The sequence below is a fragment of the uncultured Alsobacter sp. genome (assembly GCF_945952055.1).
Classification (GTDB): domain Bacteria; phylum Pseudomonadota; class Alphaproteobacteria; order Rhizobiales; family Beijerinckiaceae; genus Alsobacter.
The window spans coordinates 1-112,605 of record NZ_CAMFHB010000012.1 but is presented as its reverse complement, the minus strand read 5'-3'; the positions used below and the strand labels follow the sequence as shown (position 1 = coordinate 112,605).

104 protein-coding genes and 1 tRNA gene (1 of these 105 only partly in view) are annotated in these 112,605 nt (G+C 69.2%); 58 read left to right on the top strand and 47 right to left on the bottom strand.

The window, feature by feature from the left end; all coding sequences use genetic code 11:
* The 24 genes from napA to Q0Q47_RS11585 form a co-directional block, all read left to right on the top strand.
* On the top strand, positions 1-298 hold the 3' portion of the coding sequence (napA, locus tag Q0Q47_RS11700; protein WP_293859265.1) for a nitrate reductase catalytic subunit NapA. It extends 2,240 nt beyond the left edge of the window; the window shows 298 of its 2,538 coding nt (coding positions 2,241-2,538); its start codon lies beyond the left edge, outside the window; its stop codon occupies positions 296-298.
* A gap of 25 nt (positions 299-323) precedes the next feature.
* Positions 324-1,097 carry a ferredoxin-type protein NapG gene (gene napG, locus Q0Q47_RS11695; protein WP_293859262.1) on the top strand — a complete coding sequence of 258 codons (774 nt, stop codon included), beginning with the start codon at positions 324-326 and terminating at the stop codon, positions 1,095-1,097.
* On the top strand, positions 1,094-2,038 hold the full coding sequence (napH, locus tag Q0Q47_RS11690; protein ID WP_293859259.1) for a quinol dehydrogenase ferredoxin subunit NapH: 945 nt from the start codon (positions 1,094-1,096) through the stop codon (positions 2,036-2,038). The genes napG and napH overlap by 4 nt, the downstream gene beginning before the upstream one ends.
* Positions 2,035-2,493: a nitrate reductase cytochrome c-type subunit gene (locus tag Q0Q47_RS11685; protein WP_293859256.1), complete on the top strand. Its 459-nt coding sequence runs from the start codon at positions 2,035-2,037 to the stop codon at positions 2,491-2,493. Before napH ends, Q0Q47_RS11685 begins: the two co-directional genes overlap by 4 nt.
* A gap of 11 nt (positions 2,494-2,504) precedes the next feature.
* Positions 2,505-3,203, top strand: a complete 699-nt coding sequence (locus tag Q0Q47_RS11680; RefSeq protein ID WP_293859253.1) for a NapC/NirT family cytochrome c — start codon at positions 2,505-2,507, stop codon at positions 3,201-3,203.
* Positions 3,200-3,787, top strand: a complete 588-nt coding sequence (locus tag Q0Q47_RS11675) for a DUF2478 domain-containing protein (protein ID WP_293859250.1) — start codon at positions 3,200-3,202, stop codon at positions 3,785-3,787. Before Q0Q47_RS11680 ends, Q0Q47_RS11675 begins: the two co-directional genes overlap by 4 nt.
* 573 nt (positions 3,788-4,360) lie before the next feature.
* Entirely contained in the window at positions 4,361-4,804 is a 444-nt protein-coding gene (locus Q0Q47_RS11670; RefSeq protein ID WP_293859247.1) for an SRPBCC family protein, read from the top strand.
* Positions 4,805-5,059: 255 nt separating this feature from the next.
* On the top strand, positions 5,060-7,030 hold the full coding sequence (locus tag Q0Q47_RS11665) for an EAL domain-containing protein (protein ID WP_293859244.1): 1,971 nt from the start codon (positions 5,060-5,062) through the stop codon (positions 7,028-7,030).
* 90 nt (positions 7,031-7,120) lie between these two features.
* Positions 7,121-8,752 (top strand): ABC transporter substrate-binding protein, encoded by a 1,632-nt coding sequence (locus Q0Q47_RS11660; RefSeq protein WP_293859241.1) that lies wholly within the window; start codon positions 7,121-7,123, stop codon positions 8,750-8,752.
* Entirely contained in the window at positions 8,749-9,738 is a 990-nt protein-coding gene (locus Q0Q47_RS11655) for an ABC transporter permease (protein WP_293859238.1), read from the top strand. Before Q0Q47_RS11660 ends, Q0Q47_RS11655 begins: the two co-directional genes overlap by 4 nt.
* Positions 9,735-10,565, top strand: coding sequence for an ABC transporter permease (locus Q0Q47_RS11650; protein WP_293859235.1), 831 nt, complete (start codon positions 9,735-9,737; stop codon positions 10,563-10,565). The genes Q0Q47_RS11655 and Q0Q47_RS11650 overlap by 4 nt, the downstream gene beginning before the upstream one ends.
* Positions 10,562-11,512: an ABC transporter ATP-binding protein gene (locus Q0Q47_RS11645; protein ID WP_293859232.1), complete on the top strand. Its 951-nt coding sequence runs from the start codon at positions 10,562-10,564 to the stop codon at positions 11,510-11,512. The genes Q0Q47_RS11650 and Q0Q47_RS11645 overlap by 4 nt, the downstream gene beginning before the upstream one ends.
* A complete protein-coding gene (locus Q0Q47_RS11640; RefSeq protein ID WP_293859229.1) occupies positions 11,509-12,306 on the top strand; it encodes a dipeptide/oligopeptide/nickel ABC transporter ATP-binding protein in 798 nt (265 codons plus the stop codon). The genes Q0Q47_RS11645 and Q0Q47_RS11640 overlap by 4 nt, the downstream gene beginning before the upstream one ends.
* Positions 12,303-12,806 (top strand): L-2-amino-thiazoline-4-carboxylic acid hydrolase, encoded by a 504-nt coding sequence (locus Q0Q47_RS11635; protein ID WP_293859226.1) that lies wholly within the window; start codon positions 12,303-12,305, stop codon positions 12,804-12,806. Before Q0Q47_RS11640 ends, Q0Q47_RS11635 begins: the two co-directional genes overlap by 4 nt.
* Positions 12,807-12,962: 156 nt before the next feature.
* Entirely contained in the window at positions 12,963-14,417 is a 1,455-nt protein-coding gene (locus Q0Q47_RS11630) for an NADH:flavin oxidoreductase (protein ID WP_293859223.1), read from the top strand.
* Between the two features lie 235 nt (positions 14,418-14,652).
* Positions 14,653-15,048, top strand: coding sequence for a MarR family transcriptional regulator (locus tag Q0Q47_RS11625; RefSeq protein WP_293859220.1), 396 nt, complete (start codon positions 14,653-14,655; stop codon positions 15,046-15,048).
* Positions 15,049-15,095: 47 nt separating this feature from the next.
* A complete protein-coding gene (locus Q0Q47_RS11620; protein WP_293859217.1) occupies positions 15,096-16,400 on the top strand; it encodes an MFS transporter in 1,305 nt (434 codons plus the stop codon).
* Positions 16,401-16,617: 217 nt separating this feature from the next.
* On the top strand, positions 16,618-18,516 hold the full coding sequence (locus tag Q0Q47_RS11615) for an ABC transporter substrate-binding protein (RefSeq protein WP_293859214.1): 1,899 nt from the start codon (positions 16,618-16,620) through the stop codon (positions 18,514-18,516).
* 239 nt (positions 18,517-18,755) lie between these two features.
* Positions 18,756-19,760 carry an ABC transporter permease gene (locus Q0Q47_RS11610; protein ID WP_293859211.1) on the top strand — a complete coding sequence of 335 codons (1,005 nt, stop codon included), beginning with the start codon at positions 18,756-18,758 and terminating at the stop codon, positions 19,758-19,760.
* Entirely contained in the window at positions 19,760-20,626 is an 867-nt protein-coding gene (locus tag Q0Q47_RS11605; RefSeq protein WP_293859208.1) for an ABC transporter permease, read from the top strand. Before Q0Q47_RS11610 ends, Q0Q47_RS11605 begins: the two co-directional genes overlap by 1 nt.
* Positions 20,623-21,663, top strand: coding sequence for an ABC transporter ATP-binding protein (locus Q0Q47_RS11600; RefSeq protein WP_293859205.1), 1,041 nt, complete (start codon positions 20,623-20,625; stop codon positions 21,661-21,663). The genes Q0Q47_RS11605 and Q0Q47_RS11600 overlap by 4 nt, the downstream gene beginning before the upstream one ends.
* A complete protein-coding gene (locus Q0Q47_RS11595; protein ID WP_293859202.1) occupies positions 21,660-22,496 on the top strand; it encodes an ABC transporter ATP-binding protein in 837 nt (278 codons plus the stop codon). Before Q0Q47_RS11600 ends, Q0Q47_RS11595 begins: the two co-directional genes overlap by 4 nt.
* A gap of 22 nt (positions 22,497-22,518) precedes the next feature.
* Positions 22,519-24,063, top strand: a complete 1,545-nt coding sequence (locus tag Q0Q47_RS11590; protein ID WP_293859199.1) for an alpha-N-arabinofuranosidase — start codon at positions 22,519-22,521, stop codon at positions 24,061-24,063.
* 22 nt (positions 24,064-24,085) lie between these two features.
* Complete coding sequence (locus tag Q0Q47_RS11585; protein WP_293859196.1) at positions 24,086-25,108, top strand: helix-turn-helix domain-containing protein; 1,023 nt, start codon at positions 24,086-24,088, stop codon at positions 25,106-25,108.
* A gap of 161 nt (positions 25,109-25,269) precedes the next feature.
* Here the strand turns inward: Q0Q47_RS11585 and Q0Q47_RS11580 are convergent, their stop codons facing one another.
* Both Q0Q47_RS11580 and Q0Q47_RS11575 read right to left on the bottom strand, forming a co-directional pair.
* Entirely contained in the window at positions 25,270-26,259 is a 990-nt protein-coding gene (locus tag Q0Q47_RS11580; protein WP_293859193.1) for a tripartite tricarboxylate transporter substrate binding protein, read from the bottom strand.
* An 88-nt stretch (positions 26,260-26,347) separates the two neighbouring features.
* Positions 26,348-27,193: a sugar phosphate isomerase/epimerase gene (locus Q0Q47_RS11575; protein ID WP_293859190.1), complete on the bottom strand. Its 846-nt coding sequence runs from the start codon at positions 27,191-27,193 to the stop codon at positions 26,348-26,350.
* Positions 27,194-27,346: 153 nt separating this feature from the next.
* Here Q0Q47_RS11575 and Q0Q47_RS11570 point away from each other — a divergent pair, with 153 nt between their 5' ends.
* Complete coding sequence (locus tag Q0Q47_RS11570) at positions 27,347-28,165, top strand: cyclase family protein (protein WP_293859187.1); 819 nt, start codon at positions 27,347-27,349, stop codon at positions 28,163-28,165.
* Positions 28,166-28,299: 134 nt separating this feature from the next.
* Here the strand turns inward: Q0Q47_RS11570 and leuA are convergent, their stop codons facing one another.
* The 4 genes from leuA to Q0Q47_RS11550 all read right to left on the bottom strand — a co-directional run bounded on the left by leuA (position 28,300) and on the right by Q0Q47_RS11550 (position 32,718).
* The gene (gene leuA, locus Q0Q47_RS11565; protein ID WP_293859353.1) at positions 28,300-29,967 is read right to left on the bottom strand and encodes a 2-isopropylmalate synthase; all 1,668 of its coding nucleotides are present in this window, start codon (positions 29,965-29,967) and stop codon (positions 28,300-28,302) included.
* 219 nt (positions 29,968-30,186) lie between these two features.
* Positions 30,187-30,327 (bottom strand): DUF2474 domain-containing protein, encoded by a 141-nt coding sequence (locus Q0Q47_RS11560; RefSeq protein ID WP_293859185.1) that lies wholly within the window; start codon positions 30,325-30,327, stop codon positions 30,187-30,189.
* Entirely contained in the window at positions 30,305-31,309 is a 1,005-nt protein-coding gene (cydB, locus tag Q0Q47_RS11555; RefSeq protein ID WP_293859182.1) for a cytochrome d ubiquinol oxidase subunit II, read from the bottom strand. Before cydB ends, Q0Q47_RS11560 begins: the two co-directional genes overlap by 23 nt.
* A gap of 11 nt (positions 31,310-31,320) precedes the next feature.
* A complete protein-coding gene (locus Q0Q47_RS11550) occupies positions 31,321-32,718 on the bottom strand; it encodes a cytochrome ubiquinol oxidase subunit I (RefSeq protein WP_293859180.1) in 1,398 nt (465 codons plus the stop codon).
* 191 nt (positions 32,719-32,909) lie between these two features.
* On the opposite strand from Q0Q47_RS11550, the gene Q0Q47_RS11545 reads away from it, so the two are divergent.
* The 4 genes from Q0Q47_RS11545 to Q0Q47_RS11530 all read left to right on the top strand — a co-directional run bounded on the left by Q0Q47_RS11545 (position 32,910) and on the right by Q0Q47_RS11530 (position 38,125).
* Positions 32,910-34,409: an MDR family MFS transporter gene (locus tag Q0Q47_RS11545; RefSeq protein ID WP_293859177.1), complete on the top strand. Its 1,500-nt coding sequence runs from the start codon at positions 32,910-32,912 to the stop codon at positions 34,407-34,409.
* Between the two features lie 321 nt (positions 34,410-34,730).
* Positions 34,731-34,982, top strand: coding sequence for a hypothetical protein (locus Q0Q47_RS11540; RefSeq protein ID WP_293859174.1), 252 nt, complete (start codon positions 34,731-34,733; stop codon positions 34,980-34,982).
* Between the two features lie 218 nt (positions 34,983-35,200).
* Complete coding sequence (locus Q0Q47_RS11535) at positions 35,201-36,880, top strand: globin-coupled sensor protein (protein WP_293859171.1); 1,680 nt, start codon at positions 35,201-35,203, stop codon at positions 36,878-36,880.
* 135 nt (positions 36,881-37,015) lie between these two features.
* The gene (locus tag Q0Q47_RS11530; RefSeq protein WP_293859167.1) at positions 37,016-38,125 is read left to right on the top strand and encodes a zinc-binding dehydrogenase; all 1,110 of its coding nucleotides are present in this window, start codon (positions 37,016-37,018) and stop codon (positions 38,123-38,125) included.
* Positions 38,126-38,235: 110 nt separating this feature from the next.
* Here Q0Q47_RS11530 and Q0Q47_RS11525 read toward each other — a convergent pair whose 3' ends face one another.
* Both Q0Q47_RS11525 and Q0Q47_RS11520 read right to left on the bottom strand, forming a co-directional pair.
* On the bottom strand, positions 38,236-38,559 hold the full coding sequence (locus tag Q0Q47_RS11525; protein ID WP_293859164.1) for a DUF6665 family protein: 324 nt from the start codon (positions 38,557-38,559) through the stop codon (positions 38,236-38,238).
* Positions 38,560-38,618: 59 nt separating this feature from the next.
* Positions 38,619-39,638 carry a TauD/TfdA family dioxygenase gene (locus Q0Q47_RS11520; RefSeq protein WP_293859161.1) on the bottom strand — a complete coding sequence of 340 codons (1,020 nt, stop codon included), beginning with the start codon at positions 39,636-39,638 and terminating at the stop codon, positions 38,619-38,621.
* 172 nt (positions 39,639-39,810) lie between these two features.
* On the opposite strand from Q0Q47_RS11520, the gene Q0Q47_RS11515 reads away from it, so the two are divergent.
* The 4 genes from Q0Q47_RS11515 to Q0Q47_RS11500 all read left to right on the top strand — a co-directional run bounded on the left by Q0Q47_RS11515 (position 39,811) and on the right by Q0Q47_RS11500 (position 42,749).
* Positions 39,811-40,524, top strand: coding sequence for an SDR family oxidoreductase (locus Q0Q47_RS11515; RefSeq protein ID WP_293859158.1), 714 nt, complete (start codon positions 39,811-39,813; stop codon positions 40,522-40,524).
* 60 nt (positions 40,525-40,584) lie between these two features.
* Positions 40,585-41,157, top strand: coding sequence for a LysE family transporter (locus tag Q0Q47_RS11510; protein WP_293859155.1), 573 nt, complete (start codon positions 40,585-40,587; stop codon positions 41,155-41,157).
* A gap of 100 nt (positions 41,158-41,257) precedes the next feature.
* The gene (locus Q0Q47_RS11505) at positions 41,258-42,007 is read left to right on the top strand and encodes an SDR family NAD(P)-dependent oxidoreductase (RefSeq protein WP_293859152.1); all 750 of its coding nucleotides are present in this window, start codon (positions 41,258-41,260) and stop codon (positions 42,005-42,007) included.
* A complete protein-coding gene (locus tag Q0Q47_RS11500; RefSeq protein WP_293859149.1) occupies positions 42,000-42,749 on the top strand; it encodes an SDR family oxidoreductase in 750 nt (249 codons plus the stop codon). Before Q0Q47_RS11505 ends, Q0Q47_RS11500 begins: the two co-directional genes overlap by 8 nt.
* Positions 42,750-42,918: 169 nt before the next feature.
* On the opposite strand, the gene Q0Q47_RS11495 is transcribed toward Q0Q47_RS11500, so the two are convergent.
* On the bottom strand, positions 42,919-43,791 hold the full coding sequence (locus tag Q0Q47_RS11495; RefSeq protein WP_293859146.1) for a DMT family transporter: 873 nt from the start codon (positions 43,789-43,791) through the stop codon (positions 42,919-42,921).
* Between the two features lie 77 nt (positions 43,792-43,868).
* Positions 43,869-45,911: a methyl-accepting chemotaxis protein gene (locus Q0Q47_RS11490; protein ID WP_293859143.1), complete on the bottom strand. Its 2,043-nt coding sequence runs from the start codon at positions 45,909-45,911 to the stop codon at positions 43,869-43,871.
* Positions 45,912-46,221: 310 nt separating this feature from the next.
* Between Q0Q47_RS11490 and Q0Q47_RS11485 the strand changes: the two genes are divergently transcribed.
* The 4 genes from Q0Q47_RS11485 to Q0Q47_RS11470 all read left to right on the top strand — a co-directional run bounded on the left by Q0Q47_RS11485 (position 46,222) and on the right by Q0Q47_RS11470 (position 50,913).
* A complete protein-coding gene (locus tag Q0Q47_RS11485) occupies positions 46,222-47,571 on the top strand; it encodes a mandelate racemase/muconate lactonizing enzyme family protein (RefSeq protein WP_293859140.1) in 1,350 nt (449 codons plus the stop codon).
* Positions 47,572-47,785: 214 nt separating this feature from the next.
* On the top strand, positions 47,786-48,562 hold the full coding sequence (locus tag Q0Q47_RS11480; protein WP_293859137.1) for an SDR family oxidoreductase: 777 nt from the start codon (positions 47,786-47,788) through the stop codon (positions 48,560-48,562).
* Between the two features lie 8 nt (positions 48,563-48,570).
* Entirely contained in the window at positions 48,571-49,803 is a 1,233-nt protein-coding gene (locus Q0Q47_RS11475; protein ID WP_293859134.1) for a mandelate racemase/muconate lactonizing enzyme family protein, read from the top strand.
* Between the two features lie 120 nt (positions 49,804-49,923).
* A complete protein-coding gene (locus Q0Q47_RS11470; protein ID WP_293859131.1) occupies positions 49,924-50,913 on the top strand; it encodes an ABC transporter substrate-binding protein in 990 nt (329 codons plus the stop codon).
* Between the two features lie 3 nt (positions 50,914-50,916).
* Here Q0Q47_RS11470 and Q0Q47_RS11465 read toward each other — a convergent pair whose 3' ends face one another.
* The 10 genes from Q0Q47_RS11465 to Q0Q47_RS11420 form a co-directional block, all read right to left on the bottom strand.
* Positions 50,917-51,870 carry a LysR family transcriptional regulator gene (locus tag Q0Q47_RS11465; RefSeq protein WP_293859128.1) on the bottom strand — a complete coding sequence of 318 codons (954 nt, stop codon included), beginning with the start codon at positions 51,868-51,870 and terminating at the stop codon, positions 50,917-50,919.
* Positions 51,871-51,960: 90 nt separating this feature from the next.
* Complete coding sequence (locus Q0Q47_RS11460; protein ID WP_293859125.1) at positions 51,961-52,932, bottom strand: ABC transporter substrate-binding protein; 972 nt, start codon at positions 52,930-52,932, stop codon at positions 51,961-51,963.
* Positions 52,933-52,979: 47 nt separating this feature from the next.
* Positions 52,980-53,768 (bottom strand): ABC transporter permease, encoded by a 789-nt coding sequence (locus Q0Q47_RS11455; RefSeq protein ID WP_293859122.1) that lies wholly within the window; start codon positions 53,766-53,768, stop codon positions 52,980-52,982.
* Entirely contained in the window at positions 53,747-54,511 is a 765-nt protein-coding gene (locus Q0Q47_RS11450) for an ABC transporter permease (protein ID WP_293859119.1), read from the bottom strand. The genes Q0Q47_RS11455 and Q0Q47_RS11450 overlap by 22 nt, the downstream gene beginning before the upstream one ends.
* Complete coding sequence (locus Q0Q47_RS11445) at positions 54,508-55,371, bottom strand: ABC transporter ATP-binding protein (protein WP_293859116.1); 864 nt, start codon at positions 55,369-55,371, stop codon at positions 54,508-54,510. Before Q0Q47_RS11445 ends, Q0Q47_RS11450 begins: the two co-directional genes overlap by 4 nt.
* Before the next feature lie 242 nt (positions 55,372-55,613).
* A complete protein-coding gene (locus tag Q0Q47_RS11440) occupies positions 55,614-56,477 on the bottom strand; it encodes an NAD(P)-dependent oxidoreductase (protein ID WP_293859113.1) in 864 nt (287 codons plus the stop codon).
* Between the two features lie 31 nt (positions 56,478-56,508).
* Complete coding sequence (locus Q0Q47_RS11435; RefSeq protein WP_293859110.1) at positions 56,509-57,525, bottom strand: zinc-binding alcohol dehydrogenase family protein; 1,017 nt, start codon at positions 57,523-57,525, stop codon at positions 56,509-56,511.
* 27 nt (positions 57,526-57,552) lie between these two features.
* Entirely contained in the window at positions 57,553-58,575 is a 1,023-nt protein-coding gene (locus tag Q0Q47_RS11430) for an aldo/keto reductase (RefSeq protein ID WP_293859107.1), read from the bottom strand.
* A 64-nt stretch (positions 58,576-58,639) separates the two neighbouring features.
* On the bottom strand, positions 58,640-59,905 hold the full coding sequence (locus Q0Q47_RS11425) for an alpha-L-fucosidase (protein ID WP_293859104.1): 1,266 nt from the start codon (positions 59,903-59,905) through the stop codon (positions 58,640-58,642).
* Between the two features lie 64 nt (positions 59,906-59,969).
* Positions 59,970-61,010 (bottom strand): LacI family DNA-binding transcriptional regulator, encoded by a 1,041-nt coding sequence (locus Q0Q47_RS11420; protein ID WP_293859101.1) that lies wholly within the window; start codon positions 61,008-61,010, stop codon positions 59,970-59,972.
* Positions 61,011-61,348: 338 nt separating this feature from the next.
* Here Q0Q47_RS11420 and Q0Q47_RS11415 point away from each other — a divergent pair, with 338 nt between their 5' ends.
* From Q0Q47_RS11415 to Q0Q47_RS11355, 13 genes are all read left to right on the top strand, one after another.
* Entirely contained in the window at positions 61,349-62,614 is a 1,266-nt protein-coding gene (locus Q0Q47_RS11415) for a sugar ABC transporter substrate-binding protein (RefSeq protein WP_293859098.1), read from the top strand.
* A 67-nt stretch (positions 62,615-62,681) separates the two neighbouring features.
* Positions 62,682-63,647 carry a carbohydrate ABC transporter permease gene (locus Q0Q47_RS11410; protein ID WP_293859095.1) on the top strand — a complete coding sequence of 322 codons (966 nt, stop codon included), beginning with the start codon at positions 62,682-62,684 and terminating at the stop codon, positions 63,645-63,647.
* A gap of 37 nt (positions 63,648-63,684) precedes the next feature.
* Positions 63,685-64,488 carry a carbohydrate ABC transporter permease gene (locus tag Q0Q47_RS11405; protein ID WP_367278237.1) on the top strand — a complete coding sequence of 268 codons (804 nt, stop codon included), beginning with the start codon at positions 63,685-63,687 and terminating at the stop codon, positions 64,486-64,488.
* 47 nt (positions 64,489-64,535) lie between these two features.
* The gene (locus tag Q0Q47_RS11400; RefSeq protein WP_293859089.1) at positions 64,536-66,533 is read left to right on the top strand and encodes an alpha-amylase family protein; all 1,998 of its coding nucleotides are present in this window, start codon (positions 64,536-64,538) and stop codon (positions 66,531-66,533) included.
* A 14-nt stretch (positions 66,534-66,547) separates the two neighbouring features.
* Positions 66,548-67,555, top strand: coding sequence for an aldo/keto reductase (locus Q0Q47_RS11395; RefSeq protein ID WP_293859086.1), 1,008 nt, complete (start codon positions 66,548-66,550; stop codon positions 67,553-67,555).
* Complete coding sequence (locus Q0Q47_RS11390; protein WP_293859083.1) at positions 67,552-67,965, top strand: cupin domain-containing protein; 414 nt, start codon at positions 67,552-67,554, stop codon at positions 67,963-67,965. The genes Q0Q47_RS11395 and Q0Q47_RS11390 overlap by 4 nt, the downstream gene beginning before the upstream one ends.
* Positions 67,966-68,151: 186 nt before the next feature.
* Positions 68,152-69,531, top strand: a complete 1,380-nt coding sequence (locus Q0Q47_RS11385) for an ABC transporter substrate-binding protein (RefSeq protein ID WP_293859080.1) — start codon at positions 68,152-68,154, stop codon at positions 69,529-69,531.
* Positions 69,532-69,741: 210 nt separating this feature from the next.
* Positions 69,742-70,647 carry a carbohydrate ABC transporter permease gene (locus Q0Q47_RS11380; protein WP_293859077.1) on the top strand — a complete coding sequence of 302 codons (906 nt, stop codon included), beginning with the start codon at positions 69,742-69,744 and terminating at the stop codon, positions 70,645-70,647.
* Positions 70,647-71,726 (top strand): carbohydrate ABC transporter permease, encoded by a 1,080-nt coding sequence (locus tag Q0Q47_RS11375; RefSeq protein WP_293859074.1) that lies wholly within the window; start codon positions 70,647-70,649, stop codon positions 71,724-71,726. Before Q0Q47_RS11380 ends, Q0Q47_RS11375 begins: the two co-directional genes overlap by 1 nt.
* Positions 71,727-71,734: 8 nt before the next feature.
* Complete coding sequence (locus Q0Q47_RS11370) at positions 71,735-72,793, top strand: ABC transporter ATP-binding protein (RefSeq protein WP_293859071.1); 1,059 nt, start codon at positions 71,735-71,737, stop codon at positions 72,791-72,793.
* Positions 72,794-72,798: 5 nt separating this feature from the next.
* Positions 72,799-73,611 (top strand): glycerophosphodiester phosphodiesterase family protein, encoded by an 813-nt coding sequence (locus Q0Q47_RS11365; protein WP_293859350.1) that lies wholly within the window; start codon positions 72,799-72,801, stop codon positions 73,609-73,611.
* Positions 73,604-74,665: an endonuclease/exonuclease/phosphatase family protein gene (locus Q0Q47_RS11360; protein ID WP_293859068.1), complete on the top strand. Its 1,062-nt coding sequence runs from the start codon at positions 73,604-73,606 to the stop codon at positions 74,663-74,665. Before Q0Q47_RS11365 ends, Q0Q47_RS11360 begins: the two co-directional genes overlap by 8 nt.
* Before the next feature lie 304 nt (positions 74,666-74,969).
* Positions 74,970-75,776 (top strand): glycerophosphodiester phosphodiesterase family protein, encoded by an 807-nt coding sequence (locus tag Q0Q47_RS11355; protein WP_293859065.1) that lies wholly within the window; start codon positions 74,970-74,972, stop codon positions 75,774-75,776.
* 20 nt (positions 75,777-75,796) lie between these two features.
* On the opposite strand, the gene Q0Q47_RS11350 is transcribed toward Q0Q47_RS11355, so the two are convergent.
* The 9 genes from Q0Q47_RS11350 to Q0Q47_RS11310 all read right to left on the bottom strand — a co-directional run bounded on the left by Q0Q47_RS11350 (position 75,797) and on the right by Q0Q47_RS11310 (position 85,705).
* Positions 75,797-76,723 carry a dihydrodipicolinate synthase family protein gene (locus Q0Q47_RS11350; RefSeq protein WP_293859062.1) on the bottom strand — a complete coding sequence of 309 codons (927 nt, stop codon included), beginning with the start codon at positions 76,721-76,723 and terminating at the stop codon, positions 75,797-75,799.
* A gap of 3 nt (positions 76,724-76,726) precedes the next feature.
* Entirely contained in the window at positions 76,727-77,896 is a 1,170-nt protein-coding gene (locus tag Q0Q47_RS11345; RefSeq protein ID WP_293859059.1) for a mandelate racemase/muconate lactonizing enzyme family protein, read from the bottom strand.
* Between the two features lie 4 nt (positions 77,897-77,900).
* The gene (locus tag Q0Q47_RS11340; protein WP_293859056.1) at positions 77,901-78,812 is read right to left on the bottom strand and encodes a dihydrodipicolinate synthase family protein; all 912 of its coding nucleotides are present in this window, start codon (positions 78,810-78,812) and stop codon (positions 77,901-77,903) included.
* Positions 78,809-79,645 carry a carbohydrate ABC transporter permease gene (locus tag Q0Q47_RS11335; protein ID WP_293859053.1) on the bottom strand — a complete coding sequence of 279 codons (837 nt, stop codon included), beginning with the start codon at positions 79,643-79,645 and terminating at the stop codon, positions 78,809-78,811. Before Q0Q47_RS11335 ends, Q0Q47_RS11340 begins: the two co-directional genes overlap by 4 nt.
* 1 nt (position 79,646) lies before the next feature.
* On the bottom strand, positions 79,647-80,576 hold the full coding sequence (locus Q0Q47_RS11330) for a carbohydrate ABC transporter permease (RefSeq protein ID WP_293859050.1): 930 nt from the start codon (positions 80,574-80,576) through the stop codon (positions 79,647-79,649).
* Positions 80,577-80,742: 166 nt separating this feature from the next.
* Positions 80,743-82,026, bottom strand: coding sequence for an extracellular solute-binding protein (locus Q0Q47_RS11325; protein WP_293859048.1), 1,284 nt, complete (start codon positions 82,024-82,026; stop codon positions 80,743-80,745).
* A gap of 84 nt (positions 82,027-82,110) precedes the next feature.
* Positions 82,111-82,878 carry an SDR family NAD(P)-dependent oxidoreductase gene (locus Q0Q47_RS11320; protein WP_293859045.1) on the bottom strand — a complete coding sequence of 256 codons (768 nt, stop codon included), beginning with the start codon at positions 82,876-82,878 and terminating at the stop codon, positions 82,111-82,113.
* The gene (locus Q0Q47_RS11315) at positions 82,875-83,966 is read right to left on the bottom strand and encodes an ABC transporter ATP-binding protein (RefSeq protein WP_293859042.1); all 1,092 of its coding nucleotides are present in this window, start codon (positions 83,964-83,966) and stop codon (positions 82,875-82,877) included. Before Q0Q47_RS11315 ends, Q0Q47_RS11320 begins: the two co-directional genes overlap by 4 nt.
* An 11-nt stretch (positions 83,967-83,977) precedes the next feature.
* Positions 83,978-85,705 (bottom strand): SMP-30/gluconolactonase/LRE family protein, encoded by a 1,728-nt coding sequence (locus Q0Q47_RS11310; RefSeq protein ID WP_293859039.1) that lies wholly within the window; start codon positions 85,703-85,705, stop codon positions 83,978-83,980.
* Between the two features lie 171 nt (positions 85,706-85,876).
* Here Q0Q47_RS11310 and Q0Q47_RS11305 point away from each other — a divergent pair, with 171 nt between their 5' ends.
* Both Q0Q47_RS11305 and Q0Q47_RS11300 read left to right on the top strand, forming a co-directional pair.
* Entirely contained in the window at positions 85,877-87,037 is a 1,161-nt protein-coding gene (locus tag Q0Q47_RS11305) for a mandelate racemase/muconate lactonizing enzyme family protein (protein WP_293859036.1), read from the top strand.
* 184 nt (positions 87,038-87,221) lie between these two features.
* Positions 87,222-87,926: a YdcF family protein gene (locus tag Q0Q47_RS11300; protein WP_293859033.1), complete on the top strand. Its 705-nt coding sequence runs from the start codon at positions 87,222-87,224 to the stop codon at positions 87,924-87,926.
* Between the two features lie 221 nt (positions 87,927-88,147).
* Here the strand turns inward: Q0Q47_RS11300 and Q0Q47_RS11295 are convergent, their stop codons facing one another.
* Positions 88,148-89,344 carry an aminotransferase class V-fold PLP-dependent enzyme gene (locus tag Q0Q47_RS11295; protein ID WP_293859031.1) on the bottom strand — a complete coding sequence of 399 codons (1,197 nt, stop codon included), beginning with the start codon at positions 89,342-89,344 and terminating at the stop codon, positions 88,148-88,150.
* Between the two features lie 89 nt (positions 89,345-89,433).
* On the opposite strand from Q0Q47_RS11295, the gene Q0Q47_RS11290 reads away from it, so the two are divergent.
* Positions 89,434-90,210: an IclR family transcriptional regulator gene (locus tag Q0Q47_RS11290; RefSeq protein WP_293859028.1), complete on the top strand. Its 777-nt coding sequence runs from the start codon at positions 89,434-89,436 to the stop codon at positions 90,208-90,210.
* A gap of 5 nt (positions 90,211-90,215) precedes the next feature.
* Here Q0Q47_RS11290 and Q0Q47_RS11285 read toward each other — a convergent pair whose 3' ends face one another.
* The 7 genes from Q0Q47_RS11285 to Q0Q47_RS11255 all read right to left on the bottom strand — a co-directional run bounded on the left by Q0Q47_RS11285 (position 90,216) and on the right by Q0Q47_RS11255 (position 97,405).
* Positions 90,216-90,674 carry a RidA family protein gene (locus tag Q0Q47_RS11285; RefSeq protein ID WP_293859025.1) on the bottom strand — a complete coding sequence of 153 codons (459 nt, stop codon included), beginning with the start codon at positions 90,672-90,674 and terminating at the stop codon, positions 90,216-90,218.
* Positions 90,671-91,702, bottom strand: coding sequence for an ABC transporter ATP-binding protein (locus Q0Q47_RS11280; protein WP_293859022.1), 1,032 nt, complete (start codon positions 91,700-91,702; stop codon positions 90,671-90,673). The genes Q0Q47_RS11285 and Q0Q47_RS11280 overlap by 4 nt, the downstream gene beginning before the upstream one ends.
* Positions 91,699-92,712: an ABC transporter ATP-binding protein gene (locus Q0Q47_RS11275; RefSeq protein WP_293859019.1), complete on the bottom strand. Its 1,014-nt coding sequence runs from the start codon at positions 92,710-92,712 to the stop codon at positions 91,699-91,701. Before Q0Q47_RS11275 ends, Q0Q47_RS11280 begins: the two co-directional genes overlap by 4 nt.
* The gene (locus tag Q0Q47_RS11270) at positions 92,709-93,926 is read right to left on the bottom strand and encodes an amidohydrolase/deacetylase family metallohydrolase (RefSeq protein WP_293859016.1); all 1,218 of its coding nucleotides are present in this window, start codon (positions 93,924-93,926) and stop codon (positions 92,709-92,711) included. The genes Q0Q47_RS11275 and Q0Q47_RS11270 overlap by 4 nt, the downstream gene beginning before the upstream one ends.
* Positions 93,926-94,789 (bottom strand): ABC transporter permease, encoded by an 864-nt coding sequence (locus tag Q0Q47_RS11265; protein WP_293859013.1) that lies wholly within the window; start codon positions 94,787-94,789, stop codon positions 93,926-93,928. The genes Q0Q47_RS11270 and Q0Q47_RS11265 overlap by 1 nt, the downstream gene beginning before the upstream one ends.
* Positions 94,789-95,730 carry an ABC transporter permease gene (locus Q0Q47_RS11260; protein ID WP_293859010.1) on the bottom strand — a complete coding sequence of 314 codons (942 nt, stop codon included), beginning with the start codon at positions 95,728-95,730 and terminating at the stop codon, positions 94,789-94,791. The genes Q0Q47_RS11265 and Q0Q47_RS11260 overlap by 1 nt, the downstream gene beginning before the upstream one ends.
* Before the next feature lie 172 nt (positions 95,731-95,902).
* Entirely contained in the window at positions 95,903-97,405 is a 1,503-nt protein-coding gene (locus Q0Q47_RS11255) for an ABC transporter substrate-binding protein (RefSeq protein WP_293859347.1), read from the bottom strand.
* Between the two features lie 214 nt (positions 97,406-97,619).
* On the opposite strand from Q0Q47_RS11255, the gene Q0Q47_RS11250 reads away from it, so the two are divergent.
* Positions 97,620-98,000: a rhodanese-like domain-containing protein gene (locus Q0Q47_RS11250; RefSeq protein WP_293859007.1), complete on the top strand. Its 381-nt coding sequence runs from the start codon at positions 97,620-97,622 to the stop codon at positions 97,998-98,000.
* Positions 98,001-98,173: 173 nt separating this feature from the next.
* Here the strand turns inward: Q0Q47_RS11250 and Q0Q47_RS11245 are convergent, their stop codons facing one another.
* The 6 genes from Q0Q47_RS11245 to Q0Q47_RS11220 form a co-directional block, all read right to left on the bottom strand.
* Complete coding sequence (locus Q0Q47_RS11245) at positions 98,174-99,127, bottom strand: ABC transporter ATP-binding protein (protein ID WP_293859004.1); 954 nt, start codon at positions 99,125-99,127, stop codon at positions 98,174-98,176.
* Complete coding sequence (locus tag Q0Q47_RS11240; protein ID WP_293859001.1) at positions 99,124-100,104, bottom strand: ABC transporter ATP-binding protein; 981 nt, start codon at positions 100,102-100,104, stop codon at positions 99,124-99,126. The genes Q0Q47_RS11245 and Q0Q47_RS11240 overlap by 4 nt, the downstream gene beginning before the upstream one ends.
* Positions 100,101-101,039, bottom strand: a complete 939-nt coding sequence (locus tag Q0Q47_RS11235; RefSeq protein WP_293858998.1) for an ABC transporter permease — start codon at positions 101,037-101,039, stop codon at positions 100,101-100,103. The genes Q0Q47_RS11240 and Q0Q47_RS11235 overlap by 4 nt, the downstream gene beginning before the upstream one ends.
* Positions 101,036-102,007, bottom strand: a complete 972-nt coding sequence (locus tag Q0Q47_RS11230; RefSeq protein ID WP_293858995.1) for an ABC transporter permease — start codon at positions 102,005-102,007, stop codon at positions 101,036-101,038. The genes Q0Q47_RS11235 and Q0Q47_RS11230 overlap by 4 nt, the downstream gene beginning before the upstream one ends.
* Before the next feature lie 283 nt (positions 102,008-102,290).
* Entirely contained in the window at positions 102,291-103,880 is a 1,590-nt protein-coding gene (locus Q0Q47_RS11225) for an ABC transporter substrate-binding protein (RefSeq protein ID WP_293858992.1), read from the bottom strand.
* 144 nt (positions 103,881-104,024) lie between these two features.
* A complete protein-coding gene (locus Q0Q47_RS11220; RefSeq protein ID WP_293858989.1) occupies positions 104,025-105,410 on the bottom strand; it encodes a M20 family metallopeptidase in 1,386 nt (461 codons plus the stop codon).
* Positions 105,411-105,509: 99 nt separating this feature from the next.
* On the opposite strand from Q0Q47_RS11220, the gene Q0Q47_RS11215 reads away from it, so the two are divergent.
* Positions 105,510-105,941 carry a dCMP deaminase gene (locus tag Q0Q47_RS11215; protein WP_293858986.1) on the top strand — a complete coding sequence of 144 codons (432 nt, stop codon included), beginning with the start codon at positions 105,510-105,512 and terminating at the stop codon, positions 105,939-105,941.
* Between the two features lie 181 nt (positions 105,942-106,122).
* Here the strand turns inward: Q0Q47_RS11215 and Q0Q47_RS11210 are convergent, their stop codons facing one another.
* The 4 genes from Q0Q47_RS11210 to Q0Q47_RS11195 all read right to left on the bottom strand — a co-directional run bounded on the left by Q0Q47_RS11210 (position 106,123) and on the right by Q0Q47_RS11195 (position 109,869).
* Positions 106,123-106,899 (bottom strand): phytanoyl-CoA dioxygenase family protein, encoded by a 777-nt coding sequence (locus Q0Q47_RS11210; RefSeq protein WP_293858983.1) that lies wholly within the window; start codon positions 106,897-106,899, stop codon positions 106,123-106,125.
* A 24-nt stretch (positions 106,900-106,923) separates the two neighbouring features.
* Positions 106,924-107,220 carry a hypothetical protein gene (locus Q0Q47_RS11205; protein WP_293858980.1) on the bottom strand — a complete coding sequence of 99 codons (297 nt, stop codon included), beginning with the start codon at positions 107,218-107,220 and terminating at the stop codon, positions 106,924-106,926.
* Between the two features lie 179 nt (positions 107,221-107,399).
* Positions 107,400-108,650 carry an aminopeptidase gene (locus Q0Q47_RS11200; protein WP_293858977.1) on the bottom strand — a complete coding sequence of 417 codons (1,251 nt, stop codon included), beginning with the start codon at positions 108,648-108,650 and terminating at the stop codon, positions 107,400-107,402.
* A gap of 61 nt (positions 108,651-108,711) precedes the next feature.
* Positions 108,712-109,869, bottom strand: a complete 1,158-nt coding sequence (locus Q0Q47_RS11195) for a YbfB/YjiJ family MFS transporter (protein WP_293858974.1) — start codon at positions 109,867-109,869, stop codon at positions 108,712-108,714.
* Positions 109,870-110,036: 167 nt separating this feature from the next.
* Here Q0Q47_RS11195 and Q0Q47_RS11190 point away from each other — a divergent pair.
* The 3 genes from Q0Q47_RS11190 (at position 110,037) to Q0Q47_RS11180 (ending at position 112,505) form a co-directional block, all read left to right on the top strand.
* Positions 110,037-110,113: transfer RNA gene (locus Q0Q47_RS11190), tRNA-Pro, on the top strand.
* Between the two features lie 146 nt (positions 110,114-110,259).
* Entirely contained in the window at positions 110,260-111,579 is a 1,320-nt protein-coding gene (locus Q0Q47_RS11185) for an MFS transporter (protein ID WP_293858971.1), read from the top strand.
* A 74-nt stretch (positions 111,580-111,653) separates the two neighbouring features.
* The gene (locus Q0Q47_RS11180) at positions 111,654-112,505 is read left to right on the top strand and encodes an amidohydrolase (protein ID WP_293858968.1); all 852 of its coding nucleotides are present in this window, start codon (positions 111,654-111,656) and stop codon (positions 112,503-112,505) included.
* The last annotated feature ends 100 nt before the right edge of the window (positions 112,506-112,605 follow it).

Here is a 112,605-nt window from a genome sequence, read left to right as displayed (position 1 = left end):
GACCCGCCGCGTGCCCGAGCTGCACCGCGCCGTGCCGGCCGCCACCCTCTTCATGCACCCGGAGGACGCGGCATCGCGCAATCTGCACCGCGGCCAGGCGGTCAAGGTGCAGACGCGGCGCGGCGAGGTCATCACCCGCATCGAGACCAAGGGCCGCAACAAGCCGCCGCGCGGCCTCGTCTTCTTCCCGTTCTTCGACGAGGGGCAGCTCGTGAACAAGCTGACGCTGGACGCGACCTGCCCGATTTCCAAGGAGACCGACTTCAAGAAGTGCGCCTGCCGCGTGGTGACGGCCTGACCTGACGAACGCGCCTCCACCCGCCATGGCCAAAGCCCCAGCATCCCCTCCGCCCGCCGTGCCGGCGCGCCGCAAGGCGCTGGCCGACATGGCTCGGCTCGCCGGCGGCGCCGCCGCCTGCGGGGTGATGCTGGCCGGCTTCGCCCAGCAGTCGAAGGCGCGGCCGGCGCAGGCGCTTCGGCCGCCGGGCGCCCTCGACGAGAAGGCGTTCCTCTCGGCCTGCGTGCGCTGCGGACTATGCGTGCGCGACTGCCCCTACGACACCCTGCACCTGGCGGACTGGGCCGACGGCCCAGCCCTGGGCACGCCCTTCTTCGAGGCCCGCAAGGTGCCCTGCGAGATGTGCGACACGCTGCCCTGCGTGAAGGCCTGCCCGACGGGCGCCCTCGACCCGGCCCTCACCGATGTCGGCAAGGCGCGCATGGGCTTCGCGGTCATCACCAGCCGCGAGACCTGCCTGAACCTGCAGGGCCTGCGCTGCGACGTGTGCTACCGCGTGTGCCCGGCCATCGACCGCGCCATCACGCTGGAGCCGACCCACAACGCCCGCACCGCGAAGCACGCGATCTTCGAGCCGGTCGTGCATGCGGACGCCTGCACGGGCTGCGGCAATTGCGAGAAGGCCTGCGTGCTGGCGGAACCCGCCATCCGCGTGCTGCCGCTGCAGGTGGCCGCGGCCGCGCAGGACGCGCACTATCGTCGCGGCTGGGAGGAGAAGGACAAGGCGGGCCAGCCGCTCGTGGACGCCCCCCTGAAGCTGCCGACGCGCCTGCCCGGCCAGAACGGGGGCGCGCCGTGAGCACCCGCTCGACAGCCTATGCGGCAGCCCGCGCCCGCAAGGGCCTCTGGCAGGCCAGCCGCGTCCTCGTGCTGCGGCGGGTCTCGCAGTTCGGCTTCCTGGCGCTGTTCCTCTCCGGCCCGCTGTTCGGCGTGTGGATCGCCAAGGGCACGCTGGCCTCCTCGATGACGCTGGGTGTCCTGCCGCTGACCGACCCCTTCGTTCTCCTGCAGAGCCTCGCCGCCCGCCGCGTCCCGGCGACCACGGCCCTCATCGGGGCGGCGATCGTGACCCTCGCCTATGCCCTTCTCGGCGGGCGCTCCTACTGCGCCTGGGTCTGTCCCGTGAACCCGGTCACGGACCTCGCGGCATGGCTGCGCCGGAGGCTCGGCATCACCCGCTCGGCCAAGCTGCGACCGGAGTGGCGGCGCTGGCTGATCCTGGCGATCCTGGCGGTTTCGGCCGCCACGGGCACCGTCGCCTGGGAGCTCGTGAACCCCGTGACGGCCCTGCACCGCGCCCTCGTCTTCGGGCTCGGCTACGGCGCCATGGGCGCGCTCGCCGTGTTCCTCTTCGACCTCCTCGTGGCGCAGGACGGGTGGTGCGGACATCTTTGCCCGGTCGGCGCCTTCTACGGCGTCCTCGGGCGGGTCTCGCCGCTGCGTGTCGCCGCGCCGAGGCGTGCGGCCTGCGACGACTGCATGGACTGCTTCGCGGTCTGCCCGGAGCCGCAAGTCATCGTCCCCGCCCTGCGCGGCGAGCGCACCGGGAGCGGCCCCGTGATCCTGGCGGGCGACTGCACCCTGTGCGGCGCCTGCGTCGACTCCTGCCCGGAGCGGGTCTTCCGCTTCACCCACCGCTTCGACACGCGGACCGACGCGTCCGCCGTCCCACCGTCCCGTCCCGCCCGCGCCGGCCGTGCGCCATCGCCCCCGGACGCCCTCGAAAGGAGCGCCCCATGAGAAGCCGTTCACTGCTCGCCGCCGTCGCCCTGGCCATGGCCGTGGCGCTCGCCGGCCTGCTGCCGGGAGAAGCCCAGGACAAGAGCGCCGCCGTGAAGCCGCTGCGCGAGCTGCCCCTCGCCGAGGAGGCCGCGCCACCCGACATCACGCGCCAGTCCGTGCCGGCCGGCGGCTTCGAACGCGCCTACCGCCAGCAGCCGCCGCTGATCCCCCACAAGGTCGAGGGCTACCAGGTCTCGGTCGACAACAACGCCTGCATGAGCTGCCACGACTGGCCCGGCAACACCAAGGTCGGCGCGCCGAAGATCTCCGAGACCCACTACGTCGACCGCCAGGGCGTGCGGCTCGATAAGGTCGCGGGCACCCGCTACTTCTGCCAGCAGTGCCATGTGCCCCAGGCCGACGCCAAGCCGCTCGTCAGCAACGTGTTCCAGAACGCCACGCAGGCGAAGTGACGGGGGCTGCGATGCAGGACAACGAACAGGTCCGTGCCGGGCCCATCCGGCGCTTTCTCCGCTGGTTCTTCTCGCCCGCGAAAACGGTGGCGTGGGGCGCCATCGCCATCGTGTTCTTCGCCGGCGGCGTGATCTTCTGGGGCGGCTTCAACTGGAGCCTCGAGGCCACCAACACAGAGCCGTTCTGCACCACGTGCCACGAGATGAAGGAGAACGTCTTCGTCGAGTACCGCAACACCGTGCACTACTCCAACCGCACGGGCGTGCGCGCCAGCTGCCCGGACTGCCACGTGCCCAAGGAGTGGGGGCACAAGATGGTGCGCAAGATCCAGGCTTCGAACGAGTTGCTGCACAAGGCGTTGGGCACGATCGACACGCCGGAGAAGTTCAACGCCCATCGGCTGGAGCTCGCGAAGTCGGTCTGGCGCGCCATGAAGACGACCGACTCCCGCGAGTGCCGCAACTGCCACAAGTTCGACTTCATGGACTACGCTGCCCAGGAGCCGCGGGCCTCGAAGATCCACCAGACCGCGCTGACCCAGGGCAAGACCTGCATCGACTGCCACCAGGGCATCGCCCACAGGCTGCCGCCGAAGGCAAAGGAGAGCTACGCGGAGATGCTCGCCACCATCGACCAGGTGGGTCCGGTCCAGCGGGCCATCGACTTCCTGCAGGGAGCGGACGTGGCCAAGGCCAAGGCCGCGCAATGACCGGATCGCTGGTGGCCATCGTCTACGGCGACGGCGCCCGGGCCGACGCGCTCCTGCACGCCGTCGCTGCCGCCCTGGCGCGGGAGGGGCGCGTCGTGACGGGGCTCCTGCCCCACGCGGTCCAGCGGCCCGGCCGCTCCCGCTGCGACATGGTGCTGGAGGACCCGCGCAGCGGCGAAAGGATCCGGATCTCGGAAGATCGCGGCGAGATGGCGCGGGGGTGCCGGCTGGACCTGGGCGAGCTGCTGCGGGCGGGTGAACTCGTTCGCCGCGCGCTGGACGACCGGCCCGATCTCGTGATCGTCAACAAGTTCGGGAAGAGCGAGGCCGAGGGCGGTGGCCTGCGCGACGTTCTCGCCGAGATCGCCGCGGCGGAGATCCCGCTGCTGATCGCCGTCCCCCGCCGCAACCTGGACGCCTGGCGTCGGTTCACCGGCGGCGACGCCGTCGAGATCGACCTGGACGCCGGCCCGGCGGAAAGCGACGGCGCGCTCGCGGCCGTGACGGCGGTCCTGGCGGCCGTGACGGCGGTCCTGGAGGACCGTGGCTCATCGGTACGCCCGGTCGAAGCGCCGGTCTGCTGAGCCCACCAGCGCCGGCCAATCTCCAGCGTCGCTTCGGAGCGCACCCATCCAGTCCGGCACCATCCTTCAGCCGTCCTGCCCGGGCTCAGACCCTCGGGATTCGCACCTCTCACTCGAGCCCGAAGGAAGGGCGCTCTCCCTCCCCTGCAGGGGAGGGTGGCAGCCGCAAAGCGGCTGACGGGTGGGGACAGCGGCAAAGAAAGAGCGGATATGCCGGGGCCGGCCCTGTCGTCGCGCCAAGTCCTGCGGCACCGCCCCCACCCGTCTCGCGCTTCGCGCGATCCACCCTCCCCTGCAGGGGAGGGAAAGCGCGCTCAGCCATCGACAATCACTTGTGTGCATGTCGAAGGGCTCAGGCCGGCCAGGACGCGGAGAGGGAGTTGCAGGCAGGAGGGCCGAAAGGCTCACGACGTCTGAGCAGCCGCGAACGTCCGGAAGGACGCGGGATTGCCGTCCGAGGCAACTGGGGAGGCCATCCCTTTCTTTGGCCTCGCCGTGTCGGAACCCGAGGGGCGCGGCCGTCCTTTGTCGGTGGCGCAACGATCGCCGCCATGGCCAACCGAGGAGCGTCCCATGCCCAGCACCATCCGCCTGCACCGCGTCGTCGCCACGACGCCCGACAAGGTGTATCGCGCCTTCATCGAGGCCGACGCCCTGGCCAAATGGCTCCCGCCAAACGGCTTCACCTGCACGGTGGAGTCCATGCAGGGAACGGCGGGTGGCACGTTCAGGATGGCGTTCCGGAACTTCACCACCGGGCAGAGCCACTCCTTTGGCGGCGAGTTCCTGGAGCTCGTGCCCGGCGAGCGCGTCGTCTACACCGACCGCTTCGACGACCCGAACTTGCCCGGCGAGATGAAGGTGACCGTGACCTTGAAAAAGGTGTCCTGCGGAACCGAGATGAGCATCACCCAGGAGGGCATCCCGGACGCGATACCTCCAGAGACCTGTTACCCGGGTTGGCAGAACTCGCTCGACAACCTGGCCCGCCTGGTCGAACCGGATATCCGACAGTAAACAACTCACCGGTCGCGTTGTCCTGGCGCGCCGTGGTCCCGCGTCATGCTGACACGGTCGATCGTGTCAGCATTCTGTCAGTCTTTGGCCCTGCGGCGCTGGTCTCGACGGTATTGAGAGACCGGATCAACGATCCGTTTACGACGAATATCGACATCTCGACTCAACTTGCGGCTTAGGTCCTGTTTGCACACACCAAATATCAATCGCTAGGGCGCTAAGTGAGGCGGAGACATTCGTTTTCCGACCCCTTGGATGATGGCGCCGTCACCCGGATCCGACATCTCGCGCGACCGCCAGGTCCTCGAGCACGCCTACCAGAACCTCGGCCCCATGATCGGGATCGGGCAGTCTGCCGTGCTCGGCGTCGGCTTCGTGGTCGGTTGGTCGGACCCCGTCGTGCCGACGTGGATCGTCATTCATTCGTTCCTGATGATGCTGCGGGCTGCGAGCTGGCTCGCCTTCGCCAAGCTCTACCGCTCCCCGCACGATCCCCTGGGGCCCACGGGCTGGCAGGCCGTGTTCGCCGTGGGCCTGTGGGGCTCCGGCGCTCTCTGGGCGGGCCTGGGCCTGCACACCGTCCTGACCAGCCATCTGACGGGCAGCTTCCTCCACGACTACGGCGTGCTCATCGTCCTGTCCGGCCTCGCCGGCGGGGCATCGGGCGTGACGTCTCCGTTCCGACGCATCGGGATGACGTATCTCACGCTCCTGCTGCTGCCGACGGCCCTGGCGCTGATCGTCGCGGGGGGCGAGGGGCGCACTCTGGGGGCCCTCGGCCTGCTGTTCTGGATGACCATGCTGGGCAGCCTGCACGTCAACAACAAGGTCCTGCTGCGCGGCCTGCAGTTGAAGGAAACCAACCTCAACCTGGTCCGCGAACTCAGCGCCATCAACGTCGACCTCGAGACGAAGGTCGCCGAGCGCACGGCCCAGCTCGAGGCGCTCGCCCATACCGACGGTCTGACGGGCCTGCTCAACCGTCATGGCCTCGCGGACTGGTGGAAGGGCTATCGGGTGCAGGAGCCCGACAGCTCGCTGGTCGTGTTCTTCCTCGACCTCGACCGGTTCAAGAACATCAATGACGCGCTCGGCCACGACGTGGGCGACCGGGTCCTGCTCACCATCGCGCACAAGCTTCAGGGCGCGCTGCCGGCCAAGGCGCGGCTCGCCCGCTGGGGCGGCGACGAGTTCGTGCTCGTCTGGCCGCACGAAGGCAGGCCCGACGAGCTGGTGGAGCGCGCGTGGAAGGGCCTCTCGGAGGCCGTGGGGCTGCCGCTGGTCATCAACGGCGTCAACCTGAAGGTCGGCCTCAGCATCGGCTGGTCCTGCTGCCCGGGCGGAGACACCTCCCTGTCGGGCGCGATCCATGCCGCCGATCTCGCGGCGTCGGAGGTGAAGCGCACCGGACGCGGGAGGGCGCTGGCCTACAGCGAGACCCATTCGGAAACCCTGCGACGCCACTTCGACCTCGGCCGCGCGCTGGGAGACGCCATCGGCACCGACGCGATCCAGCTCGTCTACCAGCCGGTCGTCCTGGCCCAGACCGGCGAGGTGATCGCCGAGGAAGCGCTGTGCCGCTGGAACCATCCACAGCTGGGCCCGATCCGGCCCGACGAATTCATCCACATCGCCGAGGAGACGGACCGCATCGTCGCCCTCGGCCGCTGGATCCTGCGCCAGGCCTGCCGCGACGCGCGGTGCTGGCGCGATGCCGGCCTCCAGCGCAAGGTCGCCGTGAACGTGTCGATGCGCCAGCTCGTCGAGAGCACGTTCCAGCACGACGTCGTGGCGATCCTGGCCGAGACGGGGCTTCCGGGCCACCTCCTGGAAATCGAGGTCACCGAGAGCGTGTTCGACGACGAGCACATCGAGCAGATCGCCCGCACGCTGGATGACCTCAAGCTCCTGGGCGTCAGCGTCCAAATCGACGACTTCGGGACGGGCTACTCCTCGCTGTCGCGCCTGAGACGGCTCAGCATCGACGCGATCAAGATCGACCGCAGCTTCGTGGCCGAGCTCAACACGCAAAACCGCGTCATCGTCGAAAGCACCGTGATGATCGCCAGGGCGTTCGGCCTGAAGGTCATCGCCGAGGGCGTCGAAAGGCCCGACCAGGCCGACGCGCTGCGGGCGCTGGGGATCGACATGCTGCAGGGATTCATGTTCGGCCGCCCGCGGACGCTCGGCGACGAACATGGTGCAAAACCCGCCAAAGTGGCCTGATCCGACGCCGGGTCGTCAGGTCGCCTTGCAAAATCGTGCCGTGGGCGCGAGTGTTGCCCGGTTCTTGGCGCTTCCCTGGAGGACGAGACCATGGCCCGCTTCGACGTTTTCGCCGCAAGGGGCATGTCCCGCCGGACCGTACTCGGCGCCGGAGGACTTGCCGCCGCGTCGGCCCTGCTTCCCGCCGGGGCCCTGGCCCAGCAGTCGCCGCGCTCCGGCGGTCGTCTGATCGTCGCGGCGGACTCCGAGCCCCGCAACCTCAACCCGGCGATCGTCGCCTCGAACGGCGTCTTCTTCGTCTCCTCGAAGGTCGTCGAGCCGCTGGCCGAAGCGGACTTCGGAACGCCGGACGGCCTGGCACCGCGCCTGGCGCTCTCCTGGACGGGATCGGCCGACGGCCGCAGCGCCACCTTCACGTTGCGCCCCAACGTGACCTGGCACGACGGCAAGCCGTTCACCTCCGCCGACGTGGCGTTCTCCGCCATGGAGGTCTGGAAGAAGCTGCAGAACCTCGGGCGCGTCGTCTTCGCGGACCTCGAGTCCGTGGACACGCCGGATCCCCTGACCGCCGTCTTCCGCTTCGCGAAGCCGACGCCGTTCCAGCTGATCCGCAACGCGCTGCCGGCGCTCACCGCCGTTCTCCCGAAGCATCTCTACGAGGGCACCGACATCAACGCCAACAAGGCGAATGCGGCGCCCGTCGGCACCGGTCCCTTCCGCTGGGGCGAGAGCCGGCCCGGCGAATACACCCGCCTCGTGCGCAATCCCTCCTACTGGAGCGCCGGCCAGCCCTATCTCGACGAGATCGTCTACCGGGTGCTGCCCGACCGGGCCGCCGCCTCCGGAGCGCTGGAAGCCGGCGAGATCCAGCTCGCCGCCTTTTCCATGGTGCCCCTCGCCGACCTCGCCCGGATCGCCAAGGTCCCGGGACTGGACGTCATCACCCGCGGCTACGAGGCGCTGACCTACCAGCTCGTGGTCGAGGTCAACCACCGCAAGCCCGAGCTCGCCGACGTCCGCGTGCGGCGCGCCATCTCGCACGCCATCGACCGCGACTTCGTGGCACGCACGATCTTCGTGGGCTTCGCCGCGACCTCGTCGGGTCCGGTGCCGCGCAATGACCCGCAGTTCTACGACGCCGCAGCGCAGGTGCCGGCCTTCGACCCCGCCCGTGCGAACGCCCTCCTCGACGAGGCGGGATTCAAGCGCGGCGCCAACGGCATGCGGTTCAAGCTGCGGCTGCTGCCGGCGCCGTTCTTCAACGAGACCCGCCAGTTCGGGGCCTATCTCCGCCAGGCGCTGGCGGCCGTCGGCATCGAGGCGGACCTCGTGAACAACGACTCCGCGGCCCACACGAAGGCGGTCTACACCGACCGGGCGTTCGACCTCGCCGTGGGCTCTCCCGTGTATCGCGGCGATCCCGCCATCTCGACCACCATCCTGGTCCAGGGCGGGCTGCCGCCGGGCGTGCCGTTCTCCAACCAGGGCGGCTACCAGAGCGCCACCATGGATGCGCTGATCGCCAAGGCGGCCACGACCATCGACGAGGCCCAGCGCACGGCGCTCTATCGCGAGTTCCAGCAGCTCGTCGTCACGGACCTGCCGCTGATCAACGTGGCCGAATGGGGCTTCACCAGCGTGGCCAGCAACAAGCTCCGCAACGTGACGAGCAATCCGCGCTGGGCGGTCTCGAACTGGGCGGACGTCTGGCTGGCGCCGTGAGGCGCGCCCTCTCGCTCGTCCGCAGGCGGCTTCTGGGAGCGATCCCCGTCCTGGCGCTGGTGATCGTCGGGACGTTCACGCTGCTGGAGTTCGCGCCCGGCGACGCGGTGGACGCCTATCTGGGCGCCACCGGCGGCGACCGTGGCCTCGTCGACCAGTTGCGCCGGGACTGGGGCCTGGACCAGGGCCCGCTGCAGCGGCTCGGCCTCTACGTCGCCGCCCTCGCCCGCCTGGACCTCGGCTGGTCGGTGGCGTTCTCCAAGCCGGTCCTCACGGTGATCCTCGAAAGGCTGCCCAACACGCTTCTGCTGATGGGCGCCGCCATCGCGCTCGCCTTCGGGCTCGGGTCCCTGCTCGGCGTCGTGGCGGGAAGCCGGCCGGGCAGCGCGACGGACAGGGCGCTCTCCATCGGGTCGCTGGCCCTCTACGCGATCCCGGGATTCTGGCTCGGGCTCGTCCTGATCATCGTGTTCGCGGTCCAGCTCCGCTGGCTGCCCAGCGGCGGGATCGAGACCATCGCCTCGGGTCTCGGCGGCCTCGCGCGGGCCGGCGACATCGCCCGCCACCTCGTGCTGCCGGTCAGCGCGCTCGGTCTGCTGTATCTGGCGCTCTACCTGCGGATGATGCGGACGTCGATGGCGGAGGTCTGGCGGCAGGACTTCGCGCGCGCGGCACTGGCCCGGGGCGTCCCCCGGCGGCGCGTGCTGTGGCGGCACGTCGCCCGCAACGCCCTGCTGCCGCTGGTGACGATGCTGGGGCTGCAGGCGGCGACGATGCTCGGGGGCAGCGTCGTCATCGAGAGCGTGTTCGCGGTGCCGGGCCTGGGACGGCTCGCCCACGAGGCCGTGGCGCAGCGCGACACGCCGCTCCTGCTGGGCATCATCCTCGTCGGCGCCCTGGTCGTAATCCTGGTGAATCTCGCCGTGGACGTGGCCTATGCCGCGCTCGACCCGCGCGTGGGCTCCGGCAAGGAGACCGCGGCATGAGCGGGCTCTCCCGCTTCCGCGGCTCGGCCGACGGGATCGCCGGGGCCGCCGTGCTGGCCCTGCTCGCCATCGTGGCCATCGCGGCCCCCGTCCTGTCTCCCGGCGATCCCCTGAACATCGTGGGCGCGCCGCTCACCCGCCCCTTCGAGGCCTGGGCGACGCCGCTCGGCACGGACCGGCTCGGGCGCGACGTGCTGGCCATGATCGTCCACGGCGCCCGCACCTCCCTGACGGTCGGCCTGGCGGCGGCCCTCGTGGCCATCGCCGTCGGATCCGCGGTGGGCACCCTGGCCGGCCTGATGGGCGGCTGGATCGACGAGGCGCTCATGCGGGTCACCGAGGCCTTCCAGACTGTCCCGGGCTTCCTGCTGGCGCTCGCCTTCGTCAGCACGGTCGGGCCCTCGCTCGCCGCCATCGTCGTCGCCATCGCGCTCGGCGCCTGGACGGGACCCGCGCGGCTGGTGCGGGCGGAGGTGCTGTCGATCCGCGAACGGGATTTCGTGGCCTCCGCCAGGGTCATCGGCATGCACCCCCTCGCGATCGCGTGGCGCGAGGTCCTGCCGCACGCCCTGCCGCCGGTGGTGGCGCTCGCCTCGGTCATCGTGGCCGGCGCCATCCTGACCGAGGCCGCTCTGTCGTTCCTGGGCCTGGGCGACCCCAACCGCGCGACCTGGGGCGGCCTGATCGCCGAAGGGCGCTCGGTCCTGCGCAGCGCGCCCTTCCTCTCGATCTGGCCGGGCCTTGCCCTCGTGGTGACGGTACTGGGCGTGCACCTGACCGGAGAGGGCGTCGTCGCCGCCCTGGCCTTGCGCCGGAGCCAGGCATGAGCGCGGCACCGCTGGTCAGCCTGCGCGACGTCAGCGTGCGCTACGGTCCCGCCACGCCGCGGGTGCTCGGGCACGTCACGCTCGACCTCATGGCGGGCGACCGCCTGGCCGTGATCGGCGAGAGCGGGTCGGGCAAGAGCACGCTGGCGCTCGCCCTGGCAGGACTGTTGCCCAAGGGAGCCGCGGCCGAGGGGCGGATCGCCTGGCCCGGGCTGGGCGAAAAGCCCTTGCCGGGCCGTGACATCGGCATCGTCTACCAGGATCCCTCCGGCAGCCTCGATCCCGTCATGCGCATCGGCGACCAGGTGGCCGAGGTCGTCGCCGCCCATGCCGCGGGGCCGACGGACAGGAGCCCGCGCGAGCAGGCCGTCGAGCTCCTGGCGCGGGTCGAGCTCCCGGATCCGGCGAACCTCGCGCGCTCCTATCCCCACCAGCTCTCGGGCGGCCAGCGCCAGCGCGTGGCCCTCGCGCTCGCCCTGGCGGGGCGCCCCCGCGTGCTCGTCGCGGACGAGGCGACGAGTGCCCTGGACCCGGTGGTCCAGTCCCGGCTGGTCGGGCTGATCGGCCGGCTCTGCGACGAGGAGGGTCTGGCGCTCGTCTTCGTGACGCACGACATCGCGCTGGCCGCGAGCCTCGCCTCGCGGCTGGCCGTCGTCTATGCGGGACGCCTGGTCGAGATCGGCCCACGCGGGCGCGTGTTGGCGCACCCGCGCCATCCCTACACCCGCGCCCTCATGGCCGCCCATCTGGGACTGGACCGCCCGCCCGGCGGCCGGCTGGCGACCGTCGAGGGCTCGCCGCCCGACCTGGCCTCCCCGCCGCCCGGCTGCCGCTTCGCGCCGCGCTGCAGCCTCGCCGTGGCGGGCTGCACGTCGGGGGACCCGCCGTGGTACGGCGAGCCGGACGACGGCGCGGCCTGCGTGTTCGCCGAGAGGCTCGCACCATGACGGCCCCGGCGATCGAGGCGCGCGGCCTGCGCAAGACTTTCCGGTCCGGCTCGAGGACCGTCGCCGCCCTCGACGACGTGAGCCTGACGCTCGCCCCCGGAGAGACGCTGGCGGTCGTGGGCGCCTCCGGCAGCGGCAAGACGACGCTCGCGCGCGCCCTGATGCGTCTCTTCGATCTCGACGGCGGCAGCGTCTCCCTGCGCGGTCGCGACCTCCTGGCCCTGTCGGGCGCGGCGCTGCGGGCCGAACGGCGGCATCTCCAGATGGTCTTCCAGGACCCCGCCGCCGCCCTCAACCCGCGCGCCACGATCGGGCGGGTCATCGAGGATCCGCTCAGGGTCCATAGCATCGTGCCCGCCTCCCGGCGCCGGGACGCCGTGTCCGGGCTGCTGGCGCGCGTCGGGCTGCCCGCCGACCTGGCCGACCGTCCGGTGCACGCGTTGTCGGGCGGACAGCGCCAGCGCGTGGCGATCGCCCGGGCCATGGCGACGCAGCCGGCCGTCCTCGTGCTGGACGAGCCCGTCTCGGCCCTGGACGTCTCGGTGCGGGGCCAGATCCTGAACCTCCTCATGGACCTGCAGCGCGAGGACGGCATCGCCTACCTCTTCATTTCGCATGACATGGGCGTCGTTCGCGCCGTCGCGGACCGGGTCGCGGTGATGGCGGCCGGCCGGATCGTCGAGGCGGGCCACACGGCCACCGTCTTCGCGAGCCCGCAGGCAGCCGAGACCCGCGCGCTGTTGGACGCCGTGCCCCACCTTCCTCCCCGCCCCGCTGACGAGGTTTCCCGATGACCGCTCCGTCCGACACGAACCGCACCGAGACGCTGGCCCGCGAACTGGAGAGCGCCTTCCGCAACAGGGCCGACCTTTACCGGCTGATGCTCGAGGAGATGCGGGCGGAATGGGGCCAGGAGGCCGCCGAGCGCGTCATGATCCGCGCCATCGAGCGGCGCGGCCGGGAGGTCGCCGCCGCCTTCGCGGGCCTGGGACCGAACGATGCGCGCGCCATCGGCGAAGCGTTCCTGAAGGTGAGCCCCGACGGTGGCCGCATGTACCCCACCGAGGTCGAGCGGTTCGACGGCGGCATCGCCTTCAAGGTCAAGCGCTGCCCCCTGAAGGACGCCTGGCGCGACGCCGGCGTCTCCGACTCCGACCTGGCGACTCTGTGCCGCATCGCCGGCGCCTTCGACCGCGGACTGTTCGAGGCGACCGGGATCCGCTTCGAAAACGCCACCTGGACGCCGGGACACGGCGAGGGCTGCTGCCACATCAGGCTGAGCAACCGGGACTGAGCAGCGGACCGGTTCCAGGTGCGCGCGGCCGAGCCGCCCAGGCCATCTCACCCAGCGCCCGGCGGCTCGCAAAATTACTTTACATGTTAAATATCTCGGCCTTACCTTCAGGCACACCGATGACGCGTAGCGCATGCCCGAAGAGGCCCTCAGCCGATGTGGAAGCCCGCCGAGAAGATCAAGTTCGAGACCCATCCCGGAGCCTGGCCGACCGCCGAGGATGCGGGTCGCTCGCTCTTGTTTTCGCCGATCTCCCACAAGGCACTGTCGCTTTCGTCGCGCACCTGGATTCCCGCCATGGTGCCGTGGCGGGCGACGGATGACGGCTTCGTCACGCAGGACAACATCGACTGGTATGCCCGCTTCGCGCAGGGTCGCCCCGGGGCGGTCGTCGTCGAGGCAACCGGCATCCGCGACGTGCCGTCGGGACCGCTGCTGCGCATCGGCCACGAGCGCTTCGTGCCCGGGCTGCGCGACCTTGCCGGCGCCGTGAAGGCGGCGAGCGACGGCGAGACGCGGGTCTACATCCAGATCATCGACTTCCTCGGCATCCGCCGGCGCCCCGCCGCGGACAAGTTCTTCGAGCGCTTCCTGCGCGTCACCGACCGTCATCGCGCCGCGCTCGGCGCGGCGGACTGGACCGAGGCCGAGGTGCGTGCGGCGCTCGCCGCCAAGCCGGCGGACGAGCTCGCGACCATCCTCACGCCGCGCGAGCTCCAGGACCTCACCATGGGCTTCCGCGAACGGGTGACGGACACGCATGTGCCGCACATCGCCGAGCTCCCGGCGGTGCTGCCGGGACTGTTCGCCGATGCGGCGGTGCGCGCCCGCGAGGCTGGCTTCGACGGGGTCGAGCTGCACTACGCCCATGCCTACACGATGGCCTCGTTCCTCTCCGCCACCAACACCCGCACGGACGGCTATGGCGGTTCGCTGGAGAACCGGCTGAAGCTGCCGCGCGAGGTCTATGCCGCCGTGCGCAGGGCGGTCGGCGACGACTTCGCGGTCGGCTGCCGCTATCTCGCCGACGAGTGCATCGAGGGCGGCAACACGGCGGGCGACGCGCCGGCCATCGGCCTCGCGCTCGCGGGCGACGGCATGGACTTCGTGTCCCTGTCGCGGGGCGGCAAGTTCGACGATGCCAAGCAGCCGAAGGTCGGCGAGGCGGTGTATCCCTACACCGGCCGCAGCGGCTACGAGTGCATGCCGGGCTACATCTCCGATGTCGTCGGTCCCTTCGGCCGCAACGTGCCGGCCACGGCAGCGGTGCGCGCCGCGTTGCGCGCCTCCGGGATCGAGACGCCGGTCGTCGTGGCCGGCGGCATGCACGGCTACGAGCAGGCCGAGGGCGTGCTGCGCGACGGCAAGGCCGACATCGTCGGCTTCGCGCGCCAGGCGCTCGCCGATCCCGACTGGTTCCTCAAGGTCCGCACCGGCCAGGGCGGCGCGGTGCGGCTTTGCGAGTACACGAACTACTGCGAGGGGCTGGACCAGAAGCACAAGCAGGTCACCTGCCAGCTCTGGGACCGCGAGCAGCTCGACGAGCCCGGCATGGCCAAGGCGCTCGACGGCAAGCGCCGCCTCGTGGCCCCCGCGTGGAAGCGCGGGTGAGTGACTCCACTACTCTCCCTTCCATTCTCCCCGCGTCCTGGCCGGGCTTCGGCCCGGCCATCCACGACTTCAGGATGGCCCCGGCAAAGTCGTGGATGCCCGGGCCAAGCCCGGGCAGGACGTGCTGAGAGATCGAGGTTCGGGATCCAACAGGACCACTGAGTTCACGAAGCAATGAACTCACAGGTAGCCGAACTTCCTTGCCTCCACCCAAAAACGGGCATATACCCGCGTCATGGCCACCTGCTATGCCGACACCCTGCGCCTCGCCGCCCGTAAGATCACGGCGCGGTACGATGGCGCGCTCGAGCCGACCGGCCTGACGATCGCGCAGTTCGCCCTGCTGCGGAAGATTCGGCGCGCCGGGGAGGCGTCGCTGACCGATCTGGGGCGCCGGGCTGGCCTGGACCGGTCGACGATAGGCCGCAACGTGCGCGTGCTGGAGAAAGCCGGGCTCGTCGCCATGGCGCCCGGCAAGGATCAGCGCGAGGCCGCCGTCGCGCTGACCAAGGCCGGGCACGAGCGCCTGGCCCAGGCCGAACCCCTCTGGGAGCAGGTGCAGACCGAGATCGAGGACGTGCTGGGCGCATCCGGCGTGAAAAGCCTGAACCGCCTGGCCGACGCCTTCTGAGCCCCCTTTGCCGAACTGAAACGGGTATATACCCGAAAGGACCCGCGATGACTGCCGTCCCCCACCCTGCCCCCGATGGCGCCATCGCCACGTTCCTGGCCCGCCGCAACATCCACTATGGCTGGTTCATCGTGGGCGTGACGTTCCTCGTGATGCTGGCCACGGCGGGCGCCATGGGCGCTCCGGGCGTGCTGATCGAGCCGCTGCAGAAGGAGTTCGGCTGGACCAACGCCGACATCTCCGCCGCCATGGCGCTGCGGCTCGGCCTGTTCGGCCTGATGGCGCCGTTCTCGGCCGCCCTGATCAACCGCTTCGGCGTGCGCCCGGTGGCGCTCACCGCGCTCGCCCTGATCATCAGCGGCATCGTCGGCTCGCTCCTGATGACGAAGGTCTGGCACCTCGTGGCGCTGTGGGGCATCGTGATCGGCATCGGCACGGGCATGACGGCGATGGTGCTCGGCGCCACGGTGGCGACGCGCTGGTTCTCCCATCGCAGGGGTCTCGTCGTCGGCATGCTGACGGCGAGCAACGCCACCGGGCAGCTCGTCTTCCTGCCCCTGCTCGCGACGCTCACGACGACCTTCGGCTGGCGGACTGCACTGGCCACCGTCGTCTGCGTCCTGTTCGCGGCAGCGGCGCTGGTGGCCTTCTTCATGCGCGACCGGCCGTCCGACGTGGGGCTGCCGCCCTATGGCGAGACCGAGATCGTGCCCGCGCCGGCCAACCGCCAGACGCTGCCGCAACTCGTCTCGACCCCGCTCACCACGCTGCGCGACGCGGCGCGCACCCCGATCTTCTGGGTCCTGTTCCTGACCTTCTACGTCTGCGGGCTCAGCACCAACGGCCTCATCCAGACCCACTGGATCACGCTGTGCGGCGACTTCGGCGTGGCGCCCGTTGGCGCGGCCGGCATCCTCGCGGTGATCGGCATCTTCGACTTCATCGGCACCATCCTGTCCGGCTGGCTTTCCGACCGCTACGACAACCGCTGGCTCCTGTTCTGGTACTATGGTCTGCGCGGGCTCTCGCTGATCTTCCTGCCCTCTTCCGACTTCTCCGTCATGAGCCTGTCGATCTTCGCCGTCTTCTACGGCCTCGACTGGGTGGCGACGGTGCCGCCGACCGTGCAACTGACGGCCCAGCGCTTCGGCCGCGAGAAGGCCAACGTGGTGTTCGGCTGGGTCTTCTGCGGCCACCAGATCGGCGCCGCGTCGGCCGCCTGGGGCGCGGGCTTCGCCCGGACGGATTTCCTGTCCTACCTGCCGGCGCTCTACGTCGCCGGCTTCGCCTGCCTTGCCGCATCCATGCTGGTGCTGACGGTCCGCAAGCAGCCGCGTCCCGCGGCGGCGTGACCTGAGGGACAGCCGTCAGCCCGCGCAGGACGCGCGGGAGGACGGCCGTCCCGGCGTGAAGCAGGCGGTCTGCCGGCACGCACGCAAGCGCGCGGATCCGGCCCATTCAAACCGGATCTTCCGATATTGATCCGATCCTCCGTTGTTGATCCGGCGCGGCGCAGATAAGTTTTCTCCAACGAGTGCCGAAGGCACCGTTCCCACCGAGGAGGAAACGATGAAGCGCATCCGTGCGATGCTCGTTGCTGCGTGCGCGCTGACGCCGGTATGGGCCCTCACGGCCCCGGCTCACGCCCAGGGTATCCCCCAGAACATCCCCCGCAAGGAACTCGTGATCCTCGAGAACCCCGAGGGCACGATCAAGAACGCCGGCTGGTTCAACATGTGGGCGATCAACGCCGGCAGCCAGTCGAACGGGCTGCAGCAGGTCGCCCTCGACACGCTGTGGTACATCGACCCCGAGCGCGGTCTCGACGGCTCCTGGGACAACTCGCTCGCCGCCGACAAGCCCGTCTACAACGCCGACTACACGGAGATGCGGGTCAAGCTGCGCCGCGGCATCTTCTGGAGCGACGGCGTCGAGTTCACCTCCGCCGACGTGAAGGCCACGGTCGACATCCAGGTCAAGAACCCGGCCATGCGGTTCTCGGCGGTGCTGGCCAACAACGTGGCCGAGGTGCAGGCGCCCGACGCCGAAACGGTCATCTTCAAGCTGAAGAAGCCGAACTCGCGCTTCCACACCAACTTCACGGTCCGCTGGGGCGGAATCTGGATCCTGCCCAAGCACGTCTTCGAAAAGGTCGAGGACCCGGTGAAGTTCGACTTCAACAAGCCGGTGTCGCTGGGCGCCTACACGCTCCACAGCTACGATCCCGACGGCAAGTGGTACATCTGGCAGCGCCGCGAGGACTGGCAGCGCACCACGCTCGCCCGCTACGGACAGCCCGCGCCGCGCTACCTCGCCTATGTCGATCCGGGCCCGCCGGACAAGCGCGTCATCGCCCAGCTCAACCACGAGCTCGACGTCATCCACGACATCGCGCCGGAAGGCATGTTCACGCTGGCCAAGCAGGGCAAGTCGACCCGTGCCTGGTTCAAGGGCTTCCCCTACGGCCATCCGGATCCGACGCTGCCGGCGGTCGTGTTCAACACGCAGACCGAGCACGCCAAGAACCGGGACGTCCGCTGGGCCCTGACCCTGCTGATCGACCCCAAGGCGGTCGCCATGGCGTCCTATCGCGGCGCCGCCACGATCTCCGCCATCGCCGTCCCGCCGACCGGCGTGCATCCGGACGCCTACCACCTCCCGATGGATGCCTGGCTCAAGGACTACGAGCTCGACACCGGCAAGCGGAAGATCAAGCCGTACGACGCCACCGTCGGCAAGCAGATCGCCGATTCGCTGCGCCCCTCCATGGGCGACCAGATCCCCAGCGATCCCAACGAGATCGCCCGCGCCTTCGGGACGGGGTGGTGGAAGACCGACGCCCAGGCGGCCACGGAACTGCTGGAGCGGGCCGGCTACAAGAAGCAGGGCAACCAGTGGATGGGCCCGGACGGCAAGCCGTTCTCCATCCGCCTGATGGTCGAGGGTGACCTGCGCCCGGTCATGACCCGCGCCGGCACCATGATCGTGCAGCAGTGGCGCCAGTTCGGCATCGACGCCAAGGTCGACGTCGCGCAGGGCACGCTGCTCACGCGCCGTGCCGCCGGCGACTTCGACGCCTTCATCGGCTGGAGCGTCGAGACCTGGGGCGGCCACAACGACCTCTCCTACTTCATGGACAGCTGGCACTCCCAGTTCGTCGCCGAGCCCGGCAAGCCTCAGCCGCTGCGCAACTGGCAGCGCTGGTCGAACCCGGAACTCGACAAGCTGATCGAGCAGACCCGCACGATCTCCTTCGACGACCCGAAGGGCATCGAGATCGGCAAGGAGTACGTGAAGCTGATGGTCCGCGAGATGCCGATCATCCCGCTCATGGCCTACAACGTGTTCACCGCGATGGACCAGACCTACTGGACGGGCTGGCCGACCTCGGAGAACCCGTACGCCAACCCGGTCACGAACTGGGGCAACTCGCGCTACATGTTCGTGAAGATCAAGCCGACGAACTGAGGCCGCGGTGAAGCCCGACAGGCTTCACCAATCCCCCGGTTCGCTCCTTTCTCCGCCGTCATGGCCGGGCTTGGCCCGGCCACCCACGACTTCGGGATGGCCCCGGCAAAGTCGTGGATGCCCGGGCCAGGCCCGGGCAGGACGGCCGAGGGGGCGACACAAGACGACGGCGCCGGCCATGGCCGGCGCTCCATGTCCGAACGTCTCGGCATTCTGGTTTCTCCGCGCAGCGAGTGCTCATGCACGGCTATCTCGCCTACTGCCTGAAGCGCATCGGCCAGTTCCTGCTCGTCGTGTTCATCGGCGTGAACCTGGCCTATGTGATCACGCATGCCACGCCGATCGACCCGGTCGAACAGTCCGTGTCGGCCGTGACCTCGTTCAGCAGCACGGCGCCGGACGCGATCGCGCAGATGCGGGAATCCCTGCAGGAGCTCTACGGCCTGAAGGGCTCGCGCTGGGACCAGTACGTGACCTTCTGGCGCAGGATCCTGGTGGGTGACTTCGGCCCGTCGCTCTCCGCCTTCCCCACGCCCGTCTCCGCCCTGATCGCGCGCGCCCTGCCCTGGACCGCGGGACTGCTGATCACGTCCACGCTGATCACGTGGGCGCTCGGCAACCTTCTCGGCGGCCTCGCGGGCTACTACCGCAAGAACCGCTCGCTGAAGCTCATGGGCGTGCTGGCCATGGGCATCCACCCCGTGCCCTACTACATCGTCGCCCTCGCGCTCCTCGTCGCCTTCGGGTTCATCTGGCCCATCCTGCCCATCGGTGGCGGCTCGGCTATGAACCTGCCGCAGGGGTGGAACTGGGCCTTCGTGTCGAGCGTGATCAAGCACTCCATCCTGCCGTCCCTCTCGCTGATCCTGCTGGGGCTCGGCAGCTGGTTCCTGGGCATGCGCTCGCTGGTGTCGAACATCGTCACCGAGGACTACGTGGTCTACGCGGAGGTCGCGGGCGTCGACAGCCGCCGCATCCTGACCTCCTACGTCATGCGCAACGCGCTCGTGCCGCAGGTCACGGGGCTCGCCATGTCGCTGGGCGCCATCTTCAACGGCGCCGTCATCACGGAGAAGGTCTTCGGCTATCCCGGCCTCGGCTCGCTCCTCATCGACGCGGTCTATGCCGGCGACTACAGCCTGGTGCTCGGCGTGACCACCGTGTCCATCCTGGGCGTGTCGATCTGCGTGCTGGTGATCGACCTGCTCTACCCCATCCTCGATCCGCGCGTGCAGGTGGCGTGATGCTGGCAATCCTGCGCGATCTCCTGCGCTACAACATCGAGTTCCGCATCGGCCTCCTGCTGGTGGGTACCGTGCTGGGCATGGCGATGCTGTCGTTCGTGTCGCCCTACTCGCCCATCGACGTCTACGTCGCGCCGCCCGACGTGCCGCCGTCGGAGGCCTACTGGTTCGGCACCTCCTCGCGCGGGCAGGACGTGTTCTGGCAGCTCACCTTCGCGCTGCGCAACACGCTCGCCTTCGGCTTCGTCGTTGCCATCCTGTCGCGCATCCTGTCGCTCCTGATCGGCCTCGTCGCCGGCTACAAGGGCGGCTGGGTCGACCGGGTGCTCATGTCGATCAACGACACCTTCATCATCATCCCGCTCTTCCCCATCCTCATCCTGTTCTACTTCGTGCTGCGCGACTCCATGAGCTGGGTCCTGCTCGCCGTCATCATGGCCTGCCTCGGCTGGGCCTACGACGCACGGCTCATCCGGTCCGTGGCCATGGGCCTGAAGACCCGCGAGTTCACGCAGACGAGCCTGTTTTCCGGCATGACGACGCGCGAGATCCTCACGCGCGAGCACCTGCCCTACGTGATGCCGATCGTTTTCTCGACCACCATGAACAACATGAACTGGTCGATCGGGCTCGAGGTGACGCTGTCGGTGCTCGGCTTCACCGACATCAACACACCCACCATCGGCGGCATGATCTACTGGGCCAACCAGCACACGGCCATCGTCGCCGGCATCTGGTGGTGGATCGCGTTCCCCGTGATCTTCATCGTCATGGCCTTCGTGGGGCTCTATCTGCTCGCCGTCTCGATGAACGAGTACATCGACCCGCGCAGCCGCCTGGCGCGGGTCGGAGGGGGTGGATCGTGAGCGCCTCTCCCACACGGCCGGAGGGCGTGCCATCCACGGAGCGGGCAGGCCCCGTGCTGCAGGTCCGCGACCTCCAGGCGCATTTCCGGACGCGCTATTTCGGCGTGAACCGCGAGGTGAAGGCCGTCGACGGCGTCACCTTCGACATCCGTCGCGACGAGACCTACGGGCTGGCGGGCGAGTCCAGTTCGGGCAAGACGACGCTGATCAAGACCGTCGCCGGGCTGGTGAAGCCTCCCCTCGAGATGGTGGGCGGCAGCGTCCGCTTCTCGTTCCTGCCGGGCTACGACGCCCTGCACCGCGCCCCGCCGCAGGAGGTGGCCCGCATCCGCTGGCGGCACCTCTCCTACATCATGCAGGGGTCGATGAACGTCCTGAACCCGCTGCGCAAGGTGGGCGGCACCTTCAAGGATTTCGCCGCGCGCCACATGGGCGGGCCGGGCCCCGTGTTCCAGGAGAAGGTGGTCGAGCATCTGGGCCGCCTGCGGCTCGATCCCTCCGTGCTGCAGGCCTATCCGCACGAACTGTCCGGCGGCATGCGCCAGCGCGTCACCATCGCGCTCGCCACGATCTGCCGGCCGGAGTTCATCATCGCCGACGAACCCACGACGGCGCTCGACGTGCTCGTCCAGAAGGACGTGCTCGGCATGCTGCGCTCGGTGCAGCGCGAGATGCGGTCCTCGGTGCTGTTCGTGACGCACGACATGGGCGTGCATGCCCACCTCACCGACCGGCTGGGGATCATGTATGCGGGGCGGCTCGCCGAGGAAGGACCGACGCGAACGCTGTTCGAGCGTCCCCTGCACCCCTACACCCGTCACCTGATCGCCAGCCTGCCCCGCATCGGCGACGACACGCCGCGCAAGGCCCTGGAGGGCAGCCCGCCGAGCCTCGCCGACCCTCCGCCCGGCTGCCGCTTCCACCCGCGCTGCCCGCTGGCGATGGACGTCTGCCGCACGGCGGTGCCGAAGATGGTGGAAGAGGAGCCGGGGCACCGGGTCGCCTGCCATGCCGTCAGCGGGGAGCGTGCCCTATGAGCGCGCCGCTGACGGTCGACAACGTGTCCAAGACCTTCGCGCGCGGCGGCCTTCTGTCCCGTCGCCGCGTCGCGGCGGTGTCGGACGTGAGCTTCACGGTGGGCGCCAACGGGCCGGAGATCTTCACGATCATCGGCGAGTCCGGCTCCGGCAAGACCACGCTGGCCCGCATGATCCTCGGCCTGCATCGCCCGAGCGCCGGCCGGATCACGCTCGACGGCACGGACCTCGCGACGATCCGGGGCAGCGCAGCGCGCCATGCCTTCATGGCGAAGGTGCAGCCCATCTTCCAGAACCCGTTCGAGGCCTTCAATCCGCTGAAGCGCCTCGACCACTATCTCTTCCTCACGGCCCGCCGCTTCGCCGGCGCGTCCTCGACGGCGGAAGAAGAGCGCCTGACGGACGCGGCACTGCGCCAGGTCGGCCTCTCTCTCGCCGAGGCCAAGGGACGTTTTCCGCACGAATTGTCGGGCGGCCAATTGCAGCGCATCGCCATCGCCCGGGCCTTGATCTCGCGACCGAAGCTGATCGTCGCCGACGAGCCGGTCTCGATGGTCGATGCGTCGCTGCGCATGGCCATCGTCAACCAGTTCAAGGCGCTGCGCGACGAGCTCGGCATCTCGATCATCTACATCACCCATGACCTGGCGACCGCCTACTACATCAGCGACCGCCTGATCATCATGCAGAAGGGGCATGTGGTCGAAGCCGGCGATGCCCGCACCGTGCTCGCCGCGCCCCAGCACCCCTATTCCCGCCAGCTTCGCGAGGCCGTCCTCCTGCCGGAGACCCTCGCGGTTCCGTCCACCCCAACCCTTTCGTCCACACCTTGAGACCCGTTCGCCGGAGAGAGCCATGAGAAAAGCTTCCGTCATGCTGGATCGCGACTTCGCGATTGGCCGCACCGATCCCCGCCTGTTCGGCGCCTTCGTCGAGCACCTGGGCCGCTGCGTCTACGGCGGCATCTACGAGCCGGGCCACCCCACGGCCGACGAGAAGGGATTCCGCGGCGACGTGCTCGAGCTCGTGCGCGAGCTCGGCCCCACGATTATGCGCTATCCCGGCGGCAACTTCGTCTCGGGCTACAACTGGGAGGACGGCGTCGGCCCGATGGAGCAGCGCCCGCGCAAGCTCGACCTCGCCTGGTTCACGACCGAGCCGAACACCTTCGGCACCAACGAATTCGTCGACTGGTGCAAGGCGGCCAACATCGAGCCGATGCTGGCGGTGAACCTCGGGACGCGGGCCGGCGACGCGGCGCGCAACCTCGTCGAGTACTGCAACCATCCCGGCGGCACCTACTGGTCGGACCTGCGCCGCCAGCACGGCTGGGAGCAGCCGCACGGCATCAAGTTCTGGTGCCTGGGCAACGAGATGGATGGCCCCTGGCAGATGGAATACAAGACGGCCACGCAGTACGGCCTGGTCGCCAAGGAAGCGGCCAAGATGATGCGCTGGATCGACCCGACCATCGAGCTCGCCGCCTGCGGCTCGTCCGGGCGCAACATGCCGACCTTCGGGCGCTGGGAGGACGAGGTCCTCGAGCACACCTTCGAGCACGCCGAGTACATCTCCCTGCACACCTACCTGAACAACTATGCCGAAGACACGGCGGGCTTCCTCGCCTCGCCCGACATCATGGACATGTTCATCGAGGAGGTGGTCGCCATCGCCGACGGCGTGGCCGCCCGGCGCCGCTCGCCCAAGCGCATCATGCTGAGCTTCGACGAGTGGAACGTCTGGTACCGCACGCGTCGCAAGCGCGCCGACCGCGTCAAGGAAGGCTGGCCGGTGGCCCCGCCGATCCTCGAGGAAATCTACAACATGGAGGACGCGCTCGCCTTCGGCGGCGCCGTCATCTCGCTGCTGAACCACGCCGACCGCGTGAAGGCGGCCTGCCTCGCCCAGCTCGTCAACGTCATCGCCCCGATCATGACCGAGACCGGCGGACCGGCCTGGCGCCAGACGATCTTCTGGCCGTTCGCCCAGATGAGCCGGCTCGGCCGCGGCGAGGTGCTGCGCACCCGCGTCGAATCCGAGACCTACTCGGCCAGCTACTACGACCCGCGTGGCACGCAGGACCTCTACTTCCCAGTCCCCGAGACGCCCTACCTCAAGGTCTCGGCGGTGGCGGACGATGCCGGTGGCCTGGCGCTGTTCCTGCTGAACCGCGACCTGTCGCAGGAGGCCGACGTCACCATCGACGTCCGCAACTTCGGCCGCCTGAAGGTGACGGAAGCCACCGAGCTGCGACACGACGACCTCAAGGCCATCAACACCAAGGACCGCCCCAACCAGGTCAGCCCCGTGGACCTGCGGGACGTCAGCGTGGATGGTGGCACGGTGAAGGCTCGCCTGAAGCCTGCCTCATGGACCGTGGTCAAGCTGAGCGCGGCCTGAGAACCGCGCACCGAGGGACGCGATGCTCGATCGAAGCAAGCCGGGCGGCGCCAAGGCGCCGACCCGCCGGAAGGCCGAGACGGCAGATGGCGTCCGGTCCTTCCTCGTGGTGGATCCCGAGCGGCAGTTCGGGGTCCTGCGGGGTCTCGCCTCCCCGGTCCGGCTTCGCATCCTGCGACTGTTGCGCCGGCATGGACCACTGAACGTCAACAGCATCGCCGAGGCGCTGGATCTGCCGCAGTCGACGATCGCCAGCAACATCCAGATCCTGGAGGAGGCCGAGCTCATCGAGACGACGCTCGGCAAGGCGAGCAAGGGCCAGCAGAAGATCTGCGCCGCACGCTTCGACGAGATCGTCGTCCGCCTCGATCCCGAGGAGACCAGCCGGGAGAAGAACGTCATCGAGGTCGAGATGCCGCTCGGCCTCTACACGAGCTACAACGTCGCGGCCCCCTGCGGCCTGTGCTCGCGGGAGAACATCATCGGCGTCCTCGACGTGCCGGACCTGTTCCTGGACCCGGCCCGCGTGCAGGCGGCGCTGATCTGGTTCGGCCGCGGCTACGTCGAGTACAAGTTCCCCAACAACGCCAAGGTCGTCGGCGCGCCTGTCGAGACGCTGGAGTTCGAGATGGAACTCTCGTCCGAGGTGCCCGGCACGAACACCAATTGGCCGTCCGACATCAGCCTCTGGGTGAACGAAGTGAAGGTCGGGACCTGGACCTCGCCCGGCGACTACGGCGACCAGCGCGGCAAGTTCACCCCGAAATGGTGGAAGCTCGAAGGCTCGCAGTACGGGATCCTGACGAGCTGGCGGATCGGCCCGCAAGGCACGTTCCTCGGCGACCAGAAGATCAGCGACGTCACCACCACCGACCTCAAGCTCTCCGAACACCACTCGATCCGCCTGCGCATCGGCATCGACGAGGCGGTGGGACGCCCTGGCGGCGTCAACATTTTCGGCCGCGGCTTCGGCAACCACAACCAGGACATCGTCATGCGCCTGCACCTGGGGAACAGGGCCGTCGCGATTGCCAGGAAGCCCTGACGAAATACAAACGGCCCTCATCCTGAGCCGGCCGCAGCGCGGCCGAGTCGAAGGACGCAGGGTGCCGGCAGCTGCTCCTTCCTGCGTCCTTCGACTCATGGCCCTCCGGGCCATGGCTCAGGATGAGGGGGGTGGGGGCGGTCGGAACAAGGAACCTACTCTCACCCCTCCTCGGGCTTGATCCCGGCGGCCTTGGCGATGTTGGTCCACACCTCGATCTCCTTGATCTGGTAGGGCCGGAAGGCCTCCGGGTCGCGGATGTCGATGGTGAAGCCGAGCTTCTCGATGGCGGACACCACGTCGGGCTTGCGCAGGCTGGCCATGATCTCCCGCGAGAGGCGGTCCTGGGCGGGCTTCGGGGTGGCGGCGGGCGCGAAGAAGCCGGTCCACGAGGAGGCGTCGGCGCCCGTGATGCCCTGCTCGGACAGCGTCGGGACGTCGGGAAGCTTGGCATTGCGCTTGGGGCTGCCGATGGCGACGCCGCGCAGGGCCTTGTCCTGCACCTGCGCGATGACGCTGGGCAGCGTCGAGTTGGCGATGTCGATGCGGCCGCCGATCATGTCCTGCACGAGCTGCGCGGCGCCCCGGTAAGGCACGTGGGTCATCTTGATGCCCGTGCGGGCCATGAACAGCTCGGTGGACAGGTGCGAACCCGACCCGATTCCCGTCGAGCCGTAGTTGAGCTCGCCGGGCTTGTCCTTCGCGAGCTTGATGACCTCGCCGATGCTCGCCGCCGGCAGGTCCTTGCGAACCACGAACACGTGCTCGAAGGCGCCGACGCCGGCCAGCGGCGCGAAGTCCTTCACCGCGTCGTAGCCGGGCTCCTTCAGCATGAACATATTGTTGCCATGCGTCTGGTTGTTGCCGAACGTGATGACGTGGCCGTCCGGTTCGGCGCGGGCCACCTGACGCGTACCGAGCGCACCGGCGGCGCCGCCGACGTTCTCGACGATGACGTTCTGCCCGAGCACCGTCGAGAGATCCTGCGCGACGATGCGGGCGATCACGTCGGTCGGCCCGCCCGCCGGATAGGCCACCACAAGCCGGATGGGGCGTGACGGCGCCCAGGGGGCCTGCGCCCGCGCGCGCCCGGTCAATGCCAACGACGAAGCTCCGAGCCCCGCCAGCACGGCGCGACGGTTCAGTCCCATGGTGTCCTCCCTGTCCTTCGACGCAACTCTCTGGTTCGCGGCGGGATGATTGCGGATCGCCGCGGGGCCGGCAAGACCGGCCGTGCGGTCAGGCCCTCTTCCAGGCGAGGCCGCCGAGCACGCGCGCGGTCGCCGCGTGGACGACGCGGGCCTTGCCGAGCGCATCGAGGTGGGAGAAGGCCGCGCCCAGCGGCACCTCCGCATCGACGGCATCGACCGGCCCGGCCGCGCGCAGGATGTCCGCGAGGGGCAGGTCTCCCTCCCCGGGCGGAAGCCGGTTCTCCCGGGCCTCCGTCGCGAGCCCCTCGGGCGGCGGCGAAGCGGCGGGGGCGTCGCACACCTGCAGATTGCCGATGGCGCCCCTCGGAAGAGCCGCGACCTGGGCGGCCGTCCCGCCCGAGCGGATCAGGTGAAGACAGTCGAGCACGATGGCACCGTTGGGCATCCCGGCCCGCCGCACCACCTCGACCGCCTGCTCCAGCGTCTGCACGGAGCGGAAGCGCATGAACTCCAGGTCGACGCCGAGGCCGAACTCCGCCGCGGCCCCGCACGCGACGGCGAAGGCCTCGCTCACCGCGGCGAGGTCGGTATCGTTGCCGGTGCACAGCACCCGCGTCGCGCCGATGCGGGCGCCGGCCTCGAACACGGGGCGCAGCGCCGCCGCCGTCGTCTCGCGCGACAGGCTGATCATCTCGATGGTGCGGATGCGCAGGCCCCAGGCCGCCGCGGCATCGGCCGTGGCCCGCAGGAGGGCCGGATCGTCCTCGAGCGCGTAGGCGGCACCGCCGGGAACGGCCGGCGCGGTCCGCAGGCCCACGGCGGCGAACCCCGCCTGCGCCGCCACGCGGATCAGGTCGGGAGGGGGCAGATCGAGAAAACCGAGCGGCGACAGGCCGAAGGATGGCCCCCGCGCGGAGACGTCGGACAGGGACATGGGCGTCTCCCGCTGGAATGGACCACGCGACAGTGCAGCAAGGCCGCCGCCCAGACAACATGCCCCGGCGGGACCTTCGACTTCCGCTCGACAGACGACGCCTGCACCACCGAGAATGGATGCTCGGGGAGAAAAGCGAGGGAGCAAATCGCCATGTGCCACGTCTGCGTGATCGAGAGCGTGAAGGCCCGCATGGACCGCAGGTCCTTCTTCAGGATCGCCGCCGCGGGGGCGGCCGCCGCGGCCGTGGCGCCGTCGGGCGCCGACGCGCAGGAGCGGACCCTGCGATACCGCCAGGTCGTGGATCTGACGCACACGCTGACGCCCGACTTCCCGACCTATTTCGGGACGCCGGCCTATGCGCGCGAGATGGCCTTCAGCTGGGCCAAGGACAAGTTCAACCTCTACAACCTCAGCTACGGCGAGCACGCCGGGACGCATTTCGACGCCCCGTTTCACTTCAGCGCGGACGGCCAGAGCGTCGACCAGATCCCTCTCGACAAGCTCGTGTGCCCGATCGCGGTGGTGGACGTCAGGTCCAAGGCCGCCGCCGACGCGGACTACCGCGTCACGCCGGACGACCTGAAGGCCTTCGAAGCGAAGAACGGCCGCATCCCGGACGGGGCCTGCGTCGCGATGCTGTCGGGATGGGATGCGCATCTGGGAACGGCGAAGTTCCGCGGCGAGGACGCCGCCAAGACGCTGCATTTCCCCGGCTTCCACCTGGAGGCCATCGACTTCCTCGCCAAGGAGCGCAACGTCGCGGGCATCGCGGTCGACACGCTGTCGCTCGACCACGGGCCGTCAAAGGACTTCGCCGTCCACTACGCCTGGCTCGGCTCGGGGCGCTATGGCATCGAGGCCGTGGCCAACCTGGCGGCCCTTCCGCCGACGGGAGCCACGCTGGTCGCCGGCGCGCCGAAGTTCAAAGGCAGCAGCGGCGGTCCCGGCCGCGTGATGGCCTTCGTGTGAGACATCGGTTTGCACTCCCTCTCCGCGTCCTGGCCGGGCTTGGCCCGGCCATCCACGACTGCGGATGGCCCCGGCAGAGTCGTCGATGCCCGGGCCAAGCCCGGGCATGACGGCTCAGAGAGAGCAGAGGGTGCTCAGCCGCGGGCGGCCATGATGCGCTGGACGCCGCTGAGCACGGCCTTGAGCGAGGCCATGACGATGTTGGGGTCGATCCCCACGCCGTGGAGCGTGCGGCCGGCCTCGTCCTCGAGCTTCACGTAGCAGGCGGCGGTGGCGTTCGCGCCGCGGCCCACCGCGTGCTCCTGGTAGTCGAGGAACGAGAAGCTGACGCCGTAGGTGCGCTGCAGGGCATCGACGAACGCATCGATCGGCCCGTTGCCCTCGCCCTCGATGGTCCGGATCGTGCCGTCCTGGAGGCGGATGTCCGCCGTCAGGGTCCGGCTGCCGACGGCGGTCGGGTAGGTCTTGTGCGACACGAGGGTCAGCGGCGCGTCGGTGAGCAGGTAGGTGGACTGGAACAGGGCCCAGAGCGCGGAGCTGGTCAGCTCCTTGCCGTCCTCGTCCATCTTCTCCTGCGCGATCTTGGAGAACTCGATCTGCAGCGGCCGCGGCAGGTCGAGGCCATGGTCGGCCTGCAGCACATAGGCCATGCCGCCCTTGCCCGACTGCGAGTTGATGCGGATCACCGCCTCGTAGTCACGCCCGACGTCCTTGGGGTCGATCGGAAGATAGGGCACCTGGAACAGCGGATCGTTGCGCTTGGTCAGCGCGTCGAAGCCCTTCTTGATGGCGTCCTGGTGCGAGCCGGAAAACGCCGTGTAGACGAGCTCGCCCACATAGGGATGGCGCTCATGGACCGGCAGTTGCGTGCAGTACTCCGACACGCGCCGGATCTCGTTGACGTCGCGCAGGTCGAGTTCCGGATCGACGCCCTGGGTGAACAGGTTCAGCGCCATCGTCACGATATCGACGTTGCCGGTGCGCTCGCCATTGCCGAACAGGGTGCCTTCGACACGGTCGGCGCCCGCCATCAAGGCGAGCTCCGCGGCGGCCACGGCCGTGCCGCGATCGTTGTGCGGATGGATCGACAGCAGCACGCAGTCGCGGTCGGAGATGTGCCGGCCGAACCACTCGAACTGGTCGGCATAGACGTTGGGCGTCGCCATCTCGACCGTCGCCGGCAGGTTCAGGATCAGCTTGTTCTGCGGCGTCGGCTTGATGACGGCCTTCACCGCCTCGCAGATCTCCAGCGCGTAGTCGAGCTCCGTGCCCGTGAAGCTTTCGGGCGAATACTCGAAGGTGAAGCGCGTCTCGGGCGCCTTCGCGGCCAGCGCCTTCACCTGCGCGGCCGCCTCGGTCGCGATCTTGATGATGCCCTGGCGATCGGACCGGAACACCACGTCCCGCTGCAGCGTCGACGTCGAGTTGTAGAAGTGCAGGATGACGTCCTTGGCCCCCTTCACCGCCTCGAACGTGCGCTCGATGAGTTCGGGCCGGCACTGCGTCAGCACCTGGATGGCGACGCCGTCGGGGATCATCCCGCCTTCGATGATCGAGCGAACGAAGTCGAAATCGGTCTGCGAAGCGGCCGGGAACGCCACCTCGATCTCCTTGAAGCCCATCCTCAGGAGCAGGTTGAACATGCGGGTCTTGCGCTCGACCCCCATCGGCTCGATCAGCGCCTGGTTGCCGTCGCGCAGGTCCACCGAGCACCAGATGGGAGCCTTGGTGAGGACGTTGGAGGGCCAGCGGCGGTCGGGCAGGTTGACGGGCGTATAGGCGCGGTACTTCGAAATCGGCATCGTGGACATGAATGAAACCCTTGTGCTGAGGCGGCATCAGGTCGGCGAGAGGCGCCCGACGAGCCGCAATGCGATGGACAAGCCTTGAACCCCGGCGCTCAGAGCGCCGGGCGGCTAAGTCGAAGGGTCAGATCCCAGAGGATGGTCCGAACTCGCATGGGCGCGACGTAACCACAGCCGGGCCGCGCGATCAATCCGCAAGTGGCCGGACAAGCGCAATCAGAGCCGCAAAGCGGTGCGGATCAGCAGGCCGACGACGCCGAGGGCCGCGACGCTGGCCGCCCACAGGCCGACGAACCAGGCCACGCGCTTCCACCAGGGGCCGGGCGCGGAAGGCCTAATGATAGCCCCCGCCGACATGCACCTTGCCGCGGAACACCCAGTAGGAATAGGCGGTGTAGGCCAGGATGAGCGGGATCAGCACGGCGGCGCCGGTCAGCAGGAAGGCGAGGCTCTCCGGCGGCGCGGCCGCCTCCCAGATCGTGACCGAGGTGGGGACGATGTAGGGATAGAAGCTGATGCCCAGCCCCGCATAGGACAGGACGAACAACGCCAGCGCCGCCAGGAAGGGCGCGAGTTCGCGCCTGGTCGCGAGCGATCGCAGCAGGACGAACGCCGCGGCCGCCACCAGCAGCGGCACCGGAAAGGTGAACACGGCCTGCGGCCAGGCAAACCACCGGTGCATGAAGGCCGGGTTCAGGAAGGGCGTCCACAGGCTCACGGCGGCGATGGCCAGCAGCGTCCCGACGCCCGTGAGGCGAGCGAAGCGGTAGGCCTTGTCCTGCAACGGGCCCTCCGTCTTGAAGACCAGCCAGGTGGCGCCCAGCAGCGCGAAGCCGACCACGAGCGCGACCCCGGTGAGCACGCTGAACGGCGTCAGCCAGTCCCACCATCCGCCCGCATAGGCGCGACCGCGGACCGGAATGCCCTGCACCAGCGCACCCAGGGCGATGCCCTGCGCGAAGGCGGCCAGCGTGGAGCCACCCGCGAAGGCCCAGTCCCAGAGGAACTGGCCGCGGCGGGTGCGCCAGCGGAACTCGAAGGCGACGCCGCGGAAGATCAGCCCCAGCAGCATGACGATGATCGGCACGTACAGGGCCGGCAGGATCACCGCGTAGGCGAGCGGGAACACGGCCAGGAGCCCGCCGCCGCCCAGCACCAGCCAGGTCTCGTTGCCGTCCCACACGGGCGCGACCGAGTTCATCATGTCGTCGCGCTGCGCCTCCTCCTCGACGAAGGGGAACAGGATCCCGACGCCGAGGTCGAAACCGTCGAGGACGACGTAGGCCAGCACGGCGAAGGCGATGAGGGCGGCCCAGACGAAGGCGAGATCGGTTTCCATCGCGGCCCCCTTCAGCGTACCGGAACCGTGTCCTGGGCGTCCATGGCGGGGGCGGGCATGATGCCGCTCGCGCGCATGGGATCGGCCGGCAGGTCGGGCTCGTTGCGGTGGGGCGGTCGCGACATCAGCCTCAGGATGTAGAAGGTGCCGCTGCCGAACAGCGCGAAATAGACCAGGACGAAGGCGACCAGCGAGGCGCCGACGGCCTCGGCCGCGACGGCCGAGACGGAGTCGGCGGTGCGCAGGAGGCCGTAGACCGTGTAGGGCTGCCGGCCCACCTCCGTGGTGATCCAGCCCGCGAGCACGGCGCCGAAGCCGGCCGGCCCCATGGCCACGGCCGCCCGGTGGAGCCACGGCGCGTCGTAGAGCCTGCGGCGCCAGCGCAGAACGAGGCTCCACAGGCCGATGGCGACCATCGCGAAGCCCAGCCCCACCATGACCCGGAAACTCCAGAACACGATCAGGGCGTTCGGGCGGTCCTGCGGGGGGAAGTCCTTGAGCCCGCGGATGGTGCCGTCCCAGGAATGGGTGAGGATGAGGCTGCCGAGCTTCGGGATCTCGAGGGCGTAGTCCGTGCGCTCCCTGGCCATGTCGGGGATGCCGAACAGGATGAGCGGGGCTCCCGCGCGGGTCTCGAAATGCCCCTCCATCGCCGCGATCTTCGCCGGCTGGTGTTCCAGGGTGTTGAGCCCGTGAAAATCCCCCGCCACGACCTGGATCGGCGCGACGATGGCGGCCATCCACATGGCCATCGAAAACATCGTGCGGGCGGCCTCGTTGCCGCGGTCGCGCAGCAGCTGGAAGGCTCCCACCGCGCCGACGACGAAGGCCGTGGTGAGGTAGGCGGCCAGCACCATGTGGACGAAACGGTAGGGAAACGACGGGTTGAAGATGACCTGCCACCAGTCGAGCACGATGAACTGTCCGGCCGCGTTCGTGCCGTAGCCCGCCGGCGTCTGCATCCAGCTGTTCACCGACAGGATCCAGAAGGCCGACATGGCCGTCCCGGCCGCGACCATGGTGGTGGCCAGCATGTGCAGCACGGGGCCAACCCGCTGCATGCCGAACAGCATCACGCCCAGGAAGCCGGCCTCCAGGAAGAAGGCCGAGAGCACCTCGTAGCCCATCAACGGGCCAAGGACCGGGCCGACCTTGTCCGAGAACACGCTCCAGTTCGTCCCGAACTGGTAGCTCATCACGATGCCGGAGACGACGCCCATGCCGAAGGCGATCGCGAAGATCTTCTTCCAGTAGGTGAAGAGGTCGAGATAGACGCTGCGCCCCGTCTTCAGCCAGAGGGCCTCCAGCACGAACAGATAGCTCGCCAGCCCGATCGAGAACGCGGGGAAGATGATGTGCGCGCTGATCGTGAAGGCGAACTGCCAGCGGGCCAGAAGAAGCGCATCCATGGCGGGGGAACCACGTGCTGACGGAAAGGTTGCCGGCGATCGTACAGGAGTGCGGTGGGGAAAGCAGCCTCGGTGACCCAGGCCCGCGACGATCGCTGCCCAGCCGCCCGCTCGCGCGACTTCACGACGTCCGGCCGACTGGCTAACGATAGGGGGCCCCGGCCCTCCCCCGCCGCCGGTCCGGAACTCCCATGTACCAGCCCACCAAGACCTCACGGCCGCTCGTCATCGCCTCGGTCATGACGACCATGTTCATGGTGGCGATCGAAGCCACCATCGTCTCGACCGCCATGCCGCGCATCGCGGCGGAACTCGGCGGGCTGGACATCTACAGCTGGGTGTTCTCGGCCTTCCTCCTGTCGCAGACGGCCATGACGGTGGTCTTCGGCAAGCTCGCCGACCAGTTCGGCCGCAAGCCGGTGATCCTGGCCGGCATCGGCATCTTCGTCCTGTTTTCCGCGCTGGCGGGTCTGGCCTGGTCCATGCCGTCGCTGATCGTGTTCCGGCTCCTGCAGGGCGTCGGCGCGGGCGCCATGCAGCCCGTGGCGATGACGCTGGTCGGCGATCTCTACCCGGCAGCCGAACGGGGCAAGGTGCAGGGCTACCTGGCGAGCGTATGGGCGACGTCGGCCATCGTCGGTCCCCTGGTCGGTGGCCTCATCACGAAGCACCTGACGTGGTCCTGGATCTTCTGGATCAACCTTCCAATCGGCGCCCTCGCGGCGCTGGGCTACCTGCTGTTCCTCAAGGAGGCCCCGCAGCGCGAGAAGCGCTCCATCGACGTCCTGGGGGCGGTCCTGTTCACGCTGGCGATCACTGCCCTGATGGCGTTCCTCGGTGCGGTGGGCACGGGCGGACCGGCGCTGGCCGCCTCGGCGGCGGCGTTCCTGGTGCTGGCCACGCTGTTCGTGCTGCAGGAGGGACGCGCTCCGGATCCGATGATCTCCTTCGCGCTCTGGCGAAGGCGCCCCCTCGCCGTCTCCAACACGGCCTGCCTGCTGGCCAACATGGCCCTGATGTGCCTCACGGCGTTCCTGCCGATGTACCTGCAGACCATTCAGCATCGCAGCGCCGTAACCGCCGGCTTCGCCCTGACCATGATGGTTCTGGGTTGGCCCGCGGGCGCCACCATCTCCGGGCGGATCTTCCCGAATTTCGGACTGAAGCCGGTGATCGTGGTCGGCAGCCTGTTCGTGCCCGTGGGCGCCAGCCTGTTCCTCCTGCTCGACAAGGACACCCCGGTCTGGCTGCCCGCAACGGGATCGCTGGTCATGGGCTTCGGCATGGGCCTTCTCAGCGTCTGCTGCATCGTGCTGGCGCAGGAGATCGTGGACCGGTCGCAACGCGGCGCGGCGACGGCCTCGAACGCCTTCTCGCGCAACCTGGGGAACACGGTGGGCGCCGCCGTGTTCGGCGCCGTCCTGAACCTCGGCCTCGCCCGCAACGGCTTCGCGGACGTCAGCTCCGAGCGGCTCAGGCAGTTGCTCGAACAGGGCCGCACCACCGACGCCGCGCTGGAAGGAGCGCTGGCCGGCGCCCTCCACCTCACCTTCGCGACGATGCTGGGCGTGTCGCTGCTGATCGTCGTCGCGGCATTCCTGCTTCCGGCAACGGACATCGGCCGCCGGCCGAGGGCTCCAAGCCAGCCCTACGCCCCCGCCCGGGGGCCCACGGAAGCGCCCAACGGCTGATTGGATCACCCGGCGGCGGCGCGACGTTGCGACATGGTTAAGCTTCCGTTGAGCGGAGGCGGATCCGAAACGCGGAAAATCGGCGGCACCGCTTAACGGCGCAGTATTCGTATCCGAGATCCGATCAGTTTTATTCAATGTCGTCGCTTGAGGACTGCGACGCGGGGGTGGTATCACCACGCTGCGACACGCAAGACGTCGCCGAATAGATCCTCCAGCCTTGCCGATCACGAGGCCGGAAACCGAAACCCGCCGCGCGGGACCGGAGCAACGTCGCACAGCAAAAAGTGTGTTCGACAGCAAAAGCCGTCGGAGGACGCAATGAAAGGCATTTGGCTGTTCATCATCGCCTGCGCCATCGGCGTCGGCTTGAACATACCTCTCCTCGTGAACAACGAGGAAATACTGATTTCGACGAGTTCACTGGAGAGCGGGTGGAAGACGCGTTGCGTCTACTACAAGCCCTTCGACGTGGTGACCGTCGACATTCCCCACTACCAAAGTTGCAGTCGCGTGCGCCAGGAGAACCCGGTCAAGCGCCCCGGCCAATTCTTCTGGGAGCAGAAAGCCTGAGGTCTCGTCAGCATGATGTCAGCGAGGATGCTACGAGCGCGACAGCTGAAATTTGCTCTTTGCGAAATCGGATACCGGATTCACTGAACAAGCAACATCATCATTGCCGATTTTGTCGGGAGCATTCGTCTTCCGTCATTTAATTCACGTTCGCCAGATGCAATTTGTTAAGACGATGGGCGCGTCATGACGGTATCGCACTCATAGGTAAGCCCGTCATGTCCGACTACAACCTGACAGAACGTCTTGCGTATATCGGCCTCGACGCCAAAGCAGTGAACGCTCTGCGCGCGAGTCAGCCCGTTATCGATAAGGAAATTTCCGGAGTCCTGGACGAGGTCTATACGCAGATCCGATCCAACTCCAAGACGAAGAGCCTGTTTTCCGACAGCTCGCGCATGGATTGGGCCAAGACCAAGCAGGTCGAGCACTGGAACCGCATCGCTCAGGGAGACTTCGGCGAACACTATGCGAGTGCCGTGACGACGGTCGGAAAGGTGCACGCCCGCGTCGGGCTGGAGCCTCGATACTACATCGGCTCCTACGCCCTGATCGTGGAACGCCTGATCGGCAAGATCGTCGAGAAGAGCTGGCCGAAGACCTTCATGGGCAAGCCGGCGCAGGGCCTGGAAAGCCTGAAGGGGCAGATCGCCGGCGTCGTGAAGGCGGCGCTGCTGGACATGGACCTCGCGATCTCCGTCTACATCGACTCGTCCGAGGAGATGCGCAAGGCGGCGGAAGCCAAGGCGCTCGAAGCCGAGCGCCGCGCCGCGGACATCCGCGAGTCCGCGCTGCAGCAGATCGGCGATGCGCTGTCGGGGCTCGCCGAGGGCGACCTGACCCGCAGGCTCACGGGCGAACTGCCGGACGAGTTCGGCAAGCTCGGCTCCGACTTCGACGTCGCGGCGGAGCACCTCAGCGACTTCGCGCTCCAGATCAAGGCGATCTCGGCGGAGACCTCGAACTCGGCCCGCGAGATCATGGCCGGGTCGCAGGACCTGTCCAACCGCACCGAGCAGCAGGCCTCCGCGCTCGAGGAAACCGCGGCGACGACGGAAGAGCTCGCCGCGTCGGTGAAAAGCTCCGCCCAGGCCTCACGCCAGGCCGTGTCCTACGCCGACGAGGCCCGCGCGGTCGCCGAGGAGGGCGGCAAGATCGTCGGCCAGGCGGTCGACGCCATGGCGCGCATCGAGCAGGCCTCGGCGAAGATCACCGAGATCACCTCGGTCATCGACGAGATCGCCTTCCAGACCAACCTCCTCGCCCTCAATGCGGCCGTCGAGGCCGCACGGGCCGGCGATGCCGGCAAGGGCTTCGCCGTGGTGGCCGCCGAGGTGCGGACCCTCGCCCAGAGGTCCTCGGAAGCCGCCAAGGACATCGGCGGCCTCATCTCGACCTCGACGGTGGAGATCGGCCAGGGCGTGAAGCTGGTCCGCGAGGCCGGCAGCACGCTGGTCCGGATCGTGGACGCCTCGACCAAGGTGCTCGGCACCGTGAGCGAAATCTCGACGGCGACGGCCGAGCAGGCCAACGGCATCGACGAGATGGCCCAGGCGGTCGCCCACATGGACGAGATGACCCAGCAGAACGCCGCGATGGCGGAGGAAAGTGCCGCCGCCTCGTCGCAGCTCTCCCAGCAGGTCCAGCGGCTCCACCAGCAGGTCGAGCGGTTCCGGACACACGAGGGGCACGTGGTCTCCCATGCGGACGACCACGCAGCGACCGGCGCCGGAAACGAACCGGCCCGGCTGCGCAAGCTGGCCGCCGCCGCCTTCACCCCGGCGAAGTCCGGCGCCAAGCAGCCGCTGGCGAAGAAGCCCGCCCCGGCGCCCGCCAGGGCCGCAGCACCCGCGGCGGCCCCTCGAAAGGCAGTCGGCAGCGACTGGAGCGAGTTCTAGACGTCCTCTCCTCGGCAGGACTCCTCCCGAAGGGGCGGGCCTCGTGCCCGCCCCTGACCATTTGGTACCGACGCACGTCACAGCGCGGCCCAACCGTTCGTGCTAGTCATCCCCATGACCTGCAGGAGAACCGCCATGGCCCATGACGCCCTCGAGCTACGCACGCTGATTTCCGCGGAAGGCGAGCTCCGCATCACCCTGGAGCCCGTCACGATCGCCGATCCCGGCGCGGGCGAGATCGTGGTCCGGGTCGAGGCGGCCCCCATCAATCCGTCCGACCTGGGCCTTCTTCTGGGCCCGGCCGATCCGTCGACGCTCGCCGCAGCCGGATCGGCTCTCGTGGCGCGCGTGTCTCCCGCTGGGCTTTCCGCGGTGCAGGGGCGCGTCGGACAGGCGATGCCGGCCGGGAACGAGGGTGCCGGCACGGTGATCGCGGCGGCCCCGGACGTCGCTCACCTCGTCGGCCGCAAGGTGGGCATGATCGGCGGCGGCATGTACGCGACGCTGCGCAAGATCGCGGCCCGCGACTGCATCGTCCTGCCCGAGGGCATCGGGGCCGCCGAGGGCGCAGCCCTGTTCGTCAACCCGCTCACGGCGCTGGGCTTCGTCGAGACCATGCGGATGGACGGGCACAAGGCCATCGTCCACACGGCGGCGGCCTCGAACCTCGGCCAGATGCTGGTTCTCATCTGCAAGGCCGACGGCATCCCGCTCGTCAACGTGGTGCGCAACCAGGCCCAGGTGGACCTGCTGCGCGGGCTGGGCGCCGAGCACGTCGTCGACAGCAGCCGGCCCGATTTCGACGCGAGCCTCGCGGCGGCTCTGGCCGCCACGGGCGCCACGCTCGCCTTCGACGCGATCGGCGGCGGGGACATGGCGAGCCGCATTCTCAACGCCATGGAGGCCGTCGCGGTCCGGTCGCTTCCCACCTACAGCCGCTACGGATCCACCGTGGCCAAGCAGGTCTACATCTACGGCGCGCTCGACATGAGCCCGCTGGTCCTGCGCCGCGGCTTCGGGTTCACCTGGAACGTCGGGGGCTGGCTGCTCTTCAACTTCCTGCAGAAGGCCGGCCGGGACGTGGCGGCCCGCATGCGCCAGCGCGTCGTCGACGAGATCCGCACGACCTTCGCCAGCCGCTACACGCGGACGGTGGGCCTCGCCGACATGCTGAAGCCCGACGTCATGGCCGCGGCCAACAGGAAGAGCACCGGCGAGAAGATCCTGGTCGATCCCAGCGCCTAGAGCATCATCCCACCAGGTGGATGCCGGTTGGTGGAAAAAGATGATGCTCAACCAGGACCCTGGAGCGGACGACCTGACGCAGTCAGGTCTGTTTCCGCTCCAGAAGACTCTCAGCCGGTCTTCACCCGGCCCATGCGGTTCAGCACCTCGCGCGGAATGCCGTAGGCCTTCACCACGGCATCCCAGTGCCGGAGTCCGCACAACTCGCGCTGAATCATGAACGCCCAGGCCTTTTCGGCCGCCGCGTCGAGCAAGGCGGCGCGGCGGGCCGGATCCGGCGCGCCGGCGGCGTCGAAGGCCTTCAGGCGCGCCACGGCCGTCTCGACCTGGGTGCCGATGCTGCCGAGCGACTCGGCCTTGAGCTGGGCGATTTCGGTGTCGAGGACGTTCGCCCCGGTCTCTCGACGGGACGAGGAGGCGACACCCTGTGGCATGCGAAGCGTCATGGGACCAATGTGGGGCGGCGGAGCCGGACTGGCCAGCCCCTCCCCCCTCAGGCGGCCTTCGCGATGCCGCCGCCCGCGCGGTCCGTGTTGTCGAACACCGTGACGCGGGCGGAAGGCGCCGGCCAGTGCGGACACATGAGCCACAGGCGGAAAAGGTGGCGCCGCCGCTCGGGCTCCGGCCAGTCCTCGTAGTCCGTGCGACCGTGAATGATCGTCCGGTCATTGAGGAACTGCATGTCGCCGGGCTGGAACTCCATGTCGAGGTAGACGCCGTCGCGGGCGGTCACGCCTTCAAAGAAGGAGAGGGCCTCGGCGACTCGCGCATCGAGGGTGCCGCCGTTCTGCTGGGCGCCGCTGCGGATGAGCTCCGGGATGAAATTGCAGTGGAGCTGTCCGTCGGCGTCGGTGGTGAACACGGGCAGCCTCGGGCTCAGCGCCGGACTGTCGCCGCGGTCCGCGGCCGGCCTGTAGAAGGGAAGGCCCTGGACAAGCGGCTCCAGCAGGTCCGGGCGCTCGGCGAGAAACGTGTTCCAGACCGTGGCCGAGGACGCGATGCGGCTCAGTCCGCCGGTCTTGGCATTGCGCAGACAGAACAGACCCACCACGTCGGGCGGATCGCGGTGCATGCTGATGAGCCCGCCGCGCCGGTAGGGGCGCTCGTTGCCCGGCTCGCGTCGGTCAAAGACGTCGCCGAGATAGTCGCCGCGGTGGCTCTGGGACACCGAGACGCCGAGATGGGCGCCGATCCCCATGAAGATCTGCCGCAGCGTGTCCTCGGGATAGCGCGTGACGTCGATGCCCTTGATCAGGACGAAGCCGCGGCCGGCGCGCAGGACCTGGTCCATGGCCGCGAGGTCCGGGCCGAGGACAGGAAGCGGAAAGTCGGCGCGGCCGATGTCGGAGAGCGCGAGGCCGCGCAGGGACATGACCGTCACCGCCCGGTCGATCTCGTCGAGATGGGCGGGCGTCAGGGCGAACTCCCAGCCTTGCCGCGGGCCGAACGCGTCGCCGCGCCAGGCGAGCGGCGCGGAAACCGGCCTTCGCGCCGAAACAACCGTGTCAGCCATCGTTTCCCCCTTGGTCGTGTTTACGGGAAGGATGTCCGATGGCCGTGGCGGGGACAAGAACCGGGCCGGGCATGCCCGTCCTGCGCCCAGCAACGGTCTCCCCGGCGGCCTTGGCGAGGGCGCGGGGTCCGTCTACTGATGCCGGCACGTCTCACCGGGGAAAGGACACGCCATGGTCACGCAGTCGGACGGGAAGGTCGCGGTGGTCACCGCGGGAGGAAGCGGCATGGGCGCGGCCTGCGCCAGGCGCCTGGCCGCGGATGGCTTCCAGATCGCCGTGCTGTCGTCCTCGGGCAAGGGCGAGGCCCTTGCCGGCGAACTCGGCGGCCTCGGCGTCACCGGATCCAACCAATCGAACGACGACCTCAAGCGCCTCGTGGACGCCGTCATGGCGAAGTGGGGCCGCATGGACGTCCTCGTCAACAGCGCCGGACACGGTCCCCGCGCGCCCATCCTCGAGATCACGGACGAGGACTGGCACCGCGGCATGGAGGTCTATTTCCTGAACGTGGCCCGGGCCGCGCGGCTGGTCGCGCCGGTGATGGCCGCCCGGAAGGGCGGCACCATCATCAACATCTCGACCGCCTGGATGTTCGAGCCGAGCCCGATGTTCCCGACCTCGGCGGTCTTCCGCGCCGGGCTGGCGGCCTACACCAAGCTCTTCGCCGACACGTTCGCGGCCAGCAACGTGCGCATGAACAACGTGCTGCCGGGCTGGATCGACAGCCTGCCGGCCACCGAGGAGCGCCGCAGCAGCGTTCCGATGGGGCGCTACGGCACCAGCGAGGAGATCGCGGCAACGGTGTCCTTCCTGGCCTCCGACGGGGCGGGCTACATCACCGGCCAGAACATCCGGGTGGACGGCGGCCTGATGCGCTCGATCTGAGCCTGGATGGGTGAATTGCCGGACTGCCCGCCCCCCAGGGATGCGTGCTAGGAGGGCGCCATGGTGACGCTGGCCCAAATCCTGACCGTCGGCGCCCTGCTGATCGTGCCGGGCCCGACGAACATCCTCCTCGCCGCCAGCGGTGCGGCGGGCGGCGCGCGGGCCGGCCTGCCCCTCGGGGTGGCAGCGGCGACGGGCTATCTCGTCGCGGTCACCCTCCTGACCGCAGTAGCGGGCCCTGCCCTCACCGGTCATCCGCTGCTGCCTCTGCTGCTCAAGGCCGCGGCGACGGTGTGGCTGCTGGTCTGCGCGGTGCGTCTCTGGCGCAACCCGTCCACTCTCTCGGCCTCGCCCGGCCGTGTCGGAGCGGCGGCGATTTTCCTCACCACGCTGCTCAACCCGAAGGCCCTCGTTTTTGCCCTCGCCCTCGCTCCCGCCGATGCAGCGGAACTGCCCGGATTTCTGGCCGCCCTCGCCACCCTCACGGTGATGGCCTGCATGGCCTGGGCCGGCCTGGGGTCGCTCGCCGCCCGGGGCCTCGCGGGACGGGTGACGGTGGACGGCCTCAACAAGGGCGGCGCCGTGGTGCTGACCGGATTCGCGGCCGCCCTGGGCGTATCCGCCCTGGGCTGACGTCGGCAGCGCCGTCACGGCGGTGGACGGCTTGCCGACTTCGCCCCGCCGTGCACTCTGGCGCGAAGATCGGCGGGGATTCTCGGCAGGAGCGGCACGCGTGGAAGGACAGAACGTCGTCATCGTCGGGGGCGCCTCGGGCCTGGGCCTGGCCACGGCGCGCCTGATGCTCCGCCGCGGGGCGAGCGGCATCGGCCTGATCGACCGCAACGCCGACGCCCTCACGAGCGCCGCCGCGACGCTGGCCGGCGGCGGGGCCACGGTCGCGACGGCCGTGGCCGACATCGTCAGGCGGGAGACCGCCCATGCCGGATTCGAGGCCGTGGCCGCCACGCTGGGGCGCGTCCACGCCCTCGTGAACAGCGCCGCCATCTACCCCCGCCGGCCGATCCTCGAGATCACGGACGAGGAGTGGGACCTCGAGAACGCCATCAACGTGAAGGGCACCTATCACATGATGGTCGCCGCGGTGCTGCACATGCGCCGCTTCGTGGAGCCGCCGAAGGTCACCGGCCGCATCGTCAACGTGACCTCCGTCGACGCCTTCAAGGCCCACCCGCAGAACGCGCACTACGCCGCCACCAAGGCCGCCGTGGTGAGCCTGACCAAGTCCTTCGCCCAGGAATGCGCCAAGGACCAGATCCTGGTGAACTCGGTCGCCCCGGCGGGCTTTGCGACCGATCGCGCCAAGGAACTCGGCTTCCTGCCGGAACTGGCCAAGGCGAGCGCGCTGGGACGGGCGGCCGAACCCGACGAGATGGCCGAGTGGATCGTGATGATGGCGTCGAGCCGGAATACCTACGCGACGGGCGAGAACGTCGTGGTGAGCGGAGGCTACATCTATGTCTGAGACGGGAGCCGCGGCACTCAAGACCGTGCTGGTGACGGGGGCGACGAGCGGGATCGGCGAAGCGACCGTCCGATCCCTGCGGGCCGGCGGGTACAAGGTCTATGCGCTCGGCCGCAACGTCGGCGCCCTCGACGCCCTGGCGGCGGACACGGGCGCGCTGCCGGTGGTGGCGGACGTGTGCGACACCGACGCGGTCCTCGCCGGGCTGGCAGGGGCCGACATCGACGTCCTCGTCAACAATGCCGGCGTGCTGCCGGCGCGGGTCCCGTTCCAGGAGCTCGAGCCGGCCGCCATTGACGCCATGCTCGACGTGAACCTGAAGGCGCCGATCCAGCTCACCCGGGCCCTCCTGCCGGGCATGATCTCCCGGCGACGGGGCCACCTGATCTATATCGGGTCGAGCGCGGGCCAGGCCGCCTTCCCCGCCATGAGCGTCTACGGCACCGGCAAGGCCGGGCTCAGCATGTTCTGCGACAACCTGCGGCTCGACCTTCTGGGCACCGGCCTGCGCGTCAGCGAGATCGCGCCCGGCCGCGTCCAGACGAAGCTCTACCGCACCGCGCTGGACGCCAAGGGCCTGTTCGAGTTCTACGACGGCTATCGGCCGCTTACGCCCGAGGACGTCGCAGCGGCCATCGCCCACGTGATCGCCCTGCCCGCCCATGTCGACGTCGCTCGGCTGGAGCTCTTCCCGACCGACCAGGCCAGTGGCGGCGGCCTGATGGTGAAGGATCCGGGCTGACCCAAGCTCGACCAAAAGTTGCTGGATTATCTTTGTCATCCAATAGGTTGACCAAACCGCCTGAATCAATCTCACAAGCGGCGACCATAGCCAGCGAACACAGAAATTGAGACTCGAAGTTGCAGCTTTTACAATGCGTTAACCATGTTCGTTAACCTCGCGGCTCAGGTCAGCCCAGGCTCACGAGGCCCGTGCCGGCAATCGCCAGGCCGGCGCCCAGCCAGGCGGTCAGGGCCGGCCTGACACCGGTCCGCAGCCACACCATGGGCAGGATCGCGATGGGGGCCATCGAGGACAGGGTCGAGACGATGCCCACCTGCCCGGTCGCCAGCGCGGCCATCAGCAGCGACATCCCGAGCACCGTGCCGAACAACGAGGCCGTGACCGCCCATCCCAGGTCGCGCACGCGGAACGGAGCCGGGTCGCGGGCGAAGGGGAACGCGGCGAGCAGAAGGAAGAACGCGGCCGCCAGGCCCGACCGGACCGCCATGGCCGTGAAGGGTTCCACGCCTGCCGCCATCGCGGGTCGGGCGAACAGGTTGCCCAGCGCCTGCCCGAGGGCGGTGGCGACGCCGAGCGCGAGGCCAGCCCGGCTGGGGCGGAAGGACGGGCCGCCGGAGGTCCGCGCCGGCGCCAGCGCCAGGACGACGCCGCCCAGCACGCAGGCGACCCCGAGCCCCTGGACCGGCCGGATCGTCTCGCCCAGGAACAGGTAGCCAAGCCCGAGGGCGAACGGCGAGGTCACGGAGAAGAGCAGCGCCGTGACCCGCGGCCCGGCCGAATAGATCGCAGCGTAATACGTCGTGCTCGCGAGCATGATGCCGAACAGGCTCGATCCCGCCAGCAGCAGGACCTCCCGCTGCCCCAGGCCCCGCCAGCCACCGAGCGCGACCGACAAGGCGGCCGTCATGAGGAAGGCCGCGGTCAGCTGCCAGCGCGCCAGCCGCAGGAGCGCGATGCGGCCCTTCAGTTCGCCCACCACCATGGCGCTGAGCGCCACGCAGCAGGCCGAGGCGACGGCGAGAAGTTCGGAGAGGAACACGGGAGGGGGGGCGCCCTGACGACGTTTCGGCGTCCGACTTGTGTCCCACACCAGCCTGGCCTGCAAGGGCGGGTGGGTCAGAACTCGTCCCATCCTCCGGCCGCGGCGGCCCGGCGTGGCGCCGCGGCGGAGGCGCCTGCCTCGGCGGGCTTGCGCTCGAAAGCCTGCGCCGCGAGCTTCTGCAGGCGCGCCGGTGCCCCCGGCGCCGGCGCGGACTGGCCACGCCGCGGGGTGTCGCGGGCTTCGATCCTGAAAGCCGCGACGAGACCGGCGAGCCGGTCGATCTGGCCGGCCAGGGCCTGCGCCGAGGCCGTGCTCTCCTCGGCCAGCGCGGCGTTCTGCTGGGTCATCTGATCCATGTGCGCCACGGCCTGGCTCATCTCGTCGATGCCGTTGGCCTGCTCGGCGGATGCCGAGGAGATTTCGGCGACGGTGCTGGAGACCCGCTCGGCCGCCTCCACGATGCGCCCGAGCGTCTGGCCGGCGGCCCGCACGAGGCCGACGCCGGACGTGACCTCGCGTGTCGAGGTGCCGATGAGGCCGCCGATGTCCTTGGCCGCTTCGCTGGATCGCTGGGCCAGCGTGCGCACCTCCGCGGCGACCACCGCGAACCCCTTGCCGGCCTCGCCGGCACGAGCCGCCTCGACGGCGGCGTTCAGGGCCAGCAGATTGGTCTGGAAGGCGATCTCCTCGATGACGGAGGTGATGTCGCCGATCTTCGAGGAGGTCTGTTCGATGCGGGCCATCGCCTCGATGGCCTGGGCGACCACGTCGCCACCTTCGCGGGCCACCGCGTTGGCGACGGCGGCGTGTTCCACCACCTGGCGCGACGAGGCCGCCGTCGCCTTGACGGAGGCTGCCAGCTCTTCGGTCGTCGCCGCCGTCTGCTCGAGCGCGGACGCTTGCTGTTCCGTGCGGCCCGCGAGATCCTGCGAGCCGACCTCGATCTCCCGCGCGGCTCCGGTCACGTCGGCCGTGGTCTCCTGGATGACGCGCACCGTGTCGGCCAGCCGCGCGATCGTCGTGTTGGCGGCCGTCTTGAGCTCGTCGAACCGACCGCTGAAGGTCGAGCGGACCGGACGCGTGAGGTCGCCCTCGGCGACGCTCGCCAGCACCGCCGCCAGCTCGCCCGTCGCCTCGTCGACCACCCGGTTGATGGCGTTGATGCCGCCCATGAGGTCGCGCAGCTCCGGCTCGGCCCGCTCGATGTCGAGCCTGGCCGTGAAATCGCCGTCGGCGGCCCGGGCGACGACCTCGCCCACCTCGGCATTGAGCCGGGCCATGGCCGCGCGACGGGCTTCCTCCTGCACCGCGGCGGCCCGCCGCCGCATGTCCTCGGCCTCGATGGCGTTCACCTTGAACACCTCCACCGCGCCGGCCATGGCTCCGATTTCGTCCTCGTTGGCCCGGTACGGCACGTCGACGGAGGTGTCACCTCCCGCAAGGCGCCGCATGACGCCGGAGAGGCCGTTCACCGGACCGCTGACGCGGCGCACGACGATCCGGCTCGCATAGGCCCCGATGCCGATGCCCACCAGCACGATCAGCGCGCTGACGAGAAGAGACCGGACGCCCGCGGCCGATCCGGCGGACACCTCGGCTGCGGCTTCGGCCGCGTTGTAGGCAATGGTCTTCTCCAACGCCTCGACGGCCCTGTTGAAGGAGGCCAGGCTGCCATGGACGAAGCTGTCCTTGGCGGCGTCGAGCTTGCCGGCGGCACGCAGCGCCATCATGGCCTCGTCGATGGCGAGGTAGTCGCTCCAGGCCCGCTGAAACTGGTCCCACAGGACCTGCTCGTCGGCCGAGGACACGAGCTTGCGGTAACTGCCGGTCGCCACCGTCATGTCGGCGAGAAGCGCGACGCGATCCTTGACCAGGGCCGCCTGTTCCGCCGCATCGTCCGTCAGGAGCGAGCGGGCCGAGTACACGCGATAGCGCGTCGCCTGGTACTTGATCGTCCCGAGATCGCGGATGGACGGCAGGATGTGCGAGGCAAGCTCGGACTGCCCGGCGGCCAGCTGTCGAAGCTCCAGCAAGGTCACGCCCCCCTGCATGACGAGAAAGCCGGTGAGGACGGCAAGGATCGTGAAGAGGGTGCGACGAAGGGATAGCTTGGACATCGTATTCGCAAAGCTCGTTTTCTACGGAAGGCAAGGCACGAACGACATTTGCAGAGCAATTCTGTAATTTTCGGTAGCGATGACAGAAAATCGAATGTGTAGAACTACCGACACGGCCTCTAGACAAAAGACGAATACGCTTCAGCACAAGCGCACCCCGGGGGCGCCAGGCCATGCGTTGCACTGAAGGCGGTTGCCCGGAATTCGGGCGCCCAAATCGCTTCCGGCGTGCTTAAGATGGCGGCCGCCGGTGCGCCCCAAGACGTCGCCGGCGCGGGAGACAAAGCACGTCCGTGCCCAAGGAGCATCGATGACCACGCATGAGCAGGCCCTCGACAGGGTCAACACCCATTCACGCCCGTCGGACCTGCGGATCACCGACATCCGGTTCGCCGACATTGTGGGCGCGCCGTTCACGTCCTCGCTGATGAAGATCTACACCAACCAGGGGATCGTCGGCCTCGGCGAGGTCCGCGACGGCGCGAGCAAGACCTTCGCGCTGATGCTGAAGAGCCGCCTCCTGGGCGAGAACCCGTGCGACGTGGACCGCCTGTTCCGCCGCATCAAGCAGTTCGGCGGCCACGGCCGGCAGGGCGGCGGCGTCTCGGCGGTCGAGATCGCGCTGTGGGACCTGGCCGGAAAGGCCTACGGCGTGCCGATCTACCAGATGTTGGGCGGCCGTTTCCGCGACACGGTGCGGATGTACAGCGACACAGACGCCCAGTTCCCCAGCGGCACGGAGACCGGCCAGCGCCTGAAGCGGCGCATGGACATGGGCTTCACCTTCCTGAAGATGGACCTCGGCCTCGGCCAGATCATGCACGAGAAGGGCACCGTGAACGCACCGTCCGGCGTTCTGGACCTCTACCGGGACAATCCGCACCATCGCGGTCATCCGAAGGCGCTCGACGAGCGGCGCAAGGCCAACGCCATCTACGACGTCCACAACGTGATGCACCCCTTCACCGGGCTGCACTTCACCGAGAAGGGCCTCGACATGATGGAGCAGTACCTCGCCGAGGTGCGCGCCGTGATCGGCGACGAGGTGCCGCTCGCCATCGACCACCTGGGCCACATCGCGCTGTCCGACGGCATCCGGCTCGCCCAGCGCATCGAGAAGTACAACGTCGCCTGGCTCGAGGACGTGCTGCCCTGGCAGTACACCGACCAGTACGCCCAGCTCGCCCGCAGCACCGCGGTCCCGATCTGCACGGGCGAGGACATCTACCTGAAGGAGGACTTCGGTCCGCTGCTCAAGAGCGGCATCGCGGTCATCCACCCCGACCTGCTGACCACCGGCGGCATCCTGGAGACCAAGAAGATCGGCGACCTCGCCCAGGAGCACGGCGTGGCCATGGCCATCCACATGGCCGAAAGCCCCATCGCGGCGATGGCGGCCGCCCACGTCGCGACGGCCACCGAGAACTTCCTCGCCCTCGAGCAGCACGCGGTCGACGTCGACTGGTGGGACGACATCGCCGTCGGCCTGCCGATCAGCTCGCGCCAGGGCTTCATCCACGTGCCGGACAAGCCGGGGCTGGGCATCGACGACCTGAACGACGAGGTGCTGCGGGCTCACCTGCAGCCGGGCGTGAAGGACATCTGGGAGCCGACGGACTCGTGGGACGACGAGTATTCCTGGGACCGCACCTGGAGCTGATGTCGCGCCCGCCCGCTCTGCCCCCCGAGACGGGCCCCTATCCCTCCACGCGTCCTGCCCGGGCTTGGCCCGGGCATCCACGACTTTGCCGGGGCCATCCTGAAGTCGTGGATGGCCGGGCCAAGCCCGGCCAAGACGGTGGAGAGGTTGGCTCCTCGGGGGGCCAAGCAGGGCGCGCCACGCCAGTCACGGCACACACCCTTTGAGGCAACCCATGAATCTCGCACTCTCCGGACACCGCGTCCTCGTCACCGCGGGCGCCAACGGCATCGGGCTCGCCATCGCCCGGGCCTTCCTCGCGGAGGGCGCGCGGGTGCATGTCTGCGACGTCGACGAGGCCGCCCTCGCCCGGCTGGCGCAGAGCGATCCCGTCATCACCCGCTCCCGCGCCGACGTCTCGAACCGCGAGGACGTCGCCAGCCTGTTCCGCGAGGCCATTGGCGCGCTGGGCGGGCTCGACTGCCTGGTCAACAACGCCGGCATCGCGGGACCGGCGGGGCGCGTCGACGAGATCGCGCCCGAGGACTGGGACCGCTGCGTCGCCATCGACCTGACGGGCCAGTTCAACTGCGCGCGGCTGGCCGTGCCGCACCTCAAGGCGTCGTCCAACGCCTCGATCTTCAACCTGTCGTCCCAGGCCGGGAAGCACGGTTTCCCGCAGCGCTCGCCCTATGCGGCGGCGAAATGGGGGGTCATCGGCTTCACCAAGGCGCTCGCGGCCGAGCTCGGCGAGTTCGGCATCCGGGCCAACGCCATCTGTCCCGGGCTCGTCGAGGGGCCGCGCATCCAGGGCGTCATCGCCGACAAGGCCCGCGCCCTCAACATCTCGCACGAGGCCATGACCGAGCGGTCGTTCGCGGCGGTCTCGATCAAGCGCTTCGTCGATCCCAACGACATCGCCCGCCACATCGTGTTCCTGGCCTCGCCCTTCGGGCGCACGACATCCGGCCAGGAGATCTCGGTGTGCGGCGACACCCGCATGCTCGCCTGAGACGCGCCATGAAAATCAGCCACGTCGAGAGCTTCCTGTTCGATCCGGGCAGCACCCGCAATCTCCTCTTTCTGCGCATCGAGACGGACGAAGGGCACCACGGCTGGGGCGAGGCCTATGTCACGGCCGAGATCGAGAAGGCGGTCGACGAGATCCTGCGCGGCATCGCCCCGCACCTGATCGGCCGCAATCCCTTCGCGATCCGCCATACGGGCCAGGTGCTGTTCGACGACTTCGTCATCCGGCGCTCGTCGGTCGGGTTCCTGTCCGCCTGGAGCGCCATCGAGATGGCGCTGTGGGACATCGTGGGCAAGGCCGCCGGACAGCCGGTCTACAACCTGCTCGGCGGGCCGTCGCGCGAGCGCATCAAGGTCTATGCGAACGGCTGGGGCGACGCGCCCGGCACCATCGACGACAACATCGGCCGGGCCCAGGCCGTCGTCGCGAAGGGCTACAGGGCGCTGAAGTTCGATCCGCTGCCCGGCCCCTGGCGCACCTTCATCCATCGCGAGGACGAGGACTTCGCCGTCGACTACGTCCGACGCATGCGCGAGGCGCTCGGGCCCGCGATCGAGATCCAGCTCGACATCCACCGGCGGCTCTCGCCGACCCACGCCATCCGCCTCGCCCGCCGCCTCGAAGCCTTCGACGTGGCGATCTTCGAGGAGCCCTGCCTCGCCGATAACATCGAGCTCGTCGCGCAGGTGCGCCGCGCCATCGACATCCCCGTGGTGACCGGCGAAACGCTCTACACCCGCGAGGACTTCCAGCGCGCCCTGCAGGCCAAGGCGGCGGACTACTTCAACCCGGACATCTGCGCCGTGGGCGGCATCACCGGCATGCTCGACATCGCCGTCCTGTCGCAGCCCCACGCGGTGGGCATCGCGCCCCACAACAACAACAGCACGCTGGCGGGCCTGGCGGCCACCGTCCACGCCTGCGCGGTGATGCCGAATTTCGTCATCGCCGAGTGCTTCGTGAACCGGCTCGACGTGTGCGAGGACATCGCCCTGGCGTCGATCCGCGTGGACGAGGGGTGGATCGACCTGCCGACGGCCCCGGGGCTCGGCATCGACATCGACGTCGCACGGCTGCGCGCCAGGCCCCACCGCCAGTTCCCCCGCAAGGGCCTGCGCCACCACTGGCAGGAGTTCCCGCGCCGCGGCTACGCCATCCCGGCCGTGCTGCAGGGCGCAGCGCAGAAGGAGAGCGAGGAACCACAGGGGGGCCAGCTCCCGTGACGGCTCCATAGCGTCGCGGTCTGGCAGCGGACGAGACAAACTCTTGGACGCCCATCGGATGCGATCCTAGACCTCGCTGGCATGGGACGCCGCGCGTCCCTGCGCACCAGGGAGGATCCGATGGCGCCGCTCCGCCTGTCCGTCGCCATCGGCGACTACGACCGCAACCGGCCGCTCATCGACGGACGCATCCGCATCGACGGCGTCGATCCGGTGGTGATGACGCTGGAGCCCGAGGAGATCTTTTTCCGCGCCTTCCGGCACGCCGAGTTCGACGTCTGCGAGATGTCGCTGTCCAGCTTCACGGTGAAGACGTCGCGCGGCGATTGCCCCTATGTCGGGGTGCCGGCCTTCGTCTCGCGGGCCTTCCGCCACACCTCCATCGTCGTGCGGACGGACCGCGGCATCCAGGGGCCCGCCGACCTCAAGGGCAAGCGCATCGGCCTGCCGGAGTACCAGCTGACGGCCTGCGTGTGGGCCCGCATGATCCTCGAGGAACACGGGGTGAAGGCCTCCGACGTGACCTGGGTGCGCGGCGGCATCGAGACGCCCGGGCGCCCGGAGAAGATCCCGCTGCAGCTGCCCCCGGACATCCGCGTCGAGGTGGCGCCCGAGACCCAGTCGCTCAACGCCCTGCTGGCGGCCGGAGAGATCGACGGGTTCCTGGGCCCCCGCACGCCGTCCTGCTTCGACCAGGGTCATCCGCAGTTGCGCTGGCTGTTCGAGGACCCCACCGCCGCGGCCGAGGACTGGTTCCGTCGCACGCGCATCTTCCCGATCATGCACGTCATCGGGGTCCGTCGCACGATCGTCGAGGCCAATCCCTGGCTGCCCGCGGCCCTTCTGAAGGCGTTCGAGCAGTCCAAGGCCGCGGCCCTCGTGCGGCTGTCGGACACCTCGGCCACGAAGGTCACCCTGCCGTTCATCGAGGAGCAGCTCGCCGCCGCCCGGCGGCTCATGGGGCAGGACTACTGGTCCTACGGCGTGCCGGCCAACCGGCACACGCTCGAGGCCTTCCTGGACGCCCACCATCGGCAGGGCCTGTCGGCCCGGCGCGTGGCCGTCGACGAACTCTTCCCCGCCTCGACGCTCGAGGCGACCGTCGTCTGACCGTCAGGCGACCGGCTCGTCGGCGTCGGCCGCGAGGTCGCCGAGTGCCTCCCGCAGGCGCCGGCACGCCGCGTCGAGCACCTCGGCGATCGCCTCCTCGTTGCGGAACGGCGGGCGGCGGGCGAGCCGGACCAGATACAGCGTGCGGCGGATCGACGGGTCGACAACCCGGCGCGCCACGAGCGTCCCGGCCCGCAGCTCCTCGAGCGCGGACCCGTAGGGCATGAAGGTCGCCGCCTTGCCGCGCAGCGCCATCGACTTCATGAGCGAGATCGACTGGGCCTCGTAGGCCACTTTCATGGCCAGCCCCCTGCGGTCGCCCTCCGCCTGCACCAGGCGGCGCACCGGATCCTTCTCGCCCGCCTGCACCAGGTCGTGCCCCAGGGCCTCCGCCAGCGTGATCGTCGGCGCGGTCGGTTCGCCGCCCGGGCGGCTCATGAACAGGACCTCCTCCGCGAGCACGGGGCGCCTCAGGAAGGCGGGGCGGTCCGGCACATCGTAGGCCAGGGCGAGGTCGATGTCCTCACGCTCGAGGGCCTCCACCAGTGCGAAGCTCAACTCCTCCACCAGGCTGATGAAGACGTGCGGCATGGTCTCGCGGGCATCGATGAGCAGGTCGGAGCCGACCTGGTTCATGATGCTGGGCGTGAGGCCCAGCACGACGGTCTCGCGCGAGGCCTCGCCGAGCGCCATCACCTCTCGCCGCGTCTCCTCGACCGACTGGAGGATCGCCTGGGCCTTGTCGTAGAGCAGGCGGCCGGCATCCGTCGCGGTCACGCCACGCGAATGGCGCACCAGGAGCGGCACGCCGAGATCCTGCTCCAGCTGGCGGATCTGCAGGCCCAGGGCGGGCTGGGCCACATAGAGCTGCTCGGAGGCCCGGGTGATGTTGCCGACCTCGATCACCTTGATGAAATAGCGCAGCTGTCGAAGATTCAGGGATGCCTCCCGACGCATGCAGCCGCGGCCGTGGCCGCGGCTGATCCTCTGTTCCGTGAGCCTATCAGACTTCGCGTGCGGGACGGCAACCGCCCCGCGCGTGCCGGCTCAGGAGCGGGGCGGAATCTGGATGAGCTCTTTCAGCTGGTCGGGCGTGAGAGGCGCGGGAATGGCCTTGAACTGCACGGCGTCGCGCATCACGAGGTCCATGCCCTTCATCTCGTCGGGATCGATGAGGGACTTCGGGAAGAACTCCTCGCGGATCCGCTTGGCGTAGACCTCGGTCGTCTTGGCGAAGTCGGCATACTGGGTCAGCGCGGCCGGATTGGAGTACATCCAGTCGATCGTCTCGCGATACGCCTTCATGAAGCGCGTCAGTTGCTCCTTCTTGCCCTGCAGCGCCTGCACGTTGGTGATGAGCGTGCGGATACTCTGGTTGCGGATCTCGGGAAGATCGTTGGCGCGCGCGATGATCCTGATCTTTCCCTCCTCCAGGGCGTCGAAGCCGAAGGGTGGCGAGGACCAGCCCACGTCGATCTGGCCGGACATCACCTGAGTGAACGTCGCCGGCGGGCTGCCGGTCGCCACCGGCTTGGCCTTCAGCCCGTAAGCCGCGAGGAACCCGAGCACGACGCTCTGGGTGGAGGAGCCGTTGGTCGAGAACGCCAGCGTGGTGTTGGCGTCGGCGTCCTTGATCGACTTGAGCTTGGAGTCGGCGCGCGCGTACCAGAAGTCGGCCGCGCCGGTCGCCTGTGCGCCGAGGATGCGCACCGGAGCCCCCTTCGAGAAGGCGCCCAGCACGCCCAGCGTGCCGGCCGCGACGCCGACATCGACGCTGTTCGACAGCACCGCCTGCTGCGTCTCCCCGCCGCCAGCCGTCCAGAGGATCTCCAGCTTCAGGCCGTGCTTGGGGAAGATCCCCGAGCGCATGCCCATTTCCACGACCGCGGTGTCCCAGTTTCCGCGCTGGCCCGCGGCGACCTTGAGGACGTCCTGCGCGCTGGCCGATCCGAGCGCGGCCGCGACCATGGCGCCGGCCACGAGCCCCGTGGCCGCGCGGCGGGTGAAGGCGTGTGTCATGGGTGTCCTCCCTGTGGACGGTTGGGTGTCGGATCCGTTGCCGACGGTCATGTCCGGCGCCCTCGCGGCACCGTGAAACGTTCGATGAAGGCGTTGAGGGCTACCGCCGCCGCGAAGACGACGATGAGCGCCGCGTACATCTGCGGCATGTCGAAGCGCGAATAGGCCTGCATGACGAGGTAGCCGAGGCCCTGGTTCGACAGCTTGGTCTCCGCCAGCAGGACGCCGATGACGGACACGCCGAAGCCCAGGCGAAGGCCGTTCAGCACCGGAACGCGGATCGCCGGCAGGTAGATCTTCGTGACCATCTGCCAGGGCGTGAGGTGGAAGCTGCGGCCCACGCGCACGAGCACCCGGTCGACCCCGCGCCGGCCGGCCGCCGTGCTCAGCGCCACCGGAAAGAAGCTCGACAGGGCGCCCATGGCGATCTTGGAGCCCCAGCCTACGCCGAACCCCATGATCATCACGGGGAAGAAGATGATCTTCGGGGTCGGCCCCAGATAGTTGAGGTAGGGCTCGAAGGCCCGCTCGGCGAAGCGGCTGCCGCCGAGCAGGAGCCCGACGGCGACGCCCGCCGTACCGCCGATGGCCAGCGCCCCCGCGACTTCCAGCGCCGTCACGGCGGCATTCGACCAGAACTCCCCGGAAGCGAGCAGGCGCACCAGCGCGAAGGCCACCCGGTGCAGCGAGGGCACGACGTCCCGGAAGAGGAGCCCGGACGCCGCGAGCGCCTCCCACGACAGGAGCACCGCCGCGATGATGACGAGCCGCAGCCGCCCGACCGGTCCGAGCCGGCCGAGCACGCCCGGCGGCTTCAGGACCCCGGTCTCAGCCATTGCTCGATCCTTTGCAGCAGCAGGAAGAAGACCACGCTCACCAGCACCACGAAGACGATGGCCGCGTAGGTGCCCGGCAGGTCGTAGCGCTCCGCCAGCTCGTTGATGAGTTGCCCGAGCCCGCCGAAATTGATCAGGAACTCGAGGCCGACGATGTTGATGAGCGCGAAGATCAGCCCGAGGCGAAGCCCGACGAAGATGGTCGGGACGGCGGCCGGCAGCAGAACCATGCGGAACTGCTGGAACGGGGTGAGCTTGAGGCTGCGGCCCACGTCGACCAGCACCCGGCGCACGCCGCTCAGGCCCTCGAGCGTCTTGAGGATGACGGGCGCCACGCCCGAGGCGAAGCCCATCATGATGATGGTGAACTGGCTGCGCCCGAAGATGACGAGGAACAACGGGTAGGCGAGGACGAGCGGTGCGGCCGCGAAGGCGGCGACCCAGCCCTCCACCGCGAGCCGCAGGCGCGTGAACCGATGGAGCAGGACGCCGGCAGGCACGCCCACGAGCGTGATCAGCAGGGCGGCGCCCGCCGCCTCGAACGCCGTCTGGGAAAAGCGCTCCGGGATCCCCTCCTCGGTGACGACCCGACCGAGGCTGGCGACGACGGACGACGGAGGGGGCACGACGAAGCGGTTGATCAAGCCGACGCGGATCCCGACCTCCACGAGCGCCAGCAGGCCGACGAGCGACAGGAATCCGACCACGGGTGGTGCGTGGCGGCTGCGCAGCAGCGCGGTCACGGACTCCTCCCCGCCGTCTCGGACTCGGCCATGCCCCGGCTGGCCTCTTCCCTCAGGTCGCCCCAGATCTGCGCGACGTAGTGTCCGAAGGCCGGGCTGCTGACCACGTCCGACGTGCGTGGGCGTGGAAGCTCGATCCGGACGATGCGCTTCAGCTTGCCGGGCCGATAGGTCATGACCACGATCCGGTCCGAGAGCTGGACCGCCTCGGTGATGCTGTGGGTGATGAGCAGCGTGGTCTGCTTCAGGTCCTGCTGGATCTGCAGGACCTTGTCGCCCAGCAGCAACCGGGTCTGCTCGTCGAGCGCCGCGAACGGCTCGTCCATCAGCAGGATCCCCGGCTGGAAGACGAGGGTGCGCGCGATCGAGACGCGCTGGCGCATGCCGCCCGACAGCTCCGAGGGAAAGCGCTGCTCGAAGCCGGCCAGTCCGACCAGCGCGATCGTCTGCCGCGCGCGGTCGAGCCGCTCGGCCTTCGGGACGCCGCGGACCTCCAGCGGAAAGGCGACGTTGTCGATGACGGTCCGCCAGGGAAACGTCGATTCCTCCTGGAACACCATGCCGATCGAGGGATGCGGACCGCGAACGGTGGCACCACCCACCGTCACGCGGCCGGCCGAGCAGTCCAGCAGGCCGCCGATGACGTTGAAGAGGGTGGACTTCCCGCAGCCCGACGGGCCGATGACGGAGATGAATTCGCCCGGCCGGACGTCGAAGGACATCCGGTCGACCGCCGTGACGGGACCTTGCGGGGTGTCGAAGCGAACCGAAACGTCGTCAACGACGAGCAACGGGTCGCCGGCGCCGGGCCCGCGAGCGTCGATGGGAGGCGTGTCGCCAGCCATGGCGGTCCCCTTCATGCAGCGCGCGTCCCGTCGCCTGGTATCGCCGTCTCGTTCGGCCGGCTGGTCATTCGGCTGCCGCTCCCACGCGTTTCCTCTCCAGAGCCGGCACGCGGGCAAACCCGCCGCGCACCGTCTCACCTGAGGTCCATCAAGCCGGACGCACCCTTTCCCGTCCAAGACAATCGGGCTTGGGCTCGGGACGCTTTTCGCGATGGGGCCGTCGGGAACCCGCGGGGGTTGCTCGGGGCTGGGCCAGGCTACGCCTTGGATCCGGGCGGCGTCCGCCAGGAATGACGCGGCTCGAAGCCCAGCACCCGCCGCGCGGCCTCGATGGAGATGAGGCTGTCGGTGGGGCCATAGCTGCCGTGGCGCGGCGTACCGGGAAAGAAGCGATCGACCAGCGCATCGTTATCCGTCGCCATCACCGAATCCGCGTTGGCGATGCCGAAGACATGATGGCCGACGAGTTGCGCTTCCAGCGCCAGCCGGGTCGCGAGCGCACCATCGCGCGCGTCGATATAGGCCCAGCAGTTGAAGCGCCGGGACGCCGGATCGCCGTCGGCGGGAATGCGGTCGTAGTCCGCGCCGGCCAGGACGTTGGAGAAACGCAGGCTGACGATCTTCAGCGCCGGGTCCCAGGCGCAGTAATGCCCTGCCATGGTCTCGCCGAGCGTCTTCGACAGCGCGTAGGAACTGTGCGGCGCCGTCACGCTCTCGTCGAGCGGCACCTGCGAGGGAACGGCGCCCTCGGTGAACGGCACGCCGAAAACCGTCTCGGAGGAGGCCCAGACGAGGTTGCGGATCCGCAGCTGCCGGGCGGCCTCGAAGACGTTGTAGGTCGAGATCGTGTTGACGCCGAAGATCACCTGGTTCGGCGCCCGGCCGGGCGCGGGAATGGCGGCGAGGTGAACCACGCCGGCGACGTCGCGGGTCCGCTCGTCGATGCCGGCGAAGGCTGCGATCACCTGGCCGAAGTCGGTCACGTCGGTGCGCACGAAGCGCCCCGGTGCGCCGGGCGGCGGCGGGACGGCATCGAGGTTCACGACGTCGAAGCCGTGCGCGGCGAGCTCTTCGACCACGAACCGGCCGAGCTTCCCGCTTCCTCCCGTGACGACGATCATCCTGCTGCTCCTTCGCTGCCCCGCCGGTCCATCAGCGCTCGATCATGATCTTCAGCACGTCGGCGCGCTCGCGCACCCAGTAGGGTAGCGCCTCGTGCGCCTGGTCGAACGGGAAGACGCGGGTGATGAGATCGTCGGGGTTGCGGCCGGGCGCCTCGAGAAAGGCGATCACCGCCCGGAAATCCTCCGCCGTGGCGTTGCGCGAGCCCATGATGTCGAGCTCCTTGAGGTTGAAGAACTTGGTGTCGTAGGCCACTTCGACCTTGGCGTAGCCGATGTAGACGACCCTGCCCGCGAAGCACACGGCGTCGATCGCCTGCCGGAAGGTCGCCGGCAGTCCGACCGCCTCGATCACCACGTCGGCGCCGTCGCCGTCGGTCAAATCCATGACGCGCTGGACCACGTCCTCGCGCGACGCGTCGACGACGTGCGAAGCACCCCAGCGACGGGCGAGGTCGAACTTGCCGGGGCTCACGTCGACCGCGATGACGCTGGCCCCGCGATGGGCCGCGCCGGCGATAGCGCCCATGCCGATCATGCCGCAGCCGAGCACGACGACGCGGTCGGCCCGACCGACCCGGCCGCGCTCCACGGCATGGAAGCCGACCGAGAGCGGCTCCACGAGGGCGAGGTGACGCGGGGCGAGCGTGTCGTTCAGGATCAGCTTGCCATGGGGGACGACGAGCCTTTCGGCCAGACCGCCATCCTGCTGGACGCCGAGGGTCCGGTTGTAGCGGCACGCGTTGACCCGGCCGCGGCGGCACGACGAGCACTGGCCGCAGGTGGTGTAGGGCACGACGATGGCGCGGCGCCCCGCCGCATAGTCGGCCGGAACGCCCTCCCCCGCCGCGACGATCTCGCAGCCCAGTTCGTGGCCCGGGATCCGCGGCAGGGCCACCAGCGGATTGAGCCCGGTGAACGTCGCGAGATCGGAGCCGCACAGCCCGACGTGCCGGACGGCCAGGAGAACCTCGCCCGGGCCCGGCGTGGGCTCCGCGACGTCGTGCATCGCGCTCACGCCCACCGCTTCGATCATCAATGCCCGCATCGTCGTCGTCCTCTTCCGATAAGCGCATCAGGAGGGCGTCGGGGCGTTTGCCGCAAGAAGGCCCCGCGCCTTGAGTTCATGCCAGAGGGCTTCCGGGATCGGCAGCCCCATCCAGGCCGCAGCCTGGCGGGCCGAGCCCGGCCGACTCGCCCCCACCACGACAGCCTGCACCGCCGGATGGGCTAACGGAAACTGGAGCGCCGCGGCGGCGACCGGAATGTCGAACCTCGCGCAGGCATCGGCCATGGCGCGGGCCCGTTCGACCACGTCCGCCGGCGCGGCGCCATAGTCGTAGGTCCCGCCCTGCTCCGGCGGCTTCAGCAGGATGCCCGAATTGAAGACGCCCACGGCGATGACCCCGACCTTCCTCTCGACGGCGGCCGGCAGGAACGCGTCCAGGGCAGGCTGCTCCAGCAAGGTGTAGCGGCCGGCCAGCATGACGAGGTCGAGGTCGAGGTCGCGCACCAGATCGGCGGCCACGTCGGCCTCGTTGATGCCGGCACCGATCGCCTGCACGACCCCCGCGCGGCGCAGTTCGTCGAGAGCCCGATAGCCGCTGCCGGTGGCGTCGCGATAGTGACGGTCGAAATCCGCGCCGAGATTGCGCCTGTCCAGGTCATGGATCAGGACCATGTCGATGGAGGAGACGCCCAGCCTGTTGTGCGACTGCTCCAGGGCACGCATCACGCCGTCGTAGGTGTAGTCGAGGACCGGGACAAGCGGTTGCGGCCGCACCCAGCCTCCCCTGTCGAGCGTCTCGCCGGGCGCGGGCGCCCTGAACCACCGGCCGATCTTCGTGGAGAGGAGATACTCCTCCCGCGGGCGGTCACGCAGGAAGCGGCCCAGGCGGAGTTCGCTCAGCCCGAAGCCGTAGAGCGGCGACGTGTCGAAGTAGCGGATGCCGGCCGTCCAGGCCTCCTCGAGCAGGGCTTGCGCGACGTCGTCCGTCACGTCCCAGGTGAGTGTCCCGAGGCCGCTGGCACCAAAACCGAGCCGGGTGTCGAGGGGAATGGCGCGGCGCGTCGACCGCACGGGGGAGTGGTGCTGCACGATGAACTCCTCATGGCCCTTGCGGGTGCGGATGCGGCCCCTCCTCCGCATCCGCGCTGCGCGTTCAGCCCTCGAAGACGAGGGGCTTGTCGAAGGTGAGCTTCACGATCGTGTCGATCGGGTGGAGCTGGTCCGTCGGCACGACGAGATGGATCAGGCCGTCCTTGACCGACGCATCGACGGTGCCGCCGGTCAGCAGTTCCGCCGACAGGAGGGTCGTGCCGGCCGAGATCGGCAGGCGCAGCCGGTCCTCGATCAGCGGCCAGTGCTGGACGTGGACGTAGACGACGTTGCCGCGGTGGGTCGAGCCACCCCAGGTCCAGCTCGGATAGGGGCCGCCGCGGGTGTCGTAGATGCTCTCACCGTAGGCCGCGAGGAAGCGGCCCATGGCCTCGAGCACCTGCACGGAGGCGGGCGGGAACAGGCCGAGGGGATCGGGTCCCACGTTGAGGAGCAGGTTGCCGCCGCCCGTCACCGTGTTGAGGAGCATGCGGATGCACTCCTCGGCCGACTTCGTCTGTTCGTCGAACCCGTAGGACCAGCGCTTGGTGAGCGTGATGTTGCTCTCCCAGGGCTTGTCGGGCTGGTAGGCACCTACGCGCTGCTCGGGCGTCTCGTAGTCGCCGGCGACACCGGCCCGGTCGTTGATCACCATGTCGGGCTGCCACTGGCGCATTCGGGCGATCAGCCGCTCCGAATCCCACCAGTCGGCCCCGTCCTTGCGGCCGTAGATCGGGGGCGTCTTGGACACCCGCGTCTTGCTCTCGTCGAACAGCCCGTCAAAGAAGAAGATGTCGATCTTGCCGTATTTCGTGCAGATCTCCTCGACGTGCTTGTGGAAGTATTCGACGTAGCGCGCGTGATTGGCCGTGCCGTAGTCGGGATGGCGCCAGTCCGGCTGTGAATAGTAGAAGCCCAGCCCGAAATCGTGGCGGTGACAGGCGTCCGCGAGCTCCTTCACGATGTCGCGGCCGAAAGGCGACTCGGCCGAGGTGATCTTGTAGTCGGTCGTCTCGGTGTCGAAGTTGCAGAAGCCGTCATGATGCTTCGAGGTGAAGACGAGGTACTTCATGCCCGCGGCCTTGGCCGTGCGCACCCAGCGGTCGGCATCGAAATAGATCGGGTTGAAGTGCTTGTAGAGCGTGTCGTAGAGCGCCGCCGGCACCCGCACGCGGGGCGTGGAGCCGCGGTCGCGCGGCGACTGGTTCAACCGTTCCGGCTGATGCTGGTTGTCGCGCCCCCAGCTGAGCTCGGTCCCGATGACCGAGCAGGGGCCCCAGTGCAGGAACAGTCCAAAGCGCCAGGACAGGAATCGGGCCACGTCGGCCATGGGTTTCCTCCGTGTTGGTTCGTTGGTGTCGTGGTTGGGGGAAGGCGGCAGCCGCCGCCGTCCGTCAGGCGACCGCGCTGCCTTGCGAGGTGTCCCGCAGCAGGGGCTGGCACGACTCGCCGATCCGCAGCGTCGGCATGACGATGTGCTCGCGCGGCGGGATCGCCGCATCGGGGTTCTCGACGCGCTCGATCAGCCAGTCGATGGCCCTCTCGGCGATCTCGTTGAGAGGCTGAGCCGCGATCGTCAGGTTCGGCCGAACGAGCCCGCTCCACGGCACGTCGTCGACCCCCACGATCGACACGTCCTGCGGGCAGCGGAAACCGAGGTCCAGGCAGGCCTGGAGAACGCACAGCGAGATGACGTTGTTGGCGCCCACCACCGCGGTGGGCCGGTCGGCACGCGTCATCAGGGTCAGCGCGGCATCGTAGCTCGCCCGCCCGTGGTAGCTCGCCCGGACGCACAGCGCGGGATCCGCCTCCAGGCCGGCTCCGTCGATGGCGTTCAGGAATCCGGCCATGCGCTCGTCGGAGGTCCAGTTGCCGCCATCGCCGCTCACCAGGCCGATCCGGCGATGCCCCATGCGCGCCAGATAGTCGACGAGCAGCCTCATCGCCTCGCGGTTGTCGACGCCGACAAAGTCGCAGTCGAGCCCCGGAACGCGCTGGTCGTAGGTGACGACGGGGGGCGAGGGCTGCGCCGCCAGAACCTCGGCGACCTCGGGGCCGTGCCCGGTGGGCGCCACGAGGATGCCGGCGACCATCTGGTTGCGCATCTGCTCGGCGAGGACGGGAAGACGGCTGGCGTCCGAGTCGAGATTGCCCACGATCACGGAGAAGCCCTTCGAGCGCACGCGGTGCTCCACCACCCGCACGAGTTCGGCGGAGAACGGGTTGGTGATGTCACCGACGATCATGCCCACGAGAGCGCTGTGCCCGCGCCTCAGACTGCGGGCGATCGGGTTGGGCGAGTAGCCGACGGCCTCCACGGCGGCCCAGATCCGCTCGGTGGCCTCAGGGCCCACCCGACCGCTCTTGTTCAGCACGGCGGAAACCGAGGCGATCGACACGCCGGCGGCTTTCGCGACATCGCGGATGGTGGCCATGGAGCTGAGACACTCGCCAAGATGAAATAACGTTTCGTCATATCCTGAGCAGACAGGCCGGCCAGATCAAGCCCAAAAACCGCTCGCAAGGCAAGAATTTCGCATCTCCGCTCCGTCAAATGCGAATTTTTGCGCCGCACAATCGAATCCGGCTTGCAGAGTCGAACGAACCGCAGCTAGCGTGACGAAACGTTTCAGCACGACGTTGGCCGAGGCTTCGGAGCCTCGGAGGCGCCCGGGATGGCATTCCGGGCGACGGACCTCCGCGCTCCGGCGCAGGCGGTCGTGCGGCACGCGGATCCACAGCGGCGCTCAGATGCCGTGAGAGGGAGGACACGATGAAGACCGAGGACACTGCGAAGACGCATGGCGTATCGCGCCGCAAGGCGCTGGCCCTGGGAGCGACGGCCGCGTTGGCCGCCACGGGCATGCTGTCCCGGCCGGCCCGGGCGGCCACGAACCTCACCTGGTTCATGTGGTCCGGCTCCGAGCCGGAGGTCACGGCCTGGAAGCGCATCGCCGCGCTGGTGAACGAGAAGCACCCCGACATCACCGTCGAGTTCCAGACCACGTCCTTCCCGGACTACTGGACCAAGCTTCCCGCGCTCGCCGCCTCGGGCAAGCTGCCCGACATCGTCAGCCTGCAGAGCCTGCGGGCGCCGGGCTTCGCGGAACTGATGGATCCGCTCGACGCCCGCATCGCCGCCGACAAGCTCGATGTCGGCGCCTTCGAGCCGTCGATCTTCAAGGCCCTGCAGCGTGGCGGCAAGCAGTTCGCCCTGCCCTACGACTTCGGCCCGCTGATCCTGTTCTACAACCACGACCTGTTCACGCAGGCCGGCCTGCCCCTGCCCAAGCCCGGCTGGACGGAAGCGGAATTCATGGCGGCGGCCCGCGCCCTCACCAAGGACGGCCGCCACGGCCTGGCCATCAGCGTGCCCGACGCCTTCGTGGTCTATGCCCGCTCCAAGGGCGCGCCCTACCTCAACGCCAAGGGCGAGCTCGATCTGGTCAACCCGGCGCTCAAGGCGGCCTTCGCCTCCTACGCCAGGCTCGTCGCCGACGACAAGGTGGCGCCCCTCTTCCCGGCATCCGGCACGCTGTCGTCCAACCTGGCGAACGGACGGCTGACGGCGGGGTCGGCGGCCATGTATGTCGACGGCCCCTGGCAGCTCATCAACGTGAAGCGCAAGTCGTCGTTCAAGGTCGGCGTCGCGCCGGTCCCGGTGCGTGAGGCGGGCAGCATCTCGGTCAGCGCCGGCTCGGGCTTCGGCATCTCCCGGACGAGCCAGAACAAGGACGCCGCCTGGAAGGCCGTGCAGGTCATGACCGGCCCGGACGCCGCCAAGTACCTGGCCGAGGCCGGCCGGGCCTTCTCGGCCCGCAAGGAATTCCAGAAGTTCTGGTACGACACCGCGGCCCAGGACGTCGTCGGCGCCCGCGAGGGGATCGATGCGGCGATCAAGACGGCGGAGCCTTATGTGACGACGCCCAACTGGTCGACGGTCGCCTCGCTGTTCGAACAGTACGCGCCACTGGCGTTCGCGGGCTCGGAGAAGCCCGAGAAGGTCCTGGAGACGATCCAGCAGCTCGCCAACCAGTGAGCCGCTGCGGCGCCGGGGACGTCCCTTCCCGGTCCCCGGCGCCCCCCATACCGTCAGCGAGGTCTTCATGAGCGTCGACTACGCAGCGATGCGGCACGACACGGCGGCGGCGCCCTTGGCGTCGCGGCGGGTGCGGCCCGGAAGCACCGATCGCAAGCCGTCGGTGCGTGGCAGCTTCGGGCTCGCCGTCCTTTTCCTCCTGCCGAGCCTGCTCGGCCTGACGATCTTCCTGATCGGCCCGCTGGTGGCCTCGCTCGTCCTGAGCTTCACCAACTGGCAGGTCATCGGAACGACGCGGTTCGTCGGCTTCACCAACTACGTGAACCTGCTCACGATCGACCCGATCTTCTGGAAGATCCTGCGCACGACGCTGCTCTACACCGCCGAATACCTGGTTCTGAACATCGTGCTCTCGCTCACGATCGCCGTGTGGATCAGCCGGCTCGCCTGGGGCAAGACGATCTTCCGCATCATCTTCTTCCTGCCGACCTTCATGCCGCTGGTCGGCGTGGCGCTCGTCTGGCTCCTCATCCTGACGCCGGGAGGCGTCTTCGACTGGATGATGGCGGGCATCGGCCTGAAGATCCCGAACCTCGTCACCAATGCCGACTACGCCCTGCAGGCGGTGGTGCTGGTCTCGCTGTGGTCGCACTTCGGCTACAACATGCTTCTGTTCGGCGCCGCGCTCGAATCCGTCCCGCAGTCCTATCTCGACGCGGCCGCCATCGACGGTGCGACGGCCTGGCAGCAGTTCTGGCGGATCAAGCTGCCCCTGATCTCCCCGTCCCTGTTCTTCGGGACGGTGCTCACCGCGATCAACAGCCTGCAGACCTTCGACCAGGTCTATGCGCTGACCCATGGCGGGCCGGGCTCGGCGACCACCACGCTGGGCTACGCGATCTACAGCCAGGGCTTCGTCACCTACAAGCTCGGCTACGCCTCCGCGATCGCCTGGGTCCTCTTCGCCATCATCATGATGCTGACGGCCCTGCAGCTCCACCTCCAGAAGAAGTGGGTGCACTATGAGATCTGATGGCAGCACCGCGCCGCGTTTCACCTTCGGCGGGATCATGATTCACGGCGGCATCGTCGTGGCCGCCATGGTGTTCCTGTTCCCGTTCTTCTGGATGGTGTCGAACGCCTTGCGCCGCGACGCCGAGATCTTCGCGCACCCGCCGATCTTCGTGCCCGAGACACTGGTCTGGAAGAACTTCGTCGATGCCTGGCTGTACCTTCCGTTCGGCCGTTTCTTCCTGAACAGCCTCTTCGTCTCGGCGACGGTGACGCTGATCACGCTGGTGGTGTCGAGCCTCGCCGCCTACGCCTTCTCCCGCCTGCGCTGGGTGGGACGCGACAGCCTGTTCGTGGTCTATCTCGGGACCTTGATGGTGCCCCAGGCCGTGCTCGTCATCCCGCTCTTCCTGATGATGGGCGTGCTGGGCTGGATCGACACCTACTGGGGCCTCATCATCCCCATGGCGTTCAGCTCGTTCGGGACGTTTCTGCTGCGGCAGTTCTTCCTCACCATTCCGGCCGAGCTCGAGGAGGCGGCCCTGATGGACGGGGCGAGCCACCTGCGCATCCTCGTCACGATCTTCGTGCCGCTGGCCAAGCCGGCACTCGGGCTCCTCGCGCTGTTCACCTTCACCGGCCAATGGAACGCGTTCCTGTGGCCGCTCATCGTGGTCAACGGCCCCGACCACGCGACGCTCCCGCTCGGCCTCACGCTGTTCCAGGGCCAGCAGGGCACGCAGTGGAGCTACATGATGGCCGGCGCCACCATCGCCATGGTGCCGGGCTTCGCCCTCACCGTCCTCATGCACCGCTACATCTTCAAGGGCATCGCCATCGGCGCCGGCTTCGGCGGCCGCTAGGCCCGCGGCCCGGCACCCTTCTTCCTCCCGCAGTCCGAGGTACCGTCATGCGCTTTCGCCAGATCCATCTCGATTTCCACACCTCCGAGCTCATTCCGGGCATCGGCAGCCGCTTCGATGCGGAGGCCTTCGGCCGCGGGTTCAAGCAGGCGCATGTCGACAGCGTCACGATCTTCTCGAAGTGCCACCACGGCTGGTCCTATCACCCGACCGACGTCGGCAAGATGCATCCCCACCTCGACTTCGACCTGATGCGGGCCCAGCTCGACGCCCTGCACCGCAACGGGATCCTGGCCCCGATCTACGTGTCCGCCGGCTGGGACGAACTCGCCGCCCGCGAGGAGCCCGGCTGGCGGGTCGTGACGCCGGAAGGCGTCCTGATCAGGCAGCGGGCGGAGCCGATGGGCGCGGGCTGGGCGTGGCTCGATTTCGGCTCGCCCTACCTCGACTACCTGTGCCGCCAGGTCGAGGAGGTCATGGTGAAGTATCCCGACGGGGACGGCATCTTCATCGACATCTGCTCGCAGCAGATCTCCGCGAGCACCTGGGCCCAGCGGGGCATGGCGGAGATCGGCCTCGACTGGACCAATGCCGAGGACCGGCTCGTCTACACCGAGCGCAAGCAGATCGAGTTCTTCGAGCGCGTCACCGACGCGGTCCGCAAGCACGATCCCAAGAAGCGGCTGTTCTTCAATTTCGGCCACGTCCGCCGCGGGCGGCGCGACATCCTGAAGTATTTCAGCCACCTGGAGATCGAGTCCCTGCCCACCGCCTTCTGGGGCTACGAGCACTTCCCCGTCTCGGCGCGCTACGTGGAGACGCTCGGCATCCCGTTCCTCGGCCAGACCGGCAAGTTCCACCACGTCTGGGGCGAGGTCGGCGGCTACAAGGTGCCGGATGCCCTGTTCTACGAATGCGCCGCGATGATCGCCCAGGGGGCTCGCTGCCTGATCGGCGACCACCTGCACCCGACGGGCTCCTTCGACGAGACGACCTACGCCGCCGTGGGCCACGCCTATGCCCATGTCGAGGCGTGCGAGCCGTGGGCCGAAGGATCGACCAACGTGGCCGAGATCGGCGTCCTCAGCGTCGAGGGCTCGATCCATCCGCGCCTCGCCGGCACCCCGCGCCACCATGACGACGCCGACGAAGGCGTGGTGCGCGCGCTGCTGGAGAGCAAGTTCACCTTCGACGTGCTCGACCCGGACTCCGACTTCACCCCCTATCGCCTGCTGATCCTGCCGGACGCCGTCGTCGTGACAGACGCGCTGGCCACGAAAATCAAGGCCTTTGCCGCCGGCGGCGGACGGGTGCTGCTCACGGGACGCAGCGGCCTCACGTCCGGCGGCGAGCCCCTCTTCGACGTCGGCGCGACGTTCGAGGGCGTTTCGCCCAACAGCAACGGCGACTACATCCTGCCCATCGCGGAGTTGCGGGCGCCGTTCGTGAACGACCCGCTGTTCACCTACACCCCCTCCCAGCGGATCAAGGCGACGGACGGGCGTTCGCTCGGCGTCGTCCACGACCCCTATTTCGACCGCGCTCCGCAGCACTTCAGCGGGCACGTCAACACGCCGAGCCAGCCGGATCCGTCTGGCTACGACGCCGGCGTGCAGAAGGGCGCCTTCACCTACATGGCCCATCCCCTGTTCAGCACCTACAAGCGCATCGGTGCCGTCGCCATGCTCGACATCGTCGAGCGTGTGGTGGCTTTCGCGCTCGGCGGGCGGCGGCGGATCGAGACGTCGCTGCCCCGGGCCGCCCGCGCCACCTTGCGCCGGCAGGCCGACAAGGGCCGCCACGTCGTGCACTTGCTGCATGCCAATCCGGTGCTGCGCGGCAACATCCGCAACGAGAACGTCCAGCCGATCCAGGATCTCGTCACGCTGACCGACGTCACGGTCTGCGTGGACGTGGGAGGCCCGGCCAAGTCCGTCCGCCTCGTGCCGGAGGGCAAGCCGGTGCACTTCCGGGTGGAGGAAGGACGCGTGACCTTCACGGTCCCCGCCCTGCGCGGCCACGCAATGATCGAGATCGCCGGCTGAAGGGAGTGATCGCCATGCAGTACCGCACCCTCGGCCGCACCGGCCTCAAGGTCAGCGAACTTTGCCTGGGAGCCATGACCTTCGGCCGAGAGGCCACGGAGGCCGAAAGCTTCGCCATGCTCGACCGGTTCGTGGCGGCCGGCGGCAACTTCATCGACACTGCGGACGTCTACAGCCGCGGCCTGTCGGAGGAGATCGTCGGCAAGTGGCTGGAGCGTCAGGACCGCGACGGGCTCGTCATCGCGACGAAGGTCCGCTGGGGCACCGACGACCCCGCCCAGCGCCGACCCAACCGCTTCGGTCTCGGCCGCAAGCACATCATCGCGGCCGTCGAGGCGAGCCTGAAGCGGCTGCGCACCGACTACATCGACCTCTACCAGACCCACCTGTGGGACTCGGTGACGCCCGTCGAGGAGACCATCGCGGCGCTCGACGACCTCGTCCGCAGCGGCAAGGTCCGCTATGTCGGTGCCAGCAACTACGCGAGCTGGCAGCTGCAGAAGTCGGTGGACCATGCCCGCCGCTACAATCTCCACGGCTTCGTCTCGCTGCAGGCCCTCTACAACCTGCTCGACCGCGAACTGGAATGGGAGATCGTTGGCCTGTGCCGGTCGGAGGGCCTCGGGATCATTCCCTGGAGCCCACTGCGAGGCGGGTGGCTGACGGGCAAGTTCCACCGCGGCCTGAACGCGCCGCCGGCCGGGACCCGTGTCGAGCTGGCCCCCCAGCGCGGCGGCAGCGAGACCTGGGCCAAGTACGCCAACGAGCACACCTGGGGTGTGGTCGACGCGCTGGGCGCGGTGGCGCAGGAAACCGGACGCAGCCATGCCCAGGTCGCCCTGCGCTGGCTGATCGAGCGGCCCGGCGTGTCCTCGCCCATCATCGGGGCGAGAAGCGTGCAGCAGCTCGACGACAATCTCGGCGCGGTCGGCTGGACGCTGGAGAACACCCAGACGGAGCGGCTCGACACGGCAAGCCGCAAGCCGCTGCCCTACCCCTACGACCACATGTGGCGGGCGTGACGCAGCCACCCGCCGCCTTCGATCTCCTGGCTCTCGCGCGGCAGCTGCCGCGCGAGGCTGCGAGCCTCGTCTCCGACATGCGGCTCGTGGATCGCCCCGAAGCCGGCATGCGCCTGTTCCGCCTGAACGCCCCGCTGCCACGGCATCTGCACCGGGCCTGCGACGAGTATCTTCTCGTCGTTTGCGGCCGGGCCCTGTTCACCGTCGGCGAGGAACCGCCCCGCACGCTCGAGCCGGGTCACGCCGTCTTCTTCGAGCGGGGCACGTGGCACGCTTTCCCCGAGATCCTCGATGGCCCCTTCGTGGTGCTGGCCATCGAGACGCCGCCACGCGATCCCCTGGACGTCGTCTTCGAACGACCGACCGGCGACACCTTCATCCAGACGACATTGCAAAATCCCAACGACTGACGACGCCCCGGTACGGCCCCGGGGCAGCCGTTTTGCGTCACGTGCGTGTCACTTGTGACAACCTAGGATTGATTCTTGCCGCACGCGGGTCGATCATCGTCGCCCCGGAGTGAGGTTCGCCCATCATGGGAAAACGTGCGCGGGGGCGCACGGGGCCTCGTCCGCAACGGATAAGGGAAGACAGGGATGAAACACGTGTCGAAGATCGCGGCGGCAGCGCTTGCGAGCACCTTCCTCTTCGGAGCCACCGCTTCGGCCTTCGCCGAGGAGATCGTGGTGAAGCTCTGGGCCCGGGCCGACCGGTCCGGTCCGCTGCGCGCCGGCAACATCGTCGCCGCAGCCGAGCCGCTCAATGCCGCCCTGAAGGCCGCCGGATCCGACAAGACCGTGAAGGTCGAGGTGTTCGAGGGCCCAGCCTCCGGCTTCGACGCCGACGCGCTCGACATCCTCAAGGCCTTCGCCGTCGACAAGGGGCCGGACGTCTACGTCGCCGCCCACGAGTGGGTCGGCGAGTTCGCCAAGTCCGGCTACGCCATGAACATGGAGGACTTCATCAAGCGCAATCCGTGGGCCTTCGCCGACGTGATTCCCGCGCTGTGGAACTCCACCAAGTACCAGGGCAAGATCTACGCGGTCCCGCAGGATTCCGAAATCCGCATGATGTTCTTCAACAAGGACATGCTGCGCAAGATCGGCAAGGACGAGGCCTTCATCGAGGGGCTGCAGGGCGCCGTCGAGAAGGGTGAGTTCACGATGGAGGACATCTCCAAGCTCACCAAGGAGGTCGTCGACAAGGGCGCGGCCAGCATGGGCATCCTGCACCGCCCCAATGCCGGCCCCGACTACATCATGAACTTCGCCACGTTCGGCGCGAAGTTTGTCGACGAGGCGACCAACCAGCTGATCCTGCCCAAGGCCGAGGTCAAGAAGACCCTGGAATGGTACGCCTGGAACGCCGCCAACGGCGTCACGCCGAAGAACAACACCGCCATGTCCTGGGACGAGATCCAGGGCGCCTTCAAGACCGAGAAGGCCTTCATCTACCACCAGGGCGTCTGGGCCGTCGGTGAATGGATGCTGGGCGACAACAAGGGCGCCAACTGGCCCAACGACAAGAACTTCTTCTTCAAGAAGGTCGGCTGGATGCACATGCCGGCGGCGACGAAGGGCGGCCAGCCGGCCAACCTCTCGCACCCGATCGTCTACGTGGTGAACCCGAAGTCGAAGAACGCCGAGCTCGCCGCGCAGCTCGTCGCCTATGCGACGCTGCCCTACTACAACACCAAGCACGCGGTCACGACCGCCCACACGGCGATCCTGAACGGCCAGCGCTCGATGCCCGAGTACCAGAACGCCTGGTATCTCGAGGCCGCGACGCCGATGCTGGCGCGCTCGACCTTCATCCCGAACCACCCCGACTTCGGCCGCTACAACGCGATCATCTTCAAGGCCCTGCAGGGCGTGGAGACCGGCCGCATGAAGCCCGACCAGGCGGTGGAGTTCCTCGAGGACGAGGCCAAGAGCGAGTTCAAGGGCTCGATCAAGGTCGTGGAAAAGCTGAACTGATCAGGACGGGCCGGCTGGAGACAGCCGGCCCGATCCGTTCGCGCACCGAGTTGGTGCGTCCTTCGACACGCGGCCTTCGGCCGCTGCTCAGGATGAGGATTGTTGTAGCGTCCTGCCAAGCAACAATCGTCCTCATCCTGAGCCGGCCGCGCAGCGGCCGTGTCGAAGGACGCACACTGCCTCTGCAAGCCTGAAAATCCGGATCCGCCCGTGAGCACACGCTCCAGCCGCGCCCTCGTCGACCGCCTGATCTTTCTCGGGCCGGCGACTGCCCTCCTGTTCCTGTTCTTCGTCGTGCCGGTCATCGTCGACGTGGCGATCGCCTTCTCCGACATGGGCCGGAACCTGAAGGTGACCGAGTTCACCACCGACAACGTCCGGCGCCTGCTGGGCGGCGACAGCCGTCTCACCAGTATCATGGGCGTGACGTTGACCTACGTGCTGTGCACGCTAGCCATCTTCAACATCGGCTACGGGCTGCTGCTCGCCTTGATGACGACCGCCCTCCCCGACCGCGCCGGCGGCTTCTTCCGCGCCGTCTGGCTGCTGCCGCGCATGAGCCCCTCGGTGGTCTACGCGCTGCTGTGGACCTGGGTGGTGGCACCGACCAACTACGGCCTGCTGAACCAGATCCTGCAAGGGCTCGGGCTGCCGCTCGCCGACATGAAGAGCAACGCCCCGATGGTGCTGATCATCCTGGCGAACGGCTTCATCGGGGCGTCGTTCGGCATGATCATCTTCACCAGCGCCATCCGCTCGATCCCGCAGCACCTGTTCTACGCGGCGCGGGTGGACGGGGCCGGCGGGCTCTCGATCATCCGCCACATCACGCTGCCGGCCATCCGCTGGCAACTGAGCTTCGTGACGATCTACCAGGCGCTCGCGCTGCTGGTGAGCTTCGAATACATCTGGCTCATCACCAATGGTGGCCCCTTCTTCGACACGACCGTCTATGCCCTCTACGTCTATCGCCGCGCCTTCGAGAACGGGCAATACGCCTACGGCGCAGCGCTCGCGCTGGGTCTCGTGGTGGTCGGCATGGCGGTGGCCCTCGTCCTCTGGCGCTTCTTCGACATGCGCGCCCTGCTGCAGCGCCCGCGCATCGAGGTGAAGTGATGGACGCCTCCCCCACCACGCTGGCGGCCCCCGCCCAGCGCGAATACTGGGACCGCCTGGCGGCCAAGGGCCGCTCGCGGCGCCGCGCCACCACGGCGTTCCTCTATGCGGTCCTGGTGCTGGGCTCCCTGCCCATCGTCGTGCCCTATCTCTGGCTGTTCACCGTGTCCGTCTCGGGCCGCACCGGCGCGACGACCGTGGTGCTCTGGCGGACGCTGGCGATCCTGCTTCCCGCGCTGCTGGCCTGGTCGATCTTGCGGGTCACCATTGCCGACGCGAAGCGGCTCATGAGGCTCGAACTCGCTCTGGGGGTCGTCACGCTGATCGCCATCGCGGTGATCACGGGCCCGTACCTGCACGCCCAGAACTGGCGCTTCCTGTGGAACAAGAACATCGCCGACGACCTGAAAGGCGCGAGCGGCGTGGGCGGCACCTATCCGAGCGTCTGGTCGGCTTTCGCCAACTCGCTGATCCTGGCCGTCGTCCAGATGATGCTCGTCGTCACCGTGGCGACGCTCGCCGGCTACTACCTGTCGCGCTTCGACTTCCGCGGCCGGGCCGGCTACCTGCGCGGGCTCCTGATCCTGCACGCCTTCCCGGCGATGACGCTGATCATCCCGATCTTCCTGCTCATGCACTGGATCGGGCTCCTGGACACGCTCACCGGCGTCATCCTGGTCATCGTCGCGCTCGAACTGCCCTTCGCCATCTTCGTGATGAAGGGCTTCTTCGACGCCGTGCCGTGGGACATCGAGATGAGCGCGCTCACCGACGGCGCCACGCGCCGGCAGGCCTTCTTCCTGGTGGTCCTGCCGCAGGTGAAGGTCGGCCTCATCGCGGTGGGCGTCTTCGCCTTCCTGCGCGGCTGGGAGGAATACGTCTTCGTCCGCACGCTCCTCTTCGAGAAGGCGAATTGGACGATGAGCCTCTACCTCTACTGGATGTACGAGGACGTGATGGGCACCGACTACGCGCTCGTCTCGGCCATCGGCGTCTTCTACGTCCTGCCCTCGGTGATCCTCTACACCGCGTGCCAGAAATACCTCACCCAGATGACCGTCGGCGGGATCAAGGGCTAACGACGACCATGGCGAGAATTGAACTGCGCGCCACCTCCAAGACCTGGGACGACGTCGTCGCGGTCGAACCCACCGACCTCGTGATCGGGGACGGCGAGTTCGTGGCGATCCTGGGTCCCTCGGGCTGCGGGAAATCCACGACCCTGTTCATGCTGGCCGGCCTCTACGCGCCGAGCGGCGGCGACATCCTGTTCGACGGCGCGGCCGTGAACGAGGTCGAGGCCCGCGACCGCAACGTCGGCATCGTCTTCCAGTCCTATGCGCTCTACCCGCACATGACCGTGCGCGACAACATCCTGTTCCCGCTGCGCTTCAAGGACGTCCCGCGCGAGGAGGCCCTGAAGCGCGCCAATGCCGCGGCCGACCTCGTGCAGGTGCGCGAGTACATGGAGCGCAAGCCCTCGCAGCTCTCGGGCGGCCAGCAGCAGCGCGTGGCGCTTGCCCGGGCCCTGGTGAAGGAGCCGCAGCTCCTGCTGCTCGACGAGCCGCTCTCCAACCTCGACGCGTCGCTGCGCCTCACCATGCGCAGCGAGATCCGCAACCTGCAGCGCAAGCTTGGCGTCACCACGGTTCTGGTCACCCATGACCAGATCGAGGCGACGACGATGGCCGACCGCATCATCTGCATGAGCCGCGGCCGCATCGAGCAGGTGGGCACGGCCGAGGATCTCTATCATCGCCCCGACAGCCTGTTCGTCGCGAGCTTCATCGGCTCGCCGCCGATCAACCTGCTGCAGGCCAATGCCGCGGGCGGGCAGCTGGCGGTGGGCGACGGCCGCCTGCCCCTCGACGGGCGGGCCGACGGCAAGGTGACGCTCGGCGTGCGCCCCGAATCCGTGGTGCTCGGCGAAGGCAGCCTGCAGGGGCGGATCGACGACCTCGAGCCGCATGGCCGCGAGACCATCTACCATCTCACCACCCCGCTCGGTGGCGTGCGCGCGCTGGAGGCCGGCGCCGTGGCCCGCCACAAGCTCGGCGACACGCTGCCCTTCCGCTTCGCCGACAGCCTCGTCTTCTCGACCGATTCGGGCCGGCGCATCGACGGGGCGCGGGCCATCGCCGCGTGACGACCATGCCCCGGCTGAAATGGCACATGCTGCGCCGGCGTGCCGGCGATCCGGCGTTCCTGCGCGAGAACCTCGACGCGGCGCTGGCGGCGGGAGCGGCTTGCGAGGTTGACCTCGTGCTCTCCGCCGACGGTCACTTCGTCTGCCTGCACGACCTGGCGCTGGACCGCGAGACGACGGGCACGGGGCTGGCTGCGGCCTTGCCACGTCGCGAGATCGAGCGGCTGCGGCAGCGCGGGGCCGGTGGGGAGGTGCTCGCCACGCCGCCGCTGTTCCTCGACGAGATCGTCGAGCGCGTGCGGGCGGCCGGCCCGGTCGCGCCTGCCCTCGTGCAACTCGACATCAAGGTGCCAGGCCGCGACCTCACGCCAGCGGTCCTCGACCGGCTGGGCGGCACCTTAGGGACCATGGCGCCCGCCTTCATCGCCGGCGGCACCGAGTGGGAAGCGGTGCAGAACCTGCAGGCCGCCGCCCCGGGGCTCGCCGGTGGCTTCGACCCGCTGCGGCTCTACCCGCGCTCCTGGCGCCTCAGCGCCGAGGCTTTCCGCGCGCTGGGGGCCTACACCTTCGCCATCGCGCCGGACGCCTCCATCTTCTATCTCGAGGCCTCGATGCTGCTCGCCGCGCTCGACGCCGGCGTGAACATGGTCGAGATGGTCACCGGTCGCGGGGCACTGGTCGATGCCTGGACGGTTGATCCCAGCCGGCCGGACCTTTCCCGCGTGCTGTCGCGCCTCGTGGCCGCCGGCTGCGGGCAGATCACCACCAACGACCCCGAAACCCTCGGCCCCTTGCTGCAGGAGATCGCCCGTGCCTGAGCTCGTCACCCGCGTCTTCGAGGGCCTGCCCGCGCCCTCACTCGCCGAGCGCCAGGCCATCCTCGACGAGCCGGTGCGGTACGAGAGCTTCGAGAAGGCCTTTGCCCGCCTGCCGATCCTGCACGGGGTCGAGGTGCGCGAGCCGACCGCGCCCGTGAAGGCCGGCTCGCCGGCCCGAATCGTGTTCTGGAACGCCGAGCGCCTCAAATATCTCGACGGCTCGATCCGGATGCTCACCGCAACGCCCGCCGACGCGCTGGTGCTCTGCGAGATCGACGTCGGCATGGCCCGCACCGGCAACAAGCACACGATGACGGCGCTGGCCGACGCGCTGGGCGCCGGCTACGTCTTCGGCACCGAGTTCCTGGAACTGGGCCTCGGCGACCTGCGCGAGCAGGCGACCTTCGCCGGCCAGAGCAACGTGTCCGGCCTCCACGGCGCCGGCTTCGTGTCCCGCAGCCGGCTCGGCCGACCGGCCCTCGTGAGGCTGGAGACCTCGGGGCGCTGGTTCGACGGCGCCTTCCACGAGCGCCGCGTCGGCGGACGCATCGCCATGCTGGCCGAACTGGATGTCGGCGGCTCTCCCGTGGTGCTTGTGACGGCGCACTACGAGAGCCATACCGACACAGCAGACCGGCTGCTGCAGACGCAGGTCATGCTGGATGCCATCGACGACTACGCGCAGGGCAAGCCCGTGCTCATCGGGGGCGACTTCAACACCTCCACCTTCACGCTGGAGCAGAAGCGCGACGAGGCCCACGTTGCCCGCTCCCTCGCCGTAGACCCGGACCGCCTTGTATCGCCCGAGCGCTATGAGCCGATGTTCGCGCTGCTCGAGGACTGCGGCTACGACTGGGAGACCTGCAACGTCCTGAAGACCGCCACCCAGCGCACCCGTCCCGACGGCACGCCAAAGCCGCCCTTCGGCAAGATCGACTGGCTGTTCTCCCGCGGTCTCGTCTGCACGGATGCCGCCGTGCTGCCGGCCGTGGACAGCGACGGCGTGGCCGTGTCCGATCACGAGGCTCTGGCGGTGACGATCAGGCCGGCGTGAGAGCTCGTTCGTGCATCCTCCAAAACTCCTCATCCTGAGCAGCGGCTGAAGCGGGCTGCTCAGAGCTTGTGAATTTTTTACCGAAGGATTGGCAGTCCAGCTCAAACCGACCTCTCAGCCGTCATCCCCGGGCTTGGCCCGGGGACCCACGACTTTGCCTGCGCCATTCTCAAGTCGTGGGTGGCCGGGCCAAGCCCGGCCATGACGCGGAGAGAGAGGCAAGCTGGACGGCCGAAAGATTCACACCCTTTCAGGAAGAGGTCGTTGAGGTCATGCTCGCTGTCATCGTACCCGGAGGTCGCCCATGCCCTATGACCCGCTGAACGCAGGCCCCGGCCGCATCCACATCTGCGGTCACCGCGGCCACAGCATCGGGGCGCCGGAGAACACGGTGCCGGCCATCGTCGAGGCCGCGCGGCGGGGCGCCACGGTCTGCGAGATCGACATCGTCCTCACGGCGGACGATGCCCTCGTCCTGCTCCACGACGAGGTCGTCGACCGCACCACCAACGGCAAGGGCCGCGCCGCCGCGCTGACGCTCGCCGAAGTCCGGGCGCTCGACGCCGGTGCATGGTTTTCCCCCGCGTTCGCCGGCACGCGCGTGCCGACATTGGGCGAGGCGCTGGACGCGGCGAAGGGCGCCGGCGTCGGCCTGCTGGTCGAGATCAAGGAACGCCAGCGCCCGGACAGGCTCATCGACAGGCTGGCGGGTGTCTTGGCGGATCACGAGGCGCTCGAAGAGGTGCTGGTCATCTCCTTCGACCATCCTTCGCTGGTGGCCGCGCAGCGGCGGATTCCGGGCCTGCGCACCGAGCTCATCACCCACGCCCGCCACGTCGATCCCGTCGAGATGGCCAGGCGCGCGGGGGCCGCTTCCGTCGCCATCGAGGCGGACATGTTCCACCCGGACGACGCGCGCGCCCTGCGTGCGGCGGGCGTCGCCACGCGCGTCACGGTGCCCCGCCCGGAGCGCATCGCCCTGCGCCGTGCCGCGGGTCTCGATCCGCTGGCACGGGTGAACGAGGGGCTGGCGGCCGACGTGATCGACGTGCTGGCCGGTGACGACGTGACGGCCGTCGTGGCGCTGGCGCAGGCCAAGGGAAAGGGCTGACGCGGTTTCGCGACCGCCTCTCAGCCCCGGGACAGGAACTCCCGCTCCGCCGCCAGCACGTCGGCGAACACGCGGTCCATTTCGGCGAGGCCGAAGGCGGTGGGCGCGATGGCCGGGGCGCGGTCGTGCGGCTCGGGCAGGCCCAGCCGTCGCGCCATCAGGCGCTTTCCGTAGCACAGCAGGCCCGGGATGGAGCGGGTCATGAAGACGATCAGCGGCAGGATGCGCTGGTGGATGGCGTCGGCTTGCGCGATGCGGGCGGGATCGCCGGATGTGTAGGCCTCGAACATGGCGACCTGCAGCGCCACGCAGTCGGGCGCCGGAATGAGGCCCGCACCGCCGCTGCGCATCAGGCTGGGGAATTCGAGGCCGCCATGGCCGCCGAAGGCTTGCACCGCGCCGCCGAGGCTCTCGATGACGCGGGCGATGTCCACGGACCAGCCCTCGGCCTTGAGGAGCGAGATGGTGGGGTGGGCGCGCAGCAGGGCGGTCAGTCCGTCCGGCGACAGCGAGCTGTCGAGGTTGACCGGGTTGTTCTGGATCGCCGCCGGCATGTCGAGCCGATCGGCGATGCCGCCGAAATGGCGCTGCAGGTCGGCGTCCGTATGGCCCTTGCCGGGAGGAGGCTGCAGGATCACCCAGTCGGCCCCGGCGGCCTTGGCGGCGCGGGCGAAATCCACCTGCGCATCCGGCGTCGGCTCGCCGATCGTCACAGCATAGGGCACCCGTCCGGCGATGAGCCCACCGACCATCTCCACGAGGTGCAGGCGCTCGGCCGTCGTCTGCTTGTGCACCTCGGTGACGAGGCCCAGCACCATGATGCCGTGGGCGCCGGCGGCAATGCAGTGCTCCACCTGCAGCGCCATGGCGTGCCGGTCGAGCCGGCCCTCGCCGTCGAAGAAGGCGTAGAGGACCGGATAGATGCCTTCGAAGCGTCGACCGGCCATGGCTCAGCCCACCACGTGGTTGAACACGCTGTCGTGCGGCACGACGCCGTGGCCCGCGCCGGACGGGATCGTGTAGAACCCCGCCTTGCAGTCCATGTCGCCGGTCACGTAGCGCAGGTTCTTGTCGAAGATCGAGTGCTGATACTCGTGGTAGGGCACGCGCTTCAGCGCCGCCGTCGCATGCAGGCTCGCCGCCATGAAGACGCCGATGCCGATCGAGGCATGCGGTATGGTGTCGACGTGGAAGGCATGGGCCATGCGGCCGATGCCCATGAACTCGGTGACGCCGGTGTGGCCCATCTCCGGCTGGATCACGCCCATGCACTGGCGCTGGAAGCGCGGGCGATACTCGAACACCGTGCGCCATTCCTCGCCCAGCGCGAGAGGCGTGCCGATGCCGGCGGCGACCGCCGCCTGTCCGTCGATGTCTTCCGGCTCGCAGGGCGCCTCTGCGAAGTAGAGGTCGTAGGGCTCGAGCTTGCGGATGATGCGGATGGCTTCCGGCGCCGTGAACTTCCAGTGCAGGTCGACCATCAGGTGGATTCCAGGCCCCACCGCCTCGCGCAACGCCGCCATTTCCTTGACGATGCCGTCGTCCGACATCGCGGCGGCGAACTTCACCGCCTTGTAGCCCTTGCCCACCCACTCGACCGCGAGGTCGCACCGCTCCTGCAGCGTCGCCTTGGGCAGGCCCGACACATAGGCCGGCAGGCTCGCATGGCGCTGGCCGCCGACGAGGCTGGCCAGCGACCGGTTGGTGATGCGCCCCAGCAGGTCCCAGATGGCGATATCGACGCCGGCGAGGCTGTCGACGTAGTAGCCGCCGAAGAAGCCGCGCACGCGCATGAGGTCGTAGAGGTCCTCGTGGATCACGACCGGATCGCCAGGGTCACGGCCGATGATCACCGGGCCCAGCACGTCGTCGATGATCGACTTCACGGCGTTCGGCGCGACGATGCCGTAGGTCTCGCCCCAGCCGACCGCGCCACTCTCCGCGGTGATCTTCACCAGCACCGACATGTCGGTCGCGGGATAGATCGAGCGGTTGCCCTTGCGGATCAGGTAGCCGCGCTCGTTGATGCGCTCGCCTTCCCGCAGCGGCCCAAGATAGGGCATGTCGCGCGGGATGGAGACGATGAAGGTCTCGACCTTCGTGATGGCGTCGAGCGGCATGGTGTCAGGTCCTGACCGGATGGATGGCGAAGAGATCGGCGGCCTCGGCGATCAGCGCCGCGACCTCCTGCTCGTCGTGGCGATCGAGCCCCGGGCCGCCCGCACGGGCGTGGACGGAGGAGAGCAGGCCGCGGGCGGCCAGCACGCGCTTGGTGGCGCGCACCCGGAAGATCGCCTGGAACAGCAGGAAGGGCAGCGTGCGCGAATAGAGCCGACGGGCGGTGGCCTTGTCCCCCGCCTTGAAGGCGCGGGCCATGGCGACGTGCACGTCGGCGAACTCCAGCGCCGGCATGGTGCCGGCCGCGCCGCGCTCGAACTCGTCGATGACGTAGCGGGCGCCGGCCCCGCCGTAGACGGCGTCGAGCGCATCGCCCGCCTCGGCGATCATGGCGCTGATGTGCTGGCCGCAGGGCAGCGTCTCTTCCTTCACGAAGCGGACCTGGGGGACGGCCTTGGCCACCGCCACCACGGCGCTGTCGGAGAGCCCTGCCCCCATCGGCGCCGGTGCGTTCTGGAGCATGATCGGCAGCGACGTCGCCGCGGCCACGCGGCTGTAGAAGTCGATGTGTGCGGCGACGTCCGCACCGAGCCGGTTCGGCGCCATGATCATCGCCGCGACGGCGCCCGCACGGCGCCCTTCCTCGGCGCGCGCGGCGGCGCGCTCGGGATCGGGGTCGCTGGCGCCGACCACGATCGGGACGCGCCCCGCCACGCGCTGGCCGAGCGCGGCCACGAGGCCGGCCCGCTCCTCCGGCGTCAGCGTCTCGACCTCGCTCGCCATGCCTGGGAAGACGAGGCCGTCGACGCCGGCCTCGAGGGCGAAGTCGACGAGGCGCAGGAAGGCGGCTTGGTCCACCGCGCCGTCCGGCGTGAAGGGCGTGGGGACGACGGGCAGCACGCCCGACAGAGTGGTCATTTCACGGCTCCGGCAGTGACGCCCTGGATGAACCAGCGCTGAAGGATGGCGAAGGCGACGACGACGGGCAGCGAGGCCACGAGGGAGGCCGCCATGGCCCCGCCCCAGTCCGCGTTCGTCTCGTTGAGGTAGCTGAGCAGCAGGCCCGGACCGACCGTGCGCTTGTCCTCGGACACGATGAGCGTCATCGCGTAGAGGAGGTCGTTCCACGACCACATGAAGCCGTAGAGGAACACGGTCACGAGCGCAGGGATGGAGACCGGCAGGACGATGGTGTGGAAGATGCGCAGCTCGCCCGCGCCGTCGGCGCGCGCCGCCTCGATGAGCTCGTCCGGCACCTGGCTGAAGTAGCTGTAGAGCATGTAGGTCGACACCGGCAGCGCGAAGACGATCGAGGCGATGACGAGCCCCGGCCGGGTGTCGAGCAGGCCCAGCGACGACATGATCGGGTAGAGGCTGATGAGCAGCAGGCCGAAGGGGAACACCTGCGCCGAGAGCAGCATCAGCATCACCGGGCGGCGCCCGGCGAAGCGGAACTTGGCGAAGGAGTAGCCGGCATACATGGCGAGCGCGGTGTTGAGCGCCGCCGCCGAACCCGACACCACGAGGCTGTTCTGCAGGTGCAGCAAGAGCTTGCCGCGGCCGAAGGCGGTCGCGAAGTGCTCCCACGACAGCGCGTGCGGATAGAAGGTCGGGTCGATGCGGTAGAGCTCGGCGTTGCCCTTCAGCGCCGAGATCGCGAGCCAGTAGATCGGGAAGAACAGGAAGAGCCCGATCACGGCCAGCACGAGGAGGAAGATGCCGCGCGCGAGCGGGGCGGAGAGGTCGAGCATCTCACACGCCCTTCAGGAGGTGACGGAGATAGAGGTAGGCCGCCGGCAGGATCGTCGCGACCCACAGGAGTCCGATGGCCGCGGCCATGCCGACGTCCCACTGGTCGAAGGCACGCCGGTAGACCTCGATGGAGAGCACCGTGGTGGCCCGCACGGGCCCGCCGCCGGTGAGCGCGAAGATGGTGTCGAACTGCTGCAGGTTGCCGATGACGCCGAGCACGACAACGACCAGAAGCACCGGCCGCAGGTGCGGCAGCACGTGGTCGCGCAGGATGGCGAGGTTGCCGGCGCCGTCGACTCGAGCGGCGTCGATCTGCTCGCGGTCGAGGCCCTGCAGGCCAGCGAGGAAGAACGACATGTAGAGCGGGATCGACAGCCAGACCTTGGTAACGACGATGGCGCTCATGGCGCCGGAGGTGGTCGAGAGCCACGCCGTCGGGAACGGGATCAGCCCGAGGTCGAGCAGCACCGCGTTGAGCAGGCCGAAGCGGCTGTTGAAGATCCAGCCCCAGACGAAGGCGCAGACCGTGGAGGGCAGCACCCAGGGCAGGAGCGACATGGCGCGCAGCGCCGCGCGCCCGCGGAAGGTCTGGTTGAGCACGATCGCCCAGGCGAGTCCGAGAATGACCGTGAACCCGGTGGCCAGCACGACGTAGAGGAGGGTCGTGACAAAGGATCCGAGCACCTCCGGCGAGGCCGCGAGCGCCCGGAAATTCCCGAGCCCGATGAACACGGGCTCGGGGGTCTGCAGGTCATAGCGCGTGAAGGCGTAGCCCAGCGCCCGCAGGAACGGGACCGCGATGACCAGCACGAAGGCGGCGACGGCCGGCAGCAGGAACAGCCAGCCGATGCGCCGTTCGCCGGCCTTCAGCCCGCCCCGGCGCGCGAGCGCCGAGACGGGGAAGGTGGTCTGTGCGGTGGAGGCACTCATGTCATGGACTGCCATGTGGTCCTGCGAACGCTTGCGCCCACCCCTCCGCCGTCATGGCCCGGCCATCCACGACTTTGCCTGGGCCGTGCTCAAGTCGTGGGTGCCCGGGCCAAGCCCGGGCATGACGAACTGAAGGATGGGTGCCCATACCGACGATGACTGTCGCTTAGCCGCGCTTGGCCATGGAGGCTTCCATGCGGGTCTGCATGGAGGCGGTGGCGGCGTCGGCGGTCTTCTGGCCGAGGATGCAGGCCTGGATCTCTTCCGTGAGGATCGAGGACAGCTCGGGGCCGTTCGACCACACGCCAACCTCGTGCTTCATGGCCTGCACCACCGTGGCGCCCCAGGCCTTGAGGTAGGCGTCGTTGGCGACGACCGGTGCGTTGCGCCCGGCCGTCGTCACCGGCAGGCCGCCCAACGCCAGCGGGAGCGTCGTCTGCACGGCGTCGGAGAGCAGGTACTTCATCCACTTGGAGGCGGGCGTGTCCGGGCCGATGGCGTTGGCGTTCTTGAACATCGCGACCGTGTGGCCCCACTCGACCGACTTCGGCGTGTCGCCGGCCTTCAGGATCGGCGTCTTCATGGGGATGACGTTGACGTCCATCGCCTCGCCGCGACCGGAGAAGTTGCGGGCGAAGGTGCGGGCCTGCGGCGCGTCGACGTAGAAGGCCGAGCCACCCTGGCCGAAGAGCCGGCGCGAGTCCGGACGGTCGAACTCGGGGGCGATCAGGCGGTCCTTCATCAGGCCGGCCATGAAGGCCATGGCGGCGCGCCCCTCGGGGCTGTTGACCAGCACCTTGCCGCTCTCGTCGATCATGCGGGCGTTGTGGGCCCAGAAGATCAGCAGCGCGTCGAGCGGCACGGCGCCGGGGTTCTTGGTGGCCATGGTGTAGGGCACCGAGTTCGGCACCTTGTCGCGCACGGCGACCAGCGCGGCGCGGAACTCGTCCAGCGTCACCGGCAGCTTCTCGACGCCGGCCTTGGCGAGCACTTCCTTGTTGGCGACGAAGCCGACGGAACCGGAGATCAGCGGAATCGCGACCTGCTTGCCGTCGACCTTGCCGAGCGAGCTCGCGCCCGGATCGATGGCGCCGAGCGTGGCGGCGCCGAGCACCGGGGTGAGGTCGACGATCTCGGGCAGGGTCGCCATGGCCGGGACCCAGCGGTCCTGCAGCTGCGCGGTGTCGGGCAGCGTCTTGGAGCGCTGGCGCAGCACGATGTTCTTCTGCGCGTCGCCCCAGGCCGTGCCGATCGGCTCGACGGCGATGCCGCTGGACGCCTTGAAGTCGGCGATCAACTTGTCGATGAACGGCTTGTTGGGCTCCTCCGCAAAGGTGAAGCTCATGAAGCTGGCGCCGCCGCTCTGGGCGAAGGCGCCGCGGCCAGAGAGCGCGGCCGTGGCTGCCCCCAGCCCGAGGGCGCCGAACGTGCGCCGTGAAATCTTTGCCATGGTGGTGTCTCCTCTCGGGTCGACCGCGCGGTCGGTCGCGTTGGTTGTCCGGAGCTCCGCGAGGCTCCGGTTATGACGTCGGGCTCAGACGACCCCTCCATCGACGATGAAGGTCTGGCCCGTACACAGGCGGGACTCCTCGCTGGCCAGCCACAGCGCCATGCGGGCGATGTCGGCCGGGGCGAGGTGCTCCTTGAGGCACTGGCGGTCGAGATAGGCCTTGAACTTGGACGGGTCGGCCGCGTTGGCGCGGTTGACCTGCTTCTCCGTCAGAACCCAGCCCGGCGCGATGCCGTTGACCCGGATCTTGTGGATCCCGAGTTCACGGGCCAGCGACTTCGTCAGGCCGGACACGGCCGACTTGGCCGTCGTGTAGGCGATGACGGTCGCCGCCCCGAACATCCACGAGATCGAGTTCAGGTTGATGATCGAACCGCCACCGGCCGCGATCATGCCGGGCGCGACGGCCTGGGCGACGAAGAACTGGTGGCGCAGGTTGACCGCGAAGCGGTCGTCCCAGAGCTCGGGGGTCATCGTGTCCCAGGCGTGCCGCTCGTCGTCGCCGGCATTGTTGACGAGGACGCGGAACGGGCCGGTCTTCGCGGCGAGTTCGGCCACCGCCTCGCGGGTGGCTGCAATGTCGCGCAGATCCACGACGGCAAAGGCGACGTCGCGGCCCGTGGCTTCGCGGACCGCCGCACGGGTGCGCTCGGCCGTGGCCGCGTTCACCTCGATGGCCCCGACCCGCGCGCCCTGCGCGGCGAAATGCTCGACGATCGAGGCGCCGATGCCGGAGCCACCGCCGGTGATGAGGACGGGCAACCCGTCGAGGTCGGGATAGCGGGCGGTCATGCGGCACTCCTGACGGCGTCTGCGCCATCGGCGCGAAGCCCCTGCGTATCGAAGGGATGGGCCCGGGCGGGATCGAAGGTCAGGCCGACGGGAAGGCCGGGCCGGACCACGCTGTCGCCGTCGAGGCGCACGATCACCGGAGCATCCACGCCCTCGACCGCGACGGACGCGAAGACGTCGGCACCCAGGTGCTCGACCATGGTGACAGCACCGGTGATCACGCCGGCGCTGGGGTCGCCCAGCACGAGGTGCTCGGCCCGGATGCCGATCTCGGCGCGCTCGCCGGGGCGCGCGGCGATGCCGACCGCCGAGCGCACACTCCCCGGCAGCACGACCGTGCCGTTCTCGGCGACGGTGGCGGGCAGCATGTTCATGCGCGGAGAGCCGATGAAGCCGGCGACGAAGCGGTTGGCGGGGCGCCGGTAAAGGTCCAGCGGCGATCCCACCTGCTCCACGCGACCGCCGTTCATGACCACGATCATGTCGGCGAGCGTCATGGCCTCGGTCTGGTCATGCGTGACATAGACCATGGTGGTGCCGAGCCGCGCCTTCAGCCGCGCGATCTCGCCACGCATGTCGACGCGCAGCGCGGCGTCGAGGTTGGACAGGGGCTCGTCGAAGAGGAAGATGCGCGGCTCGCGCACGATGGCCCGGCCGATGGCGACACGCTGGCGCTGCCCGCCGGAGAGCTGCCTGGGCTTGCGCTGCAGCAGCGCATCGAGGCGCAGCACGCCGGCGGCGGCCTTCACCCGCGTTTCGATCTCGCCGGCGGGCGTGCCGGCGAGGCGCAGCGCGTAGCCCATGTTCTGGGCGACCGTCATGTGCGGGTAGAGCGCGTAGCTCTGGAACACCATGGCGATGCCGCGACGCGCGGGCGGCACGTCGTTCACCTTCTCGCCGTCGATGGCGATGGTGCCGGCGGATACCTCGTCGAGCCCGCAGATCAGCCGCAGTAGGGTGGACTTGCCGCAGCCAGACGGGCCGACGAAGACGACGAAGGCGCCGTCGGGCACGTCCAGGTCGATGCCGTGCAGCACATGGGTCTTGTCGAAGGTCTTCTTCACGCCGCGCAGGGTGAGTGTGGCCATGGCGGGTCTCCTCAACCGGCGAAGGGGGTGTCGGGGAGCCCGCGGACGCGGGCGTCGATGGCGAAGACGGCGCCGGACAGGGGCGCCTCGGCGAGCTGGTGCGCCGACAGACGGATGCGGGCCGACGTCACGTAGAGGGTCGACATGTCGGGCCCGCCGAACACGCAGCTGGTCGGCCGCGGCACGGGCATGTTGATGACGCGCTCGACGCTGCCGTCGGGCGCGTAGCGGCTCACGCACCAGCCGTCCCAATGCGCGCTCCACACGAAGCCCTCGGCATCCACCGCGAGCCCGTCGGGCGTCCCCTGCCCTTCCGGAAGGACGACGAACGGCCGCCGGTTGGCGATGGAGCCGGTCTCGATGTCGTAGTCGTAGACCCAGATCGTCCGGGCCGCGCTGTCGGTGAAGTAGAAGAGCCGGTTGTCGGGCGACCAGCCAAGGCCGTTCGAGACCTGGAAGCCGCGGTCCATGGCAGTCACGCGGCCGTCGGGATCGAGCCGCCACAGCGACCCTTCGCCCGGCGTCGTGTCGATGGCGAGGGTTCCGGCGAAGAGACGGCCGCGGCGGTCGCACTTGGCGTCGTTGAAACGGTTGCCCGGCTTGTCGGCCTCCGGGGAGGCGAGCGCCACGACGCTGCGGCTGTCCAGGTCGACGGCCTTGATGCCGCTCTGCATGGCGGCCACCCAGCCGCCGCGTCGGCGGGGGATCACCGCGCTGACGAGCTCGGGCATCGGATGCGACGTGAAGGTCCCGGTGGCGGGATCGCCGGTGAGGATGGCCGGCGCCAGGATGTCGACCCAGGTGAGGCGGCCATCGGCGGCCGACCAGTACGGCCCCTCCCCGAGGAAGCAGGACGACGGAAAGACGACGCGGACGTCCTCGCGGTCGGGGCCGAGGGGGCGGGGGGCGATGGTGATGGACATGGCAATCTGGCCGGCGTTCCCGGAAATGCGGCGGGCGGCCTCCATCACGTCGCGGCCGAGCGCGTGGAGACGGTCCGGCCCGAGGCGGAAGGAGGGGCCGACGACGGCGATGGCGCCGATGGCCCGGGCGCGATGGTCGAGGATGGGAGCGGCCACGGAGGCGACTCCCGGGTGCTGCTCTTCCATCGAGACGGCGTAGCCACGGCCCTTCGCCAGCGTCAGCTCGGAGAAGAGTTCGTCCGCCGAGACGATGGTATTCGGCGTGAAGCGGGGAAGGTCGTTGCCAGCCCAGCGCTGGCGCAGCTCGAGCGGATCGAGATGGGCGAGAATGGCCTTGCCGGCACCCGAGGCGTGCGCGGCCGAACGCGCGCCGACGCCGTTGCCGAGGCGGACCGGCTGCTGGCTCTCGCGCTGGTCCACGGTGAGCACGTCGCGCCCGTCGAGCACGGCGAGGCGGACAGCCTCCCCGGTCAGGTCGCGCAGGCGCTCGAGTTCGGGCTCGGCGGCGCTGCGCAGGTCGAAGTCATCCCACACGCGGTGCGCCATCTCGAACAGGCGCAGCCCGAGCCGGTAGGTCTGGTCGCGATCGTCGACCCGCAGCAGGCCCGCCTCCACGAGGGTGGCGAGCATGCGGTGCGCGGTCGGGCGAGCGAGCCCCGACCGGTCGGCGATTTCGGTGAAGCGCAACGGCCGGGCGCTGTCGGCCACGATGTCCAGGAGGGCAAGTCCGCGACGAAGCGCCTGCGCGCCCGGCACCTCGCGGGGCGAGTCGGTCGCATCCGTCTGGTCGGCGGTGGGAAGGACCTTGAGGCGCACGGGCTTGGCGTTTCCATATTTTGGACTTATGTTCCACGTTAGTCGCGAGATTGCGTTCCTGTCAATCCGACACCGTCTGGCACATCCAGGCGGCCGCTTACCGGAACGAGGCTCGCCAAGACATCGTCGAATGCGGACCACAGTTCCGCATCGTGAAACTGGAGGAACGTCGTGTCTGGAGCCCGCATCACCCGCGTCGACCATTGGCTCGTCCGCATGCCCTTTCGCGAGGACATCCTGTGGGGCTCCGGCCGCCGGTCCGGCGCGACGCGCATGATCGTGCGCCTGGAGACGGACGCGGGCGTGACCGGCTGGGGCGAGACGATCGCCCTGATCGACAACGTCCCGGCCGTCCTGCGCGAGATCGTGGCTCCGCTGGCCATCGGCTACGACGTCGCCGACGTGGAGCGCTTCCACCGCAACGTCTTCGGTGCCGGCTACTACCACCACAAGCGCGCCGCCGTGATGGCGCTGGCCGCCGTCGAGATGGCCATGTGGGACGCGCTCGGCAAGCGTCTCGGCGCGCCGCTGCACGCCCTGTGGGGCGGCCTGTGGCGGGACCGCACGCCGGCGTCGGCCTACCTCTTCGTCAACGATCCCAAGCGCGTCGCCGAGGACGCCCGCCGCTTCCTCGACCTCGGCTTCTCGACGTTCAAGGTGAAGATCGGCGTCGACCGCGAGAGCGACATCACTCTCGTGGAAGCCGTGCGCAAGGTCGTCGGCGACCGGGACCTGCGCGCCGACGTGAACGGCGCCTGGACACCAGGCACGGCGCGCCGGCAGCTGGCCCGCCTCGCCGGCTTCGACCTCGCCTATGTCGAGCAGCCGCTCGAACTCGACGACCTCCAGGGTCATGCCGAGCTGCGCCAGGTTCTCCCGGTGCCGATCGCGCTCGACGAGAGCGCCTACACGCTCGCCGACGTCGGCAACATCGTGCGCATGGGCGCGGCCGACGTGGTCCTGCTCGACCCGCACGAGGCAGGCGGCGTCTGGCCCGTGATCAAGCAGGCCGGCGTATGCGAATCCGTCGGCATCCCGGTGACCCTGCATTCGGGCGGCGAACTCGCCCTGTCACAGGCCGCCTACGTCCACCTCGCCGCCTCGATCCCCAACATGCACCTCGCCATCGACACCGAGCGCACCTACCTCGCCGACGACATCGCCCCCGACACGCCCGTCCTGCGCGACGGCGCCTTCGACGTGCCGAAGGCTCCCGGATTGGGCGTCACGCCCGACGAGGCTCTGGTGGAGAAGTATGCCGTCGCCCGGATCGAGGGGGCCTACCTGGACCCGGCGCGGCGAGGTTGGTTCCCGATGAAGCCGGCGTATTGAGAGGGCGCTTGGTCCGCCTTCAGAAGCGCTCCTCCTCTCCGCGTCATGCCCGGGCACCCACGACTTTGCAGCGCTGGGCCAAAGTCGTGGATGGCCGGGCCAAGCCCGGCCAGGACGGCTGAGAGGCGTGCGCCAATATGGCAAGACTGTGCAACTATCCCCGTCTCCGGTCCGAGCCTCCGACGTGTCTGAAAACAACCAGCGCCCCTTGTCAGGCCCGCCCCTTTCAAAAGCCCTGGAGCGCGTGTGGGACTACATGCGCCTCACGCACGAGCCCCTGCCCTCGGACGCCATCCTCGTCCTGGGCAGCTTCGACGTGGAGGCGGCGTCCGCGGCGGCTCGGCTGTGGCACGAGAAGATCGCCCCGGTCCTCATCATGTCCGGCGGCGTCGCCCATGTCGGCGGCCTGCTCGAGACCGGCTGGGACCGTTCCGAGGCCGAGGTCTTCGCAGACCGCGCCATGGCCATGGGCGTGCCCCGCGACGCGATCCTCATCGAGGACAAGGCCCAGAACACCGGCCAGAATTTCTCGCTCGGCCGGCAGGTCGCCGAAGCGGCCGGCATCCGGCCGAAACGGCTCACCGTGGTGGCGAAGCCCTACATGACGCGCCGCGGCTTCGCGACCGGCCGCCGCGTCTGGCCGGAGCCCGAACTGCGGATGCACTGCGAGGACATCGGCGTCCACGCCTACCTCGCCCGCGAAGCGGACCCGCGACGCACGATCCTCGCCATGGTCGGCGACCTGCACCGCATCATGGTCTACCCATCACTCGGCTTCTCGGTGCCGCAGGACGTTCCGGCCGACGTGGTGCGGGCCATGCGGATGCTAGTGGATGCAGGGTACGGGGAACGGCTTCTCCAAGGTCACCCGCTTCCCGAGGCGGAATGACGAAAGCTTCGCTTTCGCGTTTGCACCACCTCTCAGCCGTCCTGCCCGGGCTTGGCCCGGGCATCCACGACTTTGCCGGGGCCATCCTCAGTCGTGGATGGCCGGGCCAAGCCCGGCCAGGACGCGGAGGGGGTGGCGCAAGCTGGATCGGCGAAAGCGTTCGCTTGTTCCGAGCAGGCCGCGGAGCGGCCGTGTCGAAGGACGCACCGTCTCCCCGCCACTCAATCCGGCCAGGTCTGCGCAGCCTCCGCGCGCTTGTTGCGGCGGCGTTCGAGCGGGGTGGCGATGACCTCGTTGGAGCGCGCGGCCTTGTCGAGTTCCTCGACGAGGCGGGCGGCGACGACCTCGGCCTCGCCGGGGTGGAGGTTGCAGGGGTCCATGTAGAAGAAGCCGTGCTCGATCTCGTGATCACGCACGATCACCGGCCGGGGGCCGCTGGCCAGCGCGCTGGCGAGGTCCCAGGCGGTGATGTGGGCGCCCACGGGGTCGACGTGCACCTTGAGCCGGTCGAGGGGATTGTGGGTCGGATCGGCCTCCCACTCGGCGCGGATGCCGGCACGGTCGGCGAGCGTGCGGGTCCAGAGCTCGAGGTAGGAGGTCTCCAGCTTGCGGATGCCTTCGTGGTCGCGCGTCTCCCAGGCCTCGAGCGCAGCGATGGTGCCGACCATGCCTTCCTTGCCGACCTTCATGCCGCGGCCGATGCCGCCATTCTGCAGGTAGGCGGCGCGCACCAGGTCCTTGCGGCCGGCGACGATGCCGCCCGTGGGGCCGCCGAGGAACTTGTGCGAGGAGTAGAGCGCGAGGTCCGCGCCCTGGGCGATGAAGCCCTTCAGGTCGTACTCGGACGCGGCGTCGACGATCACCGGCACGCCGTGCGCGTGGCAGATCTCGCAGAACTCGTCGAGCGGGATCATGCCGTACTGCACGGCGTGGTGCGAGACGACGTAGACGGCCGCCGCGGTCTGCGGCGTGATCGAGCTTTCGAGCTGGTAGCGGCGGGCCTGCGTGGACTGGCCGACCGGCACGACCTTGGCGCCGGTGAGCGCGATGCCCTGCGCCACCGGGGCGCCGTAGGACACCATGTGCCCCGTCATGATCAGGACCTCGTTCTTGAGGCCCGTCGTGTCCGGCAGCCGCTCGATGGCCAGGAGATCCGTGCCCGTCATGGCGCCCGCCACGGCGACGCTGATGCCGGCCGAGCAGGAGGCGGTGACGAAGCCCGCCTCCGCCCCGCAGAGCCGCGCGATGGTCTTGCTGGCGAGCTTCTGCAGATGGTCGATCTCGACGAACTGCGGAAGAACGGCGGCGACCGCCTCGACGACGGACGGCGGCACGATCGACGCCCCCAGGAAGGTCATCGTGCCCGAGACGTTGATGACGGGACGCAGCCCGAGCTTGGCGCGGATGTCGGTGGCCATGGTCATGTCCTTTGCGGGGTGGAAACCCCTCGGGTATATTCCGCCCCAAGGGATGAGCTTTTGCAATTGCGGAAGAAGGATTGCGGGCGATGGATGCGAGCGTGAAGGACGGCCGCCGCACCCGCGTCAGCGGCATCGACCGCGCCCTGCAGGTCCTCGACGTGCTGCGCGAGGAGGGAAAGCCCGCCTCCGCCTATGCCATCGCCAAGGCCGTCGGCGCGCCGCTCTCGACCGTCTACAGCATCATCGACGACCTCGTGGACAAGCGCATGCTGCAGCGCCGGTCCGACGGCACGGTGTGGCTCGGTGCCCGGCTCTACCACTATGGCCTCGCCTACGCGCAGTCGCTCGACGTCCTCGACGTCGCCACGCACGAGATGCACGACCTCTGCCGCGCCGTCGGCGAGACGGTGCAGATCTGCGGCCTCGACGACGACCACATGATCGTCTTGGCGATGGCGGACGGCCCAGGCCATTTCCGCGTGACGTCGCGGGTCGGCACCCGTGTGCCCCTCAACTGGACGGCCTCGGGCCGTTTGCTCGTCGGGCATCGCCCGCAAGACGAACTCGTCGGCCTCTATCGCCGCTCGGTGAAACTGTCGCCGACCGGCCGGGCGGAGACGGATCCCGCCATCCTCGCCGAGCAGAGCCGCGAAGCCCTGGCCGACAGGCTCTGCATCCAGATGAGCGAGTCCGACTTCTCGGTCGCCTGCATCGCCTCGCCCATTCGCGACAGCGCCGGTGCCTGCACGGCGACGATCTCGATCGTTCTGCCGGAGCACAAGGTCCGCGAGAACCGCGACGGCTACGTCGCCGCGGTCCAGGAGGCCGCGGCGCGCATCGAGGCTCAGCTGGGCTGGCAGTAGGTCCATCAGATCGCGACCACGGCCTCGATCTCGACGGTGATCTGGCCGGGGAGCGAGCCGAAGCCGACCGCCGAGCGGGCATGCCGGCCGGCATCGCCGAACACCTCGACCATCAGGTCCGAACAGCCGTTGATGACCTTGGGGTGATCGCCGAACTCCGGCGTGGCGTTGACCATGCCGAGCAGCTTCACGACGCGCTTCACGCGGCCGAGGTCGCCGAGCGCCGCGTGCATCACGGCCAGCAGGTTGATGCCGGTGACACGGGCGTGCTGGTAGGCCTCCTCGACCGAGACGCCGCCGCCGACCTTGCCGGTGTGCATGCGCCCGTCCGCCTCGCGCGGCCCCTGGCCCGAGAGGAACAGCAGGCCCGAGGCCTCCACATGGGTGACGAAATTGGCGATCGGGGTCGGCGGCGTGGGCAGCACGATCCCGAGGGCCTTGAGCCGGTCGTAAGGCGTGGTCATGGCGAACTCCGTGTGGGCCCGCCGGCGGCGGGGTGGATGCGGGCGAGCACGTCGGGCTCGTCCTTGCGGATGCAGGCGACCGCGTGGCTCGGGCCGACGCCATCGAGCGGCGGCACGACCTCGGCACAGGCGGCGGCGGCCGACGGGCAGCGGGTGCGGAAGACGCAGCCGGACGGCGGGTTGATCGGGCTCGGGATGTCGCCCTGCAGAACCACGCGGTTGCGCGGCGCGCGCGGGTCCGGCACGGGCGCGGCCGAGAGCAGCGCCTGCGTGTAGGGATGGCGCGGGGCGGCATAGACCTGCCGACTGGGGCCGCGCTCCATAACCCGACCGAGATAGAGCACCACCACCTCGTCACAGAGATACTCGACGACCGAGAGGTCGTGGGCGATGAAGAGCAGCGTCAGACCGAAGGCCTGCTGCAGGTCCTGGATGAGGTTGAGGACCTGCGCCTGCACCGACACGTCGAGGGCGGAGACGGGCTCGTCGGCGACGATGAACTCCGGCTCGACGGCCAGCGCCCGGGCGATGCCGATGCGTTGGCGCTGCCCGCCGGAGAACTCGTGCGGGAAGCGCCGCGCGTGCTCGGGCGCCAGTCCCACCCGCGCGAGCAGGTCGGCGATGCGATCGCGCCGCGCCGATCCGCGCGCGAGGCCGTGCGTGTCGATCGCCTCGCCGATGATGTCCTCGATCCGCATGCGCGGGTTGAGGCTCGAATAGGGATCCTGGAAGACGATCTGCATGCGCCGCCGGTAGGCGCGCATGGCGCCTTCGGGCAGCGCCGCGATGTCGACGCCGTCATAGACGATCTTGCCGCCCGAGGGCTCGACGAGGCGCAGCACAGTGCGGCCGATCGTGGTCTTGCCGGATCCAGATTCCCCGACGAGCCCGACGATGGTGCCGCGCCGGACGTCGAAGCTGACGTCGTCGACCGCGCGGACGAGGCCGCCACGGACGTCGAAGGTCTTGGTCAGGCCCTGCACCGAGAGCAGGACGTCGGCCGGAGCACTCTTTGGAGCGGCGCTCATACGTCCTCGTGCCTCCAGCAGCGGCTGAGATGGCCGGGCGCCGCCGGGATCAGCGGCGGCGGCTCCTCGCACTTCGCGACGGCCAGCGGGCAGCGCGGGGCGAAGCTGCAGCCCGTGGGCAGCGCCGTGACGCTCGGCACGGTGCCGGGGATCGGCGTCAGGCGCACCTGCCCGTCGACTTCGTCGCGGCGCATGCCCGGGCGCGGGATGCAGGCGAGCAGGCCCTTGGTGTAGGGGTGGCGCTGCCGGTCGAAGAGGTCGTTCACGGCGGCGGCCTCGACGACCCTGCCGGCATACATCACCACCACCTCGTGGGCGATCTCGGCGACGACGCCGAGATTGTGGGTGACGAAGATGATGCTCATGCCGAGCTCGGCCTGGAGCCGGCGCAGGAGGTCGAGCACCTGCGCCTGGATGGTCACGTCGAGCGCCGTCGTCGGCTCGTCGGCGATCAGCACGCGCGGATTGCAGGCGAGAGCCAGCGCGATCATGGCCCGCTGGCGCATGCCGCCCGACATCTGGTGCGGATAGTCGTCGAGGCGGCGCTCGGCCGCCGGGATCTCGACGAGCTCCAGCATCCGCCGCGCCCGGGCCCGCGCCTCGCCCGCCGAGACCGGCTCGTGCAGGCGGATCATTTCCATCACCTGGTCGCCCACCGTGTAGAGCGGGTTCAGGCTCGTCATGGGCTCCTGGAAGATCATGGCGATCTCCCGGCCGCGCACGCCCCGCATGCGGCTCTCGGGAAGCCGCGCGAGATCGATCTCCTCCCCGGTCGCCGTACGGTAGAGGATGCGCCCGCCCACGATGCGCCCCGGTGGGGCGAGCAGGCGCATGATGGACAGGCTCGTCACCGACTTGCCCGAACCGCTCTCGCCCACGACGGCGACGGTCCTGCCGCGGCCCACCGTGAAGCTGACGTCGTCGACCGACTTCGCGACCCGCGAACCGAGTTCGAACCAGGTCTGCAGGTTCTCGACCCGCAGGATCGCGTCGTCGGCCGCAGCGCTCATCGGCCGGGTGCCCAGCCGCAATGCGGGCAGCCGTTCGGCCCCGCCGTCGTCTCGTGCGGACGGTACGGGCTCGCCTTCACGACGAGGTCGCCCATCACCGCCCAGCGCGGAACGAGCAGCTCGCGCAGCACCGCTTCGTGCCCCATTGAGTCGCGGATCGAGAGGTCGCTCGGGTCACGCGAGAACACGGTGAACTCGGCCCGCGCACCCGGCTTCAGGAGCCCTTCGGTCGCCATGCCGATGACGCTCATGGGCGCCAGCGTCGAGGCCTCGATGACCTTCTCGAACGGCATGCCGACGGCCAGCAGCTTCGACATGGTGGTGCCCATGTCCCAGACGGGGCTGTCGATCGAGCGGTTGTGCAGGTCGGTCGAGATCGAGAACGGCAGCAGCCCGCGCTGGATGGCGATCTCGGCCGTGCGGAACGAGAAGGACGCGCCGCCATGGCCGACGTCGAGGCGGATCCCCTCCCCCGCGCAGCGCTCGGCGAGCGCGAACAGCATGTCGTCCTCGACGATGCTGCCGCCGGCCTTGCCGTTGAAGCAGTGGGTGACGACGTCGCCCGGATCGAGCAAGTCGAGCACCTCGTCGTAGAGGGGCGGCGGCTCGCCGACATGCACCATCATCGGCAGCTTCAGGACGCGGGCGAGCTTCTTGGCGATCTTGACCGGCGTGATGCCCCAGGCGCCGACGATGACGCCGCTGGCGCGCACCTTGATGCCGATGATGACGTCGCGGTTCGCCTCGACCACCGCGATGGTCCGGTCGAGGTCGATCGAGCGCATGTCGATGAGCTCGCTGACGCGGTTGCACGCGACGAGGCCGATCGACCCGACGTTCAGGAACGCCTTGATGCGCTCGCGCGCCGGATCGATCACGTATTCCCGGAAGCCGTGGAAATTGGCTTCGCCCGCAGAGCCCGCGTCGACGATGGTGGTGACGCCGCGCTCCAGCCCGCACAGCGCCGGGCGGATCGAGATGTCCGTGCCGCCGTACCAGACATGGGCGTGCAGATCGACCCAGCCGGGCGAGATGAAGAGGCCCGCGGCATCGATGCGGCGCGCGCCATCTGGCGCGGAGAGGCCCTGGCCGGTCGCCTGCACCTTGCCCTGCGCATCCACGAGGATGTCGGTGGGGCTCTGCGGGACGCCCAGTGCCACGGGCGTGGCGCCGGCGATGAGGATGGGCCCGGTTTCGGGCGGGAACGGGATCATCACAGATCCTTTCTGAGACGCGGATCGAGGAGGTCGCGCAGGCCGTCGCCGACGAGCTGCAGCGACAAAACGCTGAGCACGATGGCGATGCCCGGGAACAGGGTCATCCAGTCGGCCTGGCCGACATATTGCCGGCCGGCGGCGATCATCGTGCCCCAGGTCGGGATCTCGGGGCTGACGCCGACGCCGAGGAACGAGAGCCCCGCCTCCGCCAACATGGCGTAGGCGAAGATGAAGGTGCCCTGCACGAGGATGGGCGAGACGAGGTTGCGCAGCACGTGGCGCGTCATGATGCGCCAGGTCGGCACGCCCAGCGCCCGCGCCGCTTCGACATAGGGCAGCTCTCGGATCACCAGCGTCGAGGCGCGCACGACGCGCGCGAGGCGGGGCGCGTAGACGATGCCGAGCGCCACGATGACGGTGGCGAGCGAGGGCCCGAGCGCGGCGACGAGAGCGATGGCGAGCAGGATGTCGGGAAACGCCATCATCGCGTCGATGATGCGCGCGATCGGCGTGTCGAGGCGGCGGAAGAAGCCGGCCACGAGGCCGAGCGTGATTCCGACCACGCAGGCGAAGACGACGACGCAGATGCCGACCAGCAGCGACAGGCGGCCGGCGTAGAGCGTGCGGGTGAAGCCGTCGCGGCCGAACTCGTCGGTGCCGAACCAGTAGGTGGCGCTCGGCGGCTTCAGGCGGTTGACGATCGACAGGCGGTTCGGCGGGAACGGCGCGATCCACGGCGCCAGGATCGCGGCGGTGGCGATCACCAGCAGGATCAGGATGCCGATGAGCACGGTGCGGCGGCGCAGGAGCTGGCGCAACGCCTGCCCGCGCGTCGGGGCGTCTGCGGCGACGGCGGCCATCAGTAGCGCACCCGCGGATCGACCACGAGATAGAGCATGTCGATCAGGAAGTTGATGATGACGTAGAGCGCGGCCACGACCAGCAGCGCGCCCTGGATGACCGGGTAGTCACGTCGCAGCACGGCCGAGACGACGAGGCTGCCGACGCCCGGCAGGCTGAACACCGTCTCGGTGACCACGGCCCCCGAGACGAGCAGCGCGGCGGTGAGACCGAGCACGGTCAGGATCGGGATCAGCGCGTTCTTGAAGGCGTGGCGCATGACCACGCGGAACTCGCCCATGCCCTTGGAGCGGGCGGTGCGTATGTAATCGTCGCCGAGCACGTCGAGCATGCTGGCCCGCGTGAAGCGCAGGATCAGCGCCGACGAGACGATGCCGAGCGCGATGGCCGGCAGCACGAGATGGTAGAGCCGCGTGGCGAGGCTGGCGCCGGGCCCGCCATAGCCGGAGACCGGGAACACGCCGAAGCGCACGGCGAGCCACTGGATCAGAAGGAGCCCCAGCCAGAAGCTCGGGATGGAGGCCGCCAGCATGGCGACCGTGGTGGTGGCCTGGTCGAACAGCGAGCCGCGCCGGTAGGCCGCGTAGATGCCGACCGGGATGGCGATGAACGAGGCGATGGCCAGCGAGAACAGCGTCAGGAAGAAGGTCGGCTCGGCGCGGTCTGCGATGGCGCTGAGCACGGGCTTGTTCAGGAAGATCGACTCGCCGAGGTCGCCGCGCAGGAGCTGGCCGAGGAAGAGCACGTACTGCACCACCAGCGGCCGATCGAGCCCCAGCCGTGTCCTGAGCGCCGCGACGTCGGCCGGCGTGGCGTCGGGCCCCAGCATCACCGAGGCCGGATCGCCCGGCGCGATGCGCACGATGACGAAGACCACCGTCACCACGACGAACATCACGGCCAGCATGCCGAGGAAGCGCTGGAGGATGTAGCGGTTCATCGCGGACCTTGGTTTGACACCCTTCTCTCCGTCATGCCCGGGCTTGGCCCGGGCACCCACGACTTTGCTTGGGCCATCCCGAAGTCGTGGATGGCCGGGCCAAGCCCGGCCAGGACGCGGAGAGGTTGAGGCGAGCTACTCGGAAGACGCGCCGAGCGCGCCCTCCGTCCGATCACTTCGAAACCGAGGCGTTCCAGAAGTAGGGCCAGGGGGCCGGGTCCACGCCCGTCACCTTCGGCGCCTGGGCCGAGAGCGCGTTGAAGTCACCGATCTTGATGGCCGGGACTTCGGCGTAGATGACCTTCTGGACCTCCGCCCACAGCGCCGGGCGCTTTGACGGATCGGGCTCGGAGTTGAAGGCATCCACGGCCTTCTTGCGGCCCGGCGTCGACCACCAGCCGGGCGAGGCTTCCGACAGGATGCCGGTGAGCGCGGGCTCGGGCAGGAAGGGGCTGTGGGTGATGTAGATGTCCCAGAGCGCCGGGTCGGTGCGGCGCTGGGTCAGCGTCGCCCAGTCCACGACCATCAGCTCGACCGCGAAACCCGCCTGCTTCAGGTACTCGGCGGCGACCTGCGCCATCTTGTAGTGGAACTCGTACTGGCGGCTCGTGAGGATGCGCAGCGGCTTGCCCTCGGAGCCGGCCTTCTTGAGAAGGCCCTTGGCCTTCTCCGGATCGGCGATGTTGTAGGCGCCCTCGGTGCCGGCGTCCGTGTTCCAGACGTAGCCCTTGGGGAAGTAGGCGGCGTTCAGCGCGAAGAAGTCCTTCGAGCCGAAGGCGGCCGTCAGCATGTCCTCCTCGCTCAGCGCGGTGCGGACCGCGAGGCGCGCGTCGAGGTTCGACATGATGCCCTGCTTGGTGTTCATCACGAACACCGGCCAGCCGAAGGGCTTCAGCATCACGGGCTGCGTGGCCTTCTGGTTCTGCAGGCGCGGGAAGGCCTCGACCGGCAGCGCGTCGACATAGTCGTACTGGCCGGAGATGGCGCCCTCGACGCGGGTGTTCGGGTCCGGGACCGGCACGAAGCGGATCTCGTCGAGGAGCTGCTTGCGGGCGCCGCCATAGCCGTCCGGCTCGCCGGCGCGGGACTTGTAGCCATCGTGGCGCACCAGCTGGATGTACTGGTCCGCCTTGCGCTCCTTGAGCTTGTAGGGCCCGGTGCCGACCGGCTCCTTGAGCGGGTTCTCCATCTTGCCGGCAGGCATGATGACGGCTGCCGCGTTGTTGAAGGCCAGCAGCGCGAGGAGCGGCGCATAGGGCTCCTTCAGCGTCAGCTTCACGGTCGCGCCGTCGACGGCCTCGACGCCGGCGATGAAGCCGGCAGCCTGCTTGCCGCGCGAGGCGAGGTCCATCCAGCGCTTGAGGGACGCCACGACGTCGGCCGACGTCATCGTCGAGCCGTCGTGGAAGGTCACGCCCTGGCGCAACTTGATCGTGTAGACCTTTCCGTCGGCCGAGATGTCGGGCATCGTCTCGGCGAGGAGCGGCGTCACCTTCCAGTTCTTGTCGAAGGTGAACAGCGTCTCGTAGAAATGCTGCGTGATGATGCCGACCAGGTCGGCCGTGGAGACCATCGGGTCGAGGGTCGGCGGCTCGCCGACGGTGGCGACGTTGATGACGCCACCCTTGGCCTGGGCCCAGGCCGGAGCGGTGGACAGCGCGGCCACGCCCGCCAGGGCGACGGTACCGGCCAGAAGCGTGCGACGAAGTACCTTCAAGCGACCCTCCTCATTCCATTATTGTGGAACTTGCAACCTTATTATGGTATAGTGGACTCAAGTCGACGGGATCGTCAATGGAGGCGGCCCGCGTTGACGTGTGCCGGGCGCAGGCTCATCGTCCGTTGCCGGCCGCGACCGGCTCGATCGTCACAACCATCGAGGAATGCCCATGCCCGCATCCGTGAAGGACATGCTCGCCGCCGCCAACGCGGCCGTCCCCAAGCTGTCGCCCATCGAGGCCGCCGAGAAGATGAAGTCCGGCAACGTGCTCGTGCTGGACGTCCGCGACCCGACCGAGGTCCAGCAGTCCGGCAAGCTGAAGGGCGCGGTCGCCGTGTCGCGCGGCATGCTCGAGTTCCGCGCCGACCCCGAGAGCCCCTACCACGACCCCGCCTTCCGCAAGGACGCCACCGTGCTGGTCCACTGCGCCTCGGGCGGCCGCTCGGCGCTGGCCGGCCAGACGCTGAAGGCCATGGGCTATTCCGACGTCTACAACATCGGCGGCTTCAAGGACCTGGCGGCGACCGGGATCGAGATCGAGAAGGTGTGAGGGCCCTCTCGGAGTAACGCCTCACTCCCTCCGCGCGTCATGCCCGGGCTTGGCCCGGGCACCCACGACTTCGGGGCGGCCTCGGCAAAGTCGTGGATGGCCGGGCCAAGCCCGGCCAGGACGCCGTGAGATGGAGGCGGGACGGATAAGGCCGACAGGATCGTCCAGCCCGCTCAATCCAGCGGGAAGTGACACCGAAAACGCTCACCGCCCTCCCCCGCCGTCATCGCCGGCTCCTGCGCCTTGCACAGGTCCGCGGCGCGCGGGCAGCGATTGGCGAAGCGGCAGCCGGGCATCGGGGTGCCGGGCTTGGGCAGGTCGCCCGGGATGGGATGCAGGCTGCGGTCCTCGGTGTCGAGGTCCGGCGCCGCGTCCATCAGGAGCCGCGTGTAGGGATGGCGCGGCGAGCGGAAGAGCTGCTCGGTCGGCCCCTCCTCCACGATGCGCCCGAGATACATGACCGCGAGCCGGTCCGTCATCAGCCGCACGATCGAGAGATTGTGGGTGATGAAGAGGCTCGTCAGGTGCAGTTCCGACTGCAGCGTGTCGAGGAGCTTCAGGATCTGCGCCTGCACCGAGACGTCGAGCGCCGAGGTCGGCTCGTCGAGCACGAGGAAGTCCGGCTCGCCGGCGAGTGCGCGGGCGATGGAGATGCGCTGGCGCTGGCCGCCGGAGAACTCCTGCGGGTACTTGTAGGCATCGGCCGCCGAAAGCCCGACATGCTCCAGCAGTTCGTGCACCCGCGCTTCGACGGCCTTGCCCTCGCGCAGGCCGTGAACGCGAATGGGCTCGGCGACGATGCGGCCCACCGTCCAGCGGCCGTTCAGGGACGAGAACGGATCCTGGAAGATCATCTGCAGGCGCGGCTTGTGGCCCGAGACGCCGGTCAGCGCGATCTGCCCCTGCGTCGGCGGGGTCAGTCCGGCGATCATGCGCGCCAGCGTGGACTTGCCGCAGCCGCTCTCCCCCACGAGCCCGAACATCTCGCCGCGGCGGATCGTGAGCGACACCTCGTCGACGGCGCGCGTGCCGACCCCGCTGCGGCCGAGCAGCTTGCCGACGAACCCCGCCTCGCCCGCGAAGACCTTGCTGACCCCGTCGACGACGAGCATGTCCGCCGCACTCATCGTCCGTCCTCCAGCGGATGGAAGCAGGCGTGCTTGCCGGCGCCATCCCTGTAGTCGACGAGCGGCGGGCGCTGCGACCGGCACTCGGCGGTGGCGCGCGCGCAGCGCGGGTTGAAGGCGCAGCCCGGCGGAATGGACGAAAGGTTCGGCATCGAGCCCGGGATCGGATCCAGCGCCTTGCGGTCGAGCCCCGGGGCCACGGTCGCCCGCATCAGCCCGCTCGTGTAGGGGTGGCGCGGCGTCCGCAACACCTCGGACGTCGGGCCGATCTCGGCCACGCGTCCGGCGTAGAGCACGGCGACGCGGTCGGCCATCTTGGCGATGACGCCGAGGTCGTGCGTGATCAGCATCACCGCGACGCCCGTCTCCTCGTGCAGGTCGCGCAGCACCTGCAGCACGTGCGCCTGCACCGACACGTCGAGCGCCGTCGTGGGCTCGTCGGCGATGACGAGTTCGGGCTCGGCGCAGAGCGCGAGGGCGATGACGACGCGCTGGCGCATGCCGCCGGAGAGCTGGTGCGGATACTGGTCGAGGCGGCGCGCGGGATCCGACAGGCCCACGCGGGCGATCCAGCGCACGGCGCGCTGTCGCGCCTCTTCCTTCGACACGGGCAGGTGCGTGACGATGGTGTCGACGAGCTGCTGGCCGATGGTGAGGACCGGATTGAGGCTCGTCATCGGGTCCTGGGCGATGAAGCCGATGCGCCGGCCCCTGACCTTGCGCATGTCCTCGCGCGACAACGCGTCGAGGTGCCGGCCGGACAGCACGATCTCGCCGCCGGTGCGCTTCAGCGGCGGCACCAGGAGGTCGATGATGGCGGCGCCGGTGAGCGACTTGCCCGCGCCGGATTCGCCGACGACCCCCAGCACCTCGCCGGGCGCGATGGCGAAGGAGATGCCGTCGAGCGCGGTGAGCTGCTGCTTGCCGCGCTTCAGCTCCACCCGCAGGTCGCGGACTTCGAGGAGCGCCGCGCTCACGACCGGCCCCTGAGGCGCGGGTTGAACACGTCGCGCAGGTGGTCGCCGAGCACGTTGACCGAGACCACGAAGGCGATCAGCAGCGCGCAGGGCCACACCGCGATCCACCACTCTCCCGACTGCAGGAAGTTGTTGCCGTTGCGGATGAGCGTGCCGAGCGAGGGCTGCGTCAGCGGGATGCCGATGCCGAGGAAGCTGAGCGTCGCCTCCGTGATGATGGCAACGCCGAGATTGATCGTGGCGATGACCAGCACCGGCGCCATGACGTTGGGCAGGATGTGCAGGACGACGATGCCGAGCGCGCTGCGCCCGGTGACGCGCGCCGCCGCCACGTAGTCCTGGTCGCGCTCCACCAGCACCGACGAACGGATGGTGCGCGCGTACTGCACCCAGAAGGCCACGCCGATCGAGATGATGACGATGGCGATGGCCGTCTTCACGTCGCGCTGCTGGCCGAGCGCGGACCGCGCCGCGCCATCGATGATCATGGCCAGCAGCAGCGCCGGATAGGCGAGCTGCACGTCGGCGACGCGCATGATCAGGGAATCGACCCAGCCGCCGGCAAAGCCCGCGGTGAGGCCGAGAGCCCCGCCGACCAGGAGCCCGATGGCGACCGAGGCGAGGCCGACGATGAGCGAGGTGCGCAGCCCGAAGGCGAGCGCGGTCAGCATGTTGCGGCCCTGGTCGTCGGTGCCGAGCGGGAAGACCTTGCTGCCGTCCGCCATCCACATCGGTGGGGTGAAGGCGTCCATCACCGAGGTCGAAGCCAGGTTGAACGGGTCGGGCGCGAACAGCGGGACGATGAAGGCGAAGGCTGCGAGCAGGATGCCGACGATGGCGGCCAGGGTCGGACCGGGCGCGCCCTTCGCGGCCTCGAACAGGCGCAGGACGGCGGAGGGACGGGCCGGCGTGGCGGGGGATGGGACCGCGCTCATGCCTTGCGCCTCAGCACGCGCGGATCGATCAGCGGATAGCTGAGCTCCACGAAGAGGTTGATGACCATGAACATGGCACCGATCAGGATGAGGTAGATGGAGATCACCGGCATGTCGGCCGCCTGGATCGACTGCAGGAACAGCGAGCCGAGGCCGGGCCAGGCGAAGACGTTCTCGGTGACGACCGAGAAGGCGATGATGTTGCCGAGCTGGAGGCCGAGCATGGTGACGACCGGCAGCAGCGTGTTGCGCAGCGCGTAGACGTACCAGATGCGGTTGTCGGTGAGGCCGCGGGCACGGGCGAAGCGCACGTGGTCGCTGAGGCCCACTTCCATGAGCTGCGTGCGGATGAGCCGGATGACGAGCGCCACCTGGAAGGTGGAGAGCGCGATCGCGGGCAGGATGATGGCCTTGAGGCCCGAGGCCGTCAGCAGCCCCGTGCGCCAGAAGCCGAGGTCGACGACCTGTCCGCGCCCGAAGGACGGCAGCCAGCCGAGCTTCACCGAGAAGATGCCGATGAGCGCGATGCCGACCACGAAGTTCGGCAGCGTCACGCCGGCGATGGAGCCGAACATGATGGCCTTGGCCAGCGCCGAGCGCGGATGCACGCCGCAATGGACGCCGGCCGGCACGGCCACGAGCAGGGTGATGAACAGGCTCGCCAGAGCCAGCTCGACCGTCGCGGGCAGGCGCTCCGCGATGAGCTTGGCCACCGGCTCGTGCGAGCGGTAGGAGATGCCGAAGTCGCCCTGCAGCAGGCCGCCGAAGAAGCTCAGGAACCGCGTGGTGATCGGCTCGTCGAGGTGCAGGGCCTTGATCATCGCCGCCCGGTCGGCCGCGGTGGAATCGGCCGTCAGCAACGATGCCAGCGGATCGCCGAGGTTGGAGACCAGCAGGAAGCCGATGAAGCTGATGATGACCAGGACGAGGACCGTCTGCACGAGACGGCCCGAGGCATAGGCGAGCACTCAGGCCTCCCCGGGTGCTATCGAGACAAGCCGGCTCTTCATCCCTGAGGCGTGAGCGCCCATCTCGCGAACTTCCCAGCAGCGCGCATGTCGCTTTCGCGACCACCTCTCCGCCGTCCTGCCCGGGCCTGGCCCGGGCATCCACGACTTTGCCGGGGTCATCCTCCAGTCGTGGATGGCCGGGCCAAGCCCGGCCAGGACGCGGAGAAGGTGGCGCAAGCTGGAGACCCGCCCCTTATTGAGGGAGATGGGGGCGGGTTGAAGCAGATGACGGCTCACAAGCTCACTTCACGACGTAGTAGCGCAGCGGGAAGCCGAGGTCGGCGGGCTGCACGACGTCGACGTTCTTCTTCACGCCCCACAGGATGTTGAGCTGGTGGAGCGGGATGAAGCCGGCGGTCTCCTTCAGGCGCGTCATCGCCTGCTTGAGCAGCGCGTTGCGGGCCGTCGGGTCCTTCTCGTTCTGGATCTTGGTGATCAGGTCGTCGAGCTTCTCGTCGGAGAAGCCGCCGATGTTGAAGGTGCCGCGGCCGGACTTGGGATCGCGGGTGGCCACGATCGAGCTCAGGAACAGGTGCGCGTCATAGGTCGAGGGCGAATAGCCGAGCATCGCCAGGCTCGTGTTGTAGCCCGGCGGGTTGATCTGCTGGGCCCACTTGCCGGTCGTCTGCGCGCGCGGCTCGACCTTGATGTTGATGCGCGCCAGCGACTGGGCGATCGCGAGGCAGGTCGCCTCGTCACCCATGAAGCGGTCGTTGGTGCAGTCGAGGGTGACCGCGAAACCGTCCTTGTAGCCGGCCTCGGCCATCAGCGCCTTGGCCTTGTCCACGTCGGGCTTCGTCGGCTCGCCGAGTACCGGGTCGAAGCCGTTCACTTCCTTGGCGATCGGCAGGCCGACCGGCACGGAATAGCCGCGCATGACCTTCTGCTTGATGCCTTCGATGTCGATGGCGAGCTGCATCGCCTGGCGGACGCGGATGTCCTTGAAGGGGTTCTTGCCCTTCACGTCGCTGAACTGCAGCTCGTCGCGGGCGACATCCGGCTGGATGTAGACGGTGCGCAGGTCGGGACCGGCCTGGACCTTGAGGTTCGGGTCGGCGGCGACGCGCTGGGTGTCCTGGGCCGGGAGCGAGTCGATCATGTCGACCTCGCCGGAGATCAGCGCCGAGACGCGGGTGGCGTTGTTCGGGATGACGAAGAAGGTCGCCTTGTCGACGTTGCCGGTGAGCTTGTCCCACCAGGTCGGGTTCTTCTCGAACTCGATCTTCACGCCCGGGTCGCGCGAGGCGATGCGGTAGGGCCCGGTGCCGTTGACGTTGCGGTTGGCGAAGGTCTCGGTCTTGTTGTCGGCGGAGCCGGGCTGGACCGTGTTGTTCTTCTCCGACCACTCCTTGTCCATGATGAACCAGTTGACGATCTCGAACGGCACGATCGGGTCGATGCCGGTGGTCTTGAGATCGACCGTGTAGTCGTCGACCTTCACGGCCGATGCGATCGTGGCGAGGTTGCTCTTCACGCCGCCGGCCTTGGCGCGGTTGAAGGAGAACACCACGTCGTCGGCGTTGAAGTCGGACCCGTCGGCGAACTTGACGCCCTTGCGCAGCTCGAAGCGCCAGCCGTCGTCGATCTGCTTCCAGCTCGTGGCGAGCGCCGGCTCGATCTTGAGGTCGGCGCCGCGGCGCACCAGCGGCTCGTAGACGTTGCTCAGGATCGCGAAGATCAGCGTGTTCGACACGGCGTGCGGGTCGAGCGTGTAGGCATCGAGCGGTCCGGCGAACTTGAAGCTCGCGGCCTGCGCGGACACCCCTGCCAGGAGGCTGGCGCACAGAACGCCGCCGACGGCGGCAACCTTGGCAAACGACGATCGCGACATGGCTATGGCCCTTCCCCTCTGACCCGCTTTTGTGACGCTCCGGCGACGGCCTTCAGGCCGCTCCCCCGGAGGTGCCGGATCGTAACAGTATACGATATGCGGAATCAATCACGCTCCCGCGATGCCTTGCAGGATTCGCGCCGTTCAGGGAGCGAAGCCGGGCTCGCCCAGGTCCCAGAACAGGCCGGCCATCATGCGCAGGCCCTCCTCGGCCACGGCGATGGGCAGGTGCTCGTCGGCGCCATGCTGGCGGCAGCCCGGATAGGAGTGCGGGATCCAGATCGTGGGCAGGCCGAGCCCGTCGCAGAACAGGTTGTTGGGCAGCGAGCCGCCCAGATTGGGCAGGATGGCGGGTGGCCGGCCGAGCGTGCGCGCCAACGATCCGGCGACGGCCCGCACCCACGGATGGTCCGGATCGATGCGGCTCGCCAGGAACATGGCGTCCGAATGCGCCCTCACCTCGACGCTTTCGAAACCGTGAGCATCGAGGTTGCGTCGGACGGCCGGCACGACCGCCTTGGGATCGACCCCCACCGGGAAGCGCAGCTGCATGCGCGCCGTGGCGCTGGGCGGGATGGCATAGAGCGGACGCTCGAGATTGCCGCAGGAGAACTCCATGACCTCGAGCGAACTCCAGCCGAACACCTTCTCGGCCGCGGTGAGCCCCGGCTCGCCCCACCAGGGCTCGATCTCCGGGTCCTCGGGCGTCGGCTCCGGCGTGCAGTCCTCGAGCGCCTTGCGGACGTTGTCGGGGATGAAGGCCGGCTTCAGCTCCGGCACGCGGATCTCGCCGTTGCGCCCGACGAGGCAGGCGATGGCGTGGGCGAGTTCGACGCCGGGGTTGGACAGGAGCCCACCCCAGTTGCCGGAATGGTGGAAGCCCTCGCGCGCGGTCCGGGTGAGATGGAAGCTCAGGCCGCCCCGGGCACCGAGGAAGATCGTCGGCCTGTCGAGCGCGAGGCGCGGGCCGTCCGAGGCGATCAGGACGTCGGCGGCGAGCGCCTCGCGATGCGCCTCGCAGATGGTGTCGAGCCCGAGCGACCCGCTCTCCTCGCCCATCTCCAGCAGGATCTTGCAGTTGAAGCCGAGCCGTCCGCGCGCCGCGAGCACGTCCTCCAGCGCGGCGAGATTGACGGCGTGCTGGCCCTTGTTGTCGGCGGTGCCGCGGCCATACCAGCGCCCGTCCCGCTCGGTGAGGACCCAGGGCGACAGCCCCGCGCTCCAATGCTCGTCGAGGCCCGTGACCACGTCGCCGTGGCCATAGACGAGCACCGTGGGCAATGCCGGGTCCTCGATCCGCTCGGCGAGCAGGAATGGACCCGGCGCCGCCGCATCGGTGAGCGTGCGCGTCACGAACCCCATGCGTTCCACCCACGGGACAATCTCCACCCCGAGGTAGTCGGACAGCGCTTCCCGGAGCGACGGCTCCCGGCTTGCGCTGCGAATCGCGACGAGGCGCGCGAGCAGCGTGGCGAAGGAGCCGGAGGAGATGCGGGAGGCGGCGGTGGCGATGGCGGCGTCGCGGGACATGGCGGGATTTCGAACCAGGATGGTCACGGGAGCGCGCACAGTGGCGGTCCGCCGCCCGACCTGCAAGATTGGCCCCTCACGCGCGATGGGGGTTCACGGATGATCAGGCTCGGCGAGCGATGGGCTGCGGCACGGCAGGCGGCCGGTGGCAGCCCGAACAAGGTGCGCCAGGTCGGTGCGGTGATCGTGGCCCGCGACGGCACCGAGATCGCCGCCTGCAACACCTTCCCGCCGGGCGTGCGCGACCTCCCCGAGCGTCACGAGGGCGACGGGCGCTTCGTGTGGATGGAGCACGCCGAGCGCAACGCCATCTTCGCCGCCACCCGCCGCGGCGTGGCGCTGGAAGGCGCTCACATCACGACGACGTTTTTCCCCTGCATCGACTGCGCCCGGGCGATCGTGCTGGCAGGCTTCGCCTGCGTCGACACCCCTCCCCCCGCGCTCGAGGATCCGGTGTGGGGGGCCGCATTCCTCCGGTCACGCGTGATCCTGGAGGAAGGCGGGGTCGAGATGCGCTGGCTGGAGGGGTGAGCGGGCCGGCCCTCTCGTTGCTGACGGGTCAGCGAAATGGCGCTTTCCCCTGCGCGCGTCCTGCCCGGGCTCGGCCCGGGCATCCACGACTTTGCCGGGTCCGCCCTGAAGTCGTGGGTGGCCGGGCCAAGCCCGGCCATGACGCGGAGAGATGGAGCCAGACCCAGATCGGGCCCCAGGATCAAATCTTCCCCTCGGCCTTCAGCCGCTCGTCGAGGCGCTTCTGGTAGGCTTCCTTGGCGGCCACATCGAGCCTGGCGCGCTTGCCGTAGTAGATGAAGCCCAGCGCGCGGCGCGAGCGGGTGGGCGAGCGGTTGGGCCCGGCCCAGTGGATCGTGCGGGCGTGGTGCATGAGGAACGTCCCCGGGCCGCCCGGAAAGGCGACGGTGTTCGCCTTGTCCGCGTCGGATCCGAAATCGGTCATGCCCTGCGAGAAGCCCAGGACACCCGAGAACCCGTGGGCACGGAAACCTTCCGCGCGATTCGAGCCGCGGACGTAGTGAATGCAGCCGTTCTCGTCGTCGACGTCCTCCAGCGCCAGCCAGCCGGTCACCGCCTCGCAGGGATCGAGGTGGAAATAGTAGCCGTCCTGGTGGGGCGGGGTCGGCTGGCCGATGCCCGGCGGCTTGTTGAAGTACTGCATGTTCATCGGCACGACCTCGTCGCGCAGCACCTCCTCGGCGATGCGCCGGGCCGGCCCGTCGAACATCAGGTCATGGAAGAGATCGCTGTACTCGAAGAGCTTCTGGAGCTGCTTCACGCTCGTCGGGTCGTCCTTGTCCTCCAGGTAGACGCGCTCCCGGGGCATGGTCGGCACGACGTCGCGCAGGACGCGGTCCATCTCGGCGACGATGGCGGTCATCGTCGCCCTGTCGTGAAGGGGCGACACGCAGACGTAGCCATCCCGGTCGAAGGCCGGGCGAAGCTGCTCACCCTCCCGCGTCAGCACCTCGGACATGCCCCCCCCCCCCTCGTCGTTGCGTCAGCGTACCGTAGCCGTGACCTTGATCGGCTCAAGGGCCTCCCCGTTGGTGACCCACAGGGTAAAGGCGTCTTCCCCGGCCACCCGGCCGGCCACATACGTCACGCGGGTGTAGGGAACAGCGACGCCCGGGCAGGCCGGGTTGCGGGTGGACGTGCCGGTCTCGACCCGCAGCGTGCCCAGCTTCGGGGCCGGATCGATGCCGATCCGGCCGATGTGGCCGGGCTGGCAGAACTCCTTCAGGAGCGAGAACTGCGAGACGATGACCGATTGCCGGCGCTTGACGACACGATCCATCGTGTCGCTCCAAGCCAGCGCGGCAGAGGCCGTCCCCAGCACGGCAACCGCCGACACACCCACCCGAAACGCAACCATGAAGGGCAGCCCCCGCCCGCAACACCTACGGCCATGGGAGCCCGGCCCGCGGCCATGGTCAAGCCGGGCCGTTCACGAAACGGCCCGACCTGGTGTTCGGCTCAGGCCCATTCGCCCTTGCGGAACACCGGCACGCGGCCGCCGTCGGGCGTGATGCCGTCGATGTCGATCTGGTCGGAGCCGATCATCCAGTCGATGTGGATGAAGCTCTTGTTGCCGCCCTGCGCCGCGATCTGCTCCGGCGTGAGCGTGGCGCCGTCGACGAAGCACTTCGAGTAGCACTGGCCGAGCGCGATGTGGCAGGCGGCGTTCTCGTCGAAGAGCGTGTTGTAGAACAGGAGCCCGCTCTGCGAGATCGGCGAGGAGTGCGGCACCAGGGCGACCTCGCCCAGACGGCGCGAGCCCTCGTCGGTGTCGAGAACCTTGCCCAGCACCTCGGCGCCGCGGCTCGCCGTGGCGTCCACGATGCGACCGTCCTCGAAGCGCACGGCGATGTTGTCGATGAGCGTGCCCTGGTAGGAGAGCGGCTTGGTGCTCGCTACCGTGCCGCTGACCCGGCGGGCATGCGGCGTCGTGAACACCTCCTCCGTCGGGATGTTCGGATTGCAGGTGATGCCGTTCTTGGCCATGGACGCGCCGCCCATCCACTGGTGGCCGTCGGCCAGGCCCACCACGAGATCCGTGCCCGGACCCGTGAAATGCAGCGAGGCGAAGCGGTGGGAGTTCAGCCAGCGGGTACGCTCGTGGAGTGCGGCGTTGTGGGCCTCCCAGGCCGCGATCGGGTCGGGCTGGTCGGCGCGCGACGCGGCGAAGATCGCGTCGGCGAGGCGGGCGATGGCCACCTCCTCCTCGTCGTCCGGGAACACCTGCTTCGCCCAGGACGCACCCGGGAAAGCGATGATGTTCCAGTTGATGTCGAAGCCGGCGATCTTCTCCAGCGCGGGCTGGTAGGCGATCGAGTTCGCCTTGCTGGCGCGCGAGACCTTGGCCGGATCCTCGTTGGACAGCAGCATCGGGTTGTCGCCGACGATGGCGAGGCGTGCGGTGTTGTCGCCGAAGGCCTTGGCCACGCCCTCGTAGAGCCAGGTGGGGGCGCGGTCGAAGCTCGCGTCGGCGCCGTACTTGTAGCGCGCCAGGGTGACCTCCTCGTCGGAGAGGATGGGGGTCACGATGCCCGCGCCGGCCTTGTAGGCATGCTCGGCGATGCGGCGCACGAGCGGCAGGGCGGCGGACGGCGCGGTGAGGAACACGTCCTGCCCCGGCTGCAGCCTCAGGCCGATCTTGATCGCCACTTCGGCGAGACGGTCGAGCTTGGCGGGATCGATGGACGGAACGTTGCTCGGATGGGTCATGGACTTCGCCTCGAATGCGGATGCGCAGACCATAGCCTCGCGAAAGCGCGCGGTCAGCCTTTCAGATGGCCGCAACGCGCCGGACGTGGAGAGCGAGGCCCGCGGCGCCCACCAGGGCCGCGGCGGCGACAAGGCTCGCCTGCACGAACGAGCCCGACCGATCCGAGAGAAATCCGCCCACCAGCGGGCCGATCATCTGCCCGATGCCGAAGGACGCGGTCATCACCGCCGTCAGCGTCCGCGGGTCGCCCACGGCCAGGGCCCGCGCCGCGCCGATGCCGAGCGCGGTCAGCCCCATGAAGGTGCCGCCCAGCAGCGCAGCCGCCAGGACGATCCCCGGCGCGGTCGGCCACAGCACGCTCGAGCCCACGCCGACCGCCTCGACCACGCAGGCCACGGCGAAGGCCAAGGCCAGTCCGGTTCGCCGCGCCAGCGCCGTCCACAGCGCCACGGAGGGAATCGCGGCCACCCCGACCACGAGCCAGATCATCGGCTCGAGGGCGCTGACGGCCGGCGTGCCGCGGACGATGAGCACCAGGAACGTCGCCGTGACGACGTAGCCGAACCCGAACAGCCCGTAGGCCACGCTCATCGCCAGGGCGCCGGGCCGGCGCGGCCCCGCGGTGACGGCAGCCGGCGCCACACCGCCCTCCGCGTCGGGCACGAGGCGCCACACGGCCCCCAGCGCCAGGACCGAAATCACTCCGCAGGCCATCCAGAGCCCGCGCCATCCCAAGCCGGCCGCGGCGCCGGCCGAGACGAAGGCGGCGGAGACGGCGATTCCCGTGCCCACGCCCGCGAAATGGACCGTGGAGAGCCCGGGACGCTGCAGGCGACGCAGGCGGTCCAGCACCAGCGTCGAGGCGAAGACGAGGACGAAGGCGCTGGCGACGCCGCCCGCGAAGCGCAGCACGAGCCACGGCGCAAGCGATGGAGCGAGCCCCATGAGGCCCGTGGTCGACGCGCTGATGGCGAGCGCGCCCATCATCCAGGCCCGCCGGGAGCCCTTGAGCCCCGGATAGCCGGCGGCGAAGGCCCCGGCCACGTAGCCGAGGAAGTTCGCCGAGGCGACGAGGCCCGCCGTGCTGCCGGAAAGACCCAGGTCGGCGGCCATCATCGGCAGGAGGGGCGTGTACACGAAACGACCCACGCCCATGGCGGCGGCGAGGGCCACGAGGCCCCCCAGCGCCAGCCGAACCGGATCGTCACGCGTCGGCATGTGGAGCGTTCCCGGGCATGGGTGGCCAGAAAGCACGGGAATGGGGCAGGAGCCAAGGTCGCCCGCCCCGATCGCGCGAGCCCGGAGCGGAGAATTGCCGATGGCGGATGTTCCGGGCTTGCGGGATCGGATGGGCACGGCTATAAGCCGGCCTCGCAACGGAACGGCGGAGCGTAGCGCAGCCTGGTAGCGCACTTCGTTCGGGACGAAGGGGTCGTAGGTTCAAATCCTATCGCTCCGACCATCGTTTCGCTTGTGAAAAGAAGGGGCGGCCCTCGGGCCGCCCTTTTTTCTTGGCCGGGCCATGCGCTGGACGCTCTTCCGCCGGGGCCGCGCCGGTCCTATGGGTTGGGTGACGAGCAAGGGTGCCGCGGAAAGGCGCGCAGAAGCATGGCCGGACTTCTGGATGCGCTTCGCGGCGGCGGTGCCGGCCGAGCTCTCGGCATCCGAAACTTCCGGATCTATTTCGCCGGCCTGATGGTGTCGATCAGCGGCACCTGGATGCAGTCCACCGCGCAGGCCTGGCTGGTGCTCAAGCTGACCGACTCGCCCCTGGCGCTGGGGACGGTCGCCGCGCTCCAATCCCTTCCGGTCATGCTGCTGACGCTGTTCGGGGGCGCGGTCGCCGACCGGCTGCCCCGCCGCAAGCTCCTGTATGTGACCCAGGGACTCGGGGCGCTGCAGGCCGTCGCCCTGGGTGCGCTGGCCCTGCACGGGATCGCCGAGGTCTGGCACATCTACGTGCTGGCGATCGGGCTCGGGCTCATCAACGCCCTCGACAATCCAGTGCGCCAATCCTTCATCGGCGAGCTCGTTCCGGTCTCGGTCCTGCCGAACGCCATCGCGCTCAACTCGATGGCCCAGAACCTCGGACGCATCCTGGGGCCCACCCTCGGCGGACTCACGATCGCGGGCTTCGGCGTGGGCGCGGCCTTCTTCATCAATGCCGCGACCTTCTCGGGAACGATCATCGCGCTCCTGCTCCTCGACCCCTCGGCCCTTCACGTGGCCGGCACCCGCCCGCGCGGCAACGTCTTCCGGCAGATCGGCGAGGCGGCCCATTTCGCCTGGTCTCAGCCCTCGATTCTCGTGCTGCTCATCGGCGCGGCCTTCATCGGCATGTTCGGGCAGAACTTCGCGACCATGGTGCCGCTCGTCGCGATCTACCTCGTCCATGCGGACGCGGCGCAGTTCGGCCTCCTGAACTCGGGGCTCGGCACGGGGTCGATGCTCGCGGCCTTCGTCATGAGCATGAGCGGACCGCCCTCGATCGGCAGGATCCTGCTGGCGGGCTGCTGCTTCGCGCTGTTCCTCGTCGCCGTCAGCCAGTCGTCCTGGCTGCCGCTGAGCTGCCTTTTCTTTGCCGGCGTCGGCGCCTCGGTGATCACCTTCAACGCCTCCGTCCAGACGTCGATGCAGATGCAGGCGCCGCCGGAGATGCGCGGCCGCTTCGCGTCCATGCTGCATCTTCTCGGCGCCGGCTCATCGCCCATCGGACAGCTCCTCACGGGCGCCGTCGCCAGCAACGCGGCCGTGTGGTTCGCGGTCGGCCTGAACGGCGTCATGTGCGCCGTCGGCATGCTGATGGCCGGCCTGTACTTCCTGCGCAAGAGCCGCCAGGGAACCCCCTTCGCCATTGCGACACCCCTGCAGGCCCCCGACCCGACGGCGCCGAAAGGTGCCTCGCTCGCCATTTCGCCGAAGCGCTGAGGTCCGCCGCGCGTCGCGGCTTGCCTCGCGCCCGCAAGCGGGTGAAATGGCGAGAACGATCGAGGAGTGCCCGCATGCCCGCCTTTCCCATCATCGACTCGCACGTCCACCTCTACGACGTCGCGCGCCTGTCCTACGGCTGGCTGGCGAGCGTCCCCCGGATCAACAGCAGCCACGGCATGGCGGAGTTCGACGTGGCGCGGGGTCCCGTCGCCGTCGAGAAGCTCGTCTTCGTCGAGGTGGCCGTCGATCCCGGCTTGCACCTGCAGGAAGCGGCCTTCGTGCAGGGGCTTGCCGACCGCGACCCTCGCATCGCAGCCATGGTCGCCCACGCGCCGGTCGACAAGGGCGACGCGGTCGAGGACGACCTCGTGGCGCTGAAGAAGAACCGGTCGCTGGTGGGCATCCGCCGGCTCATCCAGGGGGAGCCCGACCCGTCCGTCTGCATCGCCCCGAACTTCATCGCCGGCGTGCGCCGCCTCGCCGCCCACGGTCTCACCTTCGACATCTGCGTCAAAAGCTGGCAGCTCGCCTACGCCGTCGAGCTCGCGCGCCGCTGCCCGGACGTCCGCTTCGTGCTCGACCACATCGGCAAGCCCGACATCCGCAACGGCATGATCGAGCCCTGGCGCGCCCAGATCCGCGAGCTCGCGCGCCTGCCCAACGTGGTCTGCAAGGTCTCGGGCGTGATCACGGAGACGGACCGTGAAACCTGGACGCCTGCGACGGTGAAGCCCTATGTCGAGCACGTGCTCGACAGCTTCGGCTTCGACCGCGCTTTGTTCGGCAGCGACTGGACGGTGTCGGAACTCACCCACCGCTACCCCGACTGGGTGGCGATCCTCGACGGCATCGTCGGCACGGCCAGCGAGACCGAGCAGAAGGCGTTCTGGCGGGACACCGCGATCAGGACGTATGGGGTTTAGGCGGGCTTGCCCGAAACGCTCCTGCCAGTTCCCTCGTTGTTTCCGCCGTCATGGCCGGGCTTGGTGTACAGACCGGAGACATGGTGAACACTCGTTCGGG

What these genes read in the sequence shown, in the direction of transcription:
- napG (WP_293859262.1), top strand. Translation starts at nt 324, where the DNA reads ATGGCCAAAGCCCCAGCATCCCCTCCGCCCGCCGTGCCGGCGCGCCGC.
- Q0Q47_RS11685 (WP_293859256.1), top strand. Translation starts at nt 2,035, where the DNA reads ATGAGAAGCCGTTCACTGCTCGCCGCCGTCGCCCTGGCCATGGCCGTG.
- Q0Q47_RS11680 (WP_293859253.1), top strand. Translation starts at nt 2,505, where the DNA reads ATGCAGGACAACGAACAGGTCCGTGCCGGGCCCATCCGGCGCTTTCTC.
- Q0Q47_RS11675 (WP_293859250.1), top strand. Translation starts at nt 3,200, where the DNA reads ATGACCGGATCGCTGGTGGCCATCGTCTACGGCGACGGCGCCCGGGCC.
- Q0Q47_RS11670 (WP_293859247.1), top strand. Translation starts at nt 4,361, where the DNA reads ATGCCCAGCACCATCCGCCTGCACCGCGTCGTCGCCACGACGCCCGAC.
- Q0Q47_RS11665 (WP_293859244.1), top strand. Translation starts at nt 5,060, where the DNA reads ATGATGGCGCCGTCACCCGGATCCGACATCTCGCGCGACCGCCAGGTC.
- Q0Q47_RS11660 (WP_293859241.1), top strand. Translation starts at nt 7,121, where the DNA reads ATGGCCCGCTTCGACGTTTTCGCCGCAAGGGGCATGTCCCGCCGGACC.
- Q0Q47_RS11650 (WP_293859235.1), top strand. Translation starts at nt 9,735, where the DNA reads ATGAGCGGGCTCTCCCGCTTCCGCGGCTCGGCCGACGGGATCGCCGGG.
- Q0Q47_RS11645 (WP_293859232.1), top strand. Translation starts at nt 10,562, where the DNA reads ATGAGCGCGGCACCGCTGGTCAGCCTGCGCGACGTCAGCGTGCGCTAC.
- Q0Q47_RS11640 (WP_293859229.1), top strand. Translation starts at nt 11,509, where the DNA reads ATGACGGCCCCGGCGATCGAGGCGCGCGGCCTGCGCAAGACTTTCCGG.
- Q0Q47_RS11635 (WP_293859226.1), top strand. Translation starts at nt 12,303, where the DNA reads ATGACCGCTCCGTCCGACACGAACCGCACCGAGACGCTGGCCCGCGAA.
- Q0Q47_RS11630 (WP_293859223.1), top strand. Translation starts at nt 12,963, where the DNA reads ATGTGGAAGCCCGCCGAGAAGATCAAGTTCGAGACCCATCCCGGAGCC.
- Q0Q47_RS11625 (WP_293859220.1), top strand. Translation starts at nt 14,653, where the DNA reads ATGGCCACCTGCTATGCCGACACCCTGCGCCTCGCCGCCCGTAAGATC.
- Q0Q47_RS11620 (WP_293859217.1), top strand. Translation starts at nt 15,096, where the DNA reads ATGACTGCCGTCCCCCACCCTGCCCCCGATGGCGCCATCGCCACGTTC.
- Q0Q47_RS11615 (WP_293859214.1), top strand. Translation starts at nt 16,618, where the DNA reads ATGAAGCGCATCCGTGCGATGCTCGTTGCTGCGTGCGCGCTGACGCCG.
- Q0Q47_RS11610 (WP_293859211.1), top strand. Translation starts at nt 18,756, where the DNA reads ATGCACGGCTATCTCGCCTACTGCCTGAAGCGCATCGGCCAGTTCCTG.
- Q0Q47_RS11605 (WP_293859208.1), top strand. Translation starts at nt 19,760, where the DNA reads ATGCTGGCAATCCTGCGCGATCTCCTGCGCTACAACATCGAGTTCCGC.
- Q0Q47_RS11595 (WP_293859202.1), top strand. Translation starts at nt 21,660, where the DNA reads ATGAGCGCGCCGCTGACGGTCGACAACGTGTCCAAGACCTTCGCGCGC.
- Q0Q47_RS11590 (WP_293859199.1), top strand. Translation starts at nt 22,519, where the DNA reads ATGAGAAAAGCTTCCGTCATGCTGGATCGCGACTTCGCGATTGGCCGC.
- Q0Q47_RS11585 (WP_293859196.1), top strand. Translation starts at nt 24,086, where the DNA reads ATGCTCGATCGAAGCAAGCCGGGCGGCGCCAAGGCGCCGACCCGCCGG.
- Q0Q47_RS11580 (WP_293859193.1), bottom strand. Translation starts at nt 26,259, where the DNA reads ATGGGACTGAACCGTCGCGCCGTGCTGGCGGGGCTCGGAGCTTCGTCG.
- Q0Q47_RS11575 (WP_293859190.1), bottom strand. Translation starts at nt 27,193, where the DNA reads ATGTCCCTGTCCGACGTCTCCGCGCGGGGGCCATCCTTCGGCCTGTCG.
- Q0Q47_RS11570 (WP_293859187.1), top strand. Translation starts at nt 27,347, where the DNA reads ATGTGCCACGTCTGCGTGATCGAGAGCGTGAAGGCCCGCATGGACCGC.
- leuA (WP_293859353.1), bottom strand. Translation starts at nt 29,967, where the DNA reads ATGCCGATTTCGAAGTACCGCGCCTATACGCCCGTCAACCTGCCCGAC.
- Q0Q47_RS11560 (WP_293859185.1), bottom strand. Translation starts at nt 30,327, where the DNA reads ATGTCGGCGGGGGCTATCATTAGGCCTTCCGCGCCCGGCCCCTGGTGG.
- cydB (WP_293859182.1), bottom strand. Translation starts at nt 31,309, where the DNA reads ATGGAAACCGATCTCGCCTTCGTCTGGGCCGCCCTCATCGCCTTCGCC.
- Q0Q47_RS11550 (WP_293859180.1), bottom strand. Translation starts at nt 32,718, where the DNA reads ATGGATGCGCTTCTTCTGGCCCGCTGGCAGTTCGCCTTCACGATCAGC.
- Q0Q47_RS11545 (WP_293859177.1), top strand. Translation starts at nt 32,910, where the DNA reads ATGTACCAGCCCACCAAGACCTCACGGCCGCTCGTCATCGCCTCGGTC.
- Q0Q47_RS11540 (WP_293859174.1), top strand. Translation starts at nt 34,731, where the DNA reads ATGAAAGGCATTTGGCTGTTCATCATCGCCTGCGCCATCGGCGTCGGC.
- Q0Q47_RS11535 (WP_293859171.1), top strand. Translation starts at nt 35,201, where the DNA reads ATGTCCGACTACAACCTGACAGAACGTCTTGCGTATATCGGCCTCGAC.
- Q0Q47_RS11530 (WP_293859167.1), top strand. Translation starts at nt 37,016, where the DNA reads ATGGCCCATGACGCCCTCGAGCTACGCACGCTGATTTCCGCGGAAGGC.
- Q0Q47_RS11525 (WP_293859164.1), bottom strand. Translation starts at nt 38,559, where the DNA reads ATGCCACAGGGTGTCGCCTCCTCGTCCCGTCGAGAGACCGGGGCGAAC.
- Q0Q47_RS11520 (WP_293859161.1), bottom strand. Translation starts at nt 39,638, where the DNA reads ATGGCTGACACGGTTGTTTCGGCGCGAAGGCCGGTTTCCGCGCCGCTC.
- Q0Q47_RS11515 (WP_293859158.1), top strand. Translation starts at nt 39,811, where the DNA reads ATGGTCACGCAGTCGGACGGGAAGGTCGCGGTGGTCACCGCGGGAGGA.
- Q0Q47_RS11510 (WP_293859155.1), top strand. Translation starts at nt 40,585, where the DNA reads ATGGTGACGCTGGCCCAAATCCTGACCGTCGGCGCCCTGCTGATCGTG.
- Q0Q47_RS11500 (WP_293859149.1), top strand. Translation starts at nt 42,000, where the DNA reads ATGTCTGAGACGGGAGCCGCGGCACTCAAGACCGTGCTGGTGACGGGG.
- Q0Q47_RS11490 (WP_293859143.1), bottom strand. Translation starts at nt 45,911, where the DNA reads ATGTCCAAGCTATCCCTTCGTCGCACCCTCTTCACGATCCTTGCCGTC.
- Q0Q47_RS11485 (WP_293859140.1), top strand. Translation starts at nt 46,222, where the DNA reads ATGACCACGCATGAGCAGGCCCTCGACAGGGTCAACACCCATTCACGC.
- Q0Q47_RS11480 (WP_293859137.1), top strand. Translation starts at nt 47,786, where the DNA reads ATGAATCTCGCACTCTCCGGACACCGCGTCCTCGTCACCGCGGGCGCC.
- Q0Q47_RS11475 (WP_293859134.1), top strand. Translation starts at nt 48,571, where the DNA reads ATGAAAATCAGCCACGTCGAGAGCTTCCTGTTCGATCCGGGCAGCACC.
- Q0Q47_RS11470 (WP_293859131.1), top strand. Translation starts at nt 49,924, where the DNA reads ATGGCGCCGCTCCGCCTGTCCGTCGCCATCGGCGACTACGACCGCAAC.
- Q0Q47_RS11465 (WP_293859128.1), bottom strand. Translation starts at nt 51,870, where the DNA reads ATGCGTCGGGAGGCATCCCTGAATCTTCGACAGCTGCGCTATTTCATC.
- Q0Q47_RS11460 (WP_293859125.1), bottom strand. Translation starts at nt 52,932, where the DNA reads ATGACACACGCCTTCACCCGCCGCGCGGCCACGGGGCTCGTGGCCGGC.
- Q0Q47_RS11455 (WP_293859122.1), bottom strand. Translation starts at nt 53,768, where the DNA reads ATGGCTGAGACCGGGGTCCTGAAGCCGCCGGGCGTGCTCGGCCGGCTC.
- Q0Q47_RS11445 (WP_293859116.1), bottom strand. Translation starts at nt 55,371, where the DNA reads ATGAAGGGGACCGCCATGGCTGGCGACACGCCTCCCATCGACGCTCGC.
- Q0Q47_RS11440 (WP_293859113.1), bottom strand. Translation starts at nt 56,477, where the DNA reads ATGATCGTCGTCACGGGAGGAAGCGGGAAGCTCGGCCGGTTCGTGGTC.
- Q0Q47_RS11435 (WP_293859110.1), bottom strand. Translation starts at nt 57,525, where the DNA reads ATGCGGGCATTGATGATCGAAGCGGTGGGCGTGAGCGCGATGCACGAC.
- Q0Q47_RS11425 (WP_293859104.1), bottom strand. Translation starts at nt 59,905, where the DNA reads ATGGCCGACGTGGCCCGATTCCTGTCCTGGCGCTTTGGACTGTTCCTG.
- Q0Q47_RS11420 (WP_293859101.1), bottom strand. Translation starts at nt 61,010, where the DNA reads ATGGCCACCATCCGCGATGTCGCGAAAGCCGCCGGCGTGTCGATCGCC.
- Q0Q47_RS11415 (WP_293859098.1), top strand. Translation starts at nt 61,349, where the DNA reads ATGAAGACCGAGGACACTGCGAAGACGCATGGCGTATCGCGCCGCAAG.
- Q0Q47_RS11410 (WP_293859095.1), top strand. Translation starts at nt 62,682, where the DNA reads ATGAGCGTCGACTACGCAGCGATGCGGCACGACACGGCGGCGGCGCCC.
- Q0Q47_RS11405 (WP_367278237.1), top strand. Translation starts at nt 63,685, where the DNA reads ATGATTCACGGCGGCATCGTCGTGGCCGCCATGGTGTTCCTGTTCCCG.
- Q0Q47_RS11400 (WP_293859089.1), top strand. Translation starts at nt 64,536, where the DNA reads ATGCGCTTTCGCCAGATCCATCTCGATTTCCACACCTCCGAGCTCATT.
- Q0Q47_RS11395 (WP_293859086.1), top strand. Translation starts at nt 66,548, where the DNA reads ATGCAGTACCGCACCCTCGGCCGCACCGGCCTCAAGGTCAGCGAACTT.
- Q0Q47_RS11385 (WP_293859080.1), top strand. Translation starts at nt 68,152, where the DNA reads ATGAAACACGTGTCGAAGATCGCGGCGGCAGCGCTTGCGAGCACCTTC.
- Q0Q47_RS11375 (WP_293859074.1), top strand. Translation starts at nt 70,647, where the DNA reads ATGGACGCCTCCCCCACCACGCTGGCGGCCCCCGCCCAGCGCGAATAC.
- Q0Q47_RS11370 (WP_293859071.1), top strand. Translation starts at nt 71,735, where the DNA reads ATGGCGAGAATTGAACTGCGCGCCACCTCCAAGACCTGGGACGACGTC.
- Q0Q47_RS11365 (WP_293859350.1), top strand. Translation starts at nt 72,799, where the DNA reads ATGCCCCGGCTGAAATGGCACATGCTGCGCCGGCGTGCCGGCGATCCG.
- Q0Q47_RS11355 (WP_293859065.1), top strand. Translation starts at nt 74,970, where the DNA reads ATGCCCTATGACCCGCTGAACGCAGGCCCCGGCCGCATCCACATCTGC.
- Q0Q47_RS11350 (WP_293859062.1), bottom strand. Translation starts at nt 76,723, where the DNA reads ATGGCCGGTCGACGCTTCGAAGGCATCTATCCGGTCCTCTACGCCTTC.
- Q0Q47_RS11345 (WP_293859059.1), bottom strand. Translation starts at nt 77,896, where the DNA reads ATGCCGCTCGACGCCATCACGAAGGTCGAGACCTTCATCGTCTCCATC.
- Q0Q47_RS11340 (WP_293859056.1), bottom strand. Translation starts at nt 78,812, where the DNA reads ATGACCACTCTGTCGGGCGTGCTGCCCGTCGTCCCCACGCCCTTCACG.
- Q0Q47_RS11335 (WP_293859053.1), bottom strand. Translation starts at nt 79,645, where the DNA reads ATGCTCGACCTCTCCGCCCCGCTCGCGCGCGGCATCTTCCTCCTCGTG.
- Q0Q47_RS11330 (WP_293859050.1), bottom strand. Translation starts at nt 80,576, where the DNA reads ATGAGTGCCTCCACCGCACAGACCACCTTCCCCGTCTCGGCGCTCGCG.
- Q0Q47_RS11325 (WP_293859048.1), bottom strand. Translation starts at nt 82,026, where the DNA reads ATGGCAAAGATTTCACGGCGCACGTTCGGCGCCCTCGGGCTGGGGGCA.
- Q0Q47_RS11320 (WP_293859045.1), bottom strand. Translation starts at nt 82,878, where the DNA reads ATGACCGCCCGCTATCCCGACCTCGACGGGTTGCCCGTCCTCATCACC.
- Q0Q47_RS11315 (WP_293859042.1), bottom strand. Translation starts at nt 83,966, where the DNA reads ATGGCCACACTCACCCTGCGCGGCGTGAAGAAGACCTTCGACAAGACC.
- Q0Q47_RS11295 (WP_293859031.1), bottom strand. Translation starts at nt 89,344, where the DNA reads ATGGCCACCGACATCCGCGCCAAGCTCGGGCTGCGTCCCGTCATCAAC.
- Q0Q47_RS11290 (WP_293859028.1), top strand. Translation starts at nt 89,434, where the DNA reads ATGGATGCGAGCGTGAAGGACGGCCGCCGCACCCGCGTCAGCGGCATC.
- Q0Q47_RS11285 (WP_293859025.1), bottom strand. Translation starts at nt 90,674, where the DNA reads ATGACCACGCCTTACGACCGGCTCAAGGCCCTCGGGATCGTGCTGCCC.
- Q0Q47_RS11280 (WP_293859022.1), bottom strand. Translation starts at nt 91,702, where the DNA reads ATGAGCGCCGCTCCAAAGAGTGCTCCGGCCGACGTCCTGCTCTCGGTG.
- Q0Q47_RS11275 (WP_293859019.1), bottom strand. Translation starts at nt 92,712, where the DNA reads ATGAGCGCTGCGGCCGACGACGCGATCCTGCGGGTCGAGAACCTGCAG.
- Q0Q47_RS11270 (WP_293859016.1), bottom strand. Translation starts at nt 93,926, where the DNA reads ATGATCCCGTTCCCGCCCGAAACCGGGCCCATCCTCATCGCCGGCGCC.
- Q0Q47_RS11265 (WP_293859013.1), bottom strand. Translation starts at nt 94,789, where the DNA reads ATGGCCGCCGTCGCCGCAGACGCCCCGACGCGCGGGCAGGCGTTGCGC.
- Q0Q47_RS11260 (WP_293859010.1), bottom strand. Translation starts at nt 95,730, where the DNA reads ATGAACCGCTACATCCTCCAGCGCTTCCTCGGCATGCTGGCCGTGATG.
- Q0Q47_RS11250 (WP_293859007.1), top strand. Translation starts at nt 97,620, where the DNA reads ATGCCCGCATCCGTGAAGGACATGCTCGCCGCCGCCAACGCGGCCGTC.
- Q0Q47_RS11245 (WP_293859004.1), bottom strand. Translation starts at nt 99,127, where the DNA reads ATGAGTGCGGCGGACATGCTCGTCGTCGACGGGGTCAGCAAGGTCTTC.
- Q0Q47_RS11235 (WP_293858998.1), bottom strand. Translation starts at nt 101,039, where the DNA reads ATGAGCGCGGTCCCATCCCCCGCCACGCCGGCCCGTCCCTCCGCCGTC.
- Q0Q47_RS11225 (WP_293858992.1), bottom strand. Translation starts at nt 103,880, where the DNA reads ATGTCGCGATCGTCGTTTGCCAAGGTTGCCGCCGTCGGCGGCGTTCTG.
- Q0Q47_RS11220 (WP_293858989.1), bottom strand. Translation starts at nt 105,410, where the DNA reads ATGTCCCGCGACGCCGCCATCGCCACCGCCGCCTCCCGCATCTCCTCC.
- Q0Q47_RS11215 (WP_293858986.1), top strand. Translation starts at nt 105,510, where the DNA reads ATGATCAGGCTCGGCGAGCGATGGGCTGCGGCACGGCAGGCGGCCGGT.
- Q0Q47_RS11210 (WP_293858983.1), bottom strand. Translation starts at nt 106,899, where the DNA reads ATGTCCGAGGTGCTGACGCGGGAGGGTGAGCAGCTTCGCCCGGCCTTC.
- Q0Q47_RS11205 (WP_293858980.1), bottom strand. Translation starts at nt 107,220, where the DNA reads ATGGATCGTGTCGTCAAGCGCCGGCAATCGGTCATCGTCTCGCAGTTC.
- Q0Q47_RS11200 (WP_293858977.1), bottom strand. Translation starts at nt 108,650, where the DNA reads ATGACCCATCCGAGCAACGTTCCGTCCATCGATCCCGCCAAGCTCGAC.
- Q0Q47_RS11195 (WP_293858974.1), bottom strand. Translation starts at nt 109,869, where the DNA reads ATGCCGACGCGTGACGATCCGGTTCGGCTGGCGCTGGGGGGCCTCGTG.
- Q0Q47_RS11185 (WP_293858971.1), top strand. Translation starts at nt 110,260, where the DNA reads ATGGCCGGACTTCTGGATGCGCTTCGCGGCGGCGGTGCCGGCCGAGCT.
- Q0Q47_RS11180 (WP_293858968.1), top strand. Translation starts at nt 111,654, where the DNA reads ATGCCCGCCTTTCCCATCATCGACTCGCACGTCCACCTCTACGACGTC.